Consider the following 113251-nt stretch of genomic DNA (forward strand, 5'->3'; position numbering starts at 1 on the left):
GAAGGGCGAGGCAACGCCGAGTCATCCTGCACGACCCACCAATGTAGAAAGGCGCCCTAAAGGCGCCTTTTTGCTATCTGTCACCCGGGCGGGGTTCGAACCGCCAGCAGAGTTGGGTCGAATGCAGAGCATCGGGGTTGACCACAAATAAGGTCAGCTCCCGCCATGAGATTCTGCCAGCGTCGGGGACGACCTTTTTTGCGGCCGTCCCGTACCGAATTTTATCATCACAGCAGCTTACCGCTGTTCCAGATATGCATCACTGCATAACTGCGCCAGGGTCGCCATCGCTGAGAGCGCTCCTCTGCTTCTCTGGCGCTCAGACCGCCCAGGTTATTGCGTACAACAATATCTCCCGCAGGAAAGGCGTCAGGCCAGCGTAGTGCTCGCATAGCGAGGTATTGTGCCGTCCAGTCACCAATGCCCGGCAGGGACAGAAGCTGTGCGACGATCCGATCCGGATGGCTTGCCGTATCCAGCTGCAGTGTGCCCTGTGCGCAGTGCGCTGCCAGAGCCAGAATGCAGCGGGTGCGCGCACTGACAATTCCCAGGCGGGCAATCTCATCAATGCTGCACTGCGCTACCCTTGCCGGCAGGGGGGAAAGATGCGTCAGCTCTGCCACCGATGTGGCGAAGGGGTCTCCCAGCGCAGTCGCGAAACGCGCACCCAGCGTGGCCGCTGCTTTAACGGTGATCTGCTGACCCAGAATCGCCCGTACGGCCATCTCAAAGCCATCAAAAGCGCCGGGAACCCGCAGCCCCGGGTTGGCCAGTACCCGGGGGGCTAACAGCGGATCCTGGCTGAGATGCAGCGCAATCAGGTCAGGCCGGGCGCTCAGATCAAACAAATTTCGCAGCCGTCGGAGCAACACCGGCAATACCGCATTCAGCGAATGAGTAAACTCAACCTGCAACACGTTCTTTTCACTGCGCTGAGTGACGCGGATCCATCCACTGTGCGCCCCCAGACGCACCGTACGGGCATAACTGTGATCATCGACGTGTTCCACGCCCGGCAGCGCGCGCCGCCGGAGAAAGGCCAGCATGGCTTCCCAGTCGTAGGGGGGACGATAGCTTAACTGCAATACCGACGTTTCCCCGATATTACCGTCCCCTGACCGCGTAGGACCGCTTTTGCGCAGGCGGGATGGCGACATACGGTATTGCTGGCTGAACGCGGCGTTAAAACGGCGCAGGCTGGAGAAACCGCTGGCAAAGGCGATTTCCGTCACCGGCAGATGGGTTTCACTGAGTAACTGTTTGGCCAGTAGCAGACGGCGGGTCTGACGCAATTCCTGAGGCGAGACCCCCAGCTCTTTCTGCACAATACGGCGCAGCTGACGGAGGCTGAGATCAAAATGGGCGGCGATCTCATCCAGGCTTTCTACCTGCTCAATCAGTCCTTCATCGATCCGCTGCATCAGGCGTTCAGCAATACGCTGCCCGTTATCCACCGGCGCGTGGCCCGGTGCCAGCTCGGGGCGGCAGCGCAGGCAGGGGCGGAAAGCGGCTTTTTCTGCTGCCTCAGCACTGTCAAAAAAACGACAGTTTGCCGCCTGAGGGGCTTTCACCGGGCAAACCGGGCGACAATAAATACCGGTAGACGTCACACCCACGTAGAATATCCCGTCAAATCGCGCATCACGGGATGTCAGGGCAAGATAGGCAGAGATCGGGTCAATCATCTTTATGTCCTGTAGCACTGAATTCACCTCAGAGTAGGCGCTTAGCACATCCTGTACTCGCCATTTTCGGCCACGAAACTATTCTGTGCTGCTGTCCGAAAACGGCGAGTCATACGCCACCGCCCGGGCATAATATACCGTGCCCCTGATACGAAAGGAGAGGGAAGATGGCTTTCTGGTACAAAATGATCGGCTCCCCGGTGGGAGAACTGAAACTGGTGGCGACCGAGCGTGGTCTGGCAGCGGTGCTGTGGGAAAATGACGATCCAAAACGCGTGCGCTTCCGCCCCCAGCAGGAAGATGTGCACCATGTGACGCTGCTGGAAACGGAAAAGCAGCTGCGTGAGTACTTTGCCGGTGAGCGGCAGCAGTTCGATCTGACGCTTGACTTTATTGGCACCGAATTCCAGCGGCGGGTCTGGGCTGCTCTGGTGACCATTCCCTTCGGCGAGACGCGCAGCTACAGCGAGATCGCCCGACAGGTTGGCAGCCCGGCTGCGGTGCGGGCAGTAGGGGCCGCGAATGGGCGTAATCCTGTCTCGATAATTGCGCCCTGCCACCGCGTGATTGGCGCCAACGGCAAGCTGACCGGGTTTGCAGGCGGGCTGGAAACCAAAGCTTTCCTGCTGCGTCTGGAAGGCGGACAGCTGTGGCAGGAAGACCCGCTCTTTTAAGCGGTTTCACCTCCAGCTGAAAACGTAAAAACCCGGCGACACCGGTTCATTTTTCCGCTATCGTGTTTAGCATATAAAACAAACCAGCCGTAGAGTTGGCGTCGGATCGGCATTCCGCGCTAATTCGGTTAAGTTGATGAAACGAGAGTCGTCTTATGAGCCTGATGTTCGATCCTGAAGCTGCCGTTTATCCTTTTCCGCCTAAACCGGCCCGATTATCCGTTGATGAACAGGCGTTTTATCGCGAGAAAATCCGGCGTCTGCTGAAAGAGAGGAATGCCGTTCTGGTCGCGCATTACTATACCGACCCCGAGATCCAGGCGCTGGCGGAAGAAACCGGCGGCTGCGTCTCCGACTCTCTGGAGATGGCGCGCTTTGGCAGCCAGCATCCTGCCTCCACGCTGCTGGTGGCTGGCGTCCGCTTTATGGGCGAGACGGCGAAGATCCTCAGCCCGGAAAAAACGATTCTGATGCCGACGTTACAGGCGGAGTGTTCACTCGACCTCGGCTGCCCGGTGGAAGAATTCAGCGCTTTCTGCGATGCTCACCCCGATCGTACCGTGGTGGTGTACGCCAACACCTCAGCGGCGGTGAAAGCCCGTGCCGACTGGGTGGTGACTTCCAGCATTGCCGTTGAGCTGATTGAGCACCTGGACAGCCTGGGAGAGAAAATTATCTGGGCACCGGACCGTCATCTGGGGCAGTACGTGACGGGTAAAACCGGTGCGGACGTTATCTGCTGGCAGGCGGCCTGCATCGTTCACGACGAGTTTAAAACGCAGGCGCTGCAGCGCATGAAGCGGCTTTATCCGGAGGCGGCGGTGCTGGTACACCCGGAATCGCCCCAGGCCATCGTCGATCTGGCCGATGCCGTCGGATCGACCAGCCAGCTTATCCATGCCGCACAAACCCTGCCGCAGAAGCAGATGATCGTCGCTACAGATCGCGGCATTTTCTACAAGATGCAGCAGGCCTGCCCGGATAAGGAGCTGCTGGAAGCACCGACTGCCGGTGAGGGGGCCACCTGCCGTAGCTGCGCTCACTGTCCGTGGATGGCGATGAATGGGCTGAAGGCGATGGCCGATGCCCTGGAGCAGGGCGGCCGTGAACATGAAATTTTTGTTGATGAGGCGCTGCGTCAGGCGGCATTGATCCCACTGGATCGTATGCTAACCTTTGCAGCAGATCTTAAAATTAAGATCGCGGGTAAAGGCAACGCCTGACAGCCGGTTCTGTTCCAGGTTTTTCATTGAAGGATTTCGTAATATGGATTTTTTCAGTACCTCTAATATTCTGGTTCATATTCCTCTCGGGGCCGGTGGTTACGATCTGTCTTGGATCGAAGCGATCGGAACCCTTGCCGGCCTGTTGTGTATCTGGCTGGCGAGTCTGGAAAAGATTGTTAACTACGCATTTGGCCTGATTAACGTCACGTTGTTCGCGGTGATTTTCTTCCAGATCCAGCTGTACGCCAGCCTGCTGTTGCAGCTGTTTTTCTTTGTCGCCAATATTTACGGGTGGTACGCCTGGAGCCGGCAAACCAGCGATAATCAGCAGGCGCTGAAAATTCGCTGGCTGCCGCTGCCAAAACTGCTCGGCTGGGGGGCTGCGATTGTGGTGGCCATTGCACTGATGACGCGCTATATCGACCCGGTGTTTGCCTTCCTGACCCAGGCCGCCGTCTCCCTGATGCAGGGGATGGGCCTGAACGTGGTGATGCCGCAGCTGCAGCCGGATGCCTTCCCGTTCTGGGATTCCTGCATGATGGTGCTGTCGATTGTGGCGATGATCCTGATGACCAGAAAATACGTTGAAAACTGGCTGCTGTGGGTGGTGATCAATGTGATCAGCGTGATGATATTTGCCCGTCAGGGAGTCTATGCGATGGCGCTGGAATATGCGCTGCTGACGCTTATCGCTCTGAATGGCTCGTGGCTGTGGATGAAAAGCGCCCGCCAGCGCTGATCTGAACGCAGAACAGGGGCGGCCCGCTGTATCGGCCGCCCCGTTGGCCACTAGTGGTGGTGAGAGTGATGCGCGCCGCCGCTGCCCTGAATCCACTGCAGGTCACAGTCATCAGACTGACACGACTGGTACTCCATCTGCACCGTGGCATGTTCAATCTCATAGTGTTCATGCAGGTAATGGTGGATGCGATGCAGCAGGGCGTCATGATCGTGGGGAGGGACCACGTGTACGTGCAGGGTGATCACCGGCTTTTCTCCTACCTGCCATAAATGCAGATGATGGATATTTCGTACTTCCGGAATGCTGCGCACCAGCGCCCGCTGCAGCTTCACCACATCGATACCCGCAGGTGCGCCTTCCAGCAGTTCACGACCGCTCTCTTTCATCAGCGACCATCCGCTCCGCAAGACCAGTACCGACACCAGAACGGACAGAATCGGATCAACCGGCGTCCATCCTGTCAGCATAATAATTATCGCGGCAACAATCGCCCCAACGGAACCCAGCAGATCGCCCAGCACGTGGAGCGCGGCCGCGCGCACGTTCAGGTTTTTCTCCTGACTGCCGCTGCGCAGCAGCCACAGAGAAAGCAGGTTGGCCAGCAGCCCGCCAACGGCGATAACCAGCATCATACCCCCGGCCACCGGCTGCGGCTGCCAGAAGCGGTTGATCGCTTCCCAGATAATCAGCGCCGTAATGACCAGCAGCGCGATGGCGTTAACAAAAGCGGCCAGCGTGGTTAAACGCAGCAGGCCAAACGAATGCCGGGCTGTGGGGGGGCGACGGGAAAAATGCGTAGCCATCAGCGCCAGTAGCAGCGCCGCGGCATCAGTCAGCATGTGCCCGGCATCGGCCAGCAGTGCCAGCGAGCCGGAGATCAGCCCGCCAGCCACCTCCGCCACCATAAAGAGGGCGGTGACAGCAAAAGCAGCGAGTAACCGCGAACGGTTGGTGTCGGTATCACCGTGGTTATGAGCCATACGAATCCAGTTGAGTGAGTAACTTATTGCTGAAGGATATCAGTAAATTTAGCGCAGATTTAGCATCCTGATGAGTCTGCGCCGCCGTAATCACCTGCTGACATAACACTTCCCCTTCACTGTATCCCAGCAGCAGCCAGCTGCCTTTCATTCGGTGGGCGGCTTTTTCAAGCGCTACCCACTCTTCGGCGGCCATGGCCTTGAGCATCACCTCACCGTCGCGGGTCAGTGTTTCACTCAACGTCCGTGACAGACGTTGTAAATAGTGCTCATCATGATGCGCCAGCTGCTGCAGTCGCTGCGGCAGATCGGCAAAGGGCAGAGGGCTTTCCGTCTGTAACAGGGTGGTGATATCGCCCAGTGAGACCGGTTTTAGCAGCAGACGGTCGGCAATTTGCTGTGCCTGAGGGTGACTCTGAATCTGCGCATCGGCGGAGCACAGGATGATGCGGGTGCGGTGCGCCTGACCCCGTTCGCGACGGCGCAGGATTTTCGCCAGCGTCAGTCCGTCCGGGTGGGGCATGTTGACGTCGATAAACAGCAGGTCCCACTGCCGGCTCTGCGCGGCGTGCAGCAGGGCACGGCCGTCGGAATAGGTTTCTGCCTGAATGCCACAGTGCGCCAGCTGCTGCTGCATAACCAGCAGGTTGGTGGGGTGGTCATCAACAATCGCTGCGCGCAAGTGGCTGACAGGGATCGCTTCTGGCCGGTCGGAGGACGCGCTTTTCTGCGGGGCATTAATGGTCTGGCACGGCAGGGTAACACTGACACAGGTTCCTTCCCCGGGTACCGAACGCAGTGCAATGTCGCCGCCCATGCGGGTGACGATTTCCCGGCAGATAGACAGACCCAGTCCGCTGCCCTGTACCGAAAGCTGGCGACCAGACGGTGTCTGGTACCAGGGTTCAAACAGGCGCTGCTGCTCGTCCGCCGGGATACCGCTGCCGGTATCGCTGACCCGCAGACAGAGCCCTGGCGGATGTTCCTGTCTGGCCAGGGTGAGATGGATTTCGCCCTGCGAGGTGAATTTAATGGCGTTGCCGATAAGATTATTGGCGATCTGCTGCAGTCGTTCACCGTCAATCAGCACCCATGCGGGCAGTGGCGTGAGGGCGCTGACCCGCAGCTGCGGCCCGTTACGCCGCATCAGGGGATGATAAAACACCTCCTGCCGTTGCAGCCAGCTTTGCGGCTCAAGAGGCTTCAGCACCAGACTGAAACTGTTGTTTTCAACCCGGGCGTGATCCTGCAGATCGTTCAGCAGTGTCAGTAGCCCGGAGGCGCTACTGTGGATCAGGGACAAATTATGGCGCTGAGGCTGCTGCGCCAGCTCCAGCTCAAGTAGCCCGAGTACCGCCTGCATCGGTGTACGCAGTTCATGGCTGACGGTGGCGAGAAACTGGCTCTTCATCCGGTTTTCCCGCTGAGCGACTTCCCGCTCCTGCTCGAGCAGCTTCCGCTGCTGGCGCTCGCGGCGCTGTTCAAGATAGCGGCGGAACAGCAGGATCAGCAGGAAAGCGATGGCGAAAAGGGCGGCGACCAGCACAAACAGGGAAATGGGCCGCATCTCACCCTGATGGCCGTCGTTAAAACTTTCTGGCGTACTGCTCCAGTTCTCCCGCAGGCGCTGCCAGCTTTCTGTCGGGATCTGTTGCAGGCTGCTGTTCAGCAGGGCGCGCAGCAGCGGCTGATTGTGGGCCGTTCCCATCGCCACCGGCCAGGCGGTATCGCTGGCGGTAAACGCCAGCTGTAGCGAACTGGCATAGCGGCTCTGGATGCGCCAGCGCGCGGACAGGACATTGTCGGCCAGGGCATCAATCTGCCCGCTGGCCAGGGCGTCATACAGGCTGGTGGTATCATCAAATACCTGAGGCACCGTGTCTGCAGGTAGCAGGTGAATAGCCAGGTCGCCACGCTTCACGCCGATCCGCTTATCCTTGAGATCGCTCCACTGACTGATACCCTGGCCCGGAGTGCGTATATAGACGCCCCACAGGGCCCGCCAGACCGGCTGTGAGTTGTTCAGCATGGCATCATTGCCGGTCAGGGGGAGGGTGAGCTGGATCAGCGCACGACCCTGACTGACCAGCGTGCCGGCCTGCAGGGCATTGCTGACCCAGTAAGGCTGGAAGCGCAGACCGGTGATCTGCCCGATACTGTTGAGTAAATCGACACTGTAACCGGCGGGCTGGCCGCTGGCATTACGGTAGCTCCAGGGATAATCATCACTGACAGCGGCGTAGATCACCGTGGGGTGCTGTGCAATCCAGCTGCGCTCCATCGGGGTCAGTCGCGCGGTATTGCTGTCCTGATAACGCGGCAGCGTGCTGCTCCAGCGGCCCTGAATGCCGTTAATCACTTCCATAGGCAACTGCCGGATAGCGTTGTCCAGCAGCCGGGTCAGCGCGGCGTCACGGGTCACAGTTTGCAGCTGTATTTTTCCGGGGTCGAGGGCAGAGGCCAGCTGATACACTTCCCCCTGCTGGAGCTGGCCGAGCAGGAAACCGGCGCTGGTCTCATCCGCCACCACGTAATCACTGTGCTGATTCAGCAGGCCAGACAGCGCCTGCAAATCGGTGTCGGTGATCTGCCAGCTATGCTGGCGGGCGAAGGCCGGATTGACGCGCGCCAGGGTGTCACGGCTGACGCTGATACGAGCCTCGGCGGAGTTGAACATTACCGGGCGCAGATTGTTGCGGTTGCGGTAGATGCGCAGCGGGCTGCTAAACCACGGCTGCGTAGCGCTCAGGCCTGCCGGAAGGGGCTGCTGCGGCACGCCAAACAGCGCGTCCACCTTGCCCTGCTGCAGTGCCTGAAACATCGCGGGCAGGTCGTCAAAACGCGCTACGGTCATACTCAGACCGGTGGTCTGCTGCAGCGCCACCAGGTAATCGGCATTGATGCCGTAAAGATCGTTACCGACGACCATATTCCATGGTGAGTTACCGCAGCACAGAACGCCCATGCGCAGAGGCTTCTCCCATCCGGCCGGGGCGGAATCCAGCGGCATCATCTCCTGCGGCAGCGCAATGCTGCTGACGGGACGCAGACTGGCACTGGCGCTGGTGACACACAGCAGCAGAATCAGAAACAGCAGACGGGTCATCACTGCCGCGACTGCCAGAGTCGGGCCAGTTCAACCACCGACTGCGCCCCGGTTTTTTCCATGATATTTTTTTTATGCGTGCTGACGGTTTTGTTACTGATATTCAGCTGGGCGGCAATCTGCAGGTTTGACTGGCCGCGGGCCAGCAGAGCGAGGATCTGTAACTCTTTCGCCGTAAGTTGCTCGTGCGGGGTTTCATCGGGCTGCTGCGGGGGGAAGGCCCGCTGGCCCCCCATGACCGCCAGCACGGCAGACAGCAGCTGGCTGACGGGCTGACGCTTAGCCACATATCCGGATGCGCCGGCTTCTTCCGCCAGTCTTGGCCACACGCGCTCTTCCTGAGCGGAGTAGATCACTACCGGAAGTTCAGCGTACAGACGCTTGATCCGCTTCAGCAGCTGCAGGCCGTCGCTGTCGGGCAGGCCGATATCAAGGATCACCACATTGACCGTCTGCCGGTTGAGCAGATCCAGTGCCGTCTGCTGATCTTCTGCAGCCAGCAGCGTAAGAGGGAACGGTGCGTGACGTAAGGCGGCTTCCAGCGCTACTTGCACCAGCGGATGATCGTCAATCAGCAGCAACGTGGTCATTAAGGGGTCCGAAATCAAACTGGGCGGTCAGAATAGCCGATGAGGTTGCTGATGAAAATAAGAAACAAAAAAGGAGAGCTTCCGCTCTCCTTTATTTATTCGCTTACGCGCAGGAATTACTGAGTGGTGCCGTCAGTTTTGGTATCCGCGCCTTCACCCACTTTGGAATTAATATCCGGGCATTTGCCATCTTTGCACTGCGCGTTTTTGTTCACTTCATCCGCGCTCATGCCATTGTGGTTTTTCATGTCTTTGTGTGTGGCATTATCACCAGAGGTGTTAATTTTGCTGTTATCCACTTTATTCGGTGGCAAATTCTCTTTTGCACCTGGTGCCACTGCACCTGCATCGGCAGCCGCGTTGGCAGAGCCATTACCGTCACCTGCAGCCATCGCCGCGCCGCTGCCTAAAGTCATTGCTGCTGTCAGGAATACGATTGCAAACTTATTCATCATTATGCTCCGTTAATTTTATGAATACTGGCGAACAACCAGAACTTTAAGGTCTGAGGTAAATCCACTTCTGGCAAAATAAAATCCCGCATATGGACCACCCAATAATCATTAGTGGTGCAAATACGTTTTTTTCAAGAGTTAACGCTTAAAAGTGTAGTAGAGCCTGTGGAAAGATCAAATGTGTCCGGCGCTTTTAGTCACGAAAGGCGATTTACAGGGCAGGGGAGTCGCGATAAATTGGAACGGATGCGCCTGGTGTGCAGGATGGCAATGTAATTACCTGGAAATACTATGAATTATCAGAATGATGACTTAAGAATCAAAGAGATAAAAGAGCTTTTACCTCCGGTTGCGTTATTTGAAAAATTCCCTGCCACGGACAAGGCGGCTGCCACAGTCTCTTCTGCGCGCCAGGCGATTCATCAAATTCTGAAAAAGCAGGACGATCGTCTGCTGGTGGTGATTGGCCCCTGTTCAATCCACGATACCGTTGCGGCAAAAGAGTATGCCTCACGCCTTTTGACGCTGCGTGACGAGCTGAAAGATTCGCTGGAAGTGGTGATGCGCGTCTATTTTGAAAAACCGCGCACCACGGTAGGCTGGAAAGGGCTGATTAACGATCCGCATATGGACGGAAGTTTCCAGATTAATGACGGCCTGCGTATTGCCCGTCAGCTGCTGCTGGAAATCAATGACAGCGGCCTGCCGGCGGCGGGCGAATTCCTGGATATGATCACCCCACAGTACGTGGCTGATCTGATGAGCTGGGGTGCCATTGGCGCACGCACTACAGAATCACAGGTGCACCGGGAGCTCTCCTCCGGTCTTTCCTGCCCGGTAGGTTTTAAAAATGGCACCGACGGCACCATCAAAGTGGCGATTGACGCCATTGGTGCGGCCAGTGCGCCACACTGCTTCCTGTCAGTCACTAAATATGGCCATTCAGCGATTGTTGAGACGGCAGGGAATGAAGACTGTCATATTATTCTGCGCGGGGGCAAAGAACCTAACTACAGCGCGCATCATGTCAGCGCCGTAAAATCGGGGCTGGAGAAAGCGGGTCTGGAACCTCAGATCATGATCGATTTCAGTCATGCGAACAGCAGCAAGCAGTTTAAAAAGCAGCTGGAGGTGTCAGCGGATGTGGCACAGCAGATCGCCGCCGGCGACAGCGCCATTATCGGCGTGATGATTGAAAGTCACCTGGTGGAAGGGAATCAGAGTCTGGAAAGTGGTGAACCACTGGTCTACGGCAAAAGCGTCACCGACGCCTGTATTGGCTGGGAAGATACTGAAGCCGTCCTGCGCCAGCTGGCCGGTGCAGTGAAAGCGCGTCGCGGCTAGTCCAGCCTGGACGCATAAAAAAACCCGCCTGATGGCGGGTTTTTTGATCTCACGAAAAATTACTTCGCTTTGCCCTGGTTGGCCACGGCCGCCGCTTTCGCCGCGATCTCGTCAGCATCACCCAGGTAGTAATGTTTGATCGGCTTGAAGTTTTCGTCGAACTCATAAACCAGCGGCACGCCGGTCGGGATGTTCAGTTCGAGGATCTCTTCTTCACTCATGTTGTCCAGGTACTTCACCAGCGCACGCAGTGAGTTACCGTGAGCAGCGATAATCACTTTCTCACCGCTTTTCATGCGTGGCAGGATTGACTCATTCCAGTAAGGCAGTACGCGGTCAATGGTCAGCGCCAGGCTTTCTGTGGTAGGCAGCTGTTCAGCGGTCAGTGAAGCGTAACGCGGGTCGTGGCCAGGGAAACGCTCATCGGCGCGGTCCAGCTCAGGTGGGGTCACGGCAAAACCACGACGCCACTGTTTCACCTGGTCGTCACCGTACTTCTGCGCGGTTTCTGCTTTATCCAGACCCTGCAGCGCACCGTAGTGACGCTCGTTCAGACGCCAGGATTTTTCTACCGGCAGCCAGACCTGATCCACTTCATCCAGAATGTTCCACAGCGTATGGATGGCACGTTTCAGCACAGAAGTGTAAGCGAAATCGAAGGTGAAGCCTTCTTTCTTCAGCAGCTGACCGGCGGCTTTCGCCTCGGTGCGGCCTTTGTCTGACAGATCAACGTCATACCAACCGGTGAAACGGTTTTCATTGTTCCACTGGCTTTCGCCGTGACGTACCAGAACCAGCTTAGTTACAGCCATAGCTTAACTCCTTAATAACTTTACGTTTCTATGATAATGGTGACCGGTAAACTGCCGGAAACAACGCCGCGGCAATTTTAATGTGCATTACCATAGCTGAATTCTGCGCAGCGCGTAAGCCCGTAACGCTCGCGATGCGCGATTTTCATGCGCTCTGTCAAACCGGCGTCAGTTGGTACCGGGTGACCGACTGATACGTTTCACCTGGCTGCAACCAGCAGTCGGGCTGCGGCCACTCTGGGTGATTCGGTGAGTCAGGCAGGAACTCGCTTTCCAGCGCTATTCCCTGGAAAGCAGTATAGACCCCCTGTTCACGTGCCGGAGTGCCTTCCAGATAATTCCCGCTGTAAAGCTGTAATGCCGGGGCGCTGGTGAAGACATTAAGCTGCAGTTTACCGTCAGCAGACCACAGCGATGCTGCTGGCGACTCTGGCGTGCTGTTTAACAGGTAAGCGTGATCATAGCCCTTTACCGCCCGCTGATCGTCATCCTGCAGGAAATCCTGCGCGAGGGTTTTCGGCTGACGAAAATCAAAGCTGTTCCCTGCCACGGATTTTAGCGGGGCATTGGGGATCCCTTCGCTGTCGACCGGCAGATAACGTTCTGCATTGAGCTGTAAGCGGTGCTGGCGTGCATCACCGTGTTCAGCATCAAGATTAAAATAAGCGTGGTTGGTCAGGTTGACCGGGCAGGCTTTGTCCACGGTGGCGTCATAACGAATCGACAGCGTATTGTTGTCGTCCAGATGGTAGCGCAGCCTGACCAGCAGCGTGCCAGGAAAGCCCTGATCGCCGTCCGGTGAGTCAAGGCGGTATTCCACTTCGCTGTCGCTCTGGCAGACAATCTGCCATCGGCGGTTATGGAAGCCCTCCGGGCCTCCGTGCAGCTGATGCGTCCCCTGGTTGGCAGTCAGCGCAATCTCCTCGCCGTTCAGCTTCAGGCGGGCACCGGCAATGCGGTTAGCATAGCGGCCGACCGTTGCCCCTAAATAAGCGGACTGATGCAGGTAGTCTGACGGGGTGGCGCAGCCCAGCAGCGCTTCGCGTACGTGTCCGTCGCCCATCGGTACGCGGGCAGAAAGCCAGGTGGCCCCCCAGTCCATAAACGTGGCGACCATACCGTTGCGGTTGCGCAGGGTGGTAATGTGCCACGGCTGCCCGTCAGGGGCGTGAGAGTTGGGTTTTAGCATGGGCCCGCTCCAGCTGACGCTTTACAGACGTAGAAGGTCTCTTTAATGCCGGAGACCGCTTCGTACTGTGCTGCCACGGCGGCTTTCACGGCATCAACCAGTTCAAATGGCATCAGCGCCACGATGCAGCCACCGAAACCCCCGCCGGTCATACGCACGCCGCCGCGTTCACCGAGGGTCGTTTTAACGATGCCGACCAGCTGATCGACAGGTGGGACGGTAATTTCAAAATCATCGCGCATTGACGCATGTGACTCGGCCATCAGTACGGCCATGCGGGCGAGGTCGCCACGCGCCAGGACATCAGCGGCTTCGAGGGTACGGGCATTTTCGGTCAGCACATGGCGCACACGTTTCGCCACCAGCGGGTCAAGCTCATCCTGCTGTGCGCTGAACTGGCTCAGTTCTACATCGCGCAGCGAGGTTTTACCGAAGAACTTCGCCCCGGCTTCACACTGCTGGCGGCGCGTGTTGTATTCGCTGCCTACCAGGCTGCGGCGGAAGTTTGAGTTAATGATCACCACGGCGATATCCGATGGCATCGGCACCGGACGCGTGCTCAGGGTGCGGCAGTCGAGCAGCATGGCATGGTCTTTTTCACCCAGCGCCGAGATCAGCTGATCCATGATCCCGCAGTTACAGCCAACAAACTGATTTTCCGCTTCCTGGCCGTTTACCGCAATTGCCGCACCGTCGAGAGGCAGCGCATACAGCTGTTTAAACACGGTGCCTACCGCCACTTCCAGCGAGGCCGAAGAGCTGAGGCCCGCGCCCTGTGGCACATTACCGGCGATCACCATATCCACGCCGCCAAAGTCCGGGGCACGCTTCAGCAGGTGTTTTACCACGCCGCGCACGTAGTTCGACCACATCTGATGCGGATGGCTGACGATCTCCTCATCCAGAGAGAAGATGTCCTGCTGATTCTCATAGTCGGCGGCAATTACCCGGACCTGGCGGTCGCTGCGTTTTGCACAGGCAATTACCGTCTGATAGTCAATGGCGCAGGGCAGCACAAAGCCGTCGTTGTAGTCGGTATGCTCACCGATCAGATTGACGCGTCCCGGGGCCTGAAGCGTGTGGGTCGGAACATAGCCAAAAGCGGTGGTGAAAATCTGTTGGGTGGTATTCTGTAAACTCATGGTTATTCCGCCTCACGGAAATGAATATCGCTCACCGCACGCAGACGCTCTGCTGCCTGCTCGGGCGTTAAATCACGTTGGGTTTCAGCCAGCATTTCATAGCCGACCATAAATTTACGCACTGTCGCGGAACGCAGCAGTGGTGGATAGAAATGGGCATGGAGCTGCCAGTGATCGTTAGCCTCGTCGTTAAACGGTGCCCCGTGCCAGCCCATGGAGTAGGGGAAAGAGCACTGGAACAGGTTGTCATAGCGGCTGGTCAGTTTTTTCAGCGCCAGCGCCAGATCGGTGCGCTGCTCGTCGGTCAAATCAGTCAGACGCTTGATGTGGGCTTTTGGCAACAGCAGCGTTTCAAACGGCCAGGCCGCCCACCAGGGGATGACCGCCAGCCAGTGTTCGGTTTCAACGACCGTGCGGCTGCCGTCTTTCAGTTCACGTGCAGCATAGTCAACCAGCATCGGCGAGTGGTGTCTGGCGAGCCAGGCGCGCTGCAGGTCATCCTCACGTTTGACTTCATTTGGCAGAAAACTGTTCGCCCAGACCTGGCCATGTGGGTGGGGATTGGAACAGCCCATCGCTGCGCCCTTATTCTCAAACACCTGCACCCACGGGTAGTGTTGTCCCAGATCGGCGGTCTGCTCCTGCCAGGTTTTCACCACCTCGACCAGCCCTTCAAGCGTCAGCTCTGGCAGGGTTTTGCTGTGGTCGGGAGAGAAACAGATGACCCGACTGGTGCCGCGTGCGCTTTCGCAGCGCATCAGCATATCGTCGCTTTCGGGCGCATCCGGGGTATCGGTCATCAGCGCGGCAAAGTCATTGGTAAAGACATAGGTACTGGTGTAGTCAGGATTTTTGTCCCCGGTCACCCGCGTATTTCCCGGACAAAGGAAGCAGTCAGGATCGTGCGCGGGCAGTTTTTCCTGCGAGGCAGTTTCCTGAGCCCCCTGCCACGGGCGCTTGGCGCGGTGGGGGGAAACTAAAATCCACTGATCGGTCAGCGGGTTGTAACGGCGATGAGGGTGATCGACCGGATTAAATTTCTGCATGATGAGTCCTGATAACCGGGTTTATGCCTGTATATGTTGTAAAGAAAAATAGCACAATGCGCAGGCGGAAAGCGTGATCAAGTCTGTATAAATGGAATCGTTTACACAAGCTGAATATTCCTAACTATCAATAAAGATAGCACGACGCTAAAAGATAATCAGGCAGGGGGAGGTTAATAATGGTAGCGGTTACACTCTCATGGAGGGCTGGCCGAAAAAGAAGGTCGGCCCCATCAGGGGGGAGAGGGGACCGTTCTTTTTCCGCTCAGCGCAGCCGACGGGGCGACCTTTTGTTCCGGCCGACCCGTGCAGGCGTCAAAAAGGTGACAGCTGTTCCTGGGCGTAGCGGTAGCCTTCACCCTCGGCGATAAAGCTCAGACGGTGGGTGATACACTGCGGCGCATCCTCTGCATGATGTGAGACAAACAGCAGCTGCGTACGTCCTTCACCAATCAGCACGTCGACAAAGCGGCGCACCAGCAGACGGTTAATAGGATCCAGTCCCTGCAGGGGTTCGTCGAGGATCAGCAGCGCCGGGTGTTTGACCAGCGCACGGGCGATCAGCACTAAACGCTGCTGACCCCACGAGAGCGCGTGGAAAGGCGAGTTCGCAACGGCACCGCTCATCCCCAGCAGCGCCAGCCACTCCCCGGCCAGCGCCTGCTGGCGGTCAGAGACGGCCTGATAAATGCCGATCGAATCAAAAAAGCCGGACAGCACGACGTTGCGCACGCTGCTGCTGACGCGGTAATCCAGATGCAGGCTGCTGCTGACATAGCCGATATGCTGCTTAATATCCCAGATGGTTTCGCCACTGCCCCGGCGGCGGCCAAACAGCGTCAGATCGTTACTGTACCCCTGAGGGTGATCGCCGGTCACCAGGCTGAGCAGCGTCGACTTTCCGGCACCGTTGGGGCCAACAATCTGCCAGTGCTGGCCACGCCCGACCTGCCAGCTGAGGTGATGCAGGATCGGTCGGTCGTTGTAAGACACCACGCCATCGCGCAATGCGATCAGCGGGGCATCTTCCGCCAGTACGGGAATAGCCGTGGCGTCATCGGCTTCCGGCAGCGTCATCCCTGCCAGCTGCTCGCTGTGCGCCAGCTGGGCCACCAGCGCCTCTGCCAGGATAGCCTGGCGGTCGCCGGTATGCGTGAGGGTACACTCCGCCAGCACGCCCACCCGATCGATGAAATCGGGGATATCATCAAAGCGGTTAAGGACCAGAACCAGGGTGATGCCCTGCCGTTGCAGGCTACCAAGCACGCTGGCAAGATTGGCGCGCGACGCCACGTCCAGACCGTCAAAAGGCTCATCGAGGATCAGCAGATCGGGCTGCGCCATCAACGCCTGACAGAGCAGTGTTTTGCGGGTTTCACCCGTGGAGAGGTACTTGAAGCGGCGGGTCAGCAACGATTCGATACCAAACTGTGCCGCCAGCTGCTGACAGCGGGCGGGATCGCGCACCTCCTGCTGAATGATTTCTCCGGCCGTTAAGCCCGTATCCTCTTCGTCCGCACTGAGCATATCGGTGTTATTACGCTGCCATTCGTCGGCCACCAGTTTCTGTAACTGCTCCAGCGACAGGCGGGTGGTGCGCAGAAATGCACTGTCCACCCGTCCTTTCGCGGGCAACAGTTCGCCGGAAAGGGCCCGTGCCAGGGAGGACTTACCGCTGCCGTTGGCTCCCACGAAAGCCCAGCTCTCGCCAGCGGTCACGGTCAGGTCAGGAAGATCAAGCGTCCGGGTATCGTTCAGGCGAAAGATACCTTGCGTAATTTGCAACATTGCCATTGTTAATCCCATTATTTGCATCATTAATCCATTAGGGGCTTCCAGCTGCTGGATGTCAAACGCGGGCCACTGATTCAGAGCAGCGTCGCGATGATAGCGCGATCGGCATTAAAATATGCTGTTACCGCCGCGCCCGGCTGGAGTTTTTGCTGGGCAATATGTTGATTTTCCACGGTGGCGCAGAGGGTTTCTCCACCGGCCAGTGCGATAAGGATCTCACTGTGTGTCTCACCCTGTTCAATCTGACTCACGGTACCGGGCAGCTGGTTGTCCGCCTCTGCATTCCCGCTGCTGACTGCAATCCACGGGGCTTTAATCAATACCAGCACTTCCTTGCCATTTTCCAGCTGCAGACGATCGGCGCTCTGTGCGGTCAGTGCCACCTGGATCTGCGTGGCCCCACCGGCCAGCTGCACCATCACGTGCTGCTGCACGGGCTGGCTGTCGCGCGCCACGATGGTGCCAAAAAACTGATTGCGGGCGCTGGTCTGCAGCGAGAAACGCGCAATGGCTCCCAGCAGACTGCCGAGCGGCGCATCGTCCTGTAGTACATCAAATGCTTTTTGCTGGATTTGCCCGAGCAGCGCATAGAGCTGGATCAGCCGTTCACCGTAGGCGGTGACCACCGCGCCGCCGCCGCCTTTACCGCCAGTGGCGCGATCGACCAGCGTACGATCGGCCAGCTGGTTCATCTCATTGATGGCATCCCAGGCGCTTTTATAGCTGATGCCTGCCAGTTTTGCGCCCTGACTGATCGAGCCGCTCTCTTTGATCTGACGCAGAAGTTCAATGCGGCGCGGGTCGGCAAACAGCCGTTGCTGGTGTTTAAGGATCAGGGAAATATCGGCCTGCATAGGAACTCCGCCAGGGAAAATGTAAAAAGTCTCTGCTGATTCTATCAGCCCTGGCGAAATAATTTGCGCACGAAGGCACAAAAGGTCAGTGCTTTATTAGCGGCTGTCGCTACAATGGTTTTTTTGATCAGCAAGATGAGGTTTCCATGCTGGAGTTACTTAAAGGCCTGGCCGTTGCCATTATCATGGTGCCGATTGTAATGGCGATTATCCTTGGTCTGATCTGGGGCCTGGGCGAAGTGTTTAACGTTATTTCCAAAATTGGTCATCGCGATGACCAGCAGGCGAAGAAAAGCCAGACCATCCAGTAAATCTCACCCCTCTCTTTATAATGCCCGGCGCTGCCGGGCGTTTTCATTGCTCACTCCGCTAAACTTCTCCCGCCTCATGCCGATAAATACCGTTACAGCTCCCTGGCTATCGTTATATTATTCATTACATAACGAACCTGCTGGAGAAAAGACATGTCTGTAAAATGGAATCACAGGATCGCCGCTGTGGCGGTGGGCCTGAGCCTGGGGGGCCACGCGATGGCCGCAGAGAAAATCACTGTCTTTGCTGCCGCCTCACTGACCAATGCGCTGGACGCTATCGCCAGCCAGTACGGGAAGGAGACGTCGGTCAAGGTGGTCTCTTCCTTTGCCTCCTCGTCTACGCTGGCGCGCCAGATTGAACAGGGCGCACCGGCGGATCTGTTTATCTCTGCTGACCAGCAGTGGATGGACTATGCGGTGGCGAAAAAAACCATCGAAGAGGGCAGCCGGGTGACACTGCTGGGTAACGATCTGGTGCTGATTGCACCGACGGCCAGTCAGCCGCAGTCGGTCAGCATCAGTAAAAATACCGACTGGAAAGGGCTGCTGAAAGGCCAGCGCCTGGCCGTCGGCGATCCGGATCATGTTCCCGCCGGGATTTATGCCCGGGAAGCGTTGCAGAGCCTGGGCGCATGGGATCAGCTTTCGCCACTGATGGCGCGCAGCAACAGCGTGCGGGCGGCACTAGCGCTGGTTGAGCGGGATGAAACGCCTTATGGCATTGTGTATGGTTCAGATGCGGTGGCCAGCAAAAAAGTCACCGTGGTTGGCCTCTTCCCGGAGGCCAGTCATCAACCCGTGGAGTACCCGATGGCGATCGTAAAAGGTCATCACCGTGCCAGCGTCACGGCTTTTTACAACTACCTGAAAGGCCCGCAAGCTGCGGCCGTGTTCAGACAATATGGATTTGCACCTGAAAGATGATATTGAGCGATCCCGAATGGCAGGCCGTCGCCCTGAGCCTGAAAGTCTCCCTGGTGGCGGTCGCCTGCAGCCTGCCCTTTGGGATCCTGATGGCCTGGCTGCTGGCGCGTCGTCAGTTCCCGGGAAAAACTCTGCTCGATAGCCTGATCCATCTGCCGCTGGTGCTGCCGCCGGTGGTGGTGGGCTACTTGCTGCTGCTGGGGTTCGGACGCCGCGGGTTTATTGGAGAATACCTGTATGACTGGTTTGGCTTCAGCTTTGCTTTCAGCTGGCGCGGAGCCGCCCTGGCCTCGGCAGTCATTGCTTTCCCGCTGATGGTGCGCGCTATTCGCCTGGCGCTGGAGGCGGTTGACAGTAAACTGGAGCAGGCGGCACGTACGCTGGGGGCCGGACGCTGGCGGGTGTTTTTAACCATCACCCTGCCGCTGACGCTACCGGGCATTATTGCCGGTACGGTGCTGGCGTTTGCCCGTTCGCTGGGCGAATTTGGTGCCACCATCACCTTCGTGTCGAATATTCCAGGGGAGACGCGCACGCTGCCGTCTGCGATGTATACGCTGATTGAAACACCGGGCGCGGAGGGGGCAACGGCACGCCTGTGCGTGATTGCTATTCTGCTGGCGCTGATCTCCCTGCTTCTTTCCGAATGGCTGACCCGCTGGGGTCGTAAGCGTTTAGGGCTCTGATGCTGATCCTTGATTTTATCCAACGACAGGGCGACCACACCCTGACAGTGAAGGCCAGCTTGCCTGCCAGCGGCGTAACGGCCATTTTTGGCGTTTCCGGTGCCGGAAAAACGTCACTGATCAATGCCATCGGCGGGCTGACCGTACCCCAGCAAGGCAGCATCACGCTTAACGATCGGGTGCTGAGCGATACCGCCACCGCGCTCTGGCTACCGCCGGAAAAGCGCCGCATTGGCTATGTTTTCCAGGATGCGCGCCTGTTCCCGCACTACCGCGTGCGTGGCAATCTGGAATACGGTATGGCAAAAAGTATGCGCCCGCAGTTTGATGCGCTGGTGCAGCTGCTGGGGCTGGAAGCGCTGCTTGACCGCTTCCCGTGGTCACTATCAGGCGGTGAAAAACAGCGCGTTGCCATTGGCCGCGCGCTGCTGACCGCACCGGAAATGCTCCTGATGGATGAACCACTGGCTTCGCTAGATCTGCCGCGCAAACGGGAACTGCTGGCCTGGCTGCAAAAGCTGGCACGCCAGGTCGCTACCCCGATCCTCTACGTCAGCCACAGTCTGGATGAGCTGCTGCATCTGGCCGATAACGTCATGGTACTGGATCGGGGAGAAGTGAAGGCGCTGGGGCCGCTGGAGCGCGTCTGGGGCAGCAGCGCAATGCGCCCGTGGCTGCCAAAAAGTGAGCAGAGCAGTATTCTGCGCGTGCAGGTGCTGGAGCAGCACCCGCATTATCAGATGACGGCGCTGTCGCTGGGCGATCAGCATATCTGGGTCAACCGCGTTGACGCTCCGGCGGGCACGCCGATGCGTATCCGCATTCAGGCGGCTGATGTTTCGCTGGTGCTGAAGCCACCGGTGAACAGCAGCATTCGCAACGTGATCCCCGCACAGGTTGGCGAACTGCTGGAGATCGACAATCAGGTTGAAGTGAAACTGCTGGTGGGGCAGAGCGAACTGTGGGCGCGGATCACGCCCTGGGCTCGCGACGAACTGATGATCAAACCGAATATGTGGCTGTTTGCTCAAATCAAAAGCGTTTCAATCACAACCTGATTACAATACTTCCCGGTAGATCGTTTCCGCGATGCCGGGCTCCAGGTTCGTGCCGATAACGCGCTTCGCCCGCGCTTTGATGGCGTCATCGGCATTGCCCATCGCCACGCCCAGCCCGACGGTTTCCAGCATACTCAGGTCGTTATAATTATCCCCAAAGGCGATAACATCGCTCATCTGATAGCCGCTGGCGGCCACCCACTGCGCCAGCCGTTTCCCTTTACTGTTACCCGCTTTCGCAATGTCTACCTGGTCATGCCATGACCATTCGCAGGCCAGCCCCATTTCGGCTTCGACTGTTTCTGCAAACTGCTGCAGTGCGGCAGTATCGGCATGCGACAGGGCGAATTTCCAGATCGATTGCGCATCTCTTGCTGCATCACTCAGGCTGTTGACCTGCAAGAATGTCGGACGCTGGGCTTCCGGCAGCGACAGCCCCCAGTTAATCGTCCGGGTCACGTGACCGGTTTCGGTCTGGTAGAGCATGGCGTTATCCACATACAGCAGGCCGTGGATGCCGGCGCTGTCGAGCATCTCAATCACACGCTGTGCCTGATCTTTCGGCAGCGGGTCACTGTCTAAAACCTTTTTCGCCTGATAATCATACAAATAAGTGCCATTACAGCAGATTGCAGGTGTATCCAGCGCCAGCGCCTGATAAAAAGGATGGATGGCCACATGATGGCGTCCGGTCACGATCAGGATTTTTATGCCCGCCTGCTGCGCTTTTTTGAGGGCTTCCAGTGATTCTGGCAGAATGGTTTTGGTAGGGGTTAACAGCGTGCCGTCCAGATCGAGGGCGATGATGCGATAGCTCATAACAGTTCCCGTGGCTCAAAAGAAGTCAATAAGTGTACACCTTGTGACGTCAGCGACAAAACTGACGGTACAGATGGCAAGTAAGTCCGACGACGGTGGTGAATACTTTGCCACTCACCGATTTTCCGTTCAGAACAAGGAGCATTCATGAAACAAGTTGTTTATACCGCCAGCCCTGAGAGCCATCAGATCCACGCCTGGCAGATGAATGATGCGGGCGCACTGACGCTGCTACAGGTTGTCGATGCTCCGGGCCAGGTACAGCCCATGGTGGTTAGCCCGGATAAAAAGTTTCTTTACGTGGGCGTACGCCCGGATTTTCGCATCGTAGCCTACCGCATTGAGGCCGACGGCAAGCTGAAAGAAGCCGGTCATGCGCCCCTGGCGGGCAGCCCGACGCATATCTCGACCGATCGTGAGGGCCGCTTTATTTTTGTCGGCTCCTACAACGATGCTTTCGTCAGCGTCAGTCCGATCGGGACCGATGGCCTGCCGGGTGCCCCCGTGCAGACCGTGAGCGGTCTGGATGGCTGTCATTCCGCGAATATCGACCTGACGAACCAGACGCTGTTTGTCCCGGCGCTGAAGCAGGACCGGATCGCGCTGTTCAGCCTGTCTGACAGCGGTGAACTGACGCCGTGCGCACAGTCTGAACTGAAAACGAAGCCCGGGGCCGGCCCGCGTCATATGGCGTTCCACCCGAATCAGCGTTACGTCTACTGCGTGAACGAACTGGACAGCACCGTTGACGTCTGGGATTTAAGCAAGGGTGACGTGGAGAAAGTACAGAGTCTGGATATGATGCCAGAAGGATTCAGTGATACCCGCTGGGCGGCTGATATTCACATCACCCCTGATGGCCGCTATCTGTTCAGCTGCGACCGTACCGCCAGCATTATTACCTCGTTCAGCATCAGCGCGGATGGCGCCACCCTGACCGTTGAAGGCCATCAGCCGACGGAAAAGCAGCCGCGTGGTTTCAACATCGACCATAGCGGCCAGTATCTGGTGGCGGCAGGGCAGAAGTCGCACCATATCGAAGTGTATAAAATCACTCCTGACCGTGGCCTGTTACAACCGCTGGCACGCTATGCGGTAGGGCAGGGACCAATGTGGGTGGTGGTTCACCAGCTGGATTAAGCGCGTTAATTTTTTTGGCAGTCAATATCAAGGGTCGGCCATATTCTGGCTGGCCTTTTTTTATTGGCCAGAGCGATATCACATGAAGCATTATTAAAGATGATTGATTACCGCTTAGGTAACATCAACTGTATTGATAAAAATGTGATGATGACTGTCAGTCGCGATAAATACAACGTTACAGATTTTACACTTGATGATGGCGTTTACGTTCTTAAGAAGAACGGGATCATTGTTAAAACAAAATCGGATTAAAGACATGTTGTTATAGATAACTAAAAGAAGAGTGCTTAACCTGCGGGTAATCATCTGGCAGGTCCGCTTCCTCCTCATTAACTCTCTTTAAACTGCCGGTTAAGCCAGTCGGAAAACATCGTCATTGCCTCACTTTCTGGCTGGGACTGTAACCGTGTCAGCCAATAGCCTCCAAGGTGGATTTCAGCGTCAAAAGGGCGAACAATCTTCTCTGTTTGTAGCAGGTGATGAAAGATCTTAACCGGCGCCAGCGCAATGCCCGCTCCCAACAAGGCCGCCTCGATCATCGTCAGCGAAGAGTCGAAAATCATCACCGGATGTGAGGGCGAAGGTGGAGGTTCGTTAAGACTGTGCAACCAGTGACTCCACTCGTCACGACGAAATGACCGCAACAGCGTAAATTTATGCACGTCCGCCGGTTGCTGCAACTGACGGGCCATCGTGGGATGACAGAGCGGTGAAAACGGGGCATCACAAATTAACGTCGCCTCGGTGCCGTGCCAGGCACCGCTGCCGAAGCGGATGGTGTAATCATGACCTTCGGCTGCGGGGTCAACGCGATTATTGTGCGTGGACAGTTGCAGCTCAATATGCGGATGACGGTGGTTGAAATCCTCCAGGCGCGGCAACAGCAAACCGGTAGCAAAGGAGCCAACCACCCCCACTTTTAATTTTTCGCGCATTTTACCCGCAGAGAAACGGTCCAGCGTATTGGCAATACGATCAAAAGACTCGTTTAAGACCGGTAATAAATTCTCGCCTTCCGTGGTCAGCATCAGACCGCGAGCAACGCGGAAAAATAACGAGCAGCCCAACTGCTGCTCAAGCGACTTTACCTGCTGGCTCACGGCCGCATGCGTTACATTCAGTTCAACTGCAGCATTAGTAAAACTTAGATGGCGTGCAGCTGCTTCAAACGCTCTTAGCGCATTGAGGGGGATGTAAGGACGGGTCACAGATCTACCTGTAAGATTTTCTTTTATCAGGTGTAAAAATTAACAGTTTGTTGCTGTTTGTCAAACCCGTCAAACTGTCTGCTGTTCAAGAATATGGAAGGTTAGAAAAGAGTGAAATTACATTCTCAGGCTGTGATGGTGGCTGTACTGGCATCGGCATACTCATTGGGTGCTGTGGCGGCTCCTGATGTGGAAACAACGGTCAGCCAGGCCATTAAACCCCTTATCGATCAGCAAAACATTCCGGGTATGGCAGTGGCGGTCCTGGTAAAAGGCAAACCTTACTATTTTACCTGGGGTATGGCAGATAAAGAGCAGCATCTCCCGGTGACCCAGGACACCCTTTTTGAACTGGGTTCGGTAAGTAAAACGTTCACCGGTGTGCTGGGGGGCGTGGCGGTGGCAAAAGGTGAGATCGCGCTGAACGATCGTGCCACTCAATACTGGCCGGCACTTAATCTTCCACAGTGGCGCAACATTACGCTACTGCAACTGGCAACGTATACGGCAGGTGGCTTGCCCCTCCAGGTTCCGGATGCCGTTACGGATGAAGACAGGCTGAAAAACTTCTATCAACAGTGGCAACCTCAGTGGGCACCGGGAGAGACGCGGCAATATGCGAATAGCAGTATCGGGCTTTTTGGCATGCTGGCGGTAAAGCCAACGGGACTCTCCTTTGAACAGGTGATGCAGCAGCGTGTATTGACGCCACTAAAACTCACACACACATTTATTACCGTACCAGAAGCCAGCGAAAATGATTATGCGTGGGGTTATCGCGATGGGAAACCCGTCCGCGTATCGCCTGGCATGCTGGATGCCGAATCCTACGGTGTAAAGTCGTCCATAAAAGATATGTTGCGCTGGATGCAGGCCAATATGAACCCTGAACAGGTCGGGGATAAGACATTGCAGCAGGGGCTGGCACTTGCCCAGACGCGTTATTATCGCACTGATGCGTTATATCAGGGACTTGGCTGGGAGATGCTTGACTGGCCAGAACAGTCAGCGCTGGCCATCAGGGGCGCTGATAGTCCGGTGGCTCTGGGGCCCCAGCAGGTGCGGGATGCGCAATCGCATCCACGGGTGAAGGCATCATGGGTACACAAAACGGGTGCTACGGGGGGCTTTGGAGCCTATGTGGCCTTTATCCCACAAAAACAGATCGGTATTGTCATGCTGGCGAATAAAAACTATCCCAACACCTTGCGGGTAAAAGTCGCCATGCAAATAGTCAAGGCTTTAGAGTAATAGTGAGGCGGGGCATTGCCCGGAAGGGAAACGCCCCCGCCTCTTACCCGGAAAATTACGAATACATCGCCGTAATTGATGCACTACCCAGCGAATGGAAATGGACGTTAAAGCCCACCATCGCACCGCTGGCGTTCTCATCCACTTCCAGCCGGTCAGTGTCTATCGCGTGAACGGTGAAAATATAGCGGTGAGATTCGCCCTTTGGCGGTGCCGCGCCGCCGTAGCCTGCGCTGCCAAAATCGGTGCGGGTCTGCACCGAACCGGCTGGCAGATCCGCTTTGCCGGAACCGGCACCCGCAGCCAGTTCCCGCGTGTCAGCGGGCAGGTTAGCTACCACCCAGTGCCACCAGCCGGAACCGGTTGGCGCGTCAGGATCGTAGCAGGTGACGACAAAACTTTTCGTCCCTGCAGGCACCTCGTCCCAGGCCAGATGTGGCGACAGATTTTCCCCCTGGTAACCCATGGCATTCAGCACCTGGCGTTCCGGTAATTTATCGCCGTCGTTGAAATCCTGGCTGACTAGCTTCATTCCATCTCCTTAACCTTCCGATATGATGTCACCCCGCTGCCGGGGTGAGCACCCTGTTATTGGTGAAGTAACTTCAGCAGCTCTTCGGCTGCGGCAGCGGAAGAGGCCGGGTTTTGTCCGGTGACCAGATGGCCATCGGTCAGCACGTACACGCCCCAGTCATCGGTGCGCTCAAACTGACCGCCCAGCTTCTTCAGCTCGTCTTCCACCAGGAAAGGTACCACATCCGTCAGGCCAACGGCCTGTTCTTCACTGTTGGTAAAGCCGGTGACGCGTTTGCCAGCGACCAGCGGCGTACCGTCCGGCTTTTTCGCGTGACGCAGCACGCCGGGAGCGTGGCAGACGGTGCCGACGGGCTTACCGTTGGCGAACAGCGTTTCGATCAGCTGAATGCTGGTCGGGTCTTCGGCCAGATCCCACAGCGGGCCGTGACCACCGGGATAGAATACGGCGTCAAATTCGCCGGGGTCGACAGCATCCAGCCGCTGGGTGTTGGCCAGTGCCTGCTGCGCAGCAATGTCATTGCGAAAACGCTCGGTATCGCTGGTCTGCGCATCGGGCGCATCGCTGACCGGGTCAAGCGGCGGCTGCCCTCCGGCAGGGGAAGCCAGCACCACTGAAATCCCCGCATCGCGGAAGACATAATAGGGGGCAGCAAACTCTTCCAGCCAGAATCCGGTTTTATTGCCGGTATCGCCCAGTTTGTCGTGTGATGTCAGTACCATTAACAGTTTCATTGCGGTTTATCTCCTGCCACGCGAACCACGAGCTTGCCAAAGTTTTTGCCCTGCAGCATGCCGATGAAGGCCTCCGGCGCATTATCCAGACCATCGATAATATCTTCGCGGAAGACCAGACGATCTTCAGCGACCCACTTGCTCATCTGACGGAAGAACTCATCAAAGCGGTGGCCGTAATCCTGATTAATAATAAAGCCTTCCACGCGCAGGCGTTTGCGCAGGATGGCACTCTGCAGCTGCGGCAGACGATCCGGACCGTCGCTTGCGCCGGTGCTGTTATAGTCGGCGATCAGCCCACAGACCGGAATACGTCCCTTGGTGTTCATCAGCGGCAGGACGGCATTAAACACTTTGCCTCCCACGCTTTCGAAGTAGACGTCGATGCCATCGGCACAGTGGCGGCCAAGCTGTTCAGCCAGGTTGTCATCGCGGTGGTCGAGGCAGCGGTCAAAGCCCAGCACTTCTTCGGCATAACGGCATTTCTCGGCACCACCGGCGATCCCGACAACATGACAGCCTTTCAGTTTGGCAATCTGACCGACAAGCGAGCCCACGGCTCCGGTGGCGGCCGCCACCACGACGGTTTCCCCGGCCTGCGGGTTACCGATGTCCAGCAGTCCCATATAGGCCGTGAAGCCCGGCATGCCGAGCATACCCAGCGCCCATGAAGGATGCTTCAGCACCGGGCCGCTGAGTTTCACCAGGTCTTCACCGGTGGACAGGGCAAAATCCTGCCAGCCGCTGTAGCCCAGCACCCAGTCGCCTGCGGCGAAGTCAGGGTGTTCTGAACGTTCTACTATCGACACCGTGCCGCCACACATCACCTCATTGACGGCAACGGGCGGGACGTAAGAAGGGGCATCGCTCATCCGTCCGCGCATGTACGGGTCCAGCGACAGCCAGATGGTGCGCAGGAGTACCTCGCCCTGAGCAGGGGTGGGAACGTGTTGAGATTCCAGGTGGAAATTGGCTGGGGTCGGCGCACCGTGCGGGCGCGATGCCAGCAACAGCCGACGATTGGTATGTTTATCTTGTGGCATGTTATCTCCTGATATGCGGCAGTCAGCCGCAAAAAAACCTGGTAAAAGTCTAGCCCATCACAGAGATGGCTGCCTGGAGGGTGCCTTTATTTCAGATAATTAAACAGGGCAGGATGTGCTACGGCGGCGGCGACCGCGTCCGTTAACCGGGCCAGCGCCCCGGGTGAGATCACATAGGGAGGCATCAGATATATCAGCCGGCCAAAGGGGCGGATCCACACGCCCTGTTGCACAAAAAACTGCTGCATCGCCGCCATATTCACCGGCCGGTGGGTCTCCACCACGCCAATCGCACCCAGCACGCGCACATCAGCCACCTCCGGGCTGGCACGCAACGGCAGAAGCGCGGTACTGAGCTGTCGCTCAATGGCACTAACCTGCGTTAGCCAGTGATTTTCCTGCAGCATGGCCAGGCTTTCCGACGCCACGGCGCAGGCCAGCGGGTTCCCCATAAACGTCGGTCCGTGCATAAAGCAGCCCGCTTCGCCATTGCTGATGGTCTCGGCCACCTGCCGGGTGGTCAGGGTGGCCGACAGGGTCATTGTGCCCCCGGTCAGCGCCTTGCCCACGCAGAGGATGTCCGGGCTGATACCCGCATGTTCACAGGCAAACAGTTTACCGGTGCGGCCAAAACCGGTGGCAATTTCATCGGCGATCAGCAGCAGCTGGTAACGATCGCACAGCTCACGCACCCGACGGAGATAGCGCGGGTGATAAAAGCGCATGCCGCCTGCTCCCTGCACGATGGGTTCAAGGATCACCGCCGCCAGCTGGTGATGATGGGCCACTATGGCCTGTTCGAGGGCGTCGGCGTCCTGCTCCTGCCACGGCTGGTCAATACGCGGCGGAGCGGGAACGAACAGGTGCTCCGGCAGGTAGCCCTGATACAGGCTGTGCATGCTGTTCTGCGGGTCGCATACCGACATGGCGGCAAAGGTATCCCCGTGATAGCCGTTACGCAGGGTGAGAAAGCGCTGACGCTTTTCCCCTTTTGCCTGCCAGTACTGCAGCGCCATTTTCATCGCCACTTCGACCGCTACCGATCCCGAATCCGCAAGGAACACGCACGACAGCGGGGCAGGTGTCATCGCCACCAGACGGCGGCACAGCGACACGGCAGCCGGATGGGTGATCCCGCCAAACATCACGTGAGACATCTGCGCCATCTGGGTTTGCAGCGCCTGGTTCAGGCGCGGATGGTTATAGCCATGGATCGCAGCCCACCAGGAGGACATGCCGTCGACCAGCTCCCGCCCGTCTTCCAGTTGAAGCGACGTGCCGGCGGCGGCCACCACCGGATAGCAGGGCAGCGGGTGGCTCATGGAGGTGTACGGGTGCCAGATATGGTCACGGTCAAAGGCGAGATCGTCTGGGGTCATAAAATCACTTGTAAACCAAAAATAAAAAATTTAGTTTACAAGTATAACCAGGCCGTGAAGACAAATGACAGACTTTTTTGGAGCAAGCAATGGCAACACGTTGGACCCTCTCTCAGGCACAGGCGCTGTTTGATAAGCCTTTTCTCGAACTGATGTTTGAAGCCCAGCAGACGCATCGTCAGCATTTTGACCCGCGCCAGGTGCAGGTCAGCACGCTGCTGTCGATTAAAACCGGGGCCTGCCCGGAGGACTGCAAATACTGTCCGCAAAGCGCGCGTTACAAAACCGGGCTGGAGTCGGAACGCCTGATGGAGGTGGAAGAGGTGCTCAGTTCAGCGCGTAAAGCGAAGGCGGCCGGATCCGGGCGCTTCTGCATGGGGGCCGCGTGGAAAAATCCCCATGAGCGCGACATGCCTTACCTGGAACAGATGGTGCAGGGGGTCAAAGCGATGGGCATGGAAACCTGCATGACCCTGGGCACCCTCAGCCAGCAACAGGCGCAGCGCCTGGCGCAGGCCGGACTGGATTTCTACAACCACAACCTTGATACCTCGCCGGAGTTTTACGGCAGTATTATCACCACCCGCAGCTATCAGGAGCGGCTGGACACCCTCGGGCAGGTGCGTGACGCCGGTATCAAAGTCTGCTCCGGCGGCATTGTCGGGCTGGGCGAAACGGTCAGCGACCGTGCCGGGCTGCTGGTACAGCTGGCCAACCTGCCGACCCCGCCGGAAAGCGTGCCGATTAACATGCTGGTCAAAGTGAAAGGCACTCCGCTGGCGGATAATGACGATGTCGATCCGTTCGACTTTATCCGCACCATCGCGGTGGCGCGCATCATGATGCCGCGCTCCCACGTACGGCTCTCTGCCGGGCGCGAACAGATGAGCGAACAGACCCAGGCGATGTGTTTTATGGCCGGGGCTAACTCGATATTCTACGGCTGCAAGCTGCTGACCACACCTAACCCGGAGGAGGACAAAGACCGGATACTGTTCCGCAAGCTGGGCCTCAACCCCCAGGACAGCGTGACCGACAGCGGTGATAACGAGCAGCAGCAGGCGCTGGCAGCGCAGCTGATGCAGGCCGATACCGATCTGTTTTATAACGCGGCAGTGTAATGGCCTGGTCACAACGCCTGACACAGGCCCTGAGCGCCAGACGCCAGCGCGGTCAGTATCGTCAGCGCCACGCCAGCCAGCAGGGCGATGCGCGCCGCCTGCGGGTAGCCGGGACGGACTACCTCAATTTCTCCGCGAACGACTATCTCGGGCTGAGCCACGATCCCGGCATCGTCCGCGCCTGGCAGCAGGGGGCTGAACGCTATGGCGTCGGCGCAGGGGGATCGACGCATGTCACTGGCTACCGGGCACCGCAGGCTGACCTGGAGGAGGCGCTGGCCGACTGGCTGGGCTACGACCGCAGCCTGCTGTTTATGTCAGGGTTTTCGGCTAATCAGGCGGTGATCGCGGCAATGCTGGCGAAAAACGATCGGATATTCGCCGATAAGCTCTGTCATGCCTCGCTGCTGGAGGCGGCCAGCCTCAGTCCGGCCACGCTGCGCCGCTTTGCCCACAATCAGCCCGGTGCGCTGGCGACGCTGCTGGCCGGCGACACCCCGGGCGAAACGCTGGTGGTGACGGAGGGCATCTTCAGCATGGACGGTGACCGCGCACCGCTGGCGGCGCTGCATGCGCTGTCACAACGCAGCGGAAGCTGGCTGCTGGTGGATGATGCCCACGGTGTCGGCGTCTGCGGTGAGCAGGGGCGCGGTAGCGGCTGGCAGCAGGGCGTGAAAGCGGAGCTGCTGATCGTCACTTTTGGCAAAGCCTTCGGCGTAAGCGGGGCGGCACTGCTGTGTGATGATGATACGGCGGAGTATCTGCTGCAGTTTGCCCGCCATCTGATTTACAGCACCGCCATGCCCCCGGCGCAGGTCTGCGCTATCCATGCTGCGCTGCATGCGGTCCGGCAGGGGGACGATCTCCGCAAGACACTGACGGAGCATATCCGCTACTTTCGTCAGCATGCGGAAGGGTTGTCCTGGCCCCTGTCAGCGTCTGACAGTGCAATTCAGCCCCTGATTGTTGGAGAGGAGCAGGCCGCGCTGGGGCTGTCGCAGCACCTGCGCGAGCGTGGCTGCTGGGTGAGTGCCATCCGCCCGCCTACCGTTCCGCCCGGTACCTCACGGCTGCGCATTACCCTCAGCGCGGCCCATCGCCGGGACGACATCGATCAGCTTCTGGAGGCGCTGTATGCAGCAGACCGTGGATAAACAGGCTGTGGCCGCGGCCTTTGGCCGTGCGGCGCAAAGCTATAACCGGTACGCTGACCTCCAGCGGCAGTGCGGAGAGCATCTGCTGGCCCTGGCCCGCACCGGTGAGGGGCTGCGGGTGCTCGATGCAGGCTGCGGCACCGGCTGGTTCAGCCAGCGCTGGCGCAGCGCCGGGCACCACGTTACCGCACTTGACCTGTCAGAGAAAATGCTGCAGCAGGCGGCACTCAGCCAGGTCGCTGACTGCTATCAGCCCGGGGATATTGAGGCACTGCCGTTTGCTGCGGGCAGCTTTGACCGCTGCTGGAGCAGTCTGGCCATCCAGTGGTGCAGCGACTTGCCCCAGGCGCTGAAAGAGCTGTGGCGCGTAACCCGCCCCGGCGGGCAGGTGCTGTTTTCCACGCTGCTCGACGGCTCTCTGAACGAGGTTCAGCACGCCTGGCAGGCGCTGGGCGAACGCGCGCCGGTCAACCAGTTTGCCCGGCTGCGGCAGCTGGAACAGGCGGCGGCGGGGATGAACCTGACCCTGACCCCTTACACGCTGACGCTGGCGTTTCCGGATGTCCTCAGTCTGCTGCGGTCATTAAAAGGCATCGGCGCGACCCATCTGCACCAGGGACGTGGCGGGCAGGGGCTGAGCAGGGGTCAACTGCAGCGGCTGGAAGCCGTCTGGCCGCGCGATGTGCGCGGCTGTCTGCTGAGTTATCAACTGGTTTCAGGAGTCATGGAACGTGAGTAAACGCTGGTTTGTCACCGGAACGGATACGGAAGTGGGAAAAACCGTCGCCAGCTGTGCGCTGCTACAGGCAGCGCAGGCGGCGGGCTATCGCTGTGCCGGGTATAAGCCGGTTGCCTCCGGCAGTGAAATGACCCCGGACGGGATCCGTAATGAGGATGCCCTGGCCTTACAGCACTACAGTGCGGTCAGGCTGCCTTATGCGATGGTCAATCCGCTGGCCTTTATTGAGCCGACCTCGCCTCATATCATCAGTGCGGAAGAGCACCGGCCGATCACCAGTATGCAGCTGTCAGCGGGCCTTGAGGTGGTTTCACAGCAGGCTGACTGGGTACTGACGGAAGGGGCGGGCGGCTGGTTTACGCCGCTCTCTGCTACCCTGACCTTTGCCGACTGGGTCCAGCAGGAGCAGCTGCCGGTCATTCTGGTGGTGGGCATCAAGCTGGGGTGTATCAACCATGCGCTGCTCACCGTTCTGGCGGTAAAAGCGGCGGGACTGCCGCTGGCCGGCTGGATCGCCAATGGCATCCAGCCGCCGGGGAAACGGCATCAGGAATATCTGGATACGCTGGCCCGGCGTATCGACGCCCCGCTGTTGGGGGAAATCCCACATCTGCAAGGACGGGATTTTACCGACGTGGGGCGCTTTATCACCTTACCCTGATACGTCCGGTATGAGCTGGTCGGGGCGATCATTTCTGCGGTCGCCCTTCCTCTTTTTCCCGTTCTGTGTGCTGTCATCACACCGTCAGCCAGGTGTTTACCGTGATGTCGTCCAGCTGGGCCACCGTGCCGTGAGCGACATTGCGCCCGCGATGCAGCAGCAGGAAATAGTCTGCCACCCGACGGATAAACGACAGGCGCTGTTCCAGCAGCAGGATGGTCATGCCGAAGTCGTGGTTCAGACGGTGGATAAGGTTACCCATCTCCTCCTCCAGCCACGGCGACATCCCCTCCGTCGGCTCATCCAGAATCAGCAGTTTTGGCTGCAGCACCAGCGCACGCGCCAGCGCCAGCTGCTGCTGCAGGTCAATCAGCAGCTCACCGCTACGCTGGTGGCGCAGGGAATAGAGCGCCGGAAACAGGTCGTAAACCATCGGTGGTATCGCCCGATGACGCGCCATGCCGGCACCCGCCAGCAGGGCGATTTGCAGGTTCTCTTCCACGGTCATCTGCGAGAAAATAAGGCGGCCCTGCGGCACATAACCTATCCCCAGCGAAGCACGCTGCTCGACGGGCTGCAACAGCAGATCCTGAGGCGGCCCGTTATCTTCCTGCCAGATCATCGACCCGCTGTTGATGGGCAGGTGCCCCATAATACAGTTAACCAGGGTGGTTTTCCCCATGCCCTGACGGCCGATAATTCCGGTACAGGTACCGGGCTGCAGATCCAGATCGACATCCCACAAAATATGGTTTTGCCCATAGAATTGATTAACAGAACGTAAACTGAGCATCTGATACTCTCCATCCAGACAGTTATCGATCGCATCTGTATTGCTTACGCTCTGTGACGTCTGGCAAACAGTCCGGCGTCACTTTGACGCCCGCGGCTTTATGCGCCTCGCTCTGGTGTCCTGACAGGTGAGGCGGTAACACTAATCTTGCAAATAGCAGGCCAGTTCGGATAAAGGCCAGAAACAGAGACTGCGATCGTCTTCGCGCGGCGAAAAGGTCAGCGGCGCTAAACATTTAATGCTGGCGGAGGGCGTTCTGCACCGGGGCAGTGCTGGTGCCTGGGCGGTGATGGTGCAATGGCTCGTCACCCGATCGGGGCCAGGGTCCTACGCGAAGAGGGGATGGGGCCGATCGCCGGTAAGGCGGTGTATAACTCTGACTATATGCCTGGAAAATGGCCGTGATGGGGGCAAAAAAAAAGAAAAAAAAATATTTGGCTGGCGGAAGAGAGCATGGGGACGATTTATACATATCAGTCGGGTCAGGCGCTGAAAACAGTTATCCACTATTCCTGTGGATAACCTTGTGCATTAGCGTCTGAAAACCTGCGCAAGGCGAGAGCGGACGCGGCTTAGGCTCCGGTTGCTGCGAAACTCGTCTTATGATTAATATCAATTAAAATCAATTGGTTATTTAAAATCAATATGGCTGGGTTTCCCTCCCTCATCCCGCCTGGCTTTTGCCTTGACACTATTGACAAATGTTAAAAAACGAAACTATCTGGGGATAAGCCGTACAGGCACTTTCCGCATACGTTTGCGCAACGAACGGCAAAAGGGCGGGTATGCTGTTCCCTGAAGCAGTATGAAAAACAACTGTGAATTTATCCAGTCTTTTTTTCTGGCAAAATCGTCACGGCAGAGTAGAATTAGAGTCCGGTTCGCGCACATCTTCATCAGGTAGCCTGTTAATGAGCAAAGTCTTTAAACTCAACTCCGATTTCAAACCTTCTGGCGACCAGCCGGAGGCCATCCGCCGCCTTGAAGAGGGGCTGGAAGACGGGCTGGCGCATCAGACGCTGCTGGGCGTAACCGGATCGGGTAAAACGTTCACCGTGGCCAACGTCATTGCCGACCTTAACCGGCCGACGATGGTACTGGCACCGAACAAGACGCTGGCGGCCCAGCTGTACGGCGAAATGAAGGAATTCTTTCCGGATAACGCCGTAGAGTACTTTGTCTCTTATTACGATTATTACCAGCCTGAAGCCTACGTCCCCAGTTCTGACACCTTTATCGAAAAAGACGCCTCGGTAAACGAACATATTGAGCAGATGCGCTTGTCAGCGACCAAAGCCCTGCTGGAACGACGCGATGTCATTGTGGTGGCCTCGGTCTCGGCGATCTACGGTCTGGGCGATCCTGACCTTTATCTGAAGATGATGCTGCATCTGACGCGTGGCATGGTGATTGACCAGCGTGCAATCCTGCGCCGCCTGGCGGAGCTGCAATATACCCGCAATGATCAGGCCTTCCAGCGCGGCACCTTCCGCGTGCGCGGTGAGGTCATTGATATTTTCCCGGCAGAGTCTGATGACTATGCGCTGCGCGTGGAGTTGTTTGATGAGGAAGTTGAGCGTCTGTCTGTCTTCGACCCGCTGACCGGCCAGATTAACTCCGTGATCCCGCGTTATACCATCTATCCGAAAACGCACTATGTGACGCCACGTGAGCGTATCCTGCAGGCGATGGAGGAGATCAAAGTCGAGCTGGCAGAGCGCAAGCAGGTGCTGCTGGCTAACAATAAGCTGCTGGAAGAGCAGCGCCTCAGCCAGCGTACCCAGTTTGATCTGGAAATGATGAACGAGCTGGGTTACTGCTCCGGTATCGAAAACTACTCCCGCTATCTGTCAGGCCGCGGGCCGGGCGAAGCCCCGCCGACCCTGTTCGACTACCTGCCCGCCGACGGCCTGCTGGTGATTGACGAATCCCACGTCACTATTCCGCAAATCGGCGGGATGTATCGCGGGGACCGGGCGCGTAAAGAGACGCTGGTCGAGTATGGCTTCCGCCTGCCGTCGGCGCTGGATAACCGTCCGATGAAATTTGAAGAGTTCGAGGGGCTGGCCCCGCAGACGATTTATGTCTCGGCTACACCCGGTAACTATGAGCTGGAGAAGTCGGGCGGGGACGTGGTGGATCAGGTGGTAAGACCTACCGGACTGCTGGATCCGACAATCGAAGTCCGGCCCGTTGGAACCCAGGTTGACGATCTGCTGTCGGAAATCCGCAAACGCGTGGCGATTAACGAGCGCGTGCTGGTGACAGTGCTGACCAAACGCATGGCCGAAGACCTGACGGAGTACCTGGAAGAGCACGGTGAGCGTGTGCGCTACCTGCACTCGGATATCGACACCGTTGAGCGCGTGGAAATTATCCGCGACCTGCGTCTGGGTGAATTTGACGTGCTGGTGGGGATTAACCTGCTGCGTGAAGGGCTGGATATGCCTGAGGTATCGCTGGTGGCGATCCTTGATGCGGATAAAGAAGGCTTCCTGCGTTCAGAGCGCTCACTGATCCAGACCATCGGGCGTGCAGCACGTAACCTTAACGGGAAAGCGATTCTCTACGGTGACAAAATCACCCCGTCTATGGCGCGCGCCATCAGTGAGACGGAACGCCGCCGTGAGAAGCAGGAGCAATACAACCTGGAGCACGGTATTGTCCCGCAGGGCCTGAACAAGAAGATTGCTGATATTCTGGAGTTAGGGCAGGGGCTGGCGAAAAACAAAGCGAAAGTGCGCAGCATGAAGGGGCGCAGCATTGTTGAGGACGATCCGGCCTATGTTGATCTCTCACCACAGGGGCTGCAAAAACGCATCCATCAGCTCGAGGCGCAGATGCAGAAGCATGCGCAAAACCTGGAGTTTGAAGAGGCCGCTCAGGTTCGCGATCAGCTGCATCAGGTACGCGAGCTGTTTATTGCCGCGTCATAATGCAAAGGGCCGATCGGACAAACGATCGGCCCCGCCTGTTTGCCCCCGTTCCTTTTGTCGGGGGTAACTCTTTTATCGCTCACCCAGGCCGCAGCATAACGGCTGGCAGCCGGTCACACCATGGCCTGCACGGCGTGCTCCAGCGCCAGACGCAGTAGCTGGCGGTCGTGGCGGTAAGGAATATCTCCGGCCTCCAGCGGCTCCTGAATAATCAGCCGTCCGTCAATCTGGCTGCTGTCCACTTTCGGCCCCAGCACCAGCGCATCAATCACCCGTTTACCTATCGCTCTCTCCATCATGGCCAGCTTATCGGGGACCGTCAGTCTGGCTGCCGCCGGGCTGAGTTCTTTGCCCAGATTACCAATAAACACCATGGTGGCCGGCGTCCGGCGCATGGCCTGGGCAATCTCGGGCAGCAGCAGAACCGGCATCAGGCTGGTATAAAAACTGCCTGGCCCAATCAGGATCAGGTCTGCTTCACCAATCGCCTCGACCGCTTCGCGCGTGGCGCTGACCTTGGGGGACAGCATCAGCTCCTGCGGTGGCTGCGTCAGCTGGTCAATTTCAGTTTCGCCGTACACCAGATGGCCTTCGTTATCCAGCGCCACCAGGTCGACCGGCTGCTCGGACATTGGGATCAGAAACGCATCTACCTTCAGCAGATTACGGATCAGATTGATCGCCTCAAAAGGACGGACGCTGAGGTGATCGAGCGCTTTCAGCATCAGATTGCCCAGATTGTGCCCGGCCAGTTCGCCATTGCCGGCAAAGCGGTACTCAAACATGGCTGACGCCACGCTGGGTTCCGCAATCAGCTGGTTCAGACAGTTGCGCATATCGCCCCAGGCGATACCCCCTTCTGAACGGCGGATACGCCCGGTGGAGCCACCATTATCAGTGGTAGTGACAATCCCGGTCAGACGGGAACCCAGAGGCGAGAGGGCAGACATCACACGGCCCAGGCCGTGCCCACCCCCTAATGCCACCACGCGGTCGAGGTCAGCTAAGGTGCGATTTCGCATAATATCCATTTGTTATGTTCGGCCACTGTTTATGCCGTTTATTTTACGCTATTCCTGCGGGAAAAGGCCGGGAAAATACGTTATATATCATAATATATAGCGAAAAACCTTACTGGTAACGACGGAATAATAGCGCTAACATTTGCCCATCACGATTTGCCGATGTCCGGTAAGTCACACTTAAGCCCTGACACCTGGGTCCTTTGGGATATGGTGTCCTGGCCGCAACCTCCGGGTTGCCAGGGTGCAGAAAGAAATGACTGCATCTCCCTATCTGGAAAGGTGTCACAGGTGCCACAATTTACTGATAACTTCGCGCGCAGGTTCTATTACCTGCGTCTGTCGATTACTGACGTGTGCAATTTCCGCTGCACATACTGCCTGCCCGACGGCTACAAACCCCAGGGTGCGCAGAATAAAACCTTCCTTTCGCTGGATGAGATCCGTCGCGTCACCCGTGCTTTTGCAGCGGCGGGGACGGAAAAAGTGCGTCTCACCGGCGGCGAACCCTCAATGCGTCGTGACTTCACCGATATCATCGCGGCCGTGCGTGATAACCCCTCGATTCGTCAGATTGCCCTCACCACCAATGGTTACCGCCTGCAGCGGGATATCGGCAAGTGGCGGGCCGCTGGCCTGACGGCGCTGAACGTCAGTGTGGACAGCCTTGACGCGCGGCAGTTTCATGCCATCACCGGGCAGAATAAATTTGACGAAGTGATGCGTGGTATCGATGCGGCTTTTGATGCCGGTTTCAGTCAGGTGAAAGTCAATACCGTGCTGATGCGGGATGTTAATCACCACAGCCTTGATACCTTTCTTGCCTGGGTGCGCGACCGTCCTGTTCAGCTGCGCTTTATTGAGCTGATGGAAACGGGCGATGGCGGGGCGCTGTTTCGCCAGCACCATGTCTCCGGCCAGGTGATCCGCGACCAGCTTCTGCGTCAGGGCTGGGTGCAGCAGCAGCGTGCGCGTAGCGACGGCCCGGCGCAGGTCTTTCGTCATACCGATTATCAGGGTGAAATTGGCCTGATCATGCCCTATGAAAAAGACTTTTGCGCCAGCTGTAACCGCCTCCGTGTCTCCGCCACCGGTCATCTTCATCTCTGTCTGTTTGGCGACGGCGGCGTGCCGCTGCGCGATCTGTTGGCCGACGACAGCCAGCAGGCGGAGCTGCAGGCGCGGATTGCCGGCAGCCTGACGAGCAAAAAAGAGACGCACTTTCTGCATCAGGGGAATACCGGTATTACCCAAAACCTTTCATTTATCGGCGGTTAAGCTAAGGAGTTTTTATGGGCAAAAGTACAACGGATTTTCTCCCTCTTAACGTGGCGGTGTTAACCGTCTCCGATCGCCATACCGCTGAAACTGACAGCTCCGGTGACTACCTGCGCGAAGCGCTGACGGAAGCGGGGCACCACGCGGTGGATCGGGCCATTGTCGCCGATAACCGCTACCGCATCCGTGCTGTGGTATCCCGCTGGATAGCCAGCAGTGACGTGCAGGTGGTGCTGATTAATGGGGGCACCGGCTTTAACGAAAAAAACTGCACCCCGGAAGCGCTGCTGCCGCTGTTTGACCGCGAAATCGAAGGGTTTGGCGAACTGTTCCGCATGATCTCCTATGAAGATATCGGCACGTCTACCCTGCAGTCCCGCGCGGTGGCGGGCCTGGCCAATGAAACGCTGATTTTTGCCATGCCGGGATCCACCGGGGGCTGCCAGCTGGCCTGGGAGCGCATCATCCAGGATCAGCTGGATGCCCGTACCCGCCCCTGTCATTTTGTCTCGCACGTGAAGAAATTTTAAATGTCTAAATTAACGCATATTAATGCTGCCGGAGAGGCGCATATGGTGGATGTTTCTGCCAAACAGGACACCGTGCGTGAAGCACGGGCAGAGGCTTTTGTGGTGATGCACCCTGACACGCTGCAGATGATTATCGACGGCAGTCATCACAAAGGGGATGTATTTGCCACCGCACGGATCGCCGGTATCCAGGCCGCTAAACGTACCTGGGAGCTGATCCCGCTGTGCCATCCGCTGATGCTGAGTAAGGTGGAAGTGTCACTGAGTGCCGAGCCCGAACACCAGCGTGTGCGGATCGTGTCGCTCTGCCGTCTGACCGGGAAAACCGGCGTGGAGATGGAAGCGCTGACGGCTGCCTCGGTGGCTGCGCTGACCATCTACGATATGTGCAAAGCCGTGCAGAAAGATATCACCATCGAACAGTGCCGCCTGCTGAGTAAAAGCGGCGGGAAATCCGGCGATTTTCAGGCGGTACCTCATGATTAATGTGCTGTTTTTTGCGCAGGTGCGTGAGCTGGTTGGCACCGATCATCTGGCAATACCTGCGAACTATCCTGATGTTGAAGCGCTGCGCAACCATCTGGCGCAGCAGGGCGATCGCTGGGCGCTGGCGCTGGCGTCCGGCAAGCTGCTCGCCGCGGTTAATCAGACGCTGGTATCCCTGCAACATCCGCTGCACGCCGGGGATGAAGTGGCCTTCTTCCCGCCGGTCACGGGAGGCTGATATGGACGAGCAGACCCGTATTCGCGTGGGCTGTGCGCCCTTCAGCATGAGCGACGAGTATCAATGGCTGTCCGCGTCTGATCTTGACGGTGCGGTGGTGACCTTTACCGGTAAAGTGCGCAATCACAATCTGGGCGATAACGTCCGCGCGCTGAGGCTGGAACACTATCCCGGCATGACCGAAAAAGCGCTGGCGGAAATTGTTGAAGAAGCGCGGCAGCGCTGGCCAGTGCAGCGCGTGACGGTGGTTCACCGTATTGGTGAGCTGTTCCCCGGCGACGAAATCGTCCTGGTCGGCATCAGCGGTGCACACCGCGGTGCCGCATTCAGCGCGGCGGAGTTTATTATGGATCAGCTAAAAACGCGTGCGCCGTTCTGGAAACAGGAAGCGACACCCGAAGGCGACCGCTGGGTTGACTCGCGCGACAGCGATCGTCAGGCTGCGGATCGCTGGAAATAAAGCCCCTTTCATTATTTGCAGGCTTAAGGAGCGACATGCGCTTTTTCTTCAGACCGGCTCTTCTGCCGCTGGCGCTGCTGGTGCTGGCGGGCTGCAGCAATAAAACCTCAGAGACGGCCGCCACCGCACGACCAGCCGATGTCAAAGCACAGATATCCCACCTGCTGCCTCCGGACGTCAGCGACCGCGAGGGCTGGTCGCGTGATATCTACGTCGCTTTTAACAGCCAGGCGATCCCCCCTGATGCCAGCAATCTGTGTGCGGTGATTGCGGTGACCGCGCAGGAGTCTAACTTCAGCGCAGACGCCACGGTGCCGGGCCTGCCCAGGATAGCCTGGGCCGAAATTGACCGCCGCGCCGCGCAGCTGCATATCCCGTCGTTTCTGGTGCGCACCGCGCTGCTGATCAACTCGCCGGACGGCAAGAGCTATGCGTACCGGCTGGATCACGTCAAAAGTGAGAAAGAGTTGAGTGCAGTATTTGATGACTTCATTGATATGGTACCGATGGGTCAGAAACTGTTTGGCAACCTGAATCCGATCCATACCGGCGGGCCTATGCAGGTCAGCATCGCGTTTGCCGAGGCTAATGCCAAAGGCTACCCGTACCAGCTAGACGGATCCCTGCGGCGTGAAGTGTTTTCCCGCCGGGGCGGCCTGTGGTTTGGCACCCGACATCTGCTCGGCTACCCGACACACTATCCCTCACCGCTGTACCGTTTTGCTGACTTCAATGCCGGCTGGTATGCCAGCCGCAATGCGGCATTTCAGGCGGCCGTTTCGCGCCTGAGCGGCATTAAGCTGGCGCTGGACGGTGACCTGATTAACTACGGATCGGACCGCGCAGGTTCGACTGAAAAGGCGGTGCGTACCATCGGGCAGCTGGATTACAGCGACCGGGCGATCCGCCGCGCGCTGGAAAAAGGGGAGAGTATCGACTTCGAGAAAACCGATCTGTGGCAGTCTGTTTTTGCCCTGGCCGATAAAGATGCCGGGAAAAAGCTGCCGCGAGAAGTGCTGCCGGGGATCAAGCTGGAAAGTCCGAAGATTACGCGTAACCTGACCACCGCGTGGTTTGCCCAACGCGTGAACAGCCGCTATCAGCGTTGCCTGCAGCGTCACTAAAAGGGCAGAGTGGATATGCCCGGCTGTACGGAAACAGGCCAGCCAGGGGGCTGGCCTGTTGTCTGGATGTGGGGCTGACCTTCTGTCGGGGCAGCCCTGATCAACACTCCGGTTTATACCGTTTGCAGTTTGAAAATCTGCACCGTCTGCGCCAGGGTCTTCGCCTGGTCTTCCAGCGACGCGGCGGCGGCAGACATCTGCTGTACCAGCGCGGAGTTTTGCTGGGTTGCACCATCCATCTGGTTTACCGCCACGGTGACCTGACCAATACCCTGTGACTGCTCATCCGAAGCGTGAACAATCTCTCCGATAATGGTTTTCACCGAGTTAACCGCCTGCGTCATCTCCTGCATCGTCTTCCCGGCGCTCTGTACCAGCGTCACCCCGTGATCGACACGCTGGGTGGATTCACTGATCAACGCCGAAATGTCTTTTACTGCATCGGCGCTGCGCTGGGCCAGATTGCGCACTTCTGCTGCAACCACGGCAAACCCGCGCCCCTGCTCTCCGGCGCGGGCGGCTTCTACGGCGGCGTTCAGGGCCAGAATATTGGTCTGGAAGGCAATGCTGTTAATGATGCTGGTGATAGCGCCGATCTTCTGCGAGCTTTCATCAATCTGCTGCATGATCTGCACCACCTGCGACACCAGATGTTCACCGCGCTGGGCAATATCGGTAGCATTTTCGGTCAGCGCCGTCGCCTGATGGGCGTTATCGGCGTTGTGTTTAACCGTGGCCGTCAGCTGTTCCATACTGGCTGCGGTCTCTTCCAGCGCGGCCGCCTGTTGTTCAGTGCGGGAGGCCAGATCAAGGTTGCCGCTGGCAATCTCTTCTGCACCCTGACGTACCGAATCGCTGGCCGAGATAATTTCACCGACCATATTGCGCAACTGATGCTGCATGGTGTGCATGGCAAAGAAAATACTCTGCTGGTCATTCTGCTTCACCGGGATACTGGCGCTCAGGTCGCCTTCGGCTACGGCCAGCGCGATATCAGCAGCCTGCCGCGGTTCACCGCCAATCGGCTTGGCCACTTTACGGCTGAAGATCAGGCCGAGTACCCCGCAGACGACGATGATGCTGACGACCATCATGATCAGCGCATACATCAGCTGACGGTTAGCGGCGGCCATCACCAGATCCACCGGGGCTACAACGCTGAGATACCAGGAAGTCTGGCTGTTGCCGATGGTGATCGGACGCCAGGTTTGCAATACCTCTTCCCCCAGTACCGGATCAAAGCGCTGGATCATTTTGCTGCTGAAGCCGTCGGTCTCGCCTTTGTACTGCTTACCGGCATCCTCTTTCACCGGGCTGGAGACGACTTTCCCGCCGGTGGAAATCAGCATCGCGTAGCCGCTGCCTTCCCAGGGTTTGATTTTACTGACGCGCTGTTGCAACGAGGCCAGTGAGATATCGGAGGTGGTCACTGCTTTAAGCTTTCCATCATCGATAATCACCGCGGAGACGGAGGTCAGCAGGGTAGGGACACCGTTATAGGCATAGCTGTAGGGTTCGGCCAGCGTGTCACGTTCAAGTTTGCGCGGCACCAGGTAGTAATCCCCCTGGCCCGGCGTCAGGAAAGAGCCCATGAAGTGGGCTTTGTAATTACCCGCCTGATCACGGTCAACAAAGCGGGCAAAGCGTCCCGCAGGCGGTGAACCCGGCTGGCTGGCGAACTCGGCATCACGGCCGTCAAAGGCATCCGGCTCAAAGACCACGGACATAGACAGGTAGTCAGGGTTCAGTTTCAGGGAGTAGATCATCTGCTGCTCGGCGGCGGCACGGTCAGTAATGCCGGAAGCGCGCAGGGCCACCAGGCTTTGCCCCATCGAGGTGGCCACGGTGCGCGCATAATCCAGTTCATTCTGCACAGCCAGTGCCTGGCTCTGGGCAATCTGCCCGAGATAATCTTCCGCCAGCTTCCTCTGCTGCTGGCTCGACTGCCAGCTGAGCAGGCCGATGGTTATACTGAAACCGAGGGTGATAGTCAGCACCCCGGTCAGCAGCATCAGCGTACGGGTACTCATTTTCTTTTTTGGAACCGACTGACTTTGCATCTGACTTCCCCCGATAAACAATAATGTGATCGTTTTGTGACTTCCTGTAACAAAATCTTCCCTGTGAACGATCTATCGGCAACAAATGCACAATCTTTATCCGCCCTGGATTTATTTCTTTGCATCTTCAATGGGCATGCAACATGTGAAAAAGAGGGACGCATCAGGCTGGCGCTGGCAGGGCAGTCTGTGCCAGACTTGCAAAGATATAACCGTTTTTTTCATTCACCTTTCAAGGGGAGCATCATGGACCGATATCCACGTCCAAGTGATTCAATCGTACAGCGTGCCAGCACCGGCCTGTCTGTTTACATGGCGCAGGTTTACGGCTGGATGACCTGTGGTTTGCTGCTGACGGCCTTTGTTTCCTGGTTTGCGGCCAATACGCCGCAGGTGATGGAACTGGTCTTTGCCAATCGCATCACCTTCTTTGGTCTGATTATTGTGCAGCTGGGGCTGGTTTTCGTCCTGTCTGGGATGGTGCATAAGCTCAGCGGGGCCGTGGCCACCGGGTTGTTTATGCTCTATTCGGCGCTGACCGGGCTGACGATGGCCAGTATTTTCCTGGTTTACACCTACTCGTCTATTGCCAGCACCTTCCTGGTGACCGGCGGCATGTTCGGGGCGATGAGCCTGTGGGGTTACACCACCAAACGTGACCTGAGCGGCATGGGCAGCATGCTGTTTATGGCACTGATTGGGATTGTACTGGCCTCGCTGGTCAATATCTGGCTGAAGAGCACCGCGCTGATGTGGGCGGTGACCTATATCGGAGTGGTGGTATTTGTGGGTCTGACGGCCTATGACACCCAGAAGCTGAAAAACATCGGTGAGGGGATTGACGTTGAGGACAAAGAAAATCTGCGTCGCTTCTCGATTATGGGTGCGCTGACGCTGTACCTTGACTTCATTAACCTGTTCCTGATGCTGCTGCGTATTTTCGGCAACCGCCGTTAACGTGGAGGGGGACCGGAAACGGTCTCCCCTGCATCAGCGCTGCAACGGGCGACCTTTTTTCAGGTCGCCTTTTTTATGCCAGATTTTTTGCCCGTAGTGACTTCGCCCGGCTTTCCAGCCACAGATACAGCACCAGTGCCAGCAGGAGGGGAGCAATAAAATAGAGCACCCGGTAGGCCAGTAGTGCCGCAATGATCGCCCCGTGTGAAATGGGCTCCCCCTGTAACAGCGCAAGGAACACTGCTTCCAGTACGCCAATCCCGGCAGGGATATGAATAATCACGCCCGCAATACTGCTGATCAGCAGCACCCCCAGCACCTGAGGGAAGTCGACTTTCTGCATCAGCAGCAGCCAGATGATGGCCCCCATCACCAGCCAGTTAGCACTGGATACCGCAAACTGGATCAGCGCCATACGCAGTGACGGCAGGGCGAGTTTTTGCCCTTTAACGGTCCAGTGACGGCGTCGGGAAAATGCACACAGCGCCAGGTAGACCACAACAAAAGCCAGCAGGGCGATGCCCGTAATGCGCAGGGTGCCTGCGCCGATAAACCAGCCACCGGGCACGCTGACCATGCCTGCGCTGAAGACCACACCGGCGACCAGCACATATCCCAGCCAGTTGGTGGCAATACTCAGTGAAAAGATGCGGGTGATGGTACTGCCCTCCAGCCCCAGCCGGGAGTAGAGGCGGTAGCGCATCGCCACGCCGCCCACCCAGGTACTGAGCGTCAGATTAAAGGCGTAGCAGATAAACGACACCAGCATCACCTGGCGCTTTTCCAGCTTATGCCCGCAGTAAGCGCGGCCAATCAGATCATACAGGCCATAGGTCAGGTAGCTGATGACCACCAGCGCCACCGATCCAAAAATGGCAACGCGGTTGTAATTGATCACCACGTCCCATACGTCGCCCCAGTTTACCTGGCGGGCATAGACCACCAGCAGCACGATAACGGCGAGGAAGAACAGCCCGGTCAGGACTTTGCGGGTGCGTTTCCACAGCAGAGAAGAGTTGGCCATCAGGATTTTGCCTCACCGTTTTCGGTTTCAATACGATCCTGGGTTTCCATTTCCGGCTGGACCGGGGTCGGCACCTGGGTGAGCCTCGGCGTGTGCGCAGGCAGCCACCCGGCGATGGCCGGGAAGTGACGCAGGAAATGGAACACCACAATATTTTTGCTTAACTGCCACCAGTTCCGCTTTGGAAGCTGGCTTTCCAGCACCCGCTGGCAGTCCGAAGCCAGCAGGCCCTCAAGGTTGTCGCGTACCTGCTGGTTGAAATTACGATCGTGGATGATCAGGTTGGCCTCCAGATTGAGCGACAGGCTGAGGGGGTCAAGGTTGCTGGATCCGACGGTCGACCATTGCGCATCCTGTACCGCAATTTTGGCATGCAGGGGGCGACGACAGTATTCATAGACCTCCACTCCGCCTTCGACCAGGTAGTTGTACAGCAGCTCCGCGCCCACCTTTACAATGGGCATATCCGGTTTACCCTGCACAATAAGCCGCACGCGGACCCCCCGGCGCGCAGCCTGGCGCATCTCGCGCAGCAGGCGGTAGCCGGGGAAGAAGTAGGCGTTGGCGATGATCACGTCCCGTTTCGCACTTTTCAGCATTTCGATGTAGTGCTGTTCGATATCGTCACGGTGTTGATCGTTATCGCGCCAGACCAGCAGCGCCTGTGCATCGCCCGGCTTGGTATTTCGCGCCGGACGATGTGAACGATGATCCCACCAGTGACGCAGTTTTTGCTCACTGCCCATCTGCTGCTGCACGTACTGTGCGAGGTCATCGACGATGGGGCCCTTCACCTCCACCGCATAGTCCTGCTTGGCCTCCGGGCCATAGCTGGCATTATGCTCGGCGGAGTAGTTGATCCCGCCGACGAAGGCAATCACGCCGTCGATGACTACAATTTTGCGATGCAGACGGCGGAAGAGGTTGGTGCGCATCCCCATCAGCGGCGGGCGTGGGTCGTAATAAATAAATCGTACGCCCCGCGTCGTCAGGCTGTGAACAAAGTCGTCCGGCAGGTCCGGTGAACCGTAGCCGTCCACCATCATCTCGATTTTTACCCCGCGCTCTGCGGCCGCCAGCAGCTCCGCATGGAGCGCCTTGCCGACCTCATCATTAAACAGGATAAAGGTTTCCAGCAGCAGGCTGTGCTCTGCACGGCGGATTGCGCCGAACACCCGTGGGAAAAATTCTTCGCCATTTTCCAGCAGTTTGATGTGGTTGCCTTCACGCCATTCCATATTCATAAGTGGATCTCCACGGCAAGGGGGGCATGGTCAGACAGGTGTGACCAGGGCCGTAACGGAATGGTTTGCGGATGACTGATCCCCGCGTTACGGACATAGATACGGTCAAGGCGCAGCAGCGGGAAGCGGGCTGGGAAGGTGCGCGCCGGGCGGCCATTTTTGCGGCTGAACACCTCTTCCATCCCGGCTTCACGCTTGAGGACCGCATTGGCTTTTTGTCGCCAGTCGTTAAAATCACCTGCAATCACCACGGGGGCATCTTTCGGCAGCGCGTTAACCAACTGGCACATTTTTTTCAGCTGCTGCTGGCGATGGGCTTCGCGCAGGCCAAGATGCACGCAGAAAATATGCAGTATGACTGTAGAGTCTGGCACCTGTATCTGACAGTGTAAAATCCCGCGTTTTTCCGTTCCTTCAACCGAGATATCCCGGTTGTGATAGTCAACGATCGGCAGGCGTGACAGCACGGCGTTACCGTGGTGCCCTTCCGGGTAGACCGCGTTGCGCCCGTAGGCAAAATCTTCCCACATGGTATCTGCCAGAAATTCGTAATGGGGGGTTTCAGGCCAGTTTTCCACCTTCAGTTCGTGCAGCGCGTGGCTGCCCATCACCTCCTGCAACAGCACGATATCCGCGCCGGTCGCCCGCACCGCATCGCGCAGTTCGGGCAGAATAAAGCGGCGATTAAAGGCGTTGAAACCCATATGTGTGTTTATCGTCAGGACTTTAAATGAAAATCCTTGCGTTTTTTGTGACATACTAATGACACTACCTTCAGAATTAATGAAGGATAAAGTGTAGTCTTTGTCACAAAAGTGTGGCGAGATATGCGTTAATTTGCAGCATATTCCGAAAACTACGTTAGTCTGAGGAAAGTTGTTACTGGCCGGTGTCAGTAACCCGCTTGGGCAACCTCTGTTGAGGATGCCGGGAGAAAAGCATGAAATGGTCTAATCGTATTCAGATTGTCACTGGACAAACCTGCGTACATATCGCACTGCACCTGCTGCTGATCGCCGCGCTGGTGTGGGGGTGGAAACATCAGGCCCTGCTGCAGGTCAGCATGATTTTACTGGCGATGTATGCCAGCGTATTTGCCGCGATGTTACTGACCCAGCGCATGCCGCGCCTGCGGCGTATTGGCGATTTCCTGGAAGACGTGACCACCACATACTATTTTGGTGCCGCGATGCTGGTGCTGCTGGTGCTGTCACGGGTTATCCATAACAACCTGCTGCTGTGCGTGGCGGGTGTCGTGATGCTGGCGGGTCCTGCGCTGGTGTCACTGTTGGTCAAAGAGCGGACGCAGCCAAGCCAGCGTCCACGCTAAACCTTCAACGGGCCACTTCGGTGGCCCGTTCGTTTATTCTGCCTCTCCCTGTGGTTTCAGCCACAGCGTCATGATCAGCAAGACCACCACACCTGCCGCCATCACGCTAAACGCCTGCTGTAAATCGCCCAGTATCTGGCGGATCACGCCTGCCAGCAGCGGCATCAGGCTGGCAATCATATAGCCGCCGCCCTGGACAAAACCCATCAGTTTTCCTGCCTGCTGCGGGGTTGCCGCGTGATCCAGCGTCACAATCAGCGAAAGAGGGAACAGCGCGCCGATGCCCAGCCCCAGCAGGAGTATCGCCAGCAGCGCCAGAGTGGAAGGGGCCAGCATCAGGCAAATCAGCCCGGAGAGCAGCAGCCCGAGAACCGGCAGCAGCAGTCGGCGACGGTCGTGAAAGCGTGGGATCAGCGCCGCTACCAGCAGCCCGGCGACGACCTCGGTCAGCGTCAGTCCGGCCAGCAGATAGCCGCTGGCCTGGGGGGACCAGCCCTGCTGCACGAAAAAAGGCGGCAGCCAGGCCAGCACCAGCGTATAGGCTCCTGTGCCAATGCCGAAGTAAAACATCAGTAGCCAGGCACGCCGGTGGAGCGGGGCCGGGGCCGTCGGGGCCTGAGGCAGCGCACTTGCCTGTCCGCCGCGATACCATATCACCGCTGCGATTAGCGCGGGCAGTCCCCAGAGGGCGAGGGTGCCCTGCCAGCTTATCGCCTGCGCCAGCGGGGCCGCACTTGCTGCTGCCAGTGCGGCCCCACCCATGATCGCGGTGGTGTACAGCCCCATCAGGCGACTGCTGTGCTGTGGGTAATGCTGCTTTATCCAGCCGGGTAGCAGGGCCTGCACCAGTGCAATACCGATGCCTGCCAGCAGGGCGGTGGCGATCAGTCCTGCAGGCTGCCACCAGATGCCGCGCAGCGCGCAGGCAGCGGCAATAATCAACGCCCCCAGCAGCACGCCGCGAAAGGTTCCCGGCCAGCGCTGTAAATAGCTGCCCGCCAGCGCACACAGCCCCATGGCCATCACCGGCAGCATACTGAGTAACCCGGCCGCACTGCTGGTTAACGGTGTATCCTGCTGAATGGCATCGAGCAGCGGGCCAGGCAGGGCCAGCACTGGCCGCAGGTTCAGTCCCAGCAGCAGCAGGGCGAGCAGAGGAAGTAACAGCCTCATAAACGATCCTTTTATGACAAAATGTTTCTCTACGTTAATATGTTGTGCAGATCGGCAAGTGATCGTTTGTGTGCTGTTACAGCCTGTAGCGCATTTTCGGATAACCCGACAAGAATAACTCCCTGTGTTGCTGGCGGATCTGTTATAATCCCGAGCTTCCGCACCGTGGTTTGTGCTCTCATTCAAGCGTCAGGCGTAATCCTGGCGTCAACTCTCCCCCTGGAAACTACACCGCTATGCGGTCAGGGCGGATCCGGAGTCAGTCAACTTTATGTCATTTGATTCTCTCGGCCTTAATGCCGATATTTTGCGCGCTGTTGCAGAACAGGGCTACAACGAGCCGACGCCAATCCAGCGTCAGGCCATTCCGGTAGTACTGGCAGGCCGCGACCTGATGGCCAGCGCCCAGACCGGTACCGGTAAAACGGCAGGGTTTACCCTGCCACTGCTGCAGCTGTTAAGCAGCCACAACCCGCACCCTAAGGGCCGTCGCCCGGTGCGCGCACTGATTTTGACCCCGACCCGCGAACTGGCGGCTCAGGTGGGCGAAAACGTGCAGGAATACAGTAAGTATCTGGATATGCGTTCGCTGGTGGTCTTCGGTGGCGTCAGCATCAACCCGCAGATGATGAAGCTGCGCGGCGGTGTGGACGTGCTGGTCGCGACCCCGGGTCGCCTGCTGGACCTTGAGCATCAGAATGCGCTCGACCTGTCACAGGTTGAAATCTTGGTCCTCGATGAAGCAGACCGCATGCTTGATATGGGCTTTATCCACGATATCCGTCGCGTGCTGGCAAAACTGCCTGCAAAGCGTCAGAACCTGCTGTTTTCCGCTACCTTCTCTGATGAGATTAAAACTCTGGCGGAAAAACTGCTGCACAACCCGGAGCAGGTCTCCGTGGCCCGCCGCAATACCGCTTCTGAGCAGGTAACGCAGCATGTGCATATGGTTGATAAAAAGCGTAAGCGCGAGCTGTTATCCTTCCTGATTGGTCGTGATAACTGGCAGCAGGTGCTGGTGTTTACCCGCACTAAACACGGCGCTAACCATCTGGCCGAGCAGCTGAATAAAGACGGCATTACTGCCGCAGCGATCCACGGTAATAAGAGCCAGGGCGCACGTACCCGCGCACTGAGCGACTTTAAAGAAGGCAAAATCCGCGTGCTGGTGGCGACCGATATCGCTGCCCGTGGTATCGACATTGAAGAACTGCCGCACGTGGTCAACTATGAGCTGCCAAACGTACCGGAAGACTACGTTCACCGTATCGGTCGTACCGGTCGTGCGGCGGCCGTCGGTGAAGCACTGTCGCTGGTCTGCGTCGATGAACTGAAGCTGCTGCGTGATATCGAGCGCGTGCTGAAGCGTGAAATCCCACGTATGGCGATTGAAGGCTATGAGCCCGACCCGAGCATCAAAGCAGAACCGATCGTTAACGGTCGCCAGCAGCAGCGTGGCGGGGCCGGTGGCGGCGGTGGACGCGGTCGCGGCGCGCCGGGGCAGCGTAGCAACAGCGGCGGCGATCGCAGCGCCAGCGGCAACCGTAGCGGTAATGGCGGTGGCGGCAACGGCGGCGAACGTCGTCAGGGTAATGCCAACGGCAGCAGCACCGGTGCCGCACGCGGTGCCCGTCCCGAGGGCGGCAACGCTGGCGCACCGCGCGTCAACAAAACCCGTCCGCGCCGTTCTACCCCAAGTAACAACGGCTAATTAATCGGGGGGAGGCGCCCGCTTCCCCCTGTATTTCACTCTCCACAGGTTTACCATGCGCGTATTACTTGCCCCGATGGAAGGCGTTCTCGATTCGCTGGTGCGTGAACTGCTGACCGACGTTAACGACTACGACCTCTGTATTACCGAATTTCTGCGGGTGGTGGATGCACTCCTGCCGGTGAAATGTTTTCAGCGCCTCTGCCCCGAACTTGATCATGACAGCCGAACGCCGTCAGGCACTCGCGTGCGTATCCAGCTGCTGGGTCAGTACCCGCAGTGGCTGGCGGAGAATGCCGCCCGTGCCGTGGCACTTGGTTCCTGGGGCGTGGATCTCAACTGTGGCTGCCCGTCGAAAACTGTCAACGGCAGCGGCGGCGGTGCCACGCTGTTAAAAGACCCCGAGCTGATTTATCAGGGCGCGAAGGCCATGCGTGCGGCGGTGCCCGCTCATCTGCCGGTGACGGTGAAAATTCGTCTGGGCTGGGATTCTGGCGCACGTCAGTTTGAAATTGCCGATGCGGTGCAGCAGGCCGGGGCGACGGAGCTCGCCGTACACGGCCGTACCAAAGCGGACGGTTATCGTGCGGAGGCCATCAACTGGGCGGCGATAGGCGATATTCGTCAGCGGCTGTCCATTCCGGTGATCGCCAACGGCGAGATCTGGGACTGGCAGAGTGCCCAGGACTGCATGGCTGCGACGGGCTGTGACGCGGTGATGATCGGACGCGGGGCGCTCAATGTGCCTAACCTCAGCCGGGTGATTAAATATAACGAAGCGCGGATGCCGTGGTCGCAGGTGGTGCAACTGCTGCAAAAATATGTCCGGCTGGAGAAGCAGGGCGATACCGGTCTGTACCATATGGCGCGCATCAAACAGTGGCTGGGGTATTTGCGCAAGGAATATAGCGAGGCGACCGATTTATTTATGCAGGTCAGGATGCAGCAAACTTCGGCTGAGATTGCGCGGGTGATTAGCGCGGTTGATGGACAGGGTTGACCTGATTGCCGGTCAACCCGACTGACGTATTACTGCGCGACATAACCTCCGTCCACCAGTAGCGCCGCGCCGCTAACAAATGATGCGTCGTTGCTGAACAGGAACGCCACCACGCTGGCTACCTCCTCCGGTCGGCCAAAGCGGCCGATAGCGTGGCGTTTCTTCAGGATCTTTTTTTCTTCCGCGCTCTGATTCTCCAGCAGCGGCGTTTCAATATAGCCGGGACACACCGCATTGATGCGGATCCCGTGCGCCGCGTAGTCGCTGGATAACGTTTTCGTCAGCAGCCGGACGCCCCCTTTTGCCGCACTGTAAGCGGTCAGACCGTGTCTGCCTACCCAGCTGTGAATCGAACCGCAGTTGACGATGATCCCGGTTTGCTGCTGCGCCAGCCAGTAGCGGATAGCCGCCTGATTCAGCAGAAACACGCCGGTCAGATTCACATCAATGGTTTTTTGCCAGTGTTCCACGGCCAGACGATCTGCTGGCGCGTCGATGTCGATGCCGGCATTAGCAAAGACCAGATCCAGCCGTTGGAAGTGGGCCAGGGTCTTTTCAATCAGCTGCTTATTTTGCGCCGGATCGGTGACGTCGGTATGAACAAACAGCACGCTGTACCCCTGACCGGTCAGTTGATGAGCGAAGGCCTGGCCTGCTTTGTCGTTGAGGTCGGCAATCACTACGCTGGCCCCTTCATCGGCAAGGCGGGTGACGGTAGCGGCACCAATACCGCTGGCCCCGCCTGTGACAATGGCAATCTTATTACGAAATCTCATGGTGGGTTCTCCCTGTGTGATGACCCCCTCACACTAATCAGAAACCTCTCCCGCCGTTTGGCATCGACTGCGTAAGGTATTTTTCTGCGGCAGGCCGTCACTTTTCCACCCGCTACTGCCTGTAACAAGGGGGCAACAGCGCGTTGCCCCGTCAGGGTTAATACACTTCCGGCACAATCATCTCGTTGGGCACCGGGGCGCGGTGATAGTCCTCGCTGCGTTCACGCACAGGCAGGGTAATCGGTTTTATCTCGCTGTCTTCATACGGCACCTGGCGCAGCAGATGGCTGATGCAGTTCAGACGGGCCTTTTTCTTGTCCACGCCCTGAACCACCCACCACGGCGCTTCGTCAATGTGGGTGCGCGACAGCATCACCTCTTTGGCCTCGGTGTACTCTTCCCAGCGGCGGCGGCTTTCCAGGTCCATCGGACTGAGTTTCCACTGCTTAAGCGGGTCGTGAATGCGGCTGAGAAAACGCAGCTCCTGCTCTTCGTCAGTGATGGAAAACCAGTATTTGACGATCTGAATGCCGCTGCGCGTCAGCATCCTTTCAAACTCTGGCACGCTGCGGAAAAACTCCTCCACCTCTTGCTCGTTGCAAAAACCCATCACCCGTTCTACCCCCGCGCGGTTGTACCAGCTGCGGTCGAACAGCACCATTTCACCCGCCGCTGGCAGGTGAGCAATATAGCGCTGGAAGTACCACTGGGTCCGTTCGCGATCGTTCGGGGCGGGCAGGGCGGCAACGCGACAGGTGCGCGGATTCAGGCGCTGGGTGATGCGTTTTATCACCCCGCCTTTGCCTGCGGCATCGCGGCCTTCAAAAATAATGACCATGCGGTGACCGGTGCGCATCACCCAGTCCTGCATTTTCACCAGCTCGCCCTGAAGCCGCAGCAGCTCGCGGAAATAGTGCTTACGCCAGGCTTTTTCGTCCGGCTCCATTTTCTCTTCACTGCCGAAGCGCAGGTCGTCCAGCTCCATTTCCAGCTCTTCATCGTAGCTGTCGTAAAAATCCTGCAGTAAGCGGTGGTGAAAGGTCTCAGATGAAAAATCGTTACCTTGCATTGCCATACGTCATCTCCCGGTTAGAAATGGGTAAACAGCCAGTACAGGCTGGCCGAAAGTAAAATGGATACGGGCAGGGTCAGTATCCAGGCCATCATCAGGTTGCGCAGCGTGGACATCTGCAGGCCGGAACGGTTAGCCGCCATCGTCCCCGCCACGCCGGAGGAGAGGACATGCGTGGTAGAGACCGGCAGACCGAAGATATCGGCCGCGCCAATGGTGGTCATCGCCACCAGCTCTGCACTGGCCCCCTGGGCGTAGGTCAGATGAGTCTTGCCAATTTTCTCACCGACGGTGGTGACAATACGCCGCCAGCCGACCATGGTGCCAAGCCCGAGGGCTATCGCCACCACCACCTTCACCCACCACGGGATGTAGCGGGTGGCATTATCCAGCTCGCCCCTGAAGGCATCCAGGTTGTGCCGGGTCTGCTCGGGGATCTGCACCTTTTCATCGCTTTTAAGATGCTTAATGGCTTCTGAGGCCAGGTACATATCGTTACGGGTATTGGATACCGCCTGCGCCGGGATCTTATCCACCGCGCCGTACTGGCGAATTTCCTGGCCGATGCGGCCGGTTAAGTCTGCCAGCGCAGGCAGTACGGCCGGAACGAGGGTCCCGGTGCGTACATACTCCGTCAGTACCTCACGCGGGGAAATGCTGGATGACCGGTCCGGCGTCAGCGCACGCAGCTCCTGCTGCGTGACCGTCGCCAGTGCAGCCACCTGGGGGATATGGTCTGCCGGAATCGAGCGGTTCAGGGCGTAAGCGATCGGCATCGTGCCGACCAGGATCAGCATAATTAAGCCCATGCCTTTCTGACCGTCGTTTGAACCGTGAGCAAAGGAGACACCGGTGCAGGTGAGGATCAGCAGCCCGCGGATCCAGCCAGGTGGCGGTGTATTACCCTCCGGTGCGGTGTACAACGCGCGATTTTTAAGCACTTTTTTCATTAACAGCAGCAGCCCGGCGGCACAGACAAAACCGACCACCGGCGACAGAACCAGCGCGTAGCCCACTTTCAGCGCCTGCCCCCAGTCTACTCCGCTGGTGCCCGTGCGGCCGTGGATCAGGGCGTTCGCCACCCCCACGCCGATAATTGACCCGATTAACGTATGTGATGACGAGGCGGGCAGCCCGAACCACCAGGTCCCCAGATTCCAGATAATCGCGGAGAACAACAGGGCGTAGACCATGGCAAACCCGCCGCCGGTTCCGGCCTGCAGGATCAGCTCTACGGGCAGCAGGGAAATAATGCCGAAGGCGACCACGCCGCTGGAGAGCAGTACGCCAAGAAAGTTGAAGAAGCCGGACCAGACTACTGCCAGTCCCGGTGGCATTGAGTGGGTGTAAATCACGGTGGCTACAGCGTTGGCGGTATCGTGAAAGCCGTTGACGAACTCAAAGCCGAGTGCGATCAGCAGCGCCATACCCAGTAACAAAAAAGGGACGTAACTGGTAAAGGTCGCGCCGGAGTCGCTGACGTCGTTAAACAGATTGACCCCGGCAAAGGCGATACCGAGGATTAACAGCAGCAGAAAAATGATCACCGAACGACGGCTGTTTTCAGGATAAACGGGGCGGGCGGGCTGGCCTCGTTGCAGGGCGGCATTATCACTCATATAACCTCACTGGCATCGGCAAAGCGGCAGAAGTGGGACAGGGGATAACCACACTCGGTGATACGCAGGTTATGTGACAGAACAATGACGTCAGGGTGGGATAGTGCCAGGCGTGGTGCTGACGGTAACAAAACGGTCATCAGGCTGCGGCAGGATAGGAGTATCGCGATAACGTACGTAACCCGGAAAAAACGATGACGCAACACCTGCCGTTACTCCGGCAAAAACCTGACTTCAGTGACGATGTGTCGGGCCTGATTTACGGCTACCGTTTTACCGATGGCCTGGCACCGGAAAGCCTGACAGTTCAGCAGTCCTGTGAAGCGTGGAGCGGGGGGCCACAGGAGGGCAGTTTTCTCTGGCTGCACGTCAACCTGAACCACGCGGCGGCGGCCCGCTGGCTGAAAACCCACTTCGACGTGGATGATGATTTTTTTGATGAGATCCAGCACGGTTCACACAGTACCCGTATTGAACCGCAGAATGACGCGCTGATGGCGGTGCTGAATGACGTGGCCTTTAACGCGCGTGAAACCAGCGATGAAAGCGCCACGCTGTGGATCTGGTGTCGCGACGGACTGGTGGTCAGCGCCCGCTTTAAGCCGCTGCGCCTGGTTGAGCGGCTTGTTGCCAAGCTGGATACGTTGGGGCTGCGCTCCTCCACCGGCCTGCTGACCCAGCTGCTGGCGGAGCAGGAAGAGGTGCTGGCGTTGATCGTACGTCAGTCAAACCAGTATGTGGATCAGATAGAAGAGCGGCTGCTCGGGCAGCATATTAAAAGTAACCGCAGTGAGCTGGGGCGTCTGCGGCGCACGCTGCTGCGCTTTCAGCGCCTGCTGGCACCCGAACCGGCGGCGCTGTTTCGTCTGATTAACCGGCCACCCCGCTGGCTTCATCCACATGTCGTCCAGGATCTGCGTCAGTTTACTGAAGAGTTTACCGTGGTACTGAACGATCTCAACGGGCTGACGGAGCGCATACGTCTGCTGCAGGAAGAGATCGCTGCCCAACAGCTGGAGCAGAGCAACCGCACCCTGTTTACCCTGACGCTGATCACCGTGCTGGCGCTGCCGATTAATCTCGTTGCCGGTTTCTTCGGCATGAACGTCGGCGGCGTGCCGCTGGCGACGAATCCGCACGGTTTTTTACTGCTGGTGGTGTTAGTGACGATTTTTACCGCCGCTGCCGCCTGGCTGGTGCTGCGACGTCGCGACAGGGAATAAAAAAAGCGGGGAAAGGCTTGCGCCGTCCCCGGGTGGAATACTGGTGAGTGGCAACTTAGCCAGTAAACAGTAGTGAAAACAATGGATATTTTCTAAGACCTATTTGTTGTCGAGAGCGTTAGCAAGAGACTGCTAACACAAGGACAAGGGTAGTCCAATGCGCCCTGCTGTTAGGAACATTTAATGCTGTGTAAAAGGGGTTTTAGTGCCTGAATTGGGATGTTATTGGTTTGAATAAATGATTTAAATAATAAAATATCACTGTTTTAACAGATATTATGCGGGTGGTGAGCATTGATGGAGCGGCAGTCATAAAAAAAACCCTGCACCGTAAGGGGCAGGGGTTTGACGATCGACAGCAGAAAATCAGGATTTCGGTGTGCTGTAAATCGGGCCTGGCTGCGTCAGCGTCGGTGCTGCCTGTGCTGAGGTGTCTGCCTCAGCAGGCGCAGCGGTCGGTGCCGGCGCTTCCGTGCTCTGCGGGTCGGTCGGGGTGGCAGGTGCTGCGTCACTGCCGCTCTGCGGAGCAACCGGGACCGCAGGGGCTGAGGCATCGCTGCTCTCCGGGATAGCCGGGGCAGCAGGCGCTTCTGCAGGCTGCGCGTTTGCCTGCTCAGGCACCACTACCGGGGCTGCAGGCTGGCTGTCGGTTCCGTTCACCTTCACCGGCATACCTGAACGTGCTTTCAGCGCGTCTTCCATTGCCGTCGTGTTCACGCTGGCATCGGAAACCACCTTATTGACGGCAGGGGTCAGCGTCAGCGGAACTGGTTCACGTGAAGCAAATTGCTCTTCGGTCTGCGACAGCGGGTTGTGAATCTCCACGTAGCGTGAACCGTCTGGCTCTACCGAGGCTTTCACCGGCTGGTCAATAAACTGCACGCGCGTACCCACCGGCACGTTGTCGAACAGCCATTTGATATCATCCGCGCGCAGGCGCACGCAGCCGTGGCTTACGCGCAGACCGATACCGAAGTTGGCATTGGTACCGTGAATGGCATACAGGCGACCGATATACAGGGCGTAAAGACCCATCGGGTTATCCGGGCCAGCCGGGAACACCGCAGGCATTGATTCGCCACGCGCCGCGTACTCTTCATGCATTTTTTTAGTTGGCGTCCAGGTTGGGCCATCTTTTTTACGCTGAACCGTGGTAGTCCAGTTCACCGGAGTATCTCTCCCCAGCTCACCGATGCCGATCGGCAGAACTACAACGGTTTTGGTGCCTTTCGGGTAGTAATACAGACGCATCTCCGCGCTGTTGATCACGATACCTTCGCGCGGGGCGTCAGGCAGGATCAACTGCTGTGGGATGATCAGTTTACTGCCAGCTTTGGGCAGATAGACGTCAACGCCCGGGTTAGCTTCCATCACGTTGCTCAGACCCATCTGGTACTGAGCCGCGAACGCTTCCAGAGGAAGCTTGCTATCCTGCGGGATGGTAATTTCCAGATTTTCCCCAATCAGGCGGCTGTTCGCGGCCGGAAGCGGGTAAACCACAGCGAAGGCAGAGTGGCTGAAAGCCGCTGCCGCCAGAATCAGGGTGACGAACGCACGAATGTTCTTTTTCATAGTAATTTCAGGTGTAGCGCCATGTAGACTGTTGATAAACGACCCAATACTGGCCAACTGTGACCGGCTGCACATTATATGTGCATAACGGCCCCAGAAGAAACCAGCATTTTCCCTGTTGAACTATCTTTACGATAAATTGTCTGCAATGCCACCCTTTCAGCGATGCAATACTCTGTTATCAGGGTTGCCACAGCGGATCTTTTCCGCTGAGCTTACGGTCAAGGAAGAAAGCGGTACTGATCAGCGCCAGGTGGGTTAACGCCTGCGGCGTATTGCCCAGCGCACGTCCCCGGCTGTCAAACTCTTCGGCGTACAGGCCGACATGATTGGCGTAATTTAACAGCTTCTCAAACTCAAAGTGTGCTTCATCAAGGCGACCCGCACGGGCAAGGCACTCTACGTACCAGAACGAGCAGGCAGCAAACGCGCCTTCTTCGCCCTGCAGCCCGTCAGCCGGGGTCTCACTCACGTTATAACGCCGCACCATCCCGTCACTCACCAGCTTGTCTTTGATAACGTCCAGCGTCGCCAGCCAGTCCGGATCGGTAGCCCCGACGAAACGCACCAGCGGCATCAGTAGCATAGAGGCATCGACAAACTCACCGTGGCGGGTCGCGACAAAGTGGCCGTTTTTATGCCAGAAGTTCTGCCAGATATCACTGCGGATGGCGTCGCGGGCGGCGGCCCAGCGTTCGGCAGGCATCGACAGCGATCGCTTTTCCCCCAACCTGAGCGCCCGATCCATCGCCACCCAGCACATCAGGCGCGAGTGGAGAAAATGCTGGGGTTCACCGCGCATCTCCCAAATCCCGGCATCGGTCTGGTTCCAGTGTTCTGCTACGTAGTCAATCATCCTGCTGACGTGGTTCCAGCCGCGCTGGGAAATGGCTTCCCCGTATTTATTTGCCAGGTAGATGGCATCCATCAGTTCGCCGTAGATATCCAGCTGCGACTGGTGCCACGCATCATTACCAATGCGTACCGGGCGTGAGTCGGCATAGCCGGACAGATTAAGCAGCTCACTCTCATGCAGCTCTGTTCCGCCGTCAAGGCGGTACATTATCTGTAGTTTTTCCACGTCGCTGTGGCTGTTCTCCACGCAGCGCGCCACCCAGTGGGTGAAATGCTTGGCCTCGTCCACATAGCCGAGGCGCATCAGGGCATACATGCTAAAGGAGGCATCGCGGATCCACGATGCGCGGTAGTCCCAGTTGCGTTCTCCCCCCAGTTCCTCCGGCAGGCCGAAGGTCGCCGCCGCTGCGATGGAGCCGTGCTGCCATGAAGTCAGCAACTTCAGCGTAATTGCCGAGCGAGTCACCATTTCCCGCCAGCGACCCTGATAGCTGCTCTGCCTGCTCCAGTGACGCCAGTAAGCCAGGGTAGCGTCGAAACAGCTGTCACTGCTGTTTTCATCAGCGTGATCCAGGTGGGGGTCCTCATCTGCGCCAAAGACAAACTCGCGCGATTCGCCGGCATCAAGGGTAAATTGCGCCACCGCCGCCGCCTTATCCAGCTGGAAATCAGCTCCGCCCGTCAGCCGCAGCGTCGGCTGGCCGTCGGCGTGGAACGTTACCGCACCGTCATACAGGGTGGCGGTGGTTTCTGCCCGGGCATAGTTATGCACCGGGGCACAGCGCAGATTCAGTGTTGCGGTGCCGTGAACAACCTTAATACGGCGAATGATGCGCGGCAGGCGGTCTTCCCACTGGCACACCGGCATATAGTCGGTGACTTCCACCACACCCTGATCGTCCAGCCAGCGGGTTTGCAGGATGGCGGTATCGGGCAGGTAGATCTGCATCCGGCGGGCATCTGGCCAGTCCGGACTGAGGCTGAACAGCCCGGCGTCATCACTGTCCAGCAGCGCGGTGAACACTGAGGGACTGTCCAGGTTGGGCCAGCAGAAATAGTCGAGGGAACCGTCAGTAGCGATCAGGGCGCAGGTACGCAAATCGCCAATGACGCCGTGGTCTTCAATAGGTCGTTTTATCGTTTTCATTGTTTAACTATAGCGGCCTCTGAGAAAGCGAAGCGGAAAGTCAGCTATCGTCACGCAAAAAACGTTCTTCCAGCGTGGCCTGCAGGGTCAGCATTGCCTGTTCGGCATGCTGCATGTGGTCACGCATAATGCGTTCCACCGCCGGGGCATCCTGACGTCGCAGCGCATCAATCAGCTGATACTGATACTCAATCCCCTGGCGACGATCCACCGGCTGCGGCTGCTGATAGATATCCTTGCAGACCGCCAGATCTTTCAGCAGCCGCTGGAGGAAGCGGCAGAAGAAGGCCAGCAGCGGGTTTGCGGAATAACTGGCGACCACGCTGTGAAAGTCCAGCTCCGCCATGCGCTGATCCCAGCGCTCCTGTTCGCTGGTGGGCGCATGATCGTAGACGCGGATCAACTGATGCAAATGTTGAAAACCAGCTTCGTCAATCTGCCCGATGGCGCTGACCGCGACCTGGGGTTCCAGCGTTTTACGCAGTGCGTAGATATGACTGATGCTCAGTTCCCGGGTAAACAGGTAGTTTGACAGCAGGCTCATGGCGCGGGCCTCCGGCATGCTGTCGATAAATGCGCCGCCACCGGGGCCGGTACGCGTGCGGATCAGCCCCTGGGCTTCCAGCGCTTTTAACGCCTCGCGCACCGTACTTTTTCCTGCAGAGAAGCGGGTCATCAGATCCTTCTCCTGGGGCAGGCGATCGCCGGGCAGCAGATTGTCATCAACAATGCTCTGCTTAATGGCATCGATAATGGTGTCGGTTCGCTTACGCTTTACCGCATCGGGCGGCGTGGAGACTGAGGACATGGTCACCTGTATATCAGAAAGTGGGCTGAACGCCTGGCGGCGTGGCCTGCCAGGCCGGCGCGCTGGCCAGCAGCTGGCGGCTGTACTCATGCCTGGGGGCACTGAACAGCGTTTGCGTGGCGGCGCACTCGACGATAGTACCAGAATTCATCACCGCCACGCGGTCGGCAATCGATTCCACTACCGCCAGATCGTGACTGATGAAAAGGTAAGAAAGGCCAAACTGCTGTTTGAGATCCTCCAGCAGCAGTAGAACCTGGGCCTGTACGGAGACATCCAGCGCACTGACGGGCTCATCCAGCACCAGGATCCGGGCCTCTGCCGCCAGGGCACGGGCAATGGCCAGCCGCTGGGCCTGACCGCCTGAAAACTCATGAGGATAGCAGTGCAGGGCGTCGTGAGGCATATTGACTGCCGTCAGCAGCTGCTGCAGACGGGGCAGACAGGCACTGGCCTGATAGCCGCACAGGCGCTGCAGCGGGACGCTGAGGATTTGCTGAATCGTTTTGCGTGGGTTCAGTGAGGCCACCGGGTCCTGAAACACATACTGGATGGTCTTGCCAAAGGCCTGAACGCCGCGCTGCGCCAGAACGCGGGCATCCTCGCCCTGCAGGGTCAGGCTGCCTGAAGTCGGAGACTCCAGCCCGACCAGCATCCGTGCCAGGGTGCTTTTGCCGCTGCCGCTTTCCCCCACCACGGCAAGCGTTTCCCCCTGCCAGAGATCCAGACTGATGCCCTTTACGGCATCGACGGAAGCGCTGCGCTGCCACCAGCCACCGTGGCCGTGATAGGTTTTCTTCAGATCGTGTATTTCAATCACTTTTTTCATGATGTCTCCCGCGCGTGCAGCTGACGGATCTGTTGCAGGAAGGCCCGGCCCTGGCCGCGCTGCGGCACGCTGGCAATCAGCCGCCGCGTGTAGTCGTGGCGCGGAGCCTGCAGTACCGAGGCGGTACTGCCGCTCTCAACAATTTCCCCGTGACGCATCACCGCCACCCGATCGCACATCTCGCTGACCACAGCAAAGTCATGGGTGATAAACAGCAGCGCCAGCCCGCGTTTGTGGCGCAGATCGTTCAGCAGCGCCAGAATGCGTGCCTGTACCGTCACGTCCAGCGCGGTGGTGGGTTCGTCGGCAATAATCACCTGCGGATCGTTGGCCAGGGCGATGGCAATACCGACGCGCTGGCGCTGGCCGCCGGACAGCTGATGTGGCCAGGCGTCAAAGCGCTCTGCGGCCTGCTGAATGCCGGTATCCTCCAGCAGGGTAATCGCCTTAGCGCGCGCCGCCGCTGCGCTCAGCGGCTGGTGGCACTGGATAGCCTCAACCAGCTGCTGGCCGATGCGCATCTGCGGATGCAGTGACGTCAGCGGATCCTGGAATATATAGGCCACCCGCACGCCACGGCGTTGTTGCATGGCTGCCGGTGAGAGCGACAGCAGCTCTTCGTTGCCCAGCCAGACGCTACCGCCGGTGATCACGCCGGGCGGGGAAGCAACCAGCCCCATAATCGCCAGCGCACTGACGCTTTTGCCGGAGCCGCTTTCACCGATCAGACCGAGGCACTCCCCGGCGTGTAGATGGAAGCTGATGCCTTTTACCGTCGGGACGCGTTGCTGACCCCGGCTGAAGGCCACCTGTAAACCGGCCACTTCCAGCAGCGCCTCCGGGTGGGTGCGTGCCGGGATCTGCGCGCGGTCAACGGTGGTCATGGCCTGCGAACGCAGCAGGGCACCGGACTTGAGGCGCGGATCCAGCAGGTCGCGTACGCCGTCGCCAAGCAGGTTAAAGCCGATCACCAGCAGGAAGATCATTACCCCTGGCACCAGGGCGACGTGGGGAGCGATAAACAGCTGGCTGCGCCCCTGACCGAGCATCGATCCTAAATCTGCATCCGGTGGCTGGGTTCCCAGTCCGAGAAATGACAGCCCCGCAGTTTCCAGAATCATCCAGCCGATAGTGGTAGAGAGGGTGACAACAATCAGCGGCAGGACGTTAGGCAGCACTTCCGTTAACAGGATCTGGGTGTGGTTTTTACCGGACAGCCTGGCTGCCTGAATAAAGTCGCGCCCGCGCAGGCCGAGGGTCAGGCCACGCACGTTGCGGGCAAAGAAAGGAATATTGACCAGCGCAATGGCATACAGCGCATTCAGCAGGCCCGGGCCGAGGACGGCGACGATCGCCAGGGCCAATAATATATACGGGAAGGCCATGATCATATCGATCAACCGCATCAGAATATTGTCGGTGCGCCCGGCGGCGTAACCGGCAATCAACCCGACCAGCGTGCCGCATACCGCCGCCAGCAGGGTGGCGCTCAGGCCGACGGCCACCGACACCCGCGTGCCCCACAGCAGGCGCGACAGCATATCGCGTCCCAGCGCATCCGTGCCCAGCAGATGACCCGGCGTCAGCGGCGGAGCCAGCCGTTTAAGCAGATCGGTGGCATCCGGGTCCGGCAGCGGCAGCAGCGGCGCGAGCAGCGCTGCCGTGATGGTGACAATCAGCAGCAGCAGTCCCAGCGCCGCCAGGCGGTTATGCAGCAACAGCGACCAGCCGGTGCGTCGTGCGGGAGGGGCGGTGTTAACAGTCATGATTTTACCCTCGGGTCAAGACAGGCCTGAACGATGTCGGTCAGCAGATTAATCAGTACGTAGGCAATGGCCGCCACCAGCACGCCGCCCTGCACCAGCAGCAGATCGCGCGTGGAGACCGCTTTAACCAGCATGGCCCCCAGGCCCGGCCACTGGAACACGGTTTCGATATACACTGCCCCGCCGAGCACAAACCCGGCCTGAATACCGATGGCCGGGATCACCGACACCAGGGCCACGCGAAAGGCATGACGCCAGATCACCCGGCGCTCGCTGACGCCTTTGGCACGGGCGGTGCGGATATAATCCTGGCGCAGGACTTCCAGCATTGCGGTACGTGTCAGACGGGCGATCACCCCGGTTGCGACAATGGCCAGGGTGATAGCGGGCAGGGTCAGATGATGCAGCAGATCCAGCGCATCGCCGCCGCCGTAAATGGCAAACATCCCGGAGGCCGGGAACCAGCGCAGGCTGACGGCAAACAGCATAATCATCAGCAGGCCAATGAGGAAAGAGGGCAGTGAAATGCCGATCAGTACCAGCAGGGTGATGATTCTGTCGCCCCAGCCAAACTGACGTACGGCGGAGGTCACACCCGCCAGCAGGCCGAAAACAACGCTTAACAGCAGGGCGCAGCCGCCGAGCAGCAGAGTGGCGTTCAGACGCTCCAGTACTTCATCAATCACCGGGCGATTCAGGACGTAAGAGCGCCCGAAATCGCCGTGTAGCAGGTTGTTGACCCAGATAAAATACTGCTGCCACAGCGGTTTATCCAGACCCAGCTCGGCGCTGACGCGGGCGACGTTCTCCGGGGTGGCAAACGCCCCCAGCAGCGCCTGTGCCGGGTTGCCGGGGATCATCGCCATCAACAGAAAAACAATCAGCGACAGCCCGATTATTACCGGGATCACCCCGATCAGACGCCGTAATAAAAAGCTCCACATAGCAGGCCTCCTCCGTCAGGGTTTACTGACCTGATGCAGGATCAGGTTGAAGTTGGGTTGCAGGGCAAAGTTCTGCACCTGGCGGGTGGTGACGGCATTCTGTTTCCAGTTGGCGACAAACAGCCAGGGTGCGTCGTCGTGAACAATGGCCTGCACCTGGCGATACAGCGCACCACGCTTCTGCTGATCGCTGGTCCTGCGGGCTTCATCCAGCAGGGTGTCGACCTGCGGATTGCTGTAGTAACCGGAGTTAAAGCCGCCTTTATCCGGCCAGGCATCGCGTCGCAGTGTCAGGAAGGGCAGCGTATCCGGGTCGTTAGTCATCCACGCCATCTCTGCCATCTGGGTCTGCGGCGTCAGCCCGGCGTTCACTTTCGCCAGGTAGGTGTTCCATTCCCAGGTCTGGATCTTCACGTTCAGCCCCACGGCTTTCAGATCGGCCTGAATGGCCGTTGCCATCGGTACCGGATCCAGCATGCCTGACCCGCCCTCGGTGACAGAGAAGTTCAGCGTGGCACCTTCGGCCCCGGCTTCCTTCAGCAGCGCGCGGGCTTTGGCCGGGTCATACGGATAAGGACTGACATCTTTGTTCGCGGCCCACGTAAACGCCGAGGGAATGGGGCCGTCAGCCACCTGCGCGGAGCCCTGCAACACGTTGTCGACCAGCGCCTGCTTGTTGACCGCGTAGTTCACCGCCTGGCGGACGCGCTTATCGTTAAACGGCTTTTCGCGGGTGTTCAGCAGCAGAAACCAGACGTGCGGACCGACGGCCTGGTGAAGCTGAAACTGGGGATTACCGGCAAAGGTGTTAACCGTATCCGGTGGCACCTCGACCATGGCATCAATACCTCCTGAGAGCATCTCTGCGGTGCGGGTGTTGCCATCGGTGATCGGACGGAATACCACGGCCTCCAGCTTCGGCGCACCGTCCCAGTAATCTTTATTCGCGGTCAGTACAACGCGCTGATTCGCCTGCCATTCACCAAAACGGAAGGCCCCGGTGCCAACCGGATGACGGCCCACGTCTTTATCATATTTTTTCACGGCGGCCGGGGAGACAATCAGCCCGGCGGGCGTGGCAAGATTGGAGAGCAGCGGAGCAAAAGGCTGCTTCAGCGTAAAGACCACCGTCTGGGCGTCCGGCGTGGTGATGGTATCGATAGAGGAGAAGAAGAAGCTCAGCGGGAACGGGCCGGTGTGATAGTAGGGATGCTGCTTATTGAGCATGCGTTCAAAGGTGAATTTCACCGCCCCGGCGTTAAACGGCGTGCCGTCCTGGAAGGTCACCCCTTCGCGCAGGTGGAAGGTATAGCGCAGCCCGTCCGGGCTGATCTCCCAGCGGCTGGCCAGCGCCGGCTCAATGGTGAGTGAGCCGGGAGCATTACGGACCAGACCATCGTAAATATTCACCAGAATGCGCGAATCGTTAGCGGCGGTCGCCACCTGAGGATCAAGCGACTGCGGCTCGGCCACCTGGCCTACCACCAGCACGCCGGGAGGTGACTCAGCCCCGGCCTGGGGGGCGAGGGTGAGCAGGGCGAAGCAGGCAGTAAGACAGTGCAACCCGGTGCGTAGCGATTTGAACATAGCGGTCCTCGTTAAGCAGAGCGATCACCGCACCTGTGTGACATGCGGATGAACAAAGTTTGTCCTGTTTGTTATTTATGCGTATAAATAGAGTTAAGTGCAATAATTTATCCATATAAATTTGATCTGCCTGACAGAAGGAGGGCGCAATGACCTTTTCCATTGTGGCACGCGATGCGCAAAGCGGCGCGCTGGCGGCGGCCACCGCCACGGGCGGCCCGGCAGTGGGGGCGCTGGTGATCCACGGCCGGGCCCGCACCGGAGCCATTGCCACCCAGGCCCTGACCAACCCCCTTTACGGCATTCGCGGGCTGGAGCTGCTGACGGCGGGACTGAGCGCGGAGCAGACGCTGCACCTGCTGCTGAAAGAGGATGAGGCGCGCGAACGGCGTCAGCTGCTGATCGTCGACCATGCCGGAGCGACGGCGCACTGGAGCGGCAGCCTTTGCGGGCGCTGGTTCAGCAGCGTGGCGGGCGTGCAGATGGCGGTGGCGGGCAATATGCTGGCGGGCGATGGTGTGCTGGTGTCGATGCAGGCGGCGTTTGAACGTGCCGCACGCCTGCCGCTGGCGGACCGGATGCTGGCGGCACTGAACGCGGCACAGCAGGCCGGAGGGGATGGGCGGGGCATCCGCTCTGCGGCACTGAAGGTGTGGGACAGCCGCCCTTATGCGGATATTGATTTGCGCGTGGACTGGTCGGAAGCGCCGCTGGCGCAGCTGGCGGAAGTGCTGGAGCAGGTCAGGGCACCGGCCTATGCGGACTTTTTCCGGCAGCTGCCGGGGAGCCCCTCATCCTGATCCCGCATCGCTGACCTTTACTGTTTATTATTGCTGTTGCGGTGTTTCACCGCCCAGCGGACTCCCCATACGACGACCACCGCCAGCAGCAGCCAGAACAGATGCTTCAGGTGATGATCGAGCTGATGCAGCCAGGGGGCAATCACCCGTCCACCCAGGTAGCCGAGGGTGACAAAAATGACCGCCCACAGCGCCGCGCCGACCAGATTAAACAGTAAAAACTTACGCGGCGACAGCCTGCTGGCACCAATAATAATCGGCCCGACAATGCGCAGCCCGTACATAAAACGCACGCCGATCACGAACAGAACCGGCCGCTTGCGGATCAAGCGGTTAGCGCGATCGATCTGCTGCTGATGCTTTCTGAACCGCTGGAGGATCGGCTCCCCGTAGCGGCGGCCAATAAAGAACAGGGCAGTATCACCCAGAATCCCACCGCACATCGCCACCAGCACCACCCAGCCATAGTGCAGCAAACCTTCATGGGCGGCGACACCACCCAGCAGGGTAAAAGTCTCGCCTTCTGCCAGACAGCCAATAAATAATGCCCAGTAGCCATACTGGGAAATCAGCGTATTCACATCCATCAGAGAACCGGTACTCCTCATTGTATTTGTGCCGCTAAGTCTAACCCTTTTAACAGATCTTGCAGCTTCAGTGCTTTCAGACGCTTTATTTTTTGCATGTAATGAAGTGCTTAATACATTTCATGTCGGGTTAAAAAACAAACTATTCAGAGCCGCTTATACTTGAAGAGATGCCGCCCTGAACAGTGCCTGCTGGCGGTCCGTCGTACAGAGGAGTGATGCTATGAACCATGTCTGGGGACTGCTTGCGCATCCGGGTCGGGAGATGCGCGACATTAAGCAAGAGAATGAAACGCTCTCGCACCATTACACTCACCACGTCCTGCTGATGGCGCTGATCCCGGTGCTCTGCGCCTTTATCGGCACCACACAGATCGGCTGGGATATAGGGATAGAACGCACTATCCCCCTGTCGCTGGCCACCGCCTTCTCACTGGCTGTGCTGTTCTATGCCCTGATCCTGCTGGGCGTGGCGGTGATGGGGCGGGTTATCTGGTGGATGGCGCGGGATTACCCGCAGCGGCCCTCGCTCTCCCGCTGTCGGGTGTTCGCCGGCTATGTGGCTACGCCGCTGTTTATCAGCGGGCTGGTCGCGCTCTATCCGCTGGTATGGCTCTGCGTACTGGTCGGTGCGCTGGCGTTAGCCTACACCGGCTACCTGCTGTACGTCGGCATCCCGCTGTTCCTGAATATTGACCGTGAAGAGAGTCTGCGGCTTTCCGGATCCACCCTGGCTATTGGCATCCTGGTGTTTGAAGTGTTACTGGCGATGACCGTGGTGATCTGGGGCTATGGCTATCAGCTTTTCTGACCACCGGTACCGCCGGGAAACCGGCGGTTTGCTGGTAACGCCCGGAAACGAATATCCTGTAGGAAAATCCTTAACCTTCGGCGTATTATGCGTCGGCCAGCCCCCGCAACGCGTGCGGGACGCGGTGTGTGGCTTCCACACCCACCTTACCAGCCGTTAAGTTTACGATGCCTGCAAAAATTCGTTTGTCTCTATTAAGTGTGGCTCTGCTGCTGTCTGCGCAGGGCATTCTGACTCAGGCTGTCGCGCGGTCGCAGACGCCTGCCGTTGTGACGACCGCCGCCCAGCCTGAAATTGCCTCAGGCAGTGCAATGATCGTCGATCTGAATACCCAGAAGGTGATCTACGCCAGCCACCCTGATTTGGTGCGGCCGATCGCCTCGATCACTAAGTTGATGACGGTCATGGTAACGCTGGATGCCCATCTGCCGATGGATGAAATGCTGACAGTCGATATCAGCCATACCCCGGAGATGCGCGGCGTCTATTCCCGCGTACGTCTTAACAGCGAAATCAGCCGCAAGAACATGATGCTGCTGGCGCTGATGTCCTCGGAAAACCGCGCAGCGGCCAGCCTGGCGCACCACTACCCGGGCGGCTATGATGCGTTTATTCGCGCGATGAACGCCAAAGCGCGCTCGCTGGGCATGAGCAACACGCACTACGTGGAACCCACCGGGTTGTCGATTAAAAACGTCTCCACGGCGCGCGATCTGAGTAAACTGCTGATTGCCTCGAAACGCTATCCGCTGCTGGGTGAACTGAGCACCACCCATGAAGATATGGCAACGTTCCGTAACCCGAATTACACCCTGCCGTTCCGCAATACCAACCATCTGGTATATCGACCGGACTGGAATATTCAGCTGACGAAAACCGGTTATACCGATGAAGCGGGGCACTGCCTGGTGATGCGTACGGTGATCAATCACCGCCCGGTATCCCTGGTCGTGCTGGATGCGTTTGGCAAATACACGCATTTTGCCGACGCAAACCGCCTGCGTAAGTGGATTGAAACCGGTAAAATTTCCCCGGTTCCGCCTGCAGCTTTGAGTTATAAAAAGCAAAAAGCCTCACAGCTGGCAGGTAACCGTGTGGTCGATGACAGCGCGGTAGAGTGACCTGCGCTCCTGTCGGGGGCGATCCTTTTTACACTCGCCCCCGATAGCCCCGGTTATAGCGCTCGCTGCATTAATAACGTATCGCGCCATTCACCGTGTTTGAAACCCACGGCGCGAAAGTTGCCGACGATCTCAAAGCCCATTTTCTTATGCAGGTTAAGTGAGCCGGCATTACGCTCACCATTGCCGATAATGGCCAGCATCTGCCGGTACGGCCCCTGCTGACAGCGGCTAATCAGCGCGGCGAGCAGTGCGGTGCCGATGCCTCGTCCGCCCTGATCGGCATCAATATAAACTGAGTCTTCGACGGTAAAGCGATAAGCCGGACGGGGGCGATACTGGGCGGCGTAGCAATATCCCACCACCTGTCCGTCCCTCTCTGCTACCAGCCACGGCAGATCGAATGAAGCGACTTTTCGATAGCGATCGGCCATTTCTGCCGCATCAGGCGGCGTTTCTTCAAAGGAACCGCAGCCGTGCAGGACATGCCAGGCATAAATACGGGTGAGGGCGTCGATATCGGCGAGGACGGCGTCGCGGACCGTCAGGTCAGCGTGGGGAAGAGACATGTTTTCTCCATGCGTGTTTTCTTCTTAATTTGCCATACTCACCGTCGACGATAGTCATAGAATATTCTTATGATAACGACCTCATTTTTACATCACAAATCCTATAGTGCCGGCCAGGGCAAAAGCATAAACTAGCCGGCAATTGTCAGGCGCCGCCCGGCGCTGCCTTAGTATCAGGAACCTGCACATGTCTGGCTTGTTAACTTTTCTTCGCGTTTGTCTGCTGGCGCTCGTGACGCTATCGCCCCAGCTGGTTATGGCTGCGGAGGGCGATGACGCACAGCAAACCGATGCCCCTCCAAAGGTCAATGCTGCCGTTGAACTGCCGAAAATGCAGAAGGTGCTGGACAAGATCAAACAGCAGGTTTCCGGTGAAACCAACGACAGCAAGCTGATGGCGCTCAACGAACTGGCGCTGGAGCTGTCTGGCGATGCGGATACGCTGATGCAGGGTATTGTTCCCCAGCGTGCCCAGCTGCAGGCCCAGCTGGCCGTGCTTGGCCCGGCTCCGCAGGCGAACAGCGGAGTGAAAGAGACCGCGGAGGTGACCAGCAAAAGAAATAAGCTGGAAAACCAGAAGGGGAAAATGGATGCCCAGATCAAGCAGGCGGAAGCCATAAAGAGCGGGGCCATTAATCTTTCCGCGCAGATCGTCAACCTGCGCCGTGATGCGCTGAAAACTCAGCTGGCACTGAACGCGGGCAGTATTCTTGGCCCGCGCTTCTGGGCGCCGCTGTATAACACGCAAAGCGATGACAGCGTAAAAATCAGCGATTTTATTGATGAACTGACTTCCACCGCCGCACTGTCGTGGGAGTCAGGCTGGCGTTTTGGCACCATTATGTGGGTGCTGGCCGCCGGGCTGGTCGCCACGCTGGGTCGCCGCTATCTTGAGGAGTTTCTCGCCTGGGTAGGGATCCACCATCTTCCCGAAGGACGTCTGCGTCGCAGTTTCCTGGCGGCCGCCACGGCAGTGACCACTCTGGCCGCGGTGGTGCTGGCGTTTAATTTCCTCGACCAGGCCTTTACCCGTCACGATCAGGTGATTGATGACGTCCGTGATTTTGCCGATAAGCTGGTCGGGCTGAGTGTGTTCTGCGGCCTGATCGCCGGATTAGGCCGGGCGTTCCTCTCCACCCGTCGGCCGTCATGGCGTCTGCCCAATATTTCCAATGAAGTGGCATTGGCTTTAAAGCCCTATCCACCGCTGACCGCCGCCCTGGTGTTTATTTTCCAGACGGTAGAGACCTTTAACAGCAGCGCCAGCACCAGCGTCGGGACGACGATTTTTGCCAACGGCATGACGGCGCTGCTGATCGGTGCCACGGCGCTGTCAATCAGCATGCGAACCAATCGCGTGCGCCGGCGTATGCTCCAGGCAGGTAACCCACCGGAAGCCAAATCCACGCTGGTGGGGCTGATTCAGATGGCGCTGACGCTGATTGGCGTGGCGATTATGATCGCGCTGCTTATCGGCTATATCACCCTGGCACGCTTCCTCAGCTATGAGCTGATCTGGATGGGAATTGTCTTTGGATCATTCTACATCTGCAGCCAGCTGGTAGCGGACGGCTGCGAAAGCCTGTTCTCCACCAACAATGCTTCCGGCAAGCGTATTCAGACCTCACTGAATATCGACGAGCGGCATCTGGGGCAGGTGGCAGCGGTGCTTGGCGCCATTGGCAAGACGTTCCTCATACTGGCAGCCGCGATGGCGCTGCTTAATGGCACCTTCGGCAGTTCGACGCCGATTGAGCTGGTGCAGAAAGCGATTGAATTCTGGGGCGGCAAAGGGCTTGAATCCCTGAATATCGTGCCTGCGCATATGGTCAATGCGCTGATCTGCATGGTGGTCGGTATCTGGGTGTTGCGTTCGGTGAAACGCTGGCTGGAGCATGATTTCCTGCCCAAAACCACCATGGACAAAGGGATGCGGTTGTCGCTGCTCACGCTGTTCAGCAATATAGGATTTGTGCTGGTGATCCTGATGACACTGTCGATTATGGGTCTGCAATGGAACAAGCTGGCGTGGATCGTCAGCGCCCTGTCGGTCGGTATCGGTTTCGGCTTACAGGAGATTGTGAAGAACTTTATTTCCGGTCTGATCCTGCTGACCGAGCGCCCGGTCAAAGTGGGTGACCTGGTGAGCATCAGCGGCATTGAAGGGGATATCCGCCGTATTAACGTGCGCGCCACCGAAATTCAGCTCAGTGATAAATCCACGGTGATTGTACCGAACTCTCAGCTGATCTCTCAGAACGTGCGCAACGCCACGATGGGCAATGCGCAGGGGGTGGCCACCATTACGCTGACCTTCCCGCTGGATATTGACCCGCAGCAGGTGCGTCAGCTGTTGCTGGAAGTGTATAACGAGAACGAACGTATTCTGGAGAACCCGGAGCCGTCGGTCACGTTCAAAGATCTGACCTCAACCGGCATCGTGCTGTCGGTGACGGGGAATGTGGCCAGCCCGCGGCAGGTGGGCGGCGCAAAAAGCGATCTGCTATTTGATATCCTCACCCGACTGCGCAAAGAAGGGGTGATGCTCTCTGCGCCACAGACCATGATCATCGAGCGTAAAAACGGTCAGATGGTACTGAAGGACGCCCCGGAGGAATAATCCCCCCGTAGGGGGCGACCTTTTTTCCGGTCGCCCCGCGCATTTTTTCCTGTTCGCCCGCGCGGCTATTTATCGCACCCGCACTCACCCCAGTGCTTCGCCCGTGTGGTTTTTCCAATGCCAGGATTAAACGTATTAGTCGGGTCAAGCTGCTGGTAAAAGGCCTTCAGCTGCGGTTTGGCCTGATACAGATGGCCAACGTTATGCTCTGCCGGATACTCTGCGCCGCGGGCGTGCAGAATTTCCAGCATCTTCTCTTTCAGCGCGTGCGCATCCACCCCTTTTTTCACAATATAGTCCTGGTGGAACACATGACACAGGAAGTGGCCGTAATAGAGGCGGTGGGTCAGGGCATCGTCAAACTCCGGCGGCAGTTTTTCGAACCAGTCGCGATCGTTACGGCGCAGCGCAATATCCAGCGCCAGAATATCTTCCACCTCTTCATGATGCACGGCGTGGTAACGCACGGCGGCCCCGGCGGCGGCAAAGCGGTGCAGAAACGCGTGTGCGCCTTCTTTCCCTTCGCACTCAAAGTACCCGCCGTCGGCATCGGTGAAGAATTCCTGCAGATAGGCCCGCGCTTCGGCCACGCCTTCGCCGGACATTTTCAGCATCAGATGGTGCTCAAAACGATCGCGGTACTGCTTCATGCGCGGTGGAAGGTGTGAGGGCAGCAGCGCGGCAATTTTTTGCAGCATCCGATCGCTGAAGTGGGGTTTCAGCCACTTGATCCTTGCCAGCAGCGCATCTGCGCGCCCTTTCAGCGTGAAGAACAGCGGCATTTTATCGGTGCCGAGCTTGTCGATCATCACGAAAGTGTCTTTGCCGTAGGTTTCCGCGATATCAAAAATATCCCGGTGCATATATTCGCCAGCCACCGGCAGATGGGTAAAACTGGCCAGCATGTGGCGGCGTAGCCGATCGAGCACTGCCGTATCGTTGGTACCAATGTAAAAGACCTGCTGGGCGCTTTCGCTTTCAAACGTATCCAGACGGACCGCAAACAGGGCGAGCTTACCGGCACAGCCGGAGGCTTCAAACAGGCGACGCGCATCCGCGTTAAAGCGTGACGGGGTGTCGGCGTCGACGTCGCGCACCCGCACGGCATAGTCCGGATCGGAGGCGTGGCGCTGGTCGTGCAGCACGTCGCTCTGCTGCCAGCTGTCATCGTCCAGCTTACCGAGGATTTGCTCCGGCGTGGTGCCCAGGTTGATGCCGAGATGGTTGACCAGTCGTAGCTTACCGCTGGCGTCTATCTGCGCGTAAAGCGCCATTTCGGTGTAGGCCGGGCCGCGTTTGACCAGCGACCCGCCTGAGTTATTACAGATACCGCCGAGCACGGATGCCCCGATACAAGAGGACCCAATCACCGAATGGGGCTCACGGCCCAGCGGCTTCAGGACTTTTTCTAACTGATACAGGGTGCTACCGGGGAAGGCCAGCACCTGCTTCCCGGCGTCCAGCAGCTGGATTTTGTCCATCCGCAGGGTGCTGATAATCACGATATCGCGCGGATAATCCTTGCCGTTCGGCGTAGAGCCTTCAGTCAGCCCGGTATTGGCCGCCTGCATCAGGATAATCACATCCGCGGTGACACAGGCCTGCAGAATGCGCCACTGTTCCAGTAATGTCCCGGGGAACACCACAGCCAGCGCATCGCCTTCGCCCGATCGGAAGCCCTTGCGATAGCGCTCTGTTTTTTCGGGGTCCGTGAGCAGATGGTTGCGGCCAACGATGCGGCCCAGTTCAGCAATCAGTTTTTGTCCAGCGTGTTGGGAAGTGTGCATGTCATGTCCTTGTCAGTATCACCGCTCTACTGTAGCACTCACCGCATGGCAATAAAGTCCCGTCTGAGACCTCTGTGATTCATCACCTGAAAACTAGCTGCTATTCTCAAGGTATGACACACTGCTGCCATAGGTTACCTGCAGTAAAATAACAGATACGCCACAGTCACTTGAGAGAAAACCCACTGATGAAATGGATTTGTTCTGTCAGCCTTGCCGTTACTCTGGCGATCCAGCCAGTATTTGCCGACGATCTGATCGGCCCGCACTCACTTACGCCGCAGGCACGCGACGCTTTTGTCACTGACCTGCTGAAAAAAATGACACTGGATGAAAAGATTGGCCAGCTGAGGCTGATCAGCGTCGGGCCGGATAATCCCAAATCCACGATCCGCGATATGATCCAGCAGGGGCAGGTGGGGGCGATTTTCAATACCGTGACCCGCCATGACATCCGTGAGATGCAGGATCAGGTCATGCAGCTCAGCCGCCTGAAAATTCCATTGTTCTTTGCCTATGATGTGATTCACGGTCAGCGCACCCAATTCCCCATCCCGCTGGCGCTGGCCTCCAGCTGGGACACCGATGCCGTAGCGGAGGTGGGCCGTATTGCCGCCTATGAAGCCGCCGATGACGGGTTAAATATGACCTGGGCGCCGATGGTCGACGTGACCCGGGAACCGCGCTGGGGGCGTGGCTCTGAGGGCTTCGGGGAAGACACTTATCTGACGTCCGTCATGGGCCGAACCATGGTGCAGGCCATGCAGGGTAAAAGCCCGGCCGATCGCTACTCGGTGATGACCAGCGTCAAGCATTTCGCTGCCTACGGGGCGGTGGAAGGCGGACGTGATTACAACACCGTCGATATGAGCCCGCAGCGCCTGTTCCAGGACTATCTGCCGCCGTATAAAGCAGCGCTGGACGCCGGAAGCGGCGGGGTAATGGTGGCGCTGAACTCACTGAATGGCGTTCCGGCCAGCGCCGACAGCTGGCTGCTTAAAGACGTGCTGCGCGATGACTGGGGCTTTAAGGGCATCACCATCAGCGATCACGGCGCGATCAAAGAGCTGATCAAACACGGGGTGGCGAGTGACCCTCAGGATGCCGTGCGCATCGCGCTGAAGTCCGGCATCGATATGAGTATGAGCGATGAGTACTACAGCAAATACCTGCCCGGGCTGGTTAAAAGCGGCCAGGTCAGTGAAAAAGAGATCGATGACGCTGCGCGCCACGTGCTCAACGTGAAATACGATATGGGCCTGTTTAATGACCCGTACAGCCATCTGGGCCCCGCCAGCAGCGATCCGGCGGATACCAATGCGGAAAACCGCCTGCATCGTGCCGAAGCGCGGGATGTGGCGCGTAAAAGTATGGTGCTGTTAAAAAACCGTCTGGAGACGCTGCCGCTGAAAAAATCCGGCACGGTGGCGCTGATCGGCCCGCTGGCTGACAGCCAGATTGATATTATGGGCAGCTGGTCTGCCGCGGGTGTGGCCGCCCAGTCCGTGACCCTGCTGCAGGGGATGAAAAACGCGACCGCCGGTAAGGCGACGCTGCTGTACACCAAAGGGGCCAACGTCACCGACGATAAAGGCATTCAGGACTTTATCAATCTGTATGAAAAAGCGATGACCGTGGATACACGATCGCCGCAACAGATGCTGGATGAAGCCGTTGAAACCGCGAAGAAAGCGGATGTGGTGGTGCTGGCCATTGGTGAAGCGCGCGGTATGGCGCATGAAGCCTCCAGCCGCAGCGATCTGACGCTGCCGGAAAGCCAGCTGAAGCTGATTGATGCCATCAAGGCCACGGGCAAACCGCTGGTGATGGTGCTGATGAACGCACGTGCGCTGACGCTGACCCATGAAACGCAGCAGGCGGATGCGATGCTGGAAAGCTGGTACAGCGGCACCGAGGGCGGTAACGCTATTGCCGATGTGCTGTTCGGTGACTACAACCCGTCCGGTAAGCTGCCGATGTCCTTCCCGCGTTCGGTGGGCCAGATCCCAATCTATTACAACCACCTGAATACCGGCCGTCCTTATAACTTCGAAAATCCGAATAAGTACACCTCTCACTACTTCGATGAGGCAAACGGTCCGCTGTTCCCGTTCGGCTACGGACTGAGCTATACGCAGTTCACGCTCTCCCCGGTGAAGATGTCATCAGCCACTATGCCGCGTAACGGTACGGTTAACGCCAGCGTCACCGTCACGAATAGCGGTAAGCGCGATGGAGCGACCGTGGTTCAGCTTTATCTGCGTGATGAGGTGGCGAGTATCAGCCGCCCGGTGAAAGAGCTGAAAGGCTTTAAGCGCATCATGCTGAAGGCGGGCGAATCCCAGACGGTAACTTTCCCGATCGACGTCAGCGCGCTGAAATTCTGGAATGCCAGAATGCAGCAGGTGGCCGAGCCGGGTAAATTTAGCGTGATGATCGGGCTGGATTCAGCCCGAACCGTTAACGCTGAGTTTGATTATCTGTAAATCACAGGGCGGGGTCAGCCCCGCCCGTTCTGCTTTACCAGGCGAAAAGAATGGTCAGTTTACGCGACAGAATTCAGCAGCAGGTATTTCGTTTAAACGGCCTGTCCCTGAACGAGTTTGATCTGTCACAACCGCCGGGCGATCCCGGTCTTTATGGCCCGGACAGCGTGATATGGCGGGTACACGGTGATTTTCCTTCCATGCTGTGTGGTGGGATCGCCGCACTCCTGTTACAGATGCAACATCCCCTTGCACTGGCGGGTGTCTGGGACCACTCCACCTTCCGCGACGATATGATGGGACGGCTGCGCCGGACCAGCCAGTTCATTGCCGTCACCACCTTTGGTAATACCGCAGATGCTCATACGCTGATCGAGCGGGTGAAACGTATTCACCTGCGCGTCACCGGCGTGGATGCTCGGGGGCAGCCTTATGCCGCCAGCGATCCGCAACTGCTGACCTGGGTACACGTAGCGGAAACCCGCTGTTTCCTCGCCGCCCATCTGCGCTATAAAAATCCGCAGCTGAGTCTGGCAGAGCAGAACCGTTACTACGCTGAGGCAGCGTTAGTGGCCGTGGCGCTGGGGGCAGAACAGGTGCCGGACAGCGTGGAGGCAGTGGAGACGTATCTGACGGCGATGCGGCCGCAGCTGCGTTGTGATGAGCGTACGCAGGAGGTCCTGTCGCTGTTGCTGAATGCGCCTGCGCCCTCCTGGCAGGCCCGCCCGGCGATGAATGCCATGCTGGTCGCCGGTATTGAGCTACTGCCGCAGTGGGCGCTACAGGACTTTGGCTTGCACTTTTCCCCACTGCGACGACGAATGATACGCCTGCGTATTGCCATCATCGCCAGAATGCTGCGCTGGGCAATTTCACGCGGCGCGTATCAGCGGGCGATGACGCGGGTTGGACGATAACCCTTAACGACGAAGGATATGATCATGAAAACCCTTATTGCCGGCGCGCTGATGCTGATTGCCGCAACGGCCAGCGGCGCAGACCTGTTACGGCAGGATCTGGACACGCAGCTGGAGCGCTGCCAGCAGCAGGCGGTCAGTACGCTTGCGAATCTGCAGTGCTATGAGGCGGCAAATACCGCCTGGGACAGTGAGCTGAACAGCCAGTATAAGCAGTTGCTGGCCGGGCAGTCGCCCGCTGCGCAGGCGGCGCTGAAAAAGGCGCAGCGCGCGTGGATAGGCTATCGCGACAGCTACTTTCAGGGCATGAATCTCTTTTATCAGCAGCAGCAGGGCACGGTCTGGGGACTGGTGGCGGCCGAATCGAAACTGAATGTCGTCAGGGACAAAGCGCGGGATCTTTATCGTCTGCGCAACAGCACCCGGATGGGCGACTGACCCCGGGTAGGGGCGGCGAAAAACCGCGCTGTCTTCTGGCTGCACCATTTTGAGACTTTTACCCTTGCCCTGACGGGGTGCAACGCGCCATCCTCTTCTCTTATCCTGACCTGTTCTCAGGGGAATGGAACCCTACAACCGTCGAGGCCTTATGACACAGCCCTATCAGATTGCTGAGGTGGCCAATCAGCAACAGACGCTGATTGCAATTGTTGAGCAGGATGAGCGCACCGCTTATTTCTATATCTGGCCGGCCGAAGCGTTTCGCCAGCAGTTTGCCGTGCGCGGCTGCTGGCTGCGTAATCTGCTGCCTGCTCCCCAGCAGGAAGATGTGGCCGCGATGCAGCAGGGTACCCCGCCGCTGCTGAGTGCGGAATATTGCCGGACGCTCGCCGCCGAGCCGATGCTCGACCCGGCCGGGCTGCAGATTATCTGGGAACCCAGTGACGACGGCGCTGCACTCTGGTATCAGGGGCAGCTACTGGCGGTGATCCCGGGCTGGAGCCTGTATCAGGATCAGCAGGTGAGCTTTTCTGCGGGCTGCATCAAAGCTAACCGCCTGACCTCACCACTGGGCTCTGCCTCCACCAATAAAAACTACGCCGCCGCGCAGCAGTACCGCCAGTTCTGGCGCGAGTGGCAGGACGGTCAGCTGTGGGAACCTTTCCAGCAGGAGATGCTGCAGTGCTATGAAGCCCAGTACGGTGAGTCCCTGAAGTACTACTCTATTGACCAGGGCAACTGGCCGCCGATGGCAATTTCGCAGCATTACCACGAGGGCAGCTGGTATTTTCTGACGCTGGGCATGTGCATTCGTCCGATGCCCTGGGTCGATTTCCTCTACGAAGACCTGGCCCCGGAGTACCGGCGTACCGAACTGGCAATGGCGGTGGATGCTGAGGTGATGACGGAAGAGAACGCGGTACAGATGGCCAGTGCGCTGGCCGGATTTGCTCATATGCCCTGGGCGCGCCTCAGCTGGCTGGGGGAGGGGCATACGTTGGCCTCTGCGTCGGCCCCGATGGGCTTCGAAGGGTTTATCCTTTCCTCTGCCCTCGGACGTGAAAGCGGGCAGTTTCCTCTGCCAAAACGTGATGGAGAGAAGGTCAATCTGCTATGGGCAGCGCCGGTGACCACCCCGGAGCGCGAGTTCGCCCAAGCCGGAGAGAATGGCGGTATGGAGCTGGTGGCCCGGCTGTTGCAGTACGGCAGCGGACATATTTTCCGCGCCCGTCAGCAGGTGGTCAACGTGGAGGCGTAATACCTCCCTCCGCCCGTGAGGGAGGCGGACACATTGCCGGGAACGTTAGCGAAAGCACGATTTAGTGCAGATCCTCTGCCGCCTCTTATGCCAGAATAGTCAGTATCTGTTCTGAGGAGTCGGCATGTCTGCAATTGAAGTAATTCTGGTCGATAGTCTGGACCGCCCTACCGGTAAGATGGAGAAAATGGAAGTTCACGAAAAGGGACTGCTGCATCGTGCGGTTACCGTTTACGTGTTCAATTCTGACCATCAGCTGTTGCTACAGCGTCGCGCCAGGGGTAAATACCACTGTGGCGGGCTGTGGAGCAATACCACCTGTGGTCATCCCTACCCGCAGGAGTCGACGCAGAGCGCGGCGGAGCGCCGCCTTGAAGAAGAGATGGGGCTGCGTCTGTCGCTGCAGCCCGTGTTTGAACTCAGCTACAATCTGCCGCTCAGTAACGGTCTGACCGAACACGAATATGGCCATGTCTATTTCGCGGTCAGTGATGACCTGCCGCGTATTAATCCGGAAGAAGCGGATGAGTGGCGCTACAGTTCGCTGGCGGATATTCAGCGTGAAATGCAAAGCCACCCGGAACGCTTTACTCCCTGGTTCCTGCTGACCTTTGCCCGCATCCCGGCCGAGTTTGCCCGCTACATCGCGTAGCCATTCTTCACGACTCCTCCAGATAAATTCCCATCCGGTCTGCCAGCGCCAGCAGTTCTCCCACTACGGGAGGGGAGGTCAGAGGCTGTGTTCCGCGACCGGACATCTGCAAGTTCCCGGCCATGCGGTCGCCAAAAAACAGGTAGGCATTACCCTCGTGCTGACGTGAGGGCCAGGTCAGTCCCTGAACCTGCGGATGCTGCTGGTGGATGGCTTCAGCCCACTGGCGAGTGATGCCGTAGCTGCTGGCATCGGAGTGGATCAGTTTTTTCCCTACCCGCATTTTTACCAGAGACGGTAAATCCAGGCTGGCCAGTTGAACAGGTGCCGTGGTGACCAGCTGGCTGTGGCGAAAGGCATCCAGCTGGCTGACCGGGTAGACGATAGCCTGCCGGGAAACGTCGACATCGTGGAAAATCACCTCGCAGAGCGCCACACGTGTAGCATCGCCGGCGTAGAGGGTGGGGATCACGGCACCCAGTCGATCGAATAGCGGGCTGAAGCGTGCATTACCCTGCGTGGTGGAATTAAAGCAGTCACCAGCGAACGGCTGGCGATGAATACGAAACAGTATATGGCCGGGAAGCAGGCACAGATCGTTAATCACGACCGCGCCCCCCGGCGGTAAAAGTCCTTTTTCGTTGTGGCTGTCCTTAGCCATGCAGGGCTCCTGATCTTGCCTGGAGGGCGGCTTCCGCCACCGCCAGGGGATCGCTGTTGAGCAGATCTTTCGGTTTACGCCCGCCCAGCCAGCTATTTTCAGTGGCAAACCAGGCTGCGAGCGCCCAGGAGGTGCGGGTGCCGTCGAAGATCGCCAGCACGCGTTTGATCACCGGTAGCGGTTGCCACGCCTCATCAAAGGCATAATCAGGGTAACGATCCTGACCGTCGACGCTGACCGCAAAGATTTTCCCGCGACGCTTCCATGCGTTCGGCCCGGCGCTGCGGTTGCGGTTGGTGAAGTGGGCCCGGTCAGACAGCTCTCCGGAGGCGATCCATTCACCTTCACGCAGCACAAAGGCGCGGATATCCTGCGCACGCAGCTGATTACGGGCTCTGAGCTGCTCATAACCGTCAAAGATACTGGCGGTTTTATTCACCGCCGGGGCGACCTTTGCTTTACGGCGTGCCGGTATCAGCAGCGTCTGCGCGACCTCAAAGAGTGCCAGAGCAAGTGAGGGGTCGAGCAGCGGATTGTTGACCAGCGCTTCCAGTTTTTTGCGCATGGCATCGCGGCTGTCTGCGGGCGGTCGCGCTGTCTCTTTCAGCTGGTTAACGTTAATCACCAGGTATTCAGCGCTCTCCTCCGCCACCATATTGCGCAACTGCTGACCGTTGATGAGACCGACGGTATTCAGTGTAACGGCTGTCATTTTAGCGGACATAAAACACCCCTGATTGAATATATTGCATAGATTGAATATATCGCATATTTTTCGAGGTGTCTAAAATTTCATCACCGGGCAGGGGCAAAGTCCCCGCCGTGCCTCTCGTAGCCCGAGGGTTCCCGGGGAATCATCAGCAGGGCCAGCAGGCCAATGACCGGTGCCGTGCCAGTCACCCGGAACAGTTTGTCAGTGCGGCGTAGGCCGAAAATGGGGTTTCAGTCATCATGCTTGAGTTTTATTTTAATCAGTAAACTCAGAGCATAATGTCATGACCGGGAGTGAGGTATTACGGCGGGTGATCGGTTAAACCAACGGAAATGAGTGCGGGGCGGCAGGGGGCATGCCGCCTGGCGAGGCCGTCAGGAGCGGACGATAAAGGTATAGCCGGCCAGCATGACGCCACCAATACCACCCAGCGCCATCAGCAGAAAAATAAATACCACACCAATCTTTTGTAAGTTCATCACTTAACCTGTTTTTCTTAACGGAGGGCGAAGTATAGCGCTTCCGCCCTCCGTAATTAAGCCAAACAGGCGTCTTATTGTGCCGCAGCGGGCTGTTTTGAGAAAAATAACGTGACGCGTGCCACTTCAACGCCAAACTTTTTCATTGAGGTGACGTTCATCAGGTGCAGGGCATCCTGTTGATAAATCCAGTCATCGAAGTTCAGTTTATAACTGCTGTCATCGGTTTTCACCGTCATGGTATAGCGCCAGTTGAAGGCGTTGCCGCTGGCATGCCCCTTCGCGGTGCCAATAATATCGCCTGCGGTCCCCACATAGCTGCCGTCAGCCAGGCGGCGAATATGCCAGACGCGGGTCTGCTTCTCGCCGTCGTCATAAACGAACTTTTCGTTCAGCGTCAGAGTGTCGCCGACGACCTGGCCCTGGATCGCCACGTCGAAACGGCGGATCTGCTTGCCGCTATAGTCCTGTACCATGCCCCATGCGCGGGACTCACCGTTGAACCAGCTGAAAATATCAATCTTTGGCTGGGCCTGCTGGTACTCATCAATGGTTGTACCACAGCCCGACAGCAGCAGGGTGCAGGTCAGTAACAGGGATTTCCACATCATTCACCTCCGGTCAGTTCCCGACGGATATCGGGGTAAGTCGATTGTGGCGAGAGCCAGATATTGAGGAAGGCATCACGAAACGCGCTATCAAAGCGCGGCCCGATGGGACGGATAGCCGCCTGAGTTCCGGCATCCTGCCAGTAAAACTGCCCGCCGCCGGCATCCCCCTGAAAGGCCAGACGGTCACCCGGGCTGACGTCTGGCCAGACGGTGGCCAGCGTTTTCAGCCACTGCTGGCGTTGATCCGGCGTCCCTGTTTTTTGTGCCTGCCACTGTTCCAGCGTGGCGTCCAGCAGGTCCTGGCGGCTGATATCCCGGCGATAGGTAATGACCAGTGCCAGTGGCCACTGCTGCGGCTGCCAGCGCCCTCCGGGGGTCAGCAGCTGCGAGTCGTAGACGGTAAAAGGTCCCCAGGTGAGCGTAGCCTGACCGACTGTCTGCCAGCGCAGCCAGTCAGCGGCCTGAGTCAACGGTGAGCACAGCAGTAATAACAACAGCCATTTTTTCATCATTTGCTCCGCAGAAGATGGCTGGCTAAGGGTAAATACAGCGCCCAGCCCAGGGCCAGGGCTGCCATAACGACGAGCAGGGGCTGATGCCACTGCAGGCCGCCCAGTCGCTCACCGATAAAATAGGAAAAAGGGCCCCCCAGCGCACCGGCCAGCACCTGCCAGAGGCGACCGGGCGCAAAGCGGGTGAGGATCAGCCACCACCAGCAGGCAAACGCCAGCCACAGAGCCATCATCCAGACCGGTACTGTTTCGCTTTGAGTAAAGCTGAACAGCCCGAGCCTCAGCCACAGGCTGTCCAGTGCTATCCCCAGCAATGCCACCAGCAGCAGCCGGGGTTTGATCCGGCGGGGGCAAAGGAACCAGGCGAACAGCGCCACCCCGCACAGCAGCGGCCAGATACGCGCGCGCAGCGCAACCGCCAGCCCCCAGTAGACATCGAATGCCAGGGTCAACAGCCAGAAGCGCAGGCGGTTCATGCGCGCTGCAGCGTCAGCTGGACGGTGCCAATGGTCCGGGCAAGGAAACCAGCTTCGCAGTAGCAGAGATAAAACAGCCACATGCGGCGGAAGCGTTCGTCAAAGCGCCCCTGCGCAAGCTGCGGCCACGCGTGGTCAAAACGACGTCGCCACAGCTGTAAGGTTTTTGCGTAGTCCGGGCCAATTTCAAGCTGGTCTATCTCGCTAAAATCGCTGACCTCCCGCAGGGTGTTCTGCAGCAGGCTGACCGACGGTAAAAAGCCACCGGGAAAGATATAGCGCTGGATAAAGTCCACGCCGCGCGCATAACCAGTGAAGCGTTCTTCACTGATGGTTATCGCCTGCAGGGCAAGGCGGCCACCCGGCTTCAGCAACTGCTGGCAGCGCTCAATAAACAGGGGGATATAGCGTTTGCCTACCGCCTCGATCATTTCGATCGACACGATTTTGTCGTACTGGCCGCTAAGATTACGATAATCCTCACACAGTACGGTGACGCGATCGCTGAGGCCAGCCGCGGCGATACGCTGACAGCAGTATTCATACTGCTCGCGGGAAATGGTGGTGGTGGTCACCCGGCAGCCGTATTCCCGGGCAGCGAATTCGGCCATCGCCCCCCAGCCGCTGCCAATTTCCAGCAGGTGGTCGTGCGGGGTCAGCGCCAGTTTGACGCACAGGCGCTTCATTTTGGCCTGCTGCGCCTGCTCCAGCGTCATCTCTGGCTGCTGGAACCAGGCGCTGGAATAGAGCATGGCCTCATCCAGGAAGGTAGTATAGAAGTCGTTACCCAGATCGTAATGGGCGGCAATATTCCGCTTTGCCTGCCGCACGTTATTCCGGCGCAGCGCATGGACCAGCTGATTAAACGGGGCGGTTAGCCAGCTAAGGCGGGCCTCCAGCTTATCGGCCACGCGGATATTTTGCGCCAGCGTGAGGATCACCGCGGTTAAATCCGGGGTTTCCCACTCGCCATCCATATAGGTTTCCGCCGCCGCGATGCTGCCTCCCAGCAGAATGCGGCGATAGGCACGCGAATGATGAACCATGACTTCGGCCTGCAGCGGTGCCTGGGCATCGCCGAAAAACTGTGTGCCGAGATGGGGATCGTGCAGGGTCAGACCCGCCCCTTTAATCGCCTGCAGCAGGGAAAAAATCACCCGGCGGGAAGCGGAGAAGCGTTTACCCGTTTTTGCACGGCGTGTCAGACTGAGGTCGGTGCCAGTCATGGGTTATTTCTCCGACTTGCTGTGATCATAGACAGGCGCACCTTTGCGCCAAAGTTTCCACGCCTGCCAGTAAATCGCCAGCGCGGTTCGAACGGTCATCATCGGGAAGCGCCAGAGAAAATGGCGCAGTGTCTGCCGGGTGAGCGGCTGACGGCGTAAATGCAGCGTGGCGTCAAACTCCCGTCCTTCGCGGTGGTTTTCAATATGTACGGCCAGGGATTTCCCCGGCGGCGACAGCCGCCAGTGATAAACCATATCCATGGGGTTAAACGGCGAGACATGAAATGCCTTTTGCGTGGTTTCGCTGCCGTCCGGTTTTACCGCGTAGGTATGGCGCTCATTCCACGGCGTATTACGGACTTCGGCCAGCATCCAGCGCAGGGTGTCTGCGGCATCGTACAGATAGTAGAGGTTGACCGGATTAAACGAGCAGCCGAAGTAGCGCAGCTGGGTCAGGAGCATTACGCGTCCGGAGAGATGCTCACCCGTCAGGGCAGCAATGCGCGCCTGAGCGCGCTGTTTGATATTGCCCCCACCGCCGAGAAAGTCATCCTCGCTGAAGCTGGCTGCACACAGGCGGCTGCTGCCAATCCCCACGCTTTTCAGCAGCGCCAGCTCATCCAGGTCAATCAGCGGCATAAAAATACGGTAGCTGAACTGGTGATCCACCGGCGTAAAACGGCGGTGGCGCACGTGGCCGCTGTACAGGACGCTGTTCACAGCAGGCCTGCCTGGTCCATCGCTACCACTACGTCGAGGGCGCTGCGAATGCCATCTTCATGGAAACCGTTATAACTCCAGGCACCGCAGAACCACGTGTGATTGCTTCCGTTCAGCAACAGCCGCTGCTGCTGGGTACGCAGGCAGTCGGGTCCAAACTGAGGATGATGATATTCGAAGCGGCGCAATACTTTTGCCGGGTCGATGGTCTGGGTGGGATTCAGGCTGACACAGAAGGTGTGGGAAGACGCAATGCCCTGCAATATATTCATATTGTAGGTCACACTGGCACCCTGCTGTTCGCTGTTATCGTCGCTGTCATTCAGGCGATAGTTCCAGCTGGCCCAGGCCGCACGGCTCTTGGGCAGCAGGCTGGTGTCGGTGTGCAGGACCACTTCATTGGCGCGATAAGGCACGCCAGCCAGCATTTCACTTTCCTGCTGCGAGGCATCGTGCAGCAGTTGCAGCGCCTGGTCGCTGTGGCAGGCAAAAATCACCTGATCATAACGTTCTACTCCGCGCGGGCTTTCCAGCGTAACGCCTTGCGTATCCCGCGTCACCCGGGTGACCGGGGTATCCAGATAGACCTGCATCTGTTGACCGATCAGCTGCATCAGACGGCGAATATATTCACGCGATCCGCCGGGCACCACATACCACTGCGGCCGCTGCGTTAAATCCAGCAGGCCGTGATGATTAAAGAAATTCAGGAACTGGGTCAGCGGCATCCGGCGCATTTCACTCAGCGAGACTGACCAGATAGCGGCCCCCATGGGCAGTATATAGTGCCGGGCAAAGAAGTCGCTGAAGCCCTGTACGGTGAGAAATTCGTCGAGCGTACCCTGTTCCTGCTGGTGGGTCAGCCACTGCTTACCGCAGCGGTTGAAGCGGACAATTTCAGCCAGGAAACGGTAAAAAGAGGGTTTCAGCAGATTACTGCGCTGGGCAAACAGGCTGCTGAGAGAGTGGCCGTTATACTCCAGTCCGGTGCGGGTGTTACGCACGGAAAAACTCATCTCCGTTGGCTGACTTTCCAGACCCAGTTCAGCCAGCAGGGCCAGAAAACGCGGATAGGTGCGGTCATTAAAAACAATAAATCCGGTATCAATCGCCCAGTTTTTGCCGTCCAGCTCAACGTCCACCGTCGCCGTGTGACCGCCGAGAGTGGTGCCTGATTCATAAAGGTGGACTTCCGCGCGCGGGGCTAATTTCCACGCACAGCTCAGGCCAGCGATACCACTGCCAATAATCGCAACGCGCACGATCTACCTCGCTATTTTCTGCGTTAACAGACGCTGAAGGGCCAGGGGTAACCGGGAGGTCACCCGCAGGATAAAAGCAAACAGCGCCGGGAAAGCGATTTCAGCTTTTCCTTTTGCCAGCCCGCGCCGGATAAAGCGCGAAGCCTGAACCACATCGACGATCATCGGCATGGCAAAATCGTTGCGTTGCGTCAGCGGCGTGTCAACAAACCCGGGCAGAACCAGGGTAATGCCTACCTGCTGGCGCTTCACGTCCTGGGCCAGGCTGCGGGCGAAATAGGCCAGTGCCGCCTTGGAGGCACCGTAAGCCTCTGCGCGGGGCAGGGGAACCATGCTGGCGGTGGAGCCGACCAGCGCCACGCGGCTGCCGGGCTGCATCTGAGGTAGCAGGCTGTCGAGGCAGTTCACTGGCCCGCTGAAGTTTGTCAGCATAACGCGGTGGACTTTCTCTGCTTCCACCACGCCGTGATCGAGATACTCACAGGTACCGGCGCAGAGAATGGCCAGGTCGACCAGCTTACCGCTTAGTGCCGCGCGGGTGTCTGCCAGATCGGTGATGTCAAATACGCAGGTTTCAATCTGCGGAAAGGCCTGGCGCAGGGTTTCCAGCCGCTCCTCATTACGCCCGCAGGCGGTGACATGCCAGCCGTCGGCGGCATAGTCGCGGGCTAACTGCAGGCCGATGCCGGAGCTGGCCCCGGTGATCAGAACGCGATTCATGGTTGCAGCCTCTTTTTGACCAGTCCAATGACGCTGCCGAGCAGCGGCAGCTTCTCGTAGAGCATGGCGCCCATATCGTAGTAATCCCGCTGGAAGACGACTTTGCCCTCGCGGAACTGCAGATAGCTGCTGCCTTCCAGCGTCTGATCAGCACCGCCCTGTAATGAGGGGTGCGCGTACTCCATACGCCACAGCAGCAGCGCATCGCTGTCAAACTCGCGGGTCAGTGTGACGACAAAACGGCAATAACGCATATTCTTCAACAGGCTGGCAAAGTACTGCTCTACCACGGCAAGGCTCTGATGTTCACCGACCGGATCGCTCAGACGAACCTCAGGATGGTATATCTCTGCCAGCATCGACAGACGCTCGCTGTCCAGGGTCTGATAAAATGTCACTAACTGCTGAAGTGCGATCTGCTGCGTCATACCGGATCCCCTACTGGCCGTGTGCGGTAATCGAGAACCCCTGCGCTTGCCACTGGGTTAACTGCTCCTGCTGGCGTTTGGTCAGGGCTTTCTCGGTGAAGACAAAAATATGCTGTCCGGGGAACAGTTCAGGACGCGGTGACTCCAGCGGTTCTGCCAGCACATCGATGCGCCAGCCCTGCTGAGAAAGCCGCCAGGCTTCCATCCACAGCCGTGTCCGGTCATTAATCCCCCAGCCGATCAGCAGGGCATCTTTACCCGCTTTTTTACGCGAGCCGGTTAAACAGAAGGCGATGTAATCAATTAACGCACCATCTAATAAACTACACATCGCTCTTGCGGTGTTTTGATCTAACCCCAGTCGCTGACGAATCGGTACGAAAACATGGTCGATAAGCATTTCTGCCGGATTATCCTTCCCTACTGCGGCGATTTTCACCCGCAATTTAGAGGGACGCACCTGACGGACCACGGCCAGCATCTCTTCCTGAATTGACGCCCATCCATCATCAACGTTGATGTTTTCGCCTTCAACCAGCGCTTTCACTTTGCCGACCGGTACGCCGCTTTCAATCCAGCGTTTGATCTCTTCAATGCGCGCCACGTCGTCTTCATCAAAAAGACGATGACCTCCCTCTGTACGCTGTGGCTTAAGCAGGCCATAGCGACGCTGCCATGCGCGCAGCGTTACCGGATTAATGCCGCAGCGCTCTGCGACGTCTCCGATGCTGTACAGTGCCATGAATTACCTCTTACTGACTGTCAGACCTGTTATCAGCCTAACCAATATTATCAGGTTGTACAAAGTATTATTCATTGTACAAGTTGAAATGGCGAAAATCGCCTGCTATATCTCATTTGAGAGATTTATTCCCATAAATGAGAATATGAGATGGAACATACCCCAACGGAACAACGTCTGGCACAACGCCTGGCTGACCTGCGCCTGGAAAAGGGTTGGTCGCTGGAGACCCTGGCCGAGCTTACCGGGATTAGCCGGGCTTCGCTATCCCGTATCGAACGTTCTGAGACCAGTCCCACGGCATCGCTGCTCAACCGCCTGTGCCATACTTACGGGCTGACCATGTCACGGCTGCTGAGTGAGGTCGAGCAGGAGGCGGTACAGCTTTTGCGGCCGCACCAGCAAAGCGTCTGGCGCGATGCGGAAAACGGCTATGAACGCCGGTCGGTTTCGCCTCCCGCCCAGTCGTTCCATGCCGAACTGATTGATGCCCGACTGCAGGGCGGTGCGCGGATTGAGTATGACATTCCCCCGCTGTCCGGGCTGGAACAACATATCTGGATACTGGCGGGGGTGCTGGAATTTCATTTGGAAGGGCAGTTCTGGCGACTGGAGCAGGGCGACTGCCTGCGCTTTCATTTGTTCGGGCGTACCACCTTTCACGCGCCTGAGCCTGCCGGGGCGCATTACGCGCTGGTGGTGGCACGCCCATGAGAATAATCAGTTATCAGTGGCTGGACGCGGCACAGGCCCGACAGGAGATCGCGGTGCTGAGCGATGTGCTGGATGGCTGCGTGGCCGAAGGTGCGAGTATCGGTTTTGTCGATCGCGACCCACAGCAGTTCAACCGTTTCTGGCTTGATGTGGTGATGAGCCTCGCCTGCGGCGATAAACAGCTGCTGGTCGCCCGGCGGGAAGGACGCATTGTCGGTACGGTAATGCTGGGGCTGGCAATGCCGGCCAACGGTGCTCACCGCGCCGAGGTATGCAAACTGCTGGTGCATCCGCAGGCGCGCCGCAGCGGCATTGCCCGCGCGCTGATGCAGCAGGCAGAGGTTCGCGCTGTTGAACTCGGCCGCAGCCTGCTGGTGCTGGATACCCGCAGCGGCGATGTCGCTGAAATGCTGTACGGCTCGCTGGGATGGCAGGTGGCAGGGCAGATCCCCGACTATGCCCGCTCCACCGCCGGGGTGATGGACGCGACAACGGTGATGTTTAAGATCCCGGAGAAGGTGGCGTAAAGGGGCCCGTCACGGTGCCAGCGGTCTGCATTTGCGCTGTTTATTCAACGTCGGGCAGTGCCTGTCCGGGCGCTGCACGATCGGCGTAAACCGCGGGTGTCTGTGCAAGATTAGCGTTTGCAGGCTGACGTCGCCGCCATACTGTGTAAAAATACAGCCTTGTTTAGCTGGAAGTGGTTGTCATGGCGTTAACTGTCGCGTTAAAAACGCAAATTGCCGGGTGGTACAAAGCCCTGCAGCAGCAGGTTCCCGATTTTATTCCGCGCGCACCGCAGCGTCAGATGATTGCGGAAGTGGCCAAAACGCTGTCGGGAGATGACGGCCGCCATTTGGCCATTGAAGCTCCCACTGGCGTGGGGAAAACGCTCTCCTACCTGATCCCGGGCATTGCCGTCAGCCGCGCTGAGGAAAAACCGCTGGTGGTCAGCACGGCCAACGTGGCGCTGCAGGATCAGATTTTCAGCAAGGATCTGCCGCTGCTGAAGAAAATTATTCCCGATCTTAAATTCACAGCCGCTTTTGGCCGTGGACGCTACGTCTGCCCGCGCAATCTCTCTGCCCTGGCAACGGATGAAGAAAATCAGGGCGATCTGCTGCTGTTTCTTGATGACGACATGACCGCCAGCAAGGATGAGCGGGCGATCTGCACCGGACTGGAAAAATCCCTGAAACGCTACGAGTGGGACGGGCTGCGCGATCACTGTGCGGAAAATATCGAAGACTCCCTCTGGCAGCGCCTCAGCACCGACAAAGCCAACTGCCTCGGTAGCAACTGCAACTGGTTCCGTGAATGCCCGTTCTATGTGGCCCGCCGTGAAATTGAAGATGCCGATGTGGTGGTGGCCAACCATGCCCTGGTGATGGCGGCGCTGGAGACCGAATCCGTACTGCCCCCGCCGAAAAATCTGCTGCTGGTGCTGGATGAAGGCCATCACCTGCCGGATGTGGCGCGCGATGCTCTGGAGATGAGCGGTGATATTACGCCGGGCTGGACCCAGTTGCAGCTCGATCTGTTTTGCCGCCTGGTGGAGCAGTGCCTGGCACAGTTCCGCCCCAAGCGCCCACCCTCCCTCAGCCACCCCGATAAACTGAAGGCCCACTGCGAAGAGGTACGCGAACAGTTGCAGATGCTGTCGCAGATCCTGGGGCTGTATCTGCCCCCGAACAGTGAGGAAGGGGAGTATCGCTTTGAAATGGGGCTGCTGCCTGACGAGATCCTGACGATCTGTGCCCGGCTGTTTAAACTCAGCGATGCGCTGCGCGGGCTGGCGGAAGGCATGATGAACGACCTCAGTGAGAAGAGCGGGCAGTTTGACGTGGTACGTCTGCACCGCGCGCTGATTCAGATGAACCGGGCGCTGGGCTGGTTTGAAGCGATCAGCAAGCTGTGGCGGCTGGCGGCGATGGAGCAGGCCTCCGGCGCGCCGGTGTCCAAATGGGTGACGCGGGAAGTGCGCGACGGGACAGCGCATCTGCTGTTTCACTGTGCCGGGATCCGCGTCAGCGAACAGCTGGAAAAATTGCTGTGGCGTAAAATTCCCCATGTGGTGGTGACATCGGCCACGCTGCGTTCTCTCAACAGCTTCCAGCGCCTGCAGGAGATGTCCGGCCTGAGCGAAAAAGTGGGTGACCGGTTTGTTGCACTCGACTCCCCGTTTAATCACGTGACGCAGGGAACGCTGATTATCCCGCAGATGAAATATGAGCCGATGCTGGCGAATGAAATAATGCACCTTGCCGAAATGGCCCACTTCTTCCGCCATCAGATTAAACTGGCCGCGCATAAAGGTATTCTGGTGCTGTTCGCCAGCGGGCGCGCCATGCATCAGTTTCTTGCCTATCTGCCCGAGTTGCGGCTGATGATGCTGGTGCAGGGGGATAAACCCCGGCCTGCACTGGTGGCGCTGCACCGCAAACGCGTTGAGCAGGGGGAGACCAGCGTGCTGGTGGGGTTACAGTCCTTTGCTGAAGGGCTGGATCTGAAGGGCGATCTGCTTTCCCAGGTGCATATTCATAAAATTGCTTTCCCCCCGATAGACAGTCCGGTTATTTTGACGGAGGGCGAGTGGCTGAAGAGCCTGAAGCGCTATCCGTTTGAAGTGCAAAGCCTGCCCAGCGCCTCGTTTAACCTGATCCAACAGGTTGGCAGGCTTATCCGCAGCCATGACTGCTTCGGCGAGATTGTTATTTATGACCGCCGGCTGATCAGCAAAAGCTATGGTGCGCGTCTGCTGGGGGCGCTGCCGGTATTTCCGATTGCGCAGCCGCCGATGCCCGAAGGTGAACTGCCCAAAGCCGTGGCCCCGGCCGTGAAAAAGAAGCCAGCAGCACGCCGGCGTCGCTAACCCCTTTAACTCTGACTGGGCATAAGCATGGAATATAACAAGATTATTAAAGAAGTCGGACGCGGTAAGAATCACGCCCGCCATCTTGATGCTGACACCGCGCATCAACTTTATCGCTGCATGCTGGCCGGAGAGGTTCCCGATCTTGAGCTGGGGGCGATACTGATTGCCCTGCGCATTAAGGGTGAAGGCGAAGATGAAATGCAGGGGTTTTACCGGGCAATGCAGGAGCAGATGCCGCGCCTGACTCCGCCTGCACACCGGCCGATGCCGGTGGTGATCCCCAGCTATAATGGCGCGCGCCGTCAGGGCAATCTGACGCCATTACTGGCGCTGCTGCTGTCGCACCTTGGCTTCCCGGTGGTGGTACACGGCGTCAGCGATGACCCGACGCGGGTGACCAGTGAAGCGGTGTTTGCGGCGCTGGGCATTGCCCCGGTGGCGGGTGCAGACGATGCGCAGGCAAAGCTGGAGGCGGGGGAGTTGGCATTTTTCACCATTGGCACACTGTGTCAGCCGATGGAGCAGCAGCTGTCACTGCGCTGGCGTATGGGCGTGCGCAACAGTGCGCACACCCTGGCGAAACTGGCGACGCCGTTTACGGAAGAGGCGGCGCTGCGCATTGCCAGCGTTTCGCACCCGGAATATATCCCGCGCGTGGCGGCGTTTTTCAGTGCTATCGGCGGGCGCGGTTTGTTACTGAACGGGACGGAAGGGGAGGTGTATGCTAATCCGCAGCGCTGTCCGTCGATCACCCTGATTGCCGGTGATGAGCCGCAGGTGCTGCTGGCACGCCAGGAGGAGACCGTGCTGAATGGTGACCTTCTGCCACAGGCAAAAGATGCCGCCACGACGGCCGCCTGGATCCGTCGCTGTCTGGATCGTGAGGTGCCGGTACCGGCATCGCTGCGCCTGCAAATCGCCTGCTGCTATCTGGCCACCGGGCGGGCCAGCGATCTGGACGGTGCCCTGGCGCAGATTGCGTCGTCAGGTTATTAAGCGGGCCGGGACGAGCGGAAAAAAGCCCGTTCCGTCCCGGGGAGAGGCAAACCCCTGTTTTAGGCGTGCGCCTTAAACGCTTGCCGGTAACTGCTGCGTGACCAGCGCGGTCCACAACGCAATGCCGGGGCCGATCAGCGCATCGTTAAAGTCATAACGGGCGTTGTGCAGCGGGGCTGATGGGGTACTGCCGTCGGCTCCCAGCCAGAAATAGGCACCCGGGCAGGCCTCCAGCATACAGGCGAAATCCTCCGACGCCATTGACGGGTTAACGTTAAAGTGAACCTGCTCTGCCGGCAGTATCGTTAGCGCTGCATCGCGTACCTGCGCCGCTTCCGGCGCGTGATTCGCGGTCACCGGATAGTCAGTCTGATAAACAATGCTGCCTTCAATTCCCAGCGGAGCCGTGAAGGTGGTCACAAACTCATCAATCATCTGGCGAACCCGCAGGCGCACATCGGCCTGCAGGCAGCGCAACGTCCCGCGCAGTACCACCGTTTCCGGGATCACATTGATCGCTTCACCGCCGTTAATCTGCGTAATGCTCACTACCGCTGACGCCAGCGGTGACAGACGGCGCGCGGGAATGGTTTGCAGGGCCAGGATTAGTTGGGCTGCGGCGACGATCGGATCTGCGCCATTTTCCGGCATCGCCGCATGGCAGCTGCGGCCGTGCAGGGTAATTTCAAACGAGTCCAGCGAGGCCATCATTGCCCCTTCGTTGACCGCCACGTGGCCCGCAGGCAGGCCCGGCCAGTTGTGCATCCCGTAGACTGCATCCATCGGGAACAGCGTAAATAAGCCTTCTTCGACCATGCGGCGGGCCCCGCCGAGGTTCTCTTCGGCAGGCTGAAAGATAAAGTGGACGGTACCGCTAAAACATCGGGTGGCAGTGAGATGCCGGGCGGTCGCCAACAGGATCGCCGTATGGCCATCATGACCGCAGGCGTGCATCACCCCCGCCTGGGTAGAGCGGTGTGGGGGGGTGCCGAGTTCGGTCATGGGCAGCGCATCCATATCGGCCCGCAGGCCGATGGTCGGGCCGGGGCCGTTTTCCAGGGTGCCGACCACGCCTGTTCCGGCCAGACCCCGGTGAACCTGCAGGCCCATTGCCGTTAGCTGGTCCGCTACCGCCTGCGAGGTTTGATGCTCCTGATAGCCCAGCTCCGGACGGGCGTGAAAGGCCCTGCGCCAGCCGGTGGCCTCATCAATCAGCGAAACGGGAATGACCATAGGTTACTTCTCCTGTTCAGGGACTCTGCTATCCAGTAGCGGGCAGAAAATAAGTTAGCATAAACGGGGAAAGAAAGGGCAGGGAGTCAGTAAAACGGGCCTGAGAGTCAGGCCCGGCAGGGGGGTTATTTTACCATCGGCAGAGTCAGCTCATGCCTGCGGGCACAGTCTCTGGCAACCTCATATCCGGCATCCGCGTGGCGCATTACGCCTGTGGCCGGATCGTTCCACAGTACGCGACTCAGCCGCGCATCGGCCTCCGCGGTGCCGTCCGCGACAATGACCACCCCGGCGTGCTGGGAGAAGCCCATCCCCACGCCGCCACCGTGATGCAGGCTGACCCAGGTCGCACCGCCTGCGGTATTCAACAGGGCGTTCAGCAGCGGCCAGTCGGACACCGCATCCGATCCATCCATCATTGCTTCCGTTTCCCGGTTTGGCGAGGCCACCGATCCGCAGTCAAGGTGGTCACGGCCAATCACCACGGGCGCTTTCAGCTCGCCGTTACGCACCATTTCATTAAAGGCCAGCCCGGCAAGATGCCGCTCTCCCAGGCCCAGCCAGCAGATACGGGCAGGCAGACCCTGGAAGGCGATGCGCTCCTGGGCCATATCCAGCCAGCGGTGCAGATTGGCATGATCAGGGAAGAGCGCTTTCAGTTTGGCATCGGTCTTATAGATGTCCTCCGGGTCGCCGGAGAGAGCCACCCAGCGGAAGGGGCCTTTACCTTCGCAGAACAGCGGGCGAATGTAGGCCGGGACAAAACCCGGAAAATCGAAGGCATTCTTCACTCCTTCGTCCAGTGCGACCTGGCGGATGTTATTGCCATAATCTACGGTTGGAATGCCCATATGGCAGAAATCGAGCATCGCCTGAACATGAACAGCCATTGACGCGCGGGCGGCTTTTTCGACGGCTTTCGGATCGGACTTGCGGCTGGACTCCCAGCGTGCCAGATCCCACCCAGCAGGCAGGTAACCGTTAATCGGGTCGTGTGCCGAGGTCTGGTCAGTCACGATATCCGGTTTCATACCCCCGGCTTTGGCGCGTTGCACCAGCTCGGGCAGGATCTCCGCTGCGTTGCCCAGCAAACCGACGGAAATGGCACGTTTTTCGTTGCAGGCCTTGTCGATGATCGCCAGTGCCTCATCAACGGTATAGGCTTTGTGATCCAGGTAACGGGTGCGCAGTCGGAAATCAATGCGTGACTCCTGGCACTCAACGGCCAGCACGCAGGCTCCGGCCAGCACCCCTGCCAGCGGCTGTGCGCCGCCCATACCGCCCAGCCCGGCAGTGAGGATCCACTTGCCCGTCAGGTCACCGTTGTAATGCTGTCGACCGGCTTCCACGAAGGTTTCAAACGTACCCTGCACAATGCCCTGTGCACCAATGTAGATCCAGGAGCCTGCGGTCATCTGGCCGTACATCATCAGGCCCGCTTTATCCAATTCATGGAAGTGGTCCCAGTTGGCCCAGTGCGGTACCAGGTTAGAGTTGGCAATCAGTACGCGTGGCGCATCGGCATGGGTACGGAACACGCCTACCGGCTTACCGGACTGGACCAGCAGCGTCTCTTCCGGCTGCAGGGCCTGCAGTGAACGCAGGATCTGCTCGAAGCATGCCCAGTTACGGGCTGCTTTACCAATGCCGCCGTACACCACCAGATCCTCCGGGCGTTCGGCTACATCCGGGTCGAGATTGTTCTGGATCATGCGGTAAGCGGCTTCAATCAGCCAGTTGGCACAGTGCAGTTCACTGCCGTGTGGGGCACGGATCGTGCGGGCGACGGCTTGGCTTACGGAATCAGTCATTATCTTTTCCTTTTCAAACAGGCTTAGCGCGCACGTGCAGGTTGCAGGGCGGCGATCGTTTCTGGCCAGCGGTCGGATGTCGCCCACAGGCGCATCTGCTCAATATCTGGTGCCATCAGGCGGTCTTTTTCCAGGTAAGCCACACGTTCGCGCACGCCGGCCAGCACCTGCTCCAGCTGCGGAGAGCTTTGCAGCGGACGAATAAAATCAATACCCTGCGCGGCGGCCATCGCCTCAATCCCCACCACGGCAGCGGTGTTGAAGCACATGGCGCCGAGGCGACGGGCAGCATAGGTGGCCATCGATACGTGATCTTCCTGATTGGCGGAGGTGGGCAGGCTGTCCACGCTCCCCGGATGGGCGAGGGATTTGTTTTCAGAAGCCAGCGCCGCAGCGGTGACCTGAGCTATCATAAAGCCGGAGTTCACCCCGCCATCATTAACGAGGAAGGGGGGCAGACCGGAAAGGCCGGTATCCAGCAGCAGTGCGAGACGGCGCTCGGAAATCGCTCCGATTTCCGCTACGGCCAGGGCAATTATATCGGCGGCAAAGGCAACTGGTTCGGCATGGAAGTTCCCACCGGAAATGACTTCTCCGGTATCGGTAAACACCAGCGGGTTGTCGGAGGCGGCGTTCGCCTCGATCTGCAATACTTTTGCCGCATGGTTGAGGTTGTCCAGGCAGGCACCCATCACCTGCGGCACGCAGCGAATGGAGTAGGGGTCCTGCACTCGTCCGCAGTTAGCGTGCGATGTCAGGATATGACTGCCCTCCAGCAGCGCCGAAACGGCCGCGGCAACGTCAATCTGCCCCTGCTGGCCGCGTGCCTCATGAATGCGACGGTCGTAAGGTTTGATCGAACCCTTGATGGCTTCCAGTGACAGGGCCCCGGCCACCAGTCCGGCGGCAAACACGTTTTCGCCCTCAAACAGGCCGCGCAGCGCCAGCGCGGTCGATACCTGAGTGCCGTTCAGCAGCGCAAGGCCCTCTTTCGGCCCCAGAACAATCGGTTGCAGACCGGCCAGGGCCAGCCCTTCCGTGGCGGGCATCATTTTGCCTTTCACCCGCACGTCCCCTTCGCCCAGCAGCATCAGGGACAGGTGCGCCAGCGGAGCCAGATCGCCGGAAGCACCGACCGATCCTTTTTCCGGAATACAGGGCATCACTCCGGCATTAAACAGGGCGATCAGCGCATCGACCAGCTCAATGCGGATCCCCGAATGACCGCGTGCCAGACTGATGACCTTGGTCGCCATAATCACCCGCACGACATCGTCCGGCAGCAGATCGCCCAGTCCGACGCTGTGCGACAGCACGAGATTACGCTGCAGTTCAGCCAGGCGCTCTGTGGGAATGGTCGTCTGTGCCAATTTGCCAAAGCCGGTATTGATGCCGTAGGTCACTTTACCTTCTTTGACAATGGCAGCCACCGTGGCACTCGCCTGCTGAATACGGCTGCGCGATGTGTCGTCCAGCGCCAGTGTGACTCCTCCGCGATAAATAGCTTTTAGCGTAGCCAGATCCACCTTGCCCGGCGTCAGCAGGCAATGATGCGTAGTCAGTGACATGGTATACTCCTGTATAGACAACTAGGGTTGTATTGAATTTTGTTAACAAGATGCTATTGAGTGAATCACATACGTATAGTCTTGTCTATACAACCTGCAAGCATTGTGCCAGCTGTGTCACAAAACGGGTGACAGTGACAGGGGGATGATGGATACGCCCTGCAAGGGAAAGGTCACTGGCTGAAACGTTTCTCCGCTGCACCACCTGAGGGCAGAGCGCCGGATAACAGGGCAGGGAGGATGTCTATACATATCAGAATTTAGCCAGTAAACTGCCGTTATCAGTTAATTAAGGAAATATCCATGGTCGTTCAGACTGCCATTTCACAACTTTCTGCAGCCATGAGCGATCAGCCTGCCCCGATTTACCTGCGTGTTAAACAGGCCATCATCAGCCAGATCAGCGAAGGCGTCTGGAAAGCCAATCAGCGGGTGCCGTCGGAGAGCGAGCTGGTCAATGAACTCGGCGTAAGCCGGATGACCATTAACCGCGCGCTGCGTGAGCTCACCAGCGAAGGCTATCTGATCCGTATGCAGGGGGTCGGAACGTTTGTCGCTGAGGTCAAGGGCTACACCGCCATGCTGGAAGTACATAACATCGCGGAAGAGATCGCCCAGCGCGGGCACCGTCACAGCTGCAACATTCTCACGCTGTGTGAAACGAAGGCCGATCCGGAACAGGCTGCCGTGCTGGGGTTAACCCCCGGCCAACCGCTGTTTCATTCGCTGATGGTGCACTATGAGAATGAGCAGCCGGTGCAGCTGGAGGATCGTCTGGTTAACCCGCAGATGGCCCCGGATTATCTGCAACAGGATTACGCGAATCAGACGCCCTACACCTATCTGATGCGCGTAGCGCCGCTAACGGCAGGAGAGCATATTGTCGAAGCGGTCCTGCCCGACGTTCAGCAGTGTCGCCACCTGGCGATTGAGGCACAGGAGCCCTGCCTGTTGATCCGTCGCCAGACCTGGAGTGACGGGAAAATTGTTACCTACGCGCGCCTGCTCTATCCGGGGTCGCGTTATAAGCTGTTGGGGCGCTTTAAAGGTCACGGCTGACAGCCGTCAGACTTCGAGCCGCAGAGGCGTTGCCTGCTCTCTGGGTTCCAGCGTACCCCACAGAAGGCGGGCGTCGGCAGAGAGCGGAATAAAGGCCCCACCGCGATTTTCCCACCAGGCTCCCTGACCGGCTGACAGCAGCGTTTGCTGATGCTGCCACTGCCCGGCAAGCACATACACCACGCCGGCCACGGCGCTGGCTGGAGCAAAACGGATGGTAGCGATCCCGGCATCCGGCCGGTAAGCATTACGCCGCGCCATCAGATTAAAGTCGGTACTGGTCTGACCGGACAGGCGGGCGTTAATGGGCTCTTCTCCGGCAAAGGCAAACGGCTGATGAAGCGGCAGCCGCCGGTATAAAGCGTCATGGCGGTAGAGTGTCACGTCACCACTCAGCAGGGTAATGATCCGGTCGACGCCCGGAAATGATGAAAAAGCGCCGTCAGCGGCAATGGTGGCAATGCTGATGCGCCAGTCAAAATCTGGCGAACCGGGGGGATAACTGATGATCTCCCGCGTTTCGCCGCCGCCGTTGCGCCATGGACTTACCGCAAGCCTGGCGCTGTCATAAAGATGGATCATCGCAGTGCCTCCAGCGCGTCACGCAGTCCGGCATCCGTTTCAGCCTGGCGGGCGTGCTGACCTGCGTGAATACGCTGCTGCCCGGCAACGAAGACATCCTGTATCTGCGTGCGCTGGCCGGCAAACAGCCAGCGGTTGAGCAGCGAAGCATCCGGGGTGCTGTCCAGCAGGGCATCCCCGCCCAGCACCAGCCAGTCCGCGCGGAAGCCTGGCTGCAGGCTCCCGGTTTTCACGCCACAGGCCTGCGCCCCGCCGGCCAGGGCCTGCTGAAAGAGGACATCGCCTACCGAAGCCTGCTGTGCCGTGACGATCCGGTTGCGGCGGCGATCGCGCAGACGCTGGGCATATTCCAGCCAGCGCAGTTCTTCCACGATGTCCAGCGAGACATGGCTGTCTGAGCCAATCCCCCAGCGTCCCCCCTGTGCCACATACTCCGTCGCCGGAAAAATACCGTCACCCAGATTCGCCTCGGTGGTCGGGCACAGGCCGGCAACGGCCTGACTGGCAGCAAGCCGGTGGATTTCCTCGTCATTAAGGTGGGTGGCGTGAATCAGGCACCAGCGGTGGTTGACGTCAAAGCGGTCGAGCAGCCAGCTGACCGGCCGTTCGCCGCTCCAGGCCAGCGAGTCGTTAACCTCTTTTTCCTGTTCGGCGATATGGAGATGCACGGGCCAGTCGCCGGGGCTTTGGTCCAGCACCTCCCGCATCTGCTGTTCGCTGACCGCGCGCAGGGAGTGGAAACAGATCCCCTGGTTATGCAGCGGCCGCCCGGTCATCAGCGTTTGCAGGCGCTGCTGCTGGGCAAGATATTGCTGAGTATCCTGGATAAAACGCTTTTGCCCCGGCTGTGCGGGCTGGCTGCCAAACCCGGCGTAGCTGTACAGCACCGGCAACAGCGTCTGGCCGATGCCGCTCTGTTCAGCGGCGAGAATCAGCTGCTGCAGCATGGCATCGTCGGAATAGGGACGCCCGTCGGGCTGATGGTGCAGATAGTGGAATTCGGCGACCTGCGTATAGCCGCCTTTCAGCATATCAACATAGAGATGGGTGGCAATTGCGCCGATCTGCTGCGGCGACAGGCGCTGCACCATCCGGTACATCAGGTCACGCCAGGTCCAGAAGCTGTCCTGGGGATCGCCGGCCACTTCAGCCAGCCCGGCCATGGCGCGCTGAAACGCATGGGAGTGCAGATTAGCCATCGCCGGGAGAACGGTGCCATTGAGACGCTGCGCTCCCTCAGGCGTACTGTTGGCGGTAGTGGCGAGGATCATACCCTGAGGATCGACCTCGATCACAACATTGTGGTGCCAGCCAGCAGCCAGCAGGGCGCGGGGCGCAAAAAAGCGAGTCATGGTTGCTTCCTGTGCATTGAGGTTGTATATACATATACATACTTATGGATTAACAGTAAAGTGCGCAACGTGGGAGAGCGGATGAACCAGCAACTCAACTGTGACCATCTCTGGTATGGGGCTGATATTGTCACCATGCAGGGGGGGCGATACAGCATCATTGAACAGGGCGCGATTGCCGTCAGCGGCGAAGAGATTGTCTGGGTCGGGCCTGAGGCGCACAGCGCTCATATTCAGGCTGGCCAGCGCAACGATCTGGGCGGTGGGATTGTGACGCCAGGGCTGGTGGACTGCCATACGCATCTGGTTTTCGGCGGCGATCGCAGTCATGAATTTGAACAGCGTCTCAACGGCGTCAGCTACAGCGACATTGCCGCTGCGGGGGGAGGGATCCTCTCGACCGTTCGCGAAACGCGGGCGGCTTCCCAGGCCGGACTGGTGGCAAGCGCCCGCCAGCGTCTGGCGCACCTGCTGGCTGAAGGGGTGACCACCGTGGAGATCAAGTCCGGTTACGGGCTTGAAGTTGCCAGTGAGCTGCGCATGCTGCAGGCCATCCGACAGCTGGCGCAGCAGATGCCCGTGCAGATTCAGGCCACTTGCCTGGCTGCCCATGCGGTGCCGCCGGAATATCAGCATCAGCCTGACGCCTGGGTTGACGTCATCTGCGACCAGCTTCTGCCCCAGGTCGCCGCCGCAGGCCTGGCCGACGCGGTTGATGCTTTCTGCGAACATCTGGCGTTTTCGCCCGAACAGGTACGGCGGGTGTTTACAGCCGCACAGGCACTGGGATTGCCGGTGAAGCTGCACGCGGAGCAGCTGTCGTCGCTGGGAGGGAGTAAGCTTGCTGCCGAATTTAACGCGCTGTCTGCCGACCACGTGGAATACGCCACAGAAAGCGATGTGGCGGCCATGGCCCAGCATGGCACGGTGGCCGTCCTGCTGCCGGGCGCTTTCTACCTGCTGCGTGAGACGCAGCGGCCACCCGTTGAGCTGTTTCGCCGCTACCAGGTCCCGATGGCGCTGGCCAGTGACGCTAACCCCGGCACTTCTCCTGCATTGTCCCTGCGTCTGATGCTCAATATGGGCTGTACGCTGTTTGGTCTGACGCCGGAAGAGGCGCTGGCCGGAGTGACTCTCCACGGCGCACGGGCGCTGGGACTCGATAATCGTCTGGGATCGCTGGAAAGTGGCAAGCGGGCCGATTTCGTTCACTGGCCGCTTGCCCGTCCGGCTGAACTGGTTTACTGGCTTGGCGGACAGTTGCCCTGCCGGGTAATCTATAAAGGAGAAGAGCGATGAAGGCTTTTCAGTTCAGCGCGGGCACGCTACCGCTGCTACTCAGTATTCCCCATGCGGGGACGCAGCTGACGCCGGAAGTCGATGCGGGATTGAGCGATGCTGCCAGGGGCCTGCCAGACACCGACTGGCATATTCCCCAGCTGTACAATTTTGCCCGTGAAATGGGCATCAGCGTGCTGGTGGGTAACTACTCCCGCTTTGTGATTGATCTCAATCGCCCGCCAGATAATCAGGCGCTCTACACCACAGCCACCACCGGTCTGTATCCGGAAACGCTGTTTGACGGTACGCCGACCTTTATGGCGGGAAAAACCCCCACCCCGGCGCAGCGTGAGGGCTACCTGCACGACATCTGGCAGCCGTATCATGACAAGATTCAACAGGAGCTGGCGCGTCTCAAACAGCAGCATGGCTATGCGCTGCTGTTTGATGCCCATTCGATTGCCTCCGTTATCCCGCGATTGTTTGACGGCCAGCTGCCGGATTTGAACCTGGGGACTAACGACGGCGCAAGCTGCAGCACGGACATCACCCAGCGGCTGACGGCATGCTTCCAGGCACAGTCTGCGTTTAGCTGGGTGCTGAACGGGCGCTTTAAAGGGGGGTACATTACCCGTGCGTACGGCAGGCCAGAAGAGGGACAGCACGCCATCCAGCTGGAGCTGGCACAGTGTAACTACATGGATGAACAGCCGCCTTTTCGCTGGCGTGAGGATAAAGCGACCAGGCTACAGCCGCTGCTCAGGCAACTGATCGGCACCCTGCTAAACGGCCCCCGCTAAGCGATTGCCGCATCGGGCGCAACGCCGTTGCGCCCTTATTTTTGCCCTAGAGCAGCAGGGTTTCAATTTCTCGCCAGTTCTCTACGCGTCGGTAACCCGTCACATGGCGGTTATGCGGGGCAGAATAGAGTATGCCTTCCCCGCAGAAGTTGGCGAAGTTAATCACATTGTCATCGATCATATAGTCGGCATTGATAATGCTTTTATTGCCACAGAACACGATATTGCTGGGTTTAATCGCCGGGAAATGAGTCTTCAGCCACTGGAACTTGGCGTTGAAGGAAGTCGGTACCTCCATCGCCGCGGTGGTGATAAAGATCTCATAATGTTCGCTCAGGCTGGCGATCACCCGCTGGCTGTCGGCAATGACGCCGAGATCGGCAAAGAATGACGGATCGCCGACCAGCTCAAAAATTTCAGCCAGTTTTGCCGGATCTTCCTGATGCAGATTAAACAGGTTGAGCTCATCCAGCGTCAGCTGCTGTGAAAAATGCGCGTTCCATGTGGTTAACATCTTAGGATGAAAGTCAGCGATAACTTCATCCATATCGATGGCGATGCGTTTCATAATCACTCCATGACAAACGGTTTTCAGAGCCGCTATCATAGCAAAAAAAGGCCGCCTGTGAGGTCAGTGCGTAGGTTCAGCGTTTAGCTGTTGCGTGCATCCGGCCTGACCATATCAAACTTCAAAGCTTCACTGATGCCGTAATAGGCTGAGGGGCCACCTGCACGCAGGATCGGTTCTGCTTTCGCCGTCTGATAGATCCCTTCCACCAGCAGATCCTGATCAATATGGATCGCTACCACTTCGCCCAATACCAGCCAGGTCGGGATTTGTTCGCCATCGGCGGTTTGCAACTGGATGCACTGTGAGAGTCGGCACTCAAAATTGACCGGGCTTTCGGCCACCATACTGACGTTCACCAGGGTGCCGGGCAGGGCAGTGAGCCCCGCATAGGCAAACTCATCCTCGCCGTGGGCAAGAGAGGCTGAGCTTTCATTCATTGGTACGGCCAGCGAACGTGTCGCCAGGTTCCAGACAAACTCCCGGGTTTCAACGATGTTTGCCACGCTGTCTTTCCAGCCGCTGCTGGCAAAGCCAATCACCGGCGGCCGGTAGTTAAAACAGTTGAAAAAGCTGTAAGGGGCAAGGTTGCGCTGCCCAGCTGCGTTCTGCGAACTGATCCAGCCAATCGGGCGCGGGCCGATAATCGCATTCAGCGGATCGTGCGGCAGGCCGTGGCCCTGTTTGGGCTGATAGGAATGACGTGTACGCAAAGGGAACTCCTGTCGTAATAAAGATAAATAGTAATGGATTAAGCCACATACATTCAGTTGGGAAATCATTTGAAACATGCAATATATTAGGGCGCTATCTATGAAGCTATACCCGTATATTTTTAAGGAACTTAATTTTAAGGAGCTTTACATGTATTCAAACGCGACGCGTTTTACTGCCACCCCTTTTCTGATTGCTGCTGCAGTCCTTTTTTCGGCCACAGCGGCGAGGGCGGCGGATAATAGTGCATTTTTTGATGCCGCATTATGCAAACCAGCTTACACCACCAAGACCGCCAGCGCGCTCTACAATGAAGCGGAAAAAGTGTCCAAATATCAGCTGGTGGGGGCAATGGCGGTTTACCCGCTGGCTGAAGCTGTGGTCAAAGATGGGTACAGTACCAACGCCTTTGTGCTGGCTGGTAGCACCTACGGCGTGCTGGTCGAAGGCAATAAAGCCGACGAGCTGGCGAAAACGTATCAGTTAACGCCTGAGCCAAAAAACCCGATGATCGTGGCGACCAAAAGCTACATTCGCGTATTAGACGATGCCGACCAGCCCTCACCGGAAATGGGACGCGTGGCGATCACTGCCCGTGAAGCGCAGGGGATCCCAGGTAAGACATTACTAAGCTGCGAGTTTACGTCATTAGCCGATCTCGAAGCGATGAAAGCGCTGGCGAAATAGGCAGCATAAAAATCAGGCCTGTCAGGCCTTTTTTCTGTCAGCATGCGCTGCCCACCCGCAGGCACAGCGCGTGAATTATCTGCCAGTGGTTTACCATTAATAGCTCAGCAGGTATCTTACGCGTCTGCTGATAAGAGAATGACTGATGAAAACCCCTGTAGAAAAAAATGTGCTTCACCCCCGTAATCGTCATCGCGGTCGTTACGATTTTGCCGCGCTGATTGCCAGCCATCCTCCCCTGGCACCTTTTGTCGCGGTCAATAACTGGGGCAGCGAGTCCGTTGACTTCGGCAATCCCGATGCCGTTAAGGCGCTGAACCAGGCCCTGCTGAGCCATTTTTATCAGATTGCCCACTGGGATATCCCGGAAGGTTTCCTCTGCCCGCCTGTGCCAGGGCGTGCTGACTATATTCATCACCTGGCTGATTTGCTGGCGGAAGATAACCGTCGCGTGGTGCCGCGGGATATTAACGTACTGGACGTTGGCTGTGGCGCGAACCTGATCTACCCGCTGATCGGCCACAGTGAATACCAGTGGCGTTTTACCGGCAGCGAAGTGAATGAGCAGGCAATGGCCTCCGCGAATGCCATTATCGCAGCAAACCCGGGCCTTAACCGCGCCATCCGTCTGCGACGTCAGAAAGACACTAACGCAATTTTCAACGGTGTTATTCACAAAAACGAGCTGTATCAGGCCGTGCTGTGTAACCCGCCGTTCCACGCCTCTGCCGCCGAGGCGCACCAGGGAAGCCAGCGCAAACTGCGCAATCTGGGGCTTGATCGCCATTCACCACTTAATTTCGGCGGCCAGCAGGAAGAACTGTGGTGTGAGGGCGGCGAAGTGGCGTTTATCAACCGTATGATCGATGAGAGTACCCGCTTCGGCCGCCAGTGCGTGTGGTTCACCACGCTGGTATCGCGTAAGGAGCACCTGCCGGACCTGTGGCGGGCGCTGGAAGAGGCGGACGTAGCTGCCATGCGTACCGTGGAAATGGCACAGGGGCAGAAACAGAGCCGCTTCCTTGCCTGGAGCTTTATGGAGCAGCCACAGCGTACCCGTTTACTCAGTAAATAATCGTTTTACAGCGGGGCCTCTAGGGCTGCCATACCGGCAGCCCCGTCAGTCAGGGGCCCGCTTTGCATCACCTGCACCGTCTGGTGTGGTGCCTGTATTCCTGCCGCATCAAAGTGCTTTTTCACCCTGTCGTCCAGCGCAAAACGCACCGTCCACTGCTTCAGCGGTTGGGTGGTAAACGACACACGGACGGTAAATGACCGATCGGTCAACCCCACCAGGCCCGAGAACGACGGCTCACCAATCACCATGCCTCGAATGCTCTCATCTTCCAGCAGTTCCTGAACCGCGGCCTGAAGCGTGGCGTTGACGCGTTCCGCGTCTTCCCGCCGGTCAACGTCATAATTGGCGACAAACGACCCGATGCCGCGAACAAAGTTGGCGAAGGTGGTGATCGAAGACCAGGGAATAATATGGTAAGCCCCGGTATCCTGACGGACGCCAACGGACCGGATCGACATCCGTTCTACCGTGCCGGTGATAGCTCCGATGGTCACCAGATCGCCAGTGTTCATGCCATTCTCGAACTGAATAAACACCCCGGTAATAATGTCTTTGACCAGCGTTTGTGAACCGAAGGAGATCGCCAGACCCAGTGCCCCGGCCCCCGCCAGCAGCGGTGCGATATTGACCCCAATCTCCGACAGCAGAATCATAATCGTGATGGTACTGATGATGACCGCCAGCGCATTGCGGAACAGCGTCAATAACGTGCGCGTGCGTGCGCTGGGCATCGGGCGGCCGTGGGAGTCGGAGGCCAGACGGCTCTCGATCATGCTTGCCAGCAGTGTCCAGCCTACGGCAGAGAAGAACAGGATCATGACGATGCGGATGATAATATCCACCAGCTTTTCACCTGCCCCCACCGTCAGCCAGTGCCACAGGTCGAACAGTTCCCAGGCGTTGAGTAACAGCAGGGTGACGGCAAAGACGGTAATAATGCGCGCCAGCTTGAGCATTGCTGAGACCCAGCCGTTTACCCGACTTTGCAGTTCCGGGTAACTGCGGTGCAGTTCTGGTGACAGCACAATCGTTTTACTGATCCAGCGCGTCAGCATCCCGGATACCAGCGCCCCCAGGCTGATGATGGCCAGCGAACGTACGGTTGCCGCCATCATAAATTGCAGGCTGTCACCGGGGTTGAACATAGAAAACAGAAATAGCGCAATAAAATAGGCGCTGGCCAGCCAGTGCCAGACCAGTGAAAAGGCACGAATAAACAGCGCGAAGAAGGCCAGTGAACGGTCGGCAAGGCGCGTCAGCTCATGCTGGATGTTGCGTTTATTATGGAATATCAGATACAGCGCCCAGACGGTCATCACCCCCATCACTGCGACATTAACCAGCGCCGCCACCTGTACGTTCACCTGATTAGACACAATTGGCACGATGACCAGCAGGCCATAGCCAATCAGCCCGCTTAACCAGCTCAGGCGGGTGTTCCAGTAGTGCGCTCGCGCATCGCTGAGGTGAAAGAAGCGCAGTTGGGGATAACGCGGGCAGAACAGCAGGCGCAGGATAGCCTTAAAGAATTCAATCAGCGCAAAGGCATTGAGGAACAGACCCTGCTGGTAGGCAATGGTGCGGCTCCCTGCGTTCATATTATCGCTGAGGATCTGCCCGACAAACAGCGCCAGTACCAGCAGCAGAAGATCGATGACAAAGGCAGCAGCGATCATCGCCGGTAAATGCAGCCAGCTGCGGCGATCGGCATTTTTTTCACGGCCCCAGGCCCCCATTCGACGGTAAAGCGGCGTCACCGCCCAGCGTATCAGCCAGTAAAACGCAAACAGGCCCGCCGCCAGCATGGCGAAATGCTGCAGGGCATTGAAAAACGTTTGCTGATTAAACGGTTTGTGCGGGGCGTTAGCAATATTGTGGTGAAGCTGCTGCAGGCGCGAAGCAAACTCTCCGCCAAAATGGCGGCTGACATCAGTGACGCCCTGCAGCACGGTTTTGTCCTCCTCTTCCGTGGGGGGCGTGAGTACAGGCTCTTTCACGCTGTCCGGCGTAGCGGCCGCGTTGCGTAGCTGGTCGATAAGCGCCTGGCGGGACCGATCGTTTTCCAGGATGTTAGCCAGTGCAGCATAAGCGGCCTTTTTATCTCCGATATCCGGCTCTGCCTGGCTGTCAGACGCAGGGTGTGACGCTGAGGCAGCGACGGCGGCGGCGGGCAGCGTAACGGCGTGAGTGGGGGGGATAAAACCGGTGAGCAGCAGCATCAAAACGATACGCATCGACGTGGCGAACCCTGACATCCTCTTCTCCTGTGGTGGCGCGCAGCAGAGAAGTATAGACCTTAAGGCGGGGGAGGGAGAAAAGCGGATCGTTTTGAGACAAAGATGAAAGCAGGGGCGAAAGCGGGTTCGCCCCTGAAGGGATTACGACACGTGCTGCAGGAACTCACGCAGACGGGCACTTGGCGGGTTGGAGATTAACTCGTCAGGGTTGCCGTCTTCGGCAATACGGCCTTTATCAATGAAGATCAGGCGTGAGGCCACTTTCCGTGCGAAGCCGACTTCGTGGGTCACGATCACCATCGTCATGCCCTCTTCGGCCAGGTCCTGCATAACCTTCAGTACTTCGTGGCGCAGTTCCGGGTCAAGTGCGGAGGTCGGCTCATCAAACAGCATCATCTTGGGTTTAACCGCCAGCGCACGGGCAATCGCCACGCGCTGCTGCTGGCCACCGGACAGCTCGGAAGGGAAGTGGTTAGCCCGTTCAGCCAGGCCGACTTTACCCAGCAGTTCGCGTGCCAGGCGCTGCGCTTCTTCTTTCTTCGCGCCGCGCACGCGGATCGGTCCGAAAGCCACGTTGTCCAGAGCACTCATCTGTGGGAACAGGTGGAACTGCTGAAACACCATGCCAGCTTCCTGACGGATTAGACGATCGTCCACTTTCGGGTCATTGACCTTCTTGCCGTCGACAATCAGCTCACCGCTGGTGATCTCTTCCAGCTTATTGATGCAGCGCAGCAGCGTCGATTTACCCGAGCCGGAAGGGCCGATAATGACGACCACTTCGCCCTGATTAATTTTCAGGTCGATATCATGCAAAACCTGGGTGGCACCGAAGTGCTTGGAGACATTCTTAAATTCAATCACAGGATTTTCATCCTTCTCTCTAGGCGACGCAGAACAAAACTCAGCACCAGCGTAATAATCAGATAGATAACAGCAACGGCGCTCCAGATTTCCAGCGCGCGGAAGTTACCAGCGATAATTTCCTGCCCCTGACGGGTCAGTTCTGCCACGCCAATGACGATAAACAGCGAGGTGTCCTTAATGCTGACGATCCACTGGTTACCCAGCGGCGGCAGCATGCGGCGCAGTGCCAGCGGCATAATCACGTAGCGCAGCGTCTCGCGGCTGGAGAGCCCCAGCGCCAGGCCGGCCTCACGGAAGCCACGGTTAATTGACAGGACCGCACCACGGGTAATTTCAGCGATATAAGCACCGGAGTTGATCATGATGGTCACCACGGCAGCGGTGAACGGGTCAATCCTGAAGTCAGGCAAGGCCATAGGCAGGGCGAAATAGATAAACATTACCTGCACCACAATCGGCGTGCCACGGATCAGTTCAATGAAAACCAGCGCGATGTTGCTTGAAAGCCAGCCACCGTAGGCACGGGCAAAGCCCGCTGCCAGACCAATGATGACACCACCAAGCAGACCGAGGACCGAAATCCACAGGGTCATTTTGGCACCTTCAAGCAGGATTGGAATTGCAGGCCAGATGGCGCTCCAGTCAAACTGCATGTTTATTCTCCGGATCTAAACCATTTTGTTGATGTGGAAAAAACGCAGGAGCATCACACTGCTGCGTTTAAGGACGACATGACTGTTCTTATTATTTAGGTTCGCTGCCGAACCATTTTTTGTAGAGAGTGTTATAGGTGCCGTTCTCGCGCAGCGTTTTCAGTGCGCCGTTCACTTTTTCGCGCAGTTCATCGCTGCCTTTCGGGAAGGCGATGCCGTACTGCTGGGCTTCAATAGAGTCACCGACGGCTTTGAACTGGCCTTTACCTGCGGTATGGATGAAGTAAAGGATATTAGGTGTATCGTGCAGAACCGCATCGGCACGGTTGGTGCCCAATTCCATATAGGCATTATCGATATTCGGGAACTGACGCAGATCTTTAAATTTAATGTGTTGTTTAGCGTAGTCAACCGACCCGGTGCCGCTCTTCACTGCCACGACTTTGCCGTTCAGATCGTTGATGCTTTTAATGGCATCATTGCCGGCTTTCACCATGACTAGCAGGCCGCTTTTGTAGTAGCCGTCTGAGAAATCAATGGCTTTCTGACGCTCTGGGGTAATGGTGATCCCGGCCAGCGCCAGGTCAACGTTACGGGTTTGCAGTGCAGGGATGATGCCGCTGAAATCCATAGGCTTCAGGGTATATTCCATGTTCAGCTGCTTCGCGATCGCATCCCACAGGTCAATGTCGAAACCGACATATTTATCACCCTGTTTGAATTCAAAAGGCACGAAAGCGGTATCGGTAGCAACAACCAGTTTTTTGTCAGCAGCCGTGGAAGACATGGCAAACGCTAACGTCAGCGCAGCAAGAGAAACCTTAAAAATTGACTTCATCATTTTATCCTTATCGCTTCTCGGGAAAGGTCTTTTCCGATTAAATGCCCGCAGCCCTATGAAAGAATCGTGCCAACTTATAAATGTTTTTTAAAAACAATACGTTGAAAGCCCATTTTTTTCATGTTGTTGACAGGGTTCGACAGCGCGCACTGTTGTGGTGCCCCAATTTGGTGCGCTGTGTTCATTGTGGTGCAGCAGCAGTTTTAGCAAATTGCGCGATAAAAACAACAGATAGTGGCGGGGGGTAGCAATTAAATGTCGCTGACGTCTTACTTTTGAACAAGAAAAGCAAAAAAAAACAGAGGAAATATTCCTCTGTTTTTTAAAAGGGTGACTGATATCACCCGATAACGCGGTGTCGGTGGCGTTATTCGATGTTAGCTTCGATGAACCAGAGGAATTTATCCAGATCGCGGGAGGCTGCGGTAAAGATGTCTGCCGTGTCTTCATCCGCGACTTCACCAATCGCTTTACGTACGTCATTAGCGACGATGCCATAGCGGTCAGCCAGTGCTTTTAGATGGTCCTGCACACTGTGAATATTCAGCGGGTAGCTTTTCAGAGGGGTTCTGTCCGCCACAATCTGCGTGGTACCGAGCGCCACGCCGCCCAGCTGCACGACACGTTCTGCGATAGTATCCTGATGTTCCGTGATCGCCGTGCGGAAGCCATCCAGCATCTCATGCACACCGATGAAGTTAGCGCCACGCATGTTCCAGTGGGCCTGCTTGGTGATCAGGGACAGATCAATAAATTCAATAACCAGACGATTAAGCACCTCAATGGTGGCTTTTTTGTCGTCTTCGGCCACGTCGTTACGGGTGTAAATCAGATCAGAAGATTTTGCTTTAACCAGTTTAGCGGTACTCATCATTAATATCCTCTTGAAGTCAGGTTGTCCTAATTGAATACGGAAATAAGTATAGCACCATTTTTAAACCCTGCAGGAAAGATACGGCCTATTGCTGGAATAGCAGTCGGCTGTTGAGAAATTAGGCGAGGCTGGCAGGGATGGAAAATAAAAATGCGAATGATTGTTATTTATTTTTTATATTTAACTTGCTGTTTTTTAAAGTTTATTGATTTTTTGCTAAATTTTTAATTCAATTTGATTATAATAATGACAGGATGTTTCATTGCTGTTTAATTAACTGGCACGTGACGACGCTTGCTAAAAAATACCCCCGCCAGCCTGTTATCTGCCGGGGGAATATTTAAACCGACGGGGCCTGTTTTATTCCCTGATTTCCCCTACCGGGTCAATGTCACTCTTCGGCGGGCGCATGGTCAGGGTCGAGCCCGCAGAGGCGGTAATAACGGCCAGCAGGGCCAGCCACTGTACCAGCGTCAGCCGCTCGCCAAGGAACAGCATGCCGGACATCGCGGCCATCGCGGGCTCCAGGCTCATCAGCGTACCAAAAGTACGCGCAGGCAGACGGGTCAGGGCCACCATCTCCAGCGAGTAGGGCAGGGCGCTGGACAGCACGGCGATCGCCAGACCAATAGGGATCAGTGACAGCGTCCATATTCCCGGATTGGCGTACACCAGCCCCAGCGGGACGAAGACCAGCGCGCCGATCAGGGAACCGGCCGCGACGGTAGCCGGACCGTGCTGGCTGCCTGCCCGTTTGCCCGACAGAATATAGACTGCCCACAGGGCACCCGCGGTCAGCGCGTACAACGCCCCGATGGGATCAATGCTATTGATATTGTGTCCGACCGGCAGGAGGAAAATCAGCCCGGTGACGGCCAGCGCCACCCAGAGAAAATCGAGCGGGCGGCGTGAGCCGGCAAGCGCCAGCACCAGCGGTCCCGTGAACTCCAGCGCCACGGCAATACCCAGCGGTACGGTTTGTATTGATAAATAGAAGGTGTAGTTCATGCCGCCCAGGGCCAGCCCATAAATGACCAGAGGGACAATTTGCTGACGTGTAAAACGCAGCCGCCAGGGCTTAAAGATGGCGCACAGTATCAGTGTGCCCAGACCCAGCCTTAGCGCGGTGATACCCGGCGCACCGACGGTAGGGAAGAGGGTTTTGGCCAGCGCTGCTCCGCCCTGAATGGAGGTCATGGCAATCAGAAGCACCAGCACAGGAAGCCAGACAGCATTGTTAATACGTGAAGAGGACATCCTGTGTTCCCGCCTTTAAGGTTCCGTTTATGAGGACAGTCTGCGATGACAGTGTACTGAAAGGCTCGGGGAATCTCAGTAACGCAGGAAAAAATTCTGCGCGAAAAGTCCGATTTTCTTAAAATTCAGTGCCAGTTCAGTAAAGAAATGTCAGAAATGATTAGGATTTATCTCAATGAAGCTTTTTTTACAATTAAAAATAAAGCAGGGAAAAGCGCATGAATTATAAGAAAAAAGAATGACATAGGGTGTATCATTAACTTTCTGTTACACCAAACATTCTGTTAGACAACAAAATCAGGGCAGAGTTTCTTGCTGGTTTTTGTTATATTTTCAGCGTTGTCAGGAGAGAAGTACTTTCACATTTGAGGTGGTTATGAAAAAAATTGCATGTCTTTCAGCTTTAGCTTGCGTACTGGCGGTATCTGCTGGTTCAGCAATGGCACAGAGCACCGTTACCGGTGGTTACGCTCAGAGCGATTACCAGGGCGTGGCAAACAAAGCTAACGGTTTCAACCTGAAGTACCGCTACGAAAACGGCAGCGATGCACTGGGTTGGATCGGTTCTTTCACTTACACTGAGAAAGATCGTACCGATGCAGGCGACTACATCAAGGGCCAGTACTATGGCATC

At 58.0% G+C, this 113251-nt stretch carries 109 protein-coding genes and 1 riboswitch (1 of these 110 cut by a window edge); of the genes, 46 read left to right on the forward strand and 63 right to left on the reverse strand.

Annotation, left to right across the window (positions count from 1 at the left end; genetic code table 11):
* Positions 1-227: 227 nt before the first annotated feature.
* Entirely contained in the window at positions 228-1685 is a 1458-nt protein-coding gene (locus tag ACZ3HG_RS15035; RefSeq protein WP_465333248.1) for an AlkA N-terminal domain-containing protein, read from the reverse strand.
* Positions 1686-1852: 167 nt separating this feature from the next.
* On the opposite strand from ACZ3HG_RS15035, the gene ACZ3HG_RS15040 reads away from it, so the two are divergent.
* The 3 genes from ACZ3HG_RS15040 (at position 1853) to pnuC (ending at position 4324) form a co-directional block, all read left to right on the forward strand.
* On the forward strand, positions 1853-2359 hold the full coding sequence (locus ACZ3HG_RS15040) for a methylated-DNA--[protein]-cysteine S-methyltransferase (protein ID WP_191933445.1): 507 nt from the start codon (positions 1853-1855) through the stop codon (positions 2357-2359).
* Between the two features lie 155 nt (positions 2360-2514).
* The gene (gene nadA, locus ACZ3HG_RS15045) at positions 2515-3582 is read left to right on the forward strand and encodes a quinolinate synthase NadA (protein ID WP_191933444.1); all 1068 of its coding nucleotides are present in this window, start codon (positions 2515-2517) and stop codon (positions 3580-3582) included.
* Between the two features lie 43 nt (positions 3583-3625).
* Positions 3626-4324, forward strand: coding sequence for a nicotinamide riboside transporter PnuC (gene pnuC / locus ACZ3HG_RS15050; RefSeq protein ID WP_062749365.1), 699 nt, complete (start codon positions 3626-3628; stop codon positions 4322-4324).
* 50 nt (positions 4325-4374) lie between these two features.
* Here the strand turns inward: pnuC and zitB are convergent, their stop codons facing one another.
* The 4 genes from zitB to ACZ3HG_RS15070 form a co-directional block, all read right to left on the reverse strand.
* Positions 4375-5307 (reverse strand): CDF family zinc transporter ZitB, encoded by a 933-nt coding sequence (gene zitB, locus ACZ3HG_RS15055; RefSeq protein ID WP_465333250.1) that lies wholly within the window; start codon positions 5305-5307, stop codon positions 4375-4377.
* Positions 5297-8413, reverse strand: a complete 3117-nt coding sequence (locus tag ACZ3HG_RS15060; protein WP_191933664.1) for a hybrid sensor histidine kinase/response regulator — start codon at positions 8411-8413, stop codon at positions 5297-5299. The genes zitB and ACZ3HG_RS15060 overlap by 11 nt, the downstream gene beginning before the upstream one ends.
* On the reverse strand, positions 8413-9003 hold the full coding sequence (locus ACZ3HG_RS15065) for a response regulator transcription factor (protein ID WP_191933442.1): 591 nt from the start codon (positions 9001-9003) through the stop codon (positions 8413-8415). The genes ACZ3HG_RS15060 and ACZ3HG_RS15065 overlap by 1 nt, the downstream gene beginning before the upstream one ends.
* A gap of 116 nt (positions 9004-9119) precedes the next feature.
* A complete protein-coding gene (locus ACZ3HG_RS15070) occupies positions 9120-9458 on the reverse strand; it encodes a YbgS-like family protein (RefSeq protein ID WP_191931090.1) in 339 nt (112 codons plus the stop codon).
* 291 nt (positions 9459-9749) lie between these two features.
* On the opposite strand from ACZ3HG_RS15070, the gene aroG reads away from it, so the two are divergent.
* Complete coding sequence (aroG, locus tag ACZ3HG_RS15075; RefSeq protein WP_191933441.1) at positions 9750-10802, forward strand: 3-deoxy-7-phosphoheptulonate synthase AroG; 1053 nt, start codon at positions 9750-9752, stop codon at positions 10800-10802.
* Between the two features lie 59 nt (positions 10803-10861).
* Here aroG and gpmA read toward each other — a convergent pair whose 3' ends face one another.
* The 6 genes from gpmA to modE all read right to left on the reverse strand — a co-directional run bounded on the left by gpmA (position 10862) and on the right by modE (position 17639).
* Positions 10862-11614, reverse strand: coding sequence for a 2,3-diphosphoglycerate-dependent phosphoglycerate mutase (gpmA, locus tag ACZ3HG_RS15080; RefSeq protein WP_048916699.1), 753 nt, complete (start codon positions 11612-11614; stop codon positions 10862-10864).
* A gap of 157 nt (positions 11615-11771) precedes the next feature.
* Positions 11772-12803 carry a galactose-1-epimerase gene (gene galM / locus ACZ3HG_RS15085; protein WP_191933440.1) on the reverse strand — a complete coding sequence of 344 codons (1032 nt, stop codon included), beginning with the start codon at positions 12801-12803 and terminating at the stop codon, positions 11772-11774.
* Complete coding sequence (gene galK / locus ACZ3HG_RS15090) at positions 12797-13945, reverse strand: galactokinase (RefSeq protein ID WP_191933439.1); 1149 nt, start codon at positions 13943-13945, stop codon at positions 12797-12799. The genes galM and galK overlap by 7 nt, the downstream gene beginning before the upstream one ends.
* Positions 13946-13947: 2 nt before the next feature.
* Positions 13948-14991 carry a galactose-1-phosphate uridylyltransferase gene (gene galT / locus ACZ3HG_RS15095; protein WP_191933438.1) on the reverse strand — a complete coding sequence of 348 codons (1044 nt, stop codon included), beginning with the start codon at positions 14989-14991 and terminating at the stop codon, positions 13948-13950.
* A gap of 315 nt (positions 14992-15306) precedes the next feature.
* The gene (gene modF / locus ACZ3HG_RS15100; protein WP_465333254.1) at positions 15307-16785 is read right to left on the reverse strand and encodes a molybdate ABC transporter ATP-binding protein ModF; all 1479 of its coding nucleotides are present in this window, start codon (positions 16783-16785) and stop codon (positions 15307-15309) included.
* Between the two features lie 74 nt (positions 16786-16859).
* Positions 16860-17639, reverse strand: coding sequence for a molybdenum-dependent transcriptional regulator (modE, locus tag ACZ3HG_RS15105; protein ID WP_465333256.1), 780 nt, complete (start codon positions 17637-17639; stop codon positions 16860-16862).
* 146 nt (positions 17640-17785) lie between these two features.
* On the opposite strand from modE, the gene ACZ3HG_RS15110 reads away from it, so the two are divergent.
* From ACZ3HG_RS15110 to modC, 4 genes are all read left to right on the forward strand, one after another.
* Positions 17786-17950: an AcrZ family multidrug efflux pump-associated protein gene (locus ACZ3HG_RS15110; RefSeq protein WP_072277518.1), complete on the forward strand. Its 165-nt coding sequence runs from the start codon at positions 17786-17788 to the stop codon at positions 17948-17950.
* A gap of 153 nt (positions 17951-18103) precedes the next feature.
* Positions 18104-18877, forward strand: coding sequence for a molybdate ABC transporter substrate-binding protein (gene modA, locus ACZ3HG_RS15115; RefSeq protein ID WP_191936397.1), 774 nt, complete (start codon positions 18104-18106; stop codon positions 18875-18877).
* Positions 18874-19563: a molybdate ABC transporter permease subunit gene (gene modB, locus ACZ3HG_RS15120; protein ID WP_191933434.1), complete on the forward strand. Its 690-nt coding sequence runs from the start codon at positions 18874-18876 to the stop codon at positions 19561-19563. Before modA ends, modB begins: the two co-directional genes overlap by 4 nt.
* Positions 19563-20621, forward strand: coding sequence for a molybdenum ABC transporter ATP-binding protein ModC (gene modC, locus ACZ3HG_RS15125; RefSeq protein ID WP_191933433.1), 1059 nt, complete (start codon positions 19563-19565; stop codon positions 20619-20621). Before modB ends, modC begins: the two co-directional genes overlap by 1 nt.
* Here modC and ACZ3HG_RS15130 read toward each other — a convergent pair whose 3' ends face one another.
* Positions 20622-21440, reverse strand: coding sequence for a pyridoxal phosphatase (locus ACZ3HG_RS15130; RefSeq protein WP_191933432.1), 819 nt, complete (start codon positions 21438-21440; stop codon positions 20622-20624).
* Positions 21441-21587: 147 nt separating this feature from the next.
* On the opposite strand from ACZ3HG_RS15130, the gene pgl reads away from it, so the two are divergent.
* Both pgl and ACZ3HG_RS15140 read left to right on the forward strand, forming a co-directional pair.
* Positions 21588-22580, forward strand: a complete 993-nt coding sequence (gene pgl / locus ACZ3HG_RS15135) for a 6-phosphogluconolactonase (RefSeq protein WP_191933431.1) — start codon at positions 21588-21590, stop codon at positions 22578-22580.
* Positions 22581-22679: 99 nt separating this feature from the next.
* Complete coding sequence (locus ACZ3HG_RS15140) at positions 22680-22835, forward strand: DUF943 family protein (RefSeq protein WP_191933430.1); 156 nt, start codon at positions 22680-22682, stop codon at positions 22833-22835.
* A 77-nt stretch (positions 22836-22912) separates the two neighbouring features.
* Here the strand turns inward: ACZ3HG_RS15140 and ampR are convergent, their stop codons facing one another.
* Positions 22913-23791, reverse strand: coding sequence for a LysR family transcriptional regulator AmpR (gene ampR / locus ACZ3HG_RS15145; RefSeq protein ID WP_255850992.1), 879 nt, complete (start codon positions 23789-23791; stop codon positions 22913-22915).
* Positions 23792-23926: 135 nt separating this feature from the next.
* On the opposite strand from ampR, the gene ampC reads away from it, so the two are divergent.
* Complete coding sequence (gene ampC, locus ACZ3HG_RS15150; protein WP_191936496.1) at positions 23927-25042, forward strand: class C beta-lactamase; 1116 nt, start codon at positions 23927-23929, stop codon at positions 25040-25042.
* Positions 25043-25097: 55 nt separating this feature from the next.
* On the opposite strand, the gene ACZ3HG_RS15155 is transcribed toward ampC, so the two are convergent.
* From ACZ3HG_RS15155 to bioA, 4 genes are all read right to left on the reverse strand, one after another.
* Positions 25098-25574, reverse strand: coding sequence for a kinase inhibitor (locus tag ACZ3HG_RS15155; protein WP_062746450.1), 477 nt, complete (start codon positions 25572-25574; stop codon positions 25098-25100).
* 56 nt (positions 25575-25630) lie between these two features.
* A complete protein-coding gene (locus ACZ3HG_RS15160; protein WP_191933428.1) occupies positions 25631-26311 on the reverse strand; it encodes a type 1 glutamine amidotransferase domain-containing protein in 681 nt (226 codons plus the stop codon).
* Complete coding sequence (locus ACZ3HG_RS15165) at positions 26308-27354, reverse strand: NADP-dependent oxidoreductase (protein WP_191933427.1); 1047 nt, start codon at positions 27352-27354, stop codon at positions 26308-26310. Before ACZ3HG_RS15165 ends, ACZ3HG_RS15160 begins: the two co-directional genes overlap by 4 nt.
* Positions 27355-27440: 86 nt before the next feature.
* On the reverse strand, positions 27441-28733 hold the full coding sequence (gene bioA, locus ACZ3HG_RS15170) for an adenosylmethionine--8-amino-7-oxononanoate transaminase (protein WP_191936399.1): 1293 nt from the start codon (positions 28731-28733) through the stop codon (positions 27441-27443).
* A gap of 89 nt (positions 28734-28822) precedes the next feature.
* Here bioA and bioB point away from each other — a divergent pair, with 89 nt between their 5' ends.
* From bioB to bioD, 4 genes are read left to right on the forward strand one after another with little or no spacing between them, the layout of a single operon-like run.
* Positions 28823-29854: a biotin synthase BioB gene (gene bioB / locus ACZ3HG_RS15175; RefSeq protein WP_191936400.1), complete on the forward strand. Its 1032-nt coding sequence runs from the start codon at positions 28823-28825 to the stop codon at positions 29852-29854.
* Positions 29854-31008 carry an 8-amino-7-oxononanoate synthase gene (gene bioF / locus ACZ3HG_RS15180; protein WP_465333261.1) on the forward strand — a complete coding sequence of 385 codons (1155 nt, stop codon included), beginning with the start codon at positions 29854-29856 and terminating at the stop codon, positions 31006-31008. Before bioB ends, bioF begins: the two co-directional genes overlap by 1 nt.
* Positions 30989-31747, forward strand: coding sequence for a malonyl-ACP O-methyltransferase BioC (gene bioC, locus ACZ3HG_RS15185; RefSeq protein WP_465333263.1), 759 nt, complete (start codon positions 30989-30991; stop codon positions 31745-31747). The genes bioF and bioC overlap by 20 nt, the downstream gene beginning before the upstream one ends.
* On the forward strand, positions 31740-32408 hold the full coding sequence (bioD, locus tag ACZ3HG_RS15190) for a dethiobiotin synthase (protein ID WP_191936402.1): 669 nt from the start codon (positions 31740-31742) through the stop codon (positions 32406-32408). Before bioC ends, bioD begins: the two co-directional genes overlap by 8 nt.
* Before the next feature lie 76 nt (positions 32409-32484).
* Here bioD and ACZ3HG_RS15195 read toward each other — a convergent pair whose 3' ends face one another.
* A complete protein-coding gene (locus tag ACZ3HG_RS15195; protein WP_191936403.1) occupies positions 32485-33201 on the reverse strand; it encodes an ABC transporter ATP-binding protein in 717 nt (238 codons plus the stop codon).
* A gap of 911 nt (positions 33202-34112) precedes the next feature.
* Here ACZ3HG_RS15195 and uvrB point away from each other — a divergent pair.
* Positions 34113-36137 (forward strand): excinuclease ABC subunit UvrB, encoded by a 2025-nt coding sequence (gene uvrB, locus ACZ3HG_RS15200; RefSeq protein ID WP_191933420.1) that lies wholly within the window; start codon positions 34113-34115, stop codon positions 36135-36137.
* Between the two features lie 113 nt (positions 36138-36250).
* On the opposite strand, the gene ACZ3HG_RS15205 is transcribed toward uvrB, so the two are convergent.
* Entirely contained in the window at positions 36251-37159 is a 909-nt protein-coding gene (locus tag ACZ3HG_RS15205) for a gluconeogenesis factor YvcK family protein (protein WP_191933419.1), read from the reverse strand.
* A gap of 165 nt (positions 37160-37324) precedes the next feature.
* Positions 37325-37460: riboswitch (molybdenum cofactor riboswitch) on the forward strand.
* On the opposite strand from ACZ3HG_RS15205, the gene moaA reads away from it, so the two are divergent.
* The 6 genes from moaA (at position 37451) to ACZ3HG_RS15235 (ending at position 41275) form a co-directional block, all read left to right on the forward strand.
* Complete coding sequence (gene moaA, locus ACZ3HG_RS15210; protein WP_191933418.1) at positions 37451-38437, forward strand: GTP 3',8-cyclase MoaA; 987 nt, start codon at positions 37451-37453, stop codon at positions 38435-38437. Its footprint overlaps the riboswitch before it by 10 nt.
* Positions 38438-38451: 14 nt before the next feature.
* Positions 38452-38967, forward strand: coding sequence for a molybdenum cofactor biosynthesis protein B (moaB, locus tag ACZ3HG_RS15215; protein WP_465333266.1), 516 nt, complete (start codon positions 38452-38454; stop codon positions 38965-38967).
* A complete protein-coding gene (moaC, locus tag ACZ3HG_RS15220) occupies positions 38968-39453 on the forward strand; it encodes a cyclic pyranopterin monophosphate synthase MoaC (protein ID WP_191933416.1) in 486 nt (161 codons plus the stop codon).
* Entirely contained in the window at positions 39446-39691 is a 246-nt protein-coding gene (gene moaD / locus ACZ3HG_RS15225) for a molybdopterin synthase sulfur carrier subunit (RefSeq protein ID WP_191936404.1), read from the forward strand. The genes moaC and moaD overlap by 8 nt, the downstream gene beginning before the upstream one ends.
* Position 39692: 1 nt before the next feature.
* Entirely contained in the window at positions 39693-40151 is a 459-nt protein-coding gene (moaE, locus tag ACZ3HG_RS15230) for a molybdopterin synthase catalytic subunit MoaE (protein ID WP_191933414.1), read from the forward strand.
* Between the two features lie 35 nt (positions 40152-40186).
* On the forward strand, positions 40187-41275 hold the full coding sequence (locus ACZ3HG_RS15235; RefSeq protein ID WP_465333268.1) for a DUF1615 domain-containing protein: 1089 nt from the start codon (positions 40187-40189) through the stop codon (positions 41273-41275).
* Between the two features lie 113 nt (positions 41276-41388).
* On the opposite strand, the gene ACZ3HG_RS15240 is transcribed toward ACZ3HG_RS15235, so the two are convergent.
* Positions 41389-43335, reverse strand: a complete 1947-nt coding sequence (locus tag ACZ3HG_RS15240) for a methyl-accepting chemotaxis protein (RefSeq protein ID WP_191936406.1) — start codon at positions 43333-43335, stop codon at positions 41389-41391.
* Between the two features lie 246 nt (positions 43336-43581).
* On the opposite strand from ACZ3HG_RS15240, the gene ACZ3HG_RS15245 reads away from it, so the two are divergent.
* On the forward strand, positions 43582-44292 hold the full coding sequence (locus ACZ3HG_RS15245; RefSeq protein WP_062746483.1) for a Bax inhibitor-1/YccA family protein: 711 nt from the start codon (positions 43582-43584) through the stop codon (positions 44290-44292).
* A gap of 73 nt (positions 44293-44365) precedes the next feature.
* Here the strand turns inward: ACZ3HG_RS15245 and ACZ3HG_RS15250 are convergent, their stop codons facing one another.
* From ACZ3HG_RS15250 to ACZ3HG_RS15260, 3 genes are read right to left on the reverse strand one after another with little or no spacing between them, the layout of a single operon-like run.
* A complete protein-coding gene (locus ACZ3HG_RS15250) occupies positions 44366-45316 on the reverse strand; it encodes a lysylphosphatidylglycerol synthase domain-containing protein (RefSeq protein WP_191933411.1) in 951 nt (316 codons plus the stop codon).
* Positions 45316-46560: a cardiolipin synthase ClsB gene (gene clsB / locus ACZ3HG_RS15255; protein ID WP_191933410.1), complete on the reverse strand. Its 1245-nt coding sequence runs from the start codon at positions 46558-46560 to the stop codon at positions 45316-45318. Before clsB ends, ACZ3HG_RS15250 begins: the two co-directional genes overlap by 1 nt.
* Positions 46557-47318: an endonuclease/exonuclease/phosphatase family protein gene (locus ACZ3HG_RS15260; protein ID WP_191933409.1), complete on the reverse strand. Its 762-nt coding sequence runs from the start codon at positions 47316-47318 to the stop codon at positions 46557-46559. Before ACZ3HG_RS15260 ends, clsB begins: the two co-directional genes overlap by 4 nt.
* Positions 47319-47500: 182 nt before the next feature.
* Here ACZ3HG_RS15260 and ACZ3HG_RS15265 point away from each other — a divergent pair, with 182 nt between their 5' ends.
* Positions 47501-47890 (forward strand): YbhQ family protein, encoded by a 390-nt coding sequence (locus ACZ3HG_RS15265; protein ID WP_191933408.1) that lies wholly within the window; start codon positions 47501-47503, stop codon positions 47888-47890.
* A gap of 33 nt (positions 47891-47923) precedes the next feature.
* Here the strand turns inward: ACZ3HG_RS15265 and ACZ3HG_RS15270 are convergent, their stop codons facing one another.
* Positions 47924-49063 (reverse strand): MFS transporter, encoded by a 1140-nt coding sequence (locus ACZ3HG_RS15270; protein WP_465333271.1) that lies wholly within the window; start codon positions 49061-49063, stop codon positions 47924-47926.
* Positions 49064-49334: 271 nt separating this feature from the next.
* Here ACZ3HG_RS15270 and rhlE point away from each other — a divergent pair, with 271 nt between their 5' ends.
* Positions 49335-50774, forward strand: coding sequence for an ATP-dependent RNA helicase RhlE (gene rhlE / locus ACZ3HG_RS15275; protein ID WP_191933406.1), 1440 nt, complete (start codon positions 49335-49337; stop codon positions 50772-50774).
* Positions 50775-50829: 55 nt separating this feature from the next.
* A complete protein-coding gene (gene dusC / locus ACZ3HG_RS15280) occupies positions 50830-51774 on the forward strand; it encodes a tRNA dihydrouridine(16) synthase DusC (RefSeq protein ID WP_191936410.1) in 945 nt (314 codons plus the stop codon).
* Positions 51775-51803: 29 nt separating this feature from the next.
* On the opposite strand, the gene ACZ3HG_RS15285 is transcribed toward dusC, so the two are convergent.
* The 4 genes from ACZ3HG_RS15285 to ACZ3HG_RS15300 all read right to left on the reverse strand — a co-directional run bounded on the left by ACZ3HG_RS15285 (position 51804) and on the right by ACZ3HG_RS15300 (position 55381).
* Positions 51804-52550, reverse strand: coding sequence for an SDR family NAD(P)-dependent oxidoreductase (locus tag ACZ3HG_RS15285; RefSeq protein WP_465333273.1), 747 nt, complete (start codon positions 52548-52550; stop codon positions 51804-51806).
* Between the two features lie 157 nt (positions 52551-52707).
* Positions 52708-53625: a polyphosphate kinase 2 gene (ppk2, locus tag ACZ3HG_RS15290; protein ID WP_062746503.1), complete on the reverse strand. Its 918-nt coding sequence runs from the start codon at positions 53623-53625 to the stop codon at positions 52708-52710.
* 14 nt (positions 53626-53639) lie between these two features.
* On the reverse strand, positions 53640-55241 hold the full coding sequence (locus ACZ3HG_RS15295) for an inorganic phosphate transporter (RefSeq protein ID WP_191933403.1): 1602 nt from the start codon (positions 55239-55241) through the stop codon (positions 53640-53642).
* Positions 55238-55381, reverse strand: a complete 144-nt coding sequence (locus ACZ3HG_RS15300) for a hypothetical protein (protein ID WP_191933402.1) — start codon at positions 55379-55381, stop codon at positions 55238-55240. The genes ACZ3HG_RS15295 and ACZ3HG_RS15300 overlap by 4 nt, the downstream gene beginning before the upstream one ends.
* A gap of 54 nt (positions 55382-55435) precedes the next feature.
* Between ACZ3HG_RS15300 and ACZ3HG_RS15305 the strand changes: the two genes are divergently transcribed.
* Complete coding sequence (locus ACZ3HG_RS15305) at positions 55436-56464, forward strand: CorA family divalent cation transporter (RefSeq protein WP_191936411.1); 1029 nt, start codon at positions 55436-55438, stop codon at positions 56462-56464.
* A 366-nt stretch (positions 56465-56830) separates the two neighbouring features.
* Here the strand turns inward: ACZ3HG_RS15305 and ACZ3HG_RS15310 are convergent, their stop codons facing one another.
* The 7 genes from ACZ3HG_RS15310 to ACZ3HG_RS15340 all read right to left on the reverse strand — a co-directional run bounded on the left by ACZ3HG_RS15310 (position 56831) and on the right by ACZ3HG_RS15340 (position 65972).
* On the reverse strand, positions 56831-58036 hold the full coding sequence (locus ACZ3HG_RS15310) for a L,D-transpeptidase family protein (protein ID WP_191933400.1): 1206 nt from the start codon (positions 58034-58036) through the stop codon (positions 56831-56833).
* 181 nt (positions 58037-58217) lie between these two features.
* Positions 58218-60038 (reverse strand): glycoside hydrolase family 15 protein, encoded by a 1821-nt coding sequence (locus ACZ3HG_RS15315; RefSeq protein ID WP_465333276.1) that lies wholly within the window; start codon positions 60036-60038, stop codon positions 58218-58220.
* A gap of 40 nt (positions 60039-60078) precedes the next feature.
* Positions 60079-60846 (reverse strand): FadR/GntR family transcriptional regulator, encoded by a 768-nt coding sequence (locus tag ACZ3HG_RS15320; RefSeq protein ID WP_191933398.1) that lies wholly within the window; start codon positions 60844-60846, stop codon positions 60079-60081.
* A 13-nt stretch (positions 60847-60859) separates the two neighbouring features.
* The gene (locus tag ACZ3HG_RS15325) at positions 60860-61675 is read right to left on the reverse strand and encodes an ATP-binding cassette domain-containing protein (protein WP_191933397.1); all 816 of its coding nucleotides are present in this window, start codon (positions 61673-61675) and stop codon (positions 60860-60862) included.
* A complete protein-coding gene (locus tag ACZ3HG_RS15330; RefSeq protein ID WP_191933396.1) occupies positions 61672-63441 on the reverse strand; it encodes a dipeptide/oligopeptide/nickel ABC transporter permease/ATP-binding protein in 1770 nt (589 codons plus the stop codon). The genes ACZ3HG_RS15325 and ACZ3HG_RS15330 overlap by 4 nt, the downstream gene beginning before the upstream one ends.
* A complete protein-coding gene (locus tag ACZ3HG_RS15335; RefSeq protein WP_465333278.1) occupies positions 63438-64385 on the reverse strand; it encodes an ABC transporter permease in 948 nt (315 codons plus the stop codon). Before ACZ3HG_RS15335 ends, ACZ3HG_RS15330 begins: the two co-directional genes overlap by 4 nt.
* Positions 64386-64400: 15 nt before the next feature.
* Positions 64401-65972: an ABC transporter substrate-binding protein gene (locus ACZ3HG_RS15340; protein ID WP_191933394.1), complete on the reverse strand. Its 1572-nt coding sequence runs from the start codon at positions 65970-65972 to the stop codon at positions 64401-64403.
* 149 nt (positions 65973-66121) lie between these two features.
* On the opposite strand from ACZ3HG_RS15340, the gene ACZ3HG_RS15345 reads away from it, so the two are divergent.
* Positions 66122-66772 (forward strand): DUF1028 domain-containing protein, encoded by a 651-nt coding sequence (locus tag ACZ3HG_RS15345; RefSeq protein WP_191933393.1) that lies wholly within the window; start codon positions 66122-66124, stop codon positions 66770-66772.
* 17 nt (positions 66773-66789) lie between these two features.
* Here the strand turns inward: ACZ3HG_RS15345 and ACZ3HG_RS15350 are convergent, their stop codons facing one another.
* On the reverse strand, positions 66790-67359 hold the full coding sequence (locus ACZ3HG_RS15350; RefSeq protein ID WP_191933392.1) for a DedA family protein: 570 nt from the start codon (positions 67357-67359) through the stop codon (positions 66790-66792).
* Between the two features lie 223 nt (positions 67360-67582).
* Between ACZ3HG_RS15350 and ACZ3HG_RS15355 the strand changes: the two genes are divergently transcribed.
* Both ACZ3HG_RS15355 and pbpG read left to right on the forward strand, forming a co-directional pair.
* The gene (locus ACZ3HG_RS15355) at positions 67583-68170 is read left to right on the forward strand and encodes a Yip1 family protein (protein WP_191933391.1); all 588 of its coding nucleotides are present in this window, start codon (positions 67583-67585) and stop codon (positions 68168-68170) included.
* Positions 68171-68337: 167 nt separating this feature from the next.
* Positions 68338-69291 carry a D-alanyl-D-alanine endopeptidase gene (gene pbpG / locus ACZ3HG_RS15360; RefSeq protein WP_191933390.1) on the forward strand — a complete coding sequence of 318 codons (954 nt, stop codon included), beginning with the start codon at positions 68338-68340 and terminating at the stop codon, positions 69289-69291.
* 53 nt (positions 69292-69344) lie between these two features.
* Here the strand turns inward: pbpG and ACZ3HG_RS15365 are convergent, their stop codons facing one another.
* Positions 69345-69860, reverse strand: coding sequence for a GNAT family N-acetyltransferase (locus ACZ3HG_RS15365; protein WP_191933389.1), 516 nt, complete (start codon positions 69858-69860; stop codon positions 69345-69347).
* Between the two features lie 187 nt (positions 69861-70047).
* On the opposite strand from ACZ3HG_RS15365, the gene ACZ3HG_RS15370 reads away from it, so the two are divergent.
* Complete coding sequence (locus ACZ3HG_RS15370; RefSeq protein WP_191933388.1) at positions 70048-72480, forward strand: DUF3772 domain-containing protein; 2433 nt, start codon at positions 70048-70050, stop codon at positions 72478-72480.
* A gap of 65 nt (positions 72481-72545) precedes the next feature.
* Here the strand turns inward: ACZ3HG_RS15370 and dld are convergent, their stop codons facing one another.
* Complete coding sequence (gene dld, locus ACZ3HG_RS15375; protein ID WP_191936415.1) at positions 72546-74267, reverse strand: D-lactate dehydrogenase; 1722 nt, start codon at positions 74265-74267, stop codon at positions 72546-72548.
* 188 nt (positions 74268-74455) lie between these two features.
* Between dld and bglX the strand changes: the two genes are divergently transcribed.
* The 5 genes from bglX (at position 74456) to idi (ending at position 80021) form a co-directional block, all read left to right on the forward strand.
* Positions 74456-76753 (forward strand): beta-glucosidase BglX, encoded by a 2298-nt coding sequence (gene bglX / locus ACZ3HG_RS15380; protein ID WP_191933386.1) that lies wholly within the window; start codon positions 74456-74458, stop codon positions 76751-76753.
* A gap of 50 nt (positions 76754-76803) precedes the next feature.
* On the forward strand, positions 76804-77670 hold the full coding sequence (locus tag ACZ3HG_RS15385; protein ID WP_465333282.1) for an oxygenase MpaB family protein: 867 nt from the start codon (positions 76804-76806) through the stop codon (positions 77668-77670).
* A 24-nt stretch (positions 77671-77694) separates the two neighbouring features.
* On the forward strand, positions 77695-78108 hold the full coding sequence (locus ACZ3HG_RS15390; protein ID WP_244633653.1) for a lysozyme inhibitor LprI family protein: 414 nt from the start codon (positions 77695-77697) through the stop codon (positions 78106-78108).
* 151 nt (positions 78109-78259) lie between these two features.
* Positions 78260-79369, forward strand: coding sequence for a suppressor of fused domain protein (locus tag ACZ3HG_RS15395; RefSeq protein WP_191933383.1), 1110 nt, complete (start codon positions 78260-78262; stop codon positions 79367-79369).
* A gap of 124 nt (positions 79370-79493) precedes the next feature.
* Positions 79494-80021 (forward strand): isopentenyl-diphosphate Delta-isomerase, encoded by a 528-nt coding sequence (idi, locus tag ACZ3HG_RS15400; protein ID WP_191933382.1) that lies wholly within the window; start codon positions 79494-79496, stop codon positions 80019-80021.
* A 7-nt stretch (positions 80022-80028) separates the two neighbouring features.
* Here the strand turns inward: idi and ACZ3HG_RS15405 are convergent, their stop codons facing one another.
* From ACZ3HG_RS15405 to ACZ3HG_RS15460, 12 genes are all read right to left on the reverse strand, one after another.
* A complete protein-coding gene (locus tag ACZ3HG_RS15405) occupies positions 80029-80682 on the reverse strand; it encodes an RES family NAD+ phosphorylase (protein WP_191933381.1) in 654 nt (217 codons plus the stop codon).
* Positions 80675-81406 carry a DUF2384 domain-containing protein gene (locus tag ACZ3HG_RS15410; protein ID WP_191933380.1) on the reverse strand — a complete coding sequence of 244 codons (732 nt, stop codon included), beginning with the start codon at positions 81404-81406 and terminating at the stop codon, positions 80675-80677. The genes ACZ3HG_RS15405 and ACZ3HG_RS15410 overlap by 8 nt, the downstream gene beginning before the upstream one ends.
* A gap of 362 nt (positions 81407-81768) precedes the next feature.
* Positions 81769-81873, reverse strand: a complete 105-nt coding sequence (locus tag ACZ3HG_RS15415) for a protein YohO (RefSeq protein WP_072277467.1) — start codon at positions 81871-81873, stop codon at positions 81769-81771.
* Positions 81874-81947: 74 nt separating this feature from the next.
* A complete protein-coding gene (locus ACZ3HG_RS15420; RefSeq protein WP_465333430.1) occupies positions 81948-82481 on the reverse strand; it encodes a DUF3833 domain-containing protein in 534 nt (177 codons plus the stop codon).
* Entirely contained in the window at positions 82481-82993 is a 513-nt protein-coding gene (locus tag ACZ3HG_RS15425; RefSeq protein ID WP_191933662.1) for a chalcone isomerase family protein, read from the reverse strand. The genes ACZ3HG_RS15420 and ACZ3HG_RS15425 overlap by 1 nt, the downstream gene beginning before the upstream one ends.
* The gene (locus ACZ3HG_RS15430) at positions 82993-83472 is read right to left on the reverse strand and encodes a DUF2878 domain-containing protein (RefSeq protein WP_191933379.1); all 480 of its coding nucleotides are present in this window, start codon (positions 83470-83472) and stop codon (positions 82993-82995) included. The genes ACZ3HG_RS15425 and ACZ3HG_RS15430 overlap by 1 nt, the downstream gene beginning before the upstream one ends.
* Positions 83469-84698, reverse strand: a complete 1230-nt coding sequence (locus ACZ3HG_RS15435) for a class I SAM-dependent methyltransferase (RefSeq protein WP_465333286.1) — start codon at positions 84696-84698, stop codon at positions 83469-83471. Before ACZ3HG_RS15435 ends, ACZ3HG_RS15430 begins: the two co-directional genes overlap by 4 nt.
* A gap of 3 nt (positions 84699-84701) precedes the next feature.
* Entirely contained in the window at positions 84702-85418 is a 717-nt protein-coding gene (locus ACZ3HG_RS15440; protein ID WP_191936418.1) for a DUF1365 family protein, read from the reverse strand.
* A complete protein-coding gene (locus tag ACZ3HG_RS15445) occupies positions 85415-86680 on the reverse strand; it encodes an NAD(P)/FAD-dependent oxidoreductase (protein WP_465333288.1) in 1266 nt (421 codons plus the stop codon). Before ACZ3HG_RS15445 ends, ACZ3HG_RS15440 begins: the two co-directional genes overlap by 4 nt.
* Positions 86681-86683: 3 nt before the next feature.
* The gene (locus ACZ3HG_RS15450; protein ID WP_191933375.1) at positions 86684-87400 is read right to left on the reverse strand and encodes an SDR family NAD(P)-dependent oxidoreductase; all 717 of its coding nucleotides are present in this window, start codon (positions 87398-87400) and stop codon (positions 86684-86686) included.
* Positions 87397-87828, reverse strand: a complete 432-nt coding sequence (locus ACZ3HG_RS15455) for a nuclear transport factor 2 family protein (protein WP_191933374.1) — start codon at positions 87826-87828, stop codon at positions 87397-87399. Before ACZ3HG_RS15455 ends, ACZ3HG_RS15450 begins: the two co-directional genes overlap by 4 nt.
* Positions 87829-87838: 10 nt before the next feature.
* Positions 87839-88570, reverse strand: coding sequence for a MerR family transcriptional regulator (locus ACZ3HG_RS15460; protein ID WP_191933373.1), 732 nt, complete (start codon positions 88568-88570; stop codon positions 87839-87841).
* A gap of 150 nt (positions 88571-88720) precedes the next feature.
* Here ACZ3HG_RS15460 and ACZ3HG_RS15465 point away from each other — a divergent pair, with 150 nt between their 5' ends.
* The 4 genes from ACZ3HG_RS15465 to ybiB all read left to right on the forward strand — a co-directional run bounded on the left by ACZ3HG_RS15465 (position 88721) and on the right by ybiB (position 93155).
* On the forward strand, positions 88721-89284 hold the full coding sequence (locus tag ACZ3HG_RS15465; RefSeq protein ID WP_191933372.1) for a helix-turn-helix domain-containing protein: 564 nt from the start codon (positions 88721-88723) through the stop codon (positions 89282-89284).
* A gap of 2 nt (positions 89285-89286) precedes the next feature.
* Positions 89287-89811: a GNAT family N-acetyltransferase gene (locus tag ACZ3HG_RS15470; protein WP_191936499.1), complete on the forward strand. Its 525-nt coding sequence runs from the start codon at positions 89287-89289 to the stop codon at positions 89809-89811.
* Positions 89812-89993: 182 nt separating this feature from the next.
* Positions 89994-92156 carry an ATP-dependent DNA helicase DinG gene (gene dinG / locus ACZ3HG_RS15475; protein ID WP_465333292.1) on the forward strand — a complete coding sequence of 721 codons (2163 nt, stop codon included), beginning with the start codon at positions 89994-89996 and terminating at the stop codon, positions 92154-92156.
* A 27-nt stretch (positions 92157-92183) separates the two neighbouring features.
* The gene (gene ybiB / locus ACZ3HG_RS15480) at positions 92184-93155 is read left to right on the forward strand and encodes a DNA-binding protein YbiB (RefSeq protein ID WP_191933370.1); all 972 of its coding nucleotides are present in this window, start codon (positions 92184-92186) and stop codon (positions 93153-93155) included.
* A gap of 72 nt (positions 93156-93227) precedes the next feature.
* Here ybiB and ACZ3HG_RS15485 read toward each other — a convergent pair whose 3' ends face one another.
* The 3 genes from ACZ3HG_RS15485 to hutH form a co-directional block, all read right to left on the reverse strand.
* On the reverse strand, positions 93228-94388 hold the full coding sequence (locus ACZ3HG_RS15485) for a M20 aminoacylase family protein (RefSeq protein ID WP_465333294.1): 1161 nt from the start codon (positions 94386-94388) through the stop codon (positions 93228-93230).
* Positions 94389-94513: 125 nt separating this feature from the next.
* Entirely contained in the window at positions 94514-96199 is a 1686-nt protein-coding gene (hutU, locus tag ACZ3HG_RS15490; protein ID WP_465333296.1) for a urocanate hydratase, read from the reverse strand.
* Between the two features lie 23 nt (positions 96200-96222).
* Positions 96223-97767, reverse strand: a complete 1545-nt coding sequence (hutH, locus tag ACZ3HG_RS15495) for a histidine ammonia-lyase (RefSeq protein WP_191933367.1) — start codon at positions 97765-97767, stop codon at positions 96223-96225.
* A gap of 303 nt (positions 97768-98070) precedes the next feature.
* Here hutH and hutC point away from each other — a divergent pair, with 303 nt between their 5' ends.
* The gene (gene hutC / locus ACZ3HG_RS15500; RefSeq protein WP_191933366.1) at positions 98071-98826 is read left to right on the forward strand and encodes a histidine utilization repressor; all 756 of its coding nucleotides are present in this window, start codon (positions 98071-98073) and stop codon (positions 98824-98826) included.
* Between the two features lie 6 nt (positions 98827-98832).
* On the opposite strand, the gene ACZ3HG_RS15505 is transcribed toward hutC, so the two are convergent.
* On the reverse strand, positions 98833-99408 hold the full coding sequence (locus ACZ3HG_RS15505; protein WP_191933365.1) for a HutD/Ves family protein: 576 nt from the start codon (positions 99406-99408) through the stop codon (positions 98833-98835).
* Positions 99405-100760, reverse strand: coding sequence for a formimidoylglutamate deiminase (locus tag ACZ3HG_RS15510; protein ID WP_465333299.1), 1356 nt, complete (start codon positions 100758-100760; stop codon positions 99405-99407). The genes ACZ3HG_RS15505 and ACZ3HG_RS15510 overlap by 4 nt, the downstream gene beginning before the upstream one ends.
* 81 nt (positions 100761-100841) lie before the next feature.
* Here ACZ3HG_RS15510 and hutI point away from each other — a divergent pair, with 81 nt between their 5' ends.
* Positions 100842-102059 carry an imidazolonepropionase gene (gene hutI / locus ACZ3HG_RS15515; RefSeq protein ID WP_191936423.1) on the forward strand — a complete coding sequence of 406 codons (1218 nt, stop codon included), beginning with the start codon at positions 100842-100844 and terminating at the stop codon, positions 102057-102059.
* Positions 102056-102841 (forward strand): N-formylglutamate deformylase, encoded by a 786-nt coding sequence (gene hutG / locus ACZ3HG_RS15520; RefSeq protein WP_465333301.1) that lies wholly within the window; start codon positions 102056-102058, stop codon positions 102839-102841. Before hutI ends, hutG begins: the two co-directional genes overlap by 4 nt.
* A gap of 46 nt (positions 102842-102887) precedes the next feature.
* On the opposite strand, the gene ACZ3HG_RS15525 is transcribed toward hutG, so the two are convergent.
* Positions 102888-103409 carry a 5' nucleotidase, NT5C type gene (locus ACZ3HG_RS15525; protein ID WP_191933361.1) on the reverse strand — a complete coding sequence of 174 codons (522 nt, stop codon included), beginning with the start codon at positions 103407-103409 and terminating at the stop codon, positions 102888-102890.
* An 83-nt stretch (positions 103410-103492) separates the two neighbouring features.
* Entirely contained in the window at positions 103493-104122 is a 630-nt protein-coding gene (locus tag ACZ3HG_RS15530; protein WP_465333304.1) for a flavin reductase family protein, read from the reverse strand.
* Between the two features lie 151 nt (positions 104123-104273).
* Between ACZ3HG_RS15530 and ACZ3HG_RS15535 the strand changes: the two genes are divergently transcribed.
* Positions 104274-104810, forward strand: coding sequence for a hypothetical protein (locus ACZ3HG_RS15535; protein ID WP_191933359.1), 537 nt, complete (start codon positions 104274-104276; stop codon positions 104808-104810).
* A gap of 145 nt (positions 104811-104955) precedes the next feature.
* The gene (gene rlmF, locus ACZ3HG_RS15540; protein WP_191936425.1) at positions 104956-105885 is read left to right on the forward strand and encodes a 23S rRNA (adenine(1618)-N(6))-methyltransferase RlmF; all 930 of its coding nucleotides are present in this window, start codon (positions 104956-104958) and stop codon (positions 105883-105885) included.
* A gap of 5 nt (positions 105886-105890) precedes the next feature.
* On the opposite strand, the gene ybiO is transcribed toward rlmF, so the two are convergent.
* The 6 genes from ybiO to rhtA all read right to left on the reverse strand — a co-directional run bounded on the left by ybiO (position 105891) and on the right by rhtA (position 112617).
* Positions 105891-108122, reverse strand: a complete 2232-nt coding sequence (gene ybiO, locus ACZ3HG_RS15545; RefSeq protein WP_465333432.1) for a mechanosensitive channel protein — start codon at positions 108120-108122, stop codon at positions 105891-105893.
* A gap of 144 nt (positions 108123-108266) precedes the next feature.
* Positions 108267-108989: a glutamine ABC transporter ATP-binding protein GlnQ gene (gene glnQ / locus ACZ3HG_RS15550; RefSeq protein ID WP_191933356.1), complete on the reverse strand. Its 723-nt coding sequence runs from the start codon at positions 108987-108989 to the stop codon at positions 108267-108269.
* On the reverse strand, positions 108986-109645 hold the full coding sequence (glnP, locus tag ACZ3HG_RS15555) for a glutamine ABC transporter permease GlnP (protein WP_191933355.1): 660 nt from the start codon (positions 109643-109645) through the stop codon (positions 108986-108988). Before glnP ends, glnQ begins: the two co-directional genes overlap by 4 nt.
* A gap of 91 nt (positions 109646-109736) precedes the next feature.
* Positions 109737-110483 (reverse strand): glutamine ABC transporter substrate-binding protein GlnH, encoded by a 747-nt coding sequence (gene glnH / locus ACZ3HG_RS15560; protein WP_191933660.1) that lies wholly within the window; start codon positions 110481-110483, stop codon positions 109737-109739.
* A 370-nt stretch (positions 110484-110853) separates the two neighbouring features.
* Positions 110854-111357, reverse strand: coding sequence for a DNA starvation/stationary phase protection protein Dps (dps, locus tag ACZ3HG_RS15565; RefSeq protein WP_191933659.1), 504 nt, complete (start codon positions 111355-111357; stop codon positions 110854-110856).
* A gap of 363 nt (positions 111358-111720) precedes the next feature.
* Positions 111721-112617 carry a threonine/homoserine exporter RhtA gene (rhtA, locus tag ACZ3HG_RS15570; protein WP_191933354.1) on the reverse strand — a complete coding sequence of 299 codons (897 nt, stop codon included), beginning with the start codon at positions 112615-112617 and terminating at the stop codon, positions 111721-111723.
* A 376-nt stretch (positions 112618-112993) separates the two neighbouring features.
* Here rhtA and ompX point away from each other — a divergent pair, with 376 nt between their 5' ends.
* Positions 112994-113251 carry the 5' portion of an outer membrane protein OmpX gene (gene ompX / locus ACZ3HG_RS15575; protein ID WP_062746618.1) on the forward strand. The gene runs 252 nt beyond the window's last position, so only the first 258 of its 510 coding nucleotides appear in the window; the start codon lies at positions 112994-112996; the stop codon falls past the right edge of the window.

The organism is Erwinia sp. PME.40.26/001, assembly GCF_055556675.1.

What these genes read in the sequence shown, in the direction of transcription:
- ACZ3HG_RS15035 (WP_465333248.1), bottom strand. Translation starts at nt 1,685, where the DNA reads ATGATTGACCCGATCTCTGCCTATCTTGCCCTGACATCCCGTGATGCG.
- ACZ3HG_RS15040 (WP_191933445.1), top strand. Translation starts at nt 1,853, where the DNA reads ATGGCTTTCTGGTACAAAATGATCGGCTCCCCGGTGGGAGAACTGAAA.
- nadA (WP_191933444.1), top strand. Translation starts at nt 2,515, where the DNA reads ATGAGCCTGATGTTCGATCCTGAAGCTGCCGTTTATCCTTTTCCGCCT.
- pnuC (WP_062749365.1), top strand. Translation starts at nt 3,626, where the DNA reads ATGGATTTTTTCAGTACCTCTAATATTCTGGTTCATATTCCTCTCGGG.
- zitB (WP_465333250.1), bottom strand. Translation starts at nt 5,307, where the DNA reads ATGGCTCATAACCACGGTGATACCGACACCAACCGTTCGCGGTTACTC.
- ACZ3HG_RS15060 (WP_191933664.1), bottom strand. Translation starts at nt 8,413, where the DNA reads ATGACCCGTCTGCTGTTTCTGATTCTGCTGCTGTGTGTCACCAGCGCC.
- ACZ3HG_RS15065 (WP_191933442.1), bottom strand. Translation starts at nt 9,003, where the DNA reads ATGACCACGTTGCTGCTGATTGACGATCATCCGCTGGTGCAAGTAGCG.
- ACZ3HG_RS15070 (WP_191931090.1), bottom strand. Translation starts at nt 9,458, where the DNA reads ATGATGAATAAGTTTGCAATCGTATTCCTGACAGCAGCAATGACTTTA.
- aroG (WP_191933441.1), top strand. Translation starts at nt 9,750, where the DNA reads ATGAATTATCAGAATGATGACTTAAGAATCAAAGAGATAAAAGAGCTT.
- gpmA (WP_048916699.1), bottom strand. Translation starts at nt 11,614, where the DNA reads ATGGCTGTAACTAAGCTGGTTCTGGTACGTCACGGCGAAAGCCAGTGG.
- galM (WP_191933440.1), bottom strand. Translation starts at nt 12,803, where the DNA reads ATGCTAAAACCCAACTCTCACGCCCCTGACGGGCAGCCGTGGCACATT.
- galK (WP_191933439.1), bottom strand. Translation starts at nt 13,945, where the DNA reads ATGAGTTTACAGAATACCACCCAACAGATTTTCACCACCGCTTTTGGC.
- galT (WP_191933438.1), bottom strand. Translation starts at nt 14,991, where the DNA reads ATGCAGAAATTTAATCCGGTCGATCACCCTCATCGCCGTTACAACCCG.
- modF (WP_465333254.1), bottom strand. Translation starts at nt 16,785, where the DNA reads ATGGCAATGTTGCAAATTACGCAAGGTATCTTTCGCCTGAACGATACC.
- modE (WP_465333256.1), bottom strand. Translation starts at nt 17,639, where the DNA reads ATGCAGGCCGATATTTCCCTGATCCTTAAACACCAGCAACGGCTGTTT.
- ACZ3HG_RS15110 (WP_072277518.1), top strand. Translation starts at nt 17,786, where the DNA reads ATGCTGGAGTTACTTAAAGGCCTGGCCGTTGCCATTATCATGGTGCCG.
- modA (WP_191936397.1), top strand. Translation starts at nt 18,104, where the DNA reads ATGTCTGTAAAATGGAATCACAGGATCGCCGCTGTGGCGGTGGGCCTG.
- modB (WP_191933434.1), top strand. Translation starts at nt 18,874, where the DNA reads ATGATATTGAGCGATCCCGAATGGCAGGCCGTCGCCCTGAGCCTGAAA.
- modC (WP_191933433.1), top strand. Translation starts at nt 19,563, where the DNA reads ATGCTGATCCTTGATTTTATCCAACGACAGGGCGACCACACCCTGACA.
- ACZ3HG_RS15130 (WP_191933432.1), bottom strand. Translation starts at nt 21,440, where the DNA reads ATGAGCTATCGCATCATCGCCCTCGATCTGGACGGCACGCTGTTAACC.
- pgl (WP_191933431.1), top strand. Translation starts at nt 21,588, where the DNA reads ATGAAACAAGTTGTTTATACCGCCAGCCCTGAGAGCCATCAGATCCAC.
- ACZ3HG_RS15140 (WP_191933430.1), top strand. Translation starts at nt 22,680, where the DNA reads ATGATTGATTACCGCTTAGGTAACATCAACTGTATTGATAAAAATGTG.
- ampC (WP_191936496.1), top strand. Translation starts at nt 23,927, where the DNA reads ATGGTGGCTGTACTGGCATCGGCATACTCATTGGGTGCTGTGGCGGCT.
- ACZ3HG_RS15155 (WP_062746450.1), bottom strand. Translation starts at nt 25,574, where the DNA reads ATGAAGCTAGTCAGCCAGGATTTCAACGACGGCGATAAATTACCGGAA.
- ACZ3HG_RS15160 (WP_191933428.1), bottom strand. Translation starts at nt 26,311, where the DNA reads ATGAAACTGTTAATGGTACTGACATCACACGACAAACTGGGCGATACC.
- ACZ3HG_RS15165 (WP_191933427.1), bottom strand. Translation starts at nt 27,354, where the DNA reads ATGCCACAAGATAAACATACCAATCGTCGGCTGTTGCTGGCATCGCGC.
- bioA (WP_191936399.1), bottom strand. Translation starts at nt 28,733, where the DNA reads ATGACCCCAGACGATCTCGCCTTTGACCGTGACCATATCTGGCACCCG.
- bioB (WP_191936400.1), top strand. Translation starts at nt 28,823, where the DNA reads ATGGCAACACGTTGGACCCTCTCTCAGGCACAGGCGCTGTTTGATAAG.
- bioF (WP_465333261.1), top strand. Translation starts at nt 29,854, where the DNA reads ATGGCCTGGTCACAACGCCTGACACAGGCCCTGAGCGCCAGACGCCAG.
- bioC (WP_465333263.1), top strand. Translation starts at nt 30,989, where the DNA reads ATGCAGCAGACCGTGGATAAACAGGCTGTGGCCGCGGCCTTTGGCCGT.
- ACZ3HG_RS15195 (WP_191936403.1), bottom strand. Translation starts at nt 33,201, where the DNA reads ATGCTCAGTTTACGTTCTGTTAATCAATTCTATGGGCAAAACCATATT.
- uvrB (WP_191933420.1), top strand. Translation starts at nt 34,113, where the DNA reads ATGAGCAAAGTCTTTAAACTCAACTCCGATTTCAAACCTTCTGGCGAC.
- ACZ3HG_RS15205 (WP_191933419.1), bottom strand. Translation starts at nt 37,159, where the DNA reads ATGCGAAATCGCACCTTAGCTGACCTCGACCGCGTGGTGGCATTAGGG.
- moaB (WP_465333266.1), top strand. Translation starts at nt 38,452, where the DNA reads ATGGGCAAAAGTACAACGGATTTTCTCCCTCTTAACGTGGCGGTGTTA.
- moaC (WP_191933416.1), top strand. Translation starts at nt 38,968, where the DNA reads ATGTCTAAATTAACGCATATTAATGCTGCCGGAGAGGCGCATATGGTG.
- moaD (WP_191936404.1), top strand. Translation starts at nt 39,446, where the DNA reads ATGATTAATGTGCTGTTTTTTGCGCAGGTGCGTGAGCTGGTTGGCACC.
- moaE (WP_191933414.1), top strand. Translation starts at nt 39,693, where the DNA reads ATGGACGAGCAGACCCGTATTCGCGTGGGCTGTGCGCCCTTCAGCATG.
- ACZ3HG_RS15235 (WP_465333268.1), top strand. Translation starts at nt 40,187, where the DNA reads ATGCGCTTTTTCTTCAGACCGGCTCTTCTGCCGCTGGCGCTGCTGGTG.
- ACZ3HG_RS15240 (WP_191936406.1), bottom strand. Translation starts at nt 43,335, where the DNA reads ATGCAAAGTCAGTCGGTTCCAAAAAAGAAAATGAGTACCCGTACGCTG.
- ACZ3HG_RS15245 (WP_062746483.1), top strand. Translation starts at nt 43,582, where the DNA reads ATGGACCGATATCCACGTCCAAGTGATTCAATCGTACAGCGTGCCAGC.
- ACZ3HG_RS15250 (WP_191933411.1), bottom strand. Translation starts at nt 45,316, where the DNA reads ATGGCCAACTCTTCTCTGCTGTGGAAACGCACCCGCAAAGTCCTGACC.
- clsB (WP_191933410.1), bottom strand. Translation starts at nt 46,560, where the DNA reads ATGAATATGGAATGGCGTGAAGGCAACCACATCAAACTGCTGGAAAAT.
- ACZ3HG_RS15260 (WP_191933409.1), bottom strand. Translation starts at nt 47,318, where the DNA reads ATGTCACAAAAAACGCAAGGATTTTCATTTAAAGTCCTGACGATAAAC.
- ACZ3HG_RS15265 (WP_191933408.1), top strand. Translation starts at nt 47,501, where the DNA reads ATGAAATGGTCTAATCGTATTCAGATTGTCACTGGACAAACCTGCGTA.
- ACZ3HG_RS15270 (WP_465333271.1), bottom strand. Translation starts at nt 49,063, where the DNA reads ATGAGGCTGTTACTTCCTCTGCTCGCCCTGCTGCTGCTGGGACTGAAC.
- rhlE (WP_191933406.1), top strand. Translation starts at nt 49,335, where the DNA reads ATGTCATTTGATTCTCTCGGCCTTAATGCCGATATTTTGCGCGCTGTT.
- dusC (WP_191936410.1), top strand. Translation starts at nt 50,830, where the DNA reads ATGCGCGTATTACTTGCCCCGATGGAAGGCGTTCTCGATTCGCTGGTG.
- ACZ3HG_RS15285 (WP_465333273.1), bottom strand. Translation starts at nt 52,550, where the DNA reads ATGAGATTTCGTAATAAGATTGCCATTGTCACAGGCGGGGCCAGCGGT.
- ppk2 (WP_062746503.1), bottom strand. Translation starts at nt 53,625, where the DNA reads ATGGCAATGCAAGGTAACGATTTTTCATCTGAGACCTTTCACCACCGC.
- ACZ3HG_RS15295 (WP_191933403.1), bottom strand. Translation starts at nt 55,241, where the DNA reads ATGAGTGATAATGCCGCCCTGCAACGAGGCCAGCCCGCCCGCCCCGTT.
- ACZ3HG_RS15300 (WP_191933402.1), bottom strand. Translation starts at nt 55,381, where the DNA reads ATGACCGTTTTGTTACCGTCAGCACCACGCCTGGCACTATCCCACCCT.
- ACZ3HG_RS15305 (WP_191936411.1), top strand. Translation starts at nt 55,436, where the DNA reads ATGACGCAACACCTGCCGTTACTCCGGCAAAAACCTGACTTCAGTGAC.
- ACZ3HG_RS15310 (WP_191933400.1), bottom strand. Translation starts at nt 58,036, where the DNA reads ATGAAAAAGAACATTCGTGCGTTCGTCACCCTGATTCTGGCGGCAGCG.
- ACZ3HG_RS15315 (WP_465333276.1), bottom strand. Translation starts at nt 60,038, where the DNA reads ATGAAAACGATAAAACGACCTATTGAAGACCACGGCGTCATTGGCGAT.
- ACZ3HG_RS15320 (WP_191933398.1), bottom strand. Translation starts at nt 60,846, where the DNA reads ATGTCCTCAGTCTCCACGCCGCCCGATGCGGTAAAGCGTAAGCGAACC.
- ACZ3HG_RS15325 (WP_191933397.1), bottom strand. Translation starts at nt 61,675, where the DNA reads ATGAAAAAAGTGATTGAAATACACGATCTGAAGAAAACCTATCACGGC.
- ACZ3HG_RS15330 (WP_191933396.1), bottom strand. Translation starts at nt 63,441, where the DNA reads ATGACTGTTAACACCGCCCCTCCCGCACGACGCACCGGCTGGTCGCTG.
- ACZ3HG_RS15335 (WP_465333278.1), bottom strand. Translation starts at nt 64,385, where the DNA reads ATGTGGAGCTTTTTATTACGGCGTCTGATCGGGGTGATCCCGGTAATA.
- ACZ3HG_RS15340 (WP_191933394.1), bottom strand. Translation starts at nt 65,972, where the DNA reads ATGTTCAAATCGCTACGCACCGGGTTGCACTGTCTTACTGCCTGCTTC.
- ACZ3HG_RS15345 (WP_191933393.1), top strand. Translation starts at nt 66,122, where the DNA reads ATGACCTTTTCCATTGTGGCACGCGATGCGCAAAGCGGCGCGCTGGCG.
- ACZ3HG_RS15350 (WP_191933392.1), bottom strand. Translation starts at nt 67,359, where the DNA reads ATGGATGTGAATACGCTGATTTCCCAGTATGGCTACTGGGCATTATTT.
- ACZ3HG_RS15355 (WP_191933391.1), top strand. Translation starts at nt 67,583, where the DNA reads ATGAACCATGTCTGGGGACTGCTTGCGCATCCGGGTCGGGAGATGCGC.
- pbpG (WP_191933390.1), top strand. Translation starts at nt 68,338, where the DNA reads ATGCCTGCAAAAATTCGTTTGTCTCTATTAAGTGTGGCTCTGCTGCTG.
- ACZ3HG_RS15365 (WP_191933389.1), bottom strand. Translation starts at nt 69,860, where the DNA reads ATGTCTCTTCCCCACGCTGACCTGACGGTCCGCGACGCCGTCCTCGCC.
- ACZ3HG_RS15370 (WP_191933388.1), top strand. Translation starts at nt 70,048, where the DNA reads ATGTCTGGCTTGTTAACTTTTCTTCGCGTTTGTCTGCTGGCGCTCGTG.
- dld (WP_191936415.1), bottom strand. Translation starts at nt 74,267, where the DNA reads ATGCACACTTCCCAACACGCTGGACAAAAACTGATTGCTGAACTGGGC.
- bglX (WP_191933386.1), top strand. Translation starts at nt 74,456, where the DNA reads ATGAAATGGATTTGTTCTGTCAGCCTTGCCGTTACTCTGGCGATCCAG.
- ACZ3HG_RS15385 (WP_465333282.1), top strand. Translation starts at nt 76,804, where the DNA reads ATGGTCAGTTTACGCGACAGAATTCAGCAGCAGGTATTTCGTTTAAAC.
- ACZ3HG_RS15390 (WP_244633653.1), top strand. Translation starts at nt 77,695, where the DNA reads ATGAAAACCCTTATTGCCGGCGCGCTGATGCTGATTGCCGCAACGGCC.
- ACZ3HG_RS15395 (WP_191933383.1), top strand. Translation starts at nt 78,260, where the DNA reads ATGACACAGCCCTATCAGATTGCTGAGGTGGCCAATCAGCAACAGACG.
- idi (WP_191933382.1), top strand. Translation starts at nt 79,494, where the DNA reads ATGTCTGCAATTGAAGTAATTCTGGTCGATAGTCTGGACCGCCCTACC.
- ACZ3HG_RS15405 (WP_191933381.1), bottom strand. Translation starts at nt 80,682, where the DNA reads ATGGCTAAGGACAGCCACAACGAAAAAGGACTTTTACCGCCGGGGGGC.
- ACZ3HG_RS15410 (WP_191933380.1), bottom strand. Translation starts at nt 81,406, where the DNA reads ATGTCCGCTAAAATGACAGCCGTTACACTGAATACCGTCGGTCTCATC.
- ACZ3HG_RS15415 (WP_072277467.1), bottom strand. Translation starts at nt 81,873, where the DNA reads ATGAACTTACAAAAGATTGGTGTGGTATTTATTTTTCTGCTGATGGCG.
- ACZ3HG_RS15420 (WP_465333430.1), bottom strand. Translation starts at nt 82,481, where the DNA reads ATGTGGAAATCCCTGTTACTGACCTGCACCCTGCTGCTGTCGGGCTGT.
- ACZ3HG_RS15425 (WP_191933662.1), bottom strand. Translation starts at nt 82,993, where the DNA reads ATGAAAAAATGGCTGTTGTTATTACTGCTGTGCTCACCGTTGACTCAG.
- ACZ3HG_RS15430 (WP_191933379.1), bottom strand. Translation starts at nt 83,472, where the DNA reads ATGAACCGCCTGCGCTTCTGGCTGTTGACCCTGGCATTCGATGTCTAC.
- ACZ3HG_RS15435 (WP_465333286.1), bottom strand. Translation starts at nt 84,698, where the DNA reads ATGACTGGCACCGACCTCAGTCTGACACGCCGTGCAAAAACGGGTAAA.
- ACZ3HG_RS15450 (WP_191933375.1), bottom strand. Translation starts at nt 87,400, where the DNA reads ATGAATCGCGTTCTGATCACCGGGGCCAGCTCCGGCATCGGCCTGCAG.
- ACZ3HG_RS15455 (WP_191933374.1), bottom strand. Translation starts at nt 87,828, where the DNA reads ATGACGCAGCAGATCGCACTTCAGCAGTTAGTGACATTTTATCAGACC.
- ACZ3HG_RS15460 (WP_191933373.1), bottom strand. Translation starts at nt 88,570, where the DNA reads ATGGCACTGTACAGCATCGGAGACGTCGCAGAGCGCTGCGGCATTAAT.
- ACZ3HG_RS15465 (WP_191933372.1), top strand. Translation starts at nt 88,721, where the DNA reads ATGGAACATACCCCAACGGAACAACGTCTGGCACAACGCCTGGCTGAC.
- dinG (WP_465333292.1), top strand. Translation starts at nt 89,994, where the DNA reads ATGGCGTTAACTGTCGCGTTAAAAACGCAAATTGCCGGGTGGTACAAA.
- ybiB (WP_191933370.1), top strand. Translation starts at nt 92,184, where the DNA reads ATGGAATATAACAAGATTATTAAAGAAGTCGGACGCGGTAAGAATCAC.
- ACZ3HG_RS15485 (WP_465333294.1), bottom strand. Translation starts at nt 94,388, where the DNA reads ATGGTCATTCCCGTTTCGCTGATTGATGAGGCCACCGGCTGGCGCAGG.
- hutU (WP_465333296.1), bottom strand. Translation starts at nt 96,199, where the DNA reads ATGACTGATTCCGTAAGCCAAGCCGTCGCCCGCACGATCCGTGCCCCA.
- hutH (WP_191933367.1), bottom strand. Translation starts at nt 97,767, where the DNA reads ATGTCACTGACTACGCATCATTGCCTGCTGACGCCGGGCAAGGTGGAT.
- hutC (WP_191933366.1), top strand. Translation starts at nt 98,071, where the DNA reads ATGGTCGTTCAGACTGCCATTTCACAACTTTCTGCAGCCATGAGCGAT.
- ACZ3HG_RS15505 (WP_191933365.1), bottom strand. Translation starts at nt 99,408, where the DNA reads ATGATCCATCTTTATGACAGCGCCAGGCTTGCGGTAAGTCCATGGCGC.
- ACZ3HG_RS15510 (WP_465333299.1), bottom strand. Translation starts at nt 100,760, where the DNA reads ATGACTCGCTTTTTTGCGCCCCGCGCCCTGCTGGCTGCTGGCTGGCAC.
- hutI (WP_191936423.1), top strand. Translation starts at nt 100,842, where the DNA reads ATGAACCAGCAACTCAACTGTGACCATCTCTGGTATGGGGCTGATATT.
- hutG (WP_465333301.1), top strand. Translation starts at nt 102,056, where the DNA reads ATGAAGGCTTTTCAGTTCAGCGCGGGCACGCTACCGCTGCTACTCAGT.
- ACZ3HG_RS15525 (WP_191933361.1), bottom strand. Translation starts at nt 103,409, where the DNA reads ATGAAACGCATCGCCATCGATATGGATGAAGTTATCGCTGACTTTCAT.
- ACZ3HG_RS15535 (WP_191933359.1), top strand. Translation starts at nt 104,274, where the DNA reads ATGTATTCAAACGCGACGCGTTTTACTGCCACCCCTTTTCTGATTGCT.
- rlmF (WP_191936425.1), top strand. Translation starts at nt 104,956, where the DNA reads ATGAAAACCCCTGTAGAAAAAAATGTGCTTCACCCCCGTAATCGTCAT.
- ybiO (WP_465333432.1), bottom strand. Translation starts at nt 108,122, where the DNA reads ATGCGTATCGTTTTGATGCTGCTGCTCACCGGTTTTATCCCCCCCACT.
- glnP (WP_191933355.1), bottom strand. Translation starts at nt 109,645, where the DNA reads ATGCAGTTTGACTGGAGCGCCATCTGGCCTGCAATTCCAATCCTGCTT.
- glnH (WP_191933660.1), bottom strand. Translation starts at nt 110,483, where the DNA reads ATGAAGTCAATTTTTAAGGTTTCTCTTGCTGCGCTGACGTTAGCGTTT.
- dps (WP_191933659.1), bottom strand. Translation starts at nt 111,357, where the DNA reads ATGAGTACCGCTAAACTGGTTAAAGCAAAATCTTCTGATCTGATTTAC.
- rhtA (WP_191933354.1), bottom strand. Translation starts at nt 112,617, where the DNA reads ATGTCCTCTTCACGTATTAACAATGCTGTCTGGCTTCCTGTGCTGGTG.